The organism is Pseudoduganella rhizocola, assembly GCF_045984285.3.
Taxonomy (GTDB): Bacteria; Pseudomonadota; Gammaproteobacteria; order Burkholderiales; family Burkholderiaceae_D; genus Rugamonas.
Genome location: NZ_JBJQIK030000015.1, coordinates 1 through 91257, shown reverse-complemented (window position 1 = coordinate 91257; position 91257 = coordinate 1). Strand labels below are relative to the sequence as shown.

The following is a 91257-nucleotide window of genomic DNA, read 5'->3' as shown; positions in this document are numbered from 1 at the left end:
TCTCTGTTTAAAGTCATTTCTGACTTGGTCGCTCTCAAAAATACTGACTTACAATATTTCTGTGAGCGTTTAAATAATTTGAGCATCGAGGCCTAAGCCCCGTGCACTTCTTCAAACGCCCACACTTATCGACTGTTAATTTTTAAAGATCCTGCTGTTCGATGAAGCGTTTTGTTCATCAGCAGAGAGGCGATATTATCCGCTGTTTCTCACAGCTCGTCAACCTCTTTTTTCTGCCTCGCTGCTAGTGCATCGCGGCAGGGACAGAACTATAGCGAACCGGCGCCCTGTGCGCAAGGGTAAAATGTGAATTTTGTTCGGCCGCGTTCCCATGTCCATCCTCCTCAGCACCCTGAATGCCCGCTATACCCACGCTTCGCTGGGTTTGCGCTACCTGCTCGCCAATATGGGTGCGCTGCAGGCGCAGACGCGCATCCAGGAATTCGTGATCGGGGCGAAGACCACTGAGCTGGTGGAACGCATCCTCGCGGCAAAGCCACGCATCCTGGGGCTGGGCGTCTATATATGGAATGTGGAGGAGACTACCCGGCTGGTGGCGATGCTGAAGCGCGTGGCGCCGGAACTGGTGATTGTGCTGGGCGGGCCGGAGGTATCGCACGAGACCAATGAGCAGCAGATCGTGCAGCTGGCCGACTACGTGGTGACGGGCTGGGGCGACGTGACTTTCCCCAAGCTGTGCGGTGAAATCCTGAACGGCCCCAAGCCGCTAATGAAAGTGCATGCAGGCGTTCAGCCGCCGATGGCGGAGATTGCCATGCCCTATTCCCTGTACTCGGATGAGGATATCGCGCACCGCACTTTATATGTGGAAGCGTCGCGCGGCTGCCCCTTCAAGTGCGAGTTCTGCCTGTCGGCGCTGGACAAGACGGCCTGGCCGTTCAATATCGATACCTTCCTGGCGGAAATGGAGTCGCTGCATGTGCGCGGCGCACGGCTGTTCAAGTTCGTGGACCGCACCTTCAACCTGAATATCAAGACCAGCTTGAAGATCATGCAGTTCTTCCTCGATAAGCTGGCAGCCAATCCGGATGACCCGGTGTTCGCCCACTTCGAGCTGGTGCCGGATCATTTGCCAGATGCGCTGAAGGAAGGCATCCAGAAGTTCCCTCCGGGGGCGCTGCAGTTCGAGATCGGCATCCAGAGCTTCAACCCGACGGTGCAGGGCCATATCAGCCGCAAGCAGGATAACCAGAAGGCGGCCGACAATATCCGCTGGCTGTGCGAGCATTCGGATGTGCACATGCACGTGGACCTGATCGCCGGCCTGCCCGGCGAAACCGTGGAGAGCTTCGGCGAAGGCTTCGATAAGTTGTGGGCGCTCGGGCCGCACGAGATCCAGTTCGGCATCCTGAAGCGTCTGCGCGGCACGCCCATCATCCGCCACACCGCGGAATTCGGCATGGTGTTCGATCCGCATCCGCCCTATACGATCCTCGCCAACCGCGATATCGACTTCCCCACGATGCAGCGGCTGGTGCGCTTTGCGCGCTACTGGGACCTGGTCGCGAACTCCGGCCGCTTCACGCATGCGACGCCGGTACTGCTGGGCGACCAGCCTTTCAAGCGCTTCATGGCCTTCTCCGACTGGCTGTATGCGAATACGGATGCGACGCACCGGATTGCACTGGACCGGCTGGCCGCACTGGTGGGCCGCTACCTGCGGGAACAGGGGCTGGCCGAGGACGTGGACGCCCTGCTGGCCCAGGACGGCCATGGCGTGAAACGTAAGCCGGAGGCGTCGCCGGCCGCCGTCCTGCCGCAGCGCCAGGCACGCCACCTGGCAGCCTGAAGCACGGTTGGGCTTGGTCTTATAGCAAAGTTAACAATTCTCACTTACACTGGCGACATGCCCATTGCAGAAGAGCCAACCTTAACTATCAGTTCCGGCGACGGGCCGGAGCAGACCGTGACCGCCGCCGGTACCTGGCAGGTTCACGCACTGGCTCATCGCAAAACGATTAAAACGATTTCCACCACCCTGGACCGTGTGCAGCACAAGGCCGCGCAATGGGATCTGACGGCCGTGGACAGCCTCGATCACATGGGCGCGCAGCTGCTGTGGCAAGCCTGGGGCTACAAGCGGCCGGCTGCATTGAAGCTCGGCGCCGGCCAGGAGGAATTCTTCAACCGGCTCGAAGCGACCGGCAAGCTGGAACTGCCGCGTACACGCACGCACCATATGGGCTGGATCACGACACTGGGCGGCGGCGTGCTTCACTTCGTCGAGCATATGCAGGGCTTCGTCAGCCTGATCGGCCAGGTGACACAGGATATGTGGCGCTTCCTGAAGAATCCCATCCGCGGGCCGTGGCGCGAAATCTCGGCCAATATCTTCCACGCGGGCTTCCAGGCGCTGGGAATTACGGCGCTGGTGGGTTTCCTGATCGGGGTGGTGCTGTCCTACCTGTCGGCGCAGCAGCTGCGCAACTTCGGCGGGGATATCTACCTCGTGAACCTGCTCGGCATGAGCATCATCCGCGAACTGGGGCCGCTGCTGGCGGCAATCCTGGTGGCGGGCCGCTCTGGTTCCTCCATCACGGCGCAGCTGGGCGTGATGCGCGTGACCGAAGAACTGGATGCCATGCTGGTAATGGGTATTTCGCATGGCTTCCGCCTGATTCTCCCGAAAGTGGTGGCGCTTGCGATCTCCATGCCGCTGCTGGTGATCTGGACCGATACGATGGCCCTCATCGGCGGAATGGTGGCTGCGAAGATCGAGCTGAATCTCTCGGCGCGCTACTTTATCCAGAAGCTGCCGGATGCCGTCCCGCTGGCGAACTATATGATCGGCCTGGGCAAGGGGGCGGTGTTCGGCATGCTGATTGCGCTGGTTTCCTGCCATTTCGGCCTGCGCATCCAGCCGAATACCGAGAGCCTGGGACGCGGCACCACGACTTCGGTGGTGACGGCGATTACCGTGGTGATCCTGGCCGATGCGGTGTTCGCCATTGTGTTTAATGGAGTGGGATTCTGATGACGGACGAAACTCCACAGGAAGAATGCGGCTGCCCGGCCGACTCGCCGGGCGAGCTGACGCTGGACGGCAGTGTGCCGGTGGTGGAGATCACCAACCTGCAGACGAAGTTCGGCCGCACGGTGATCCATAATGAGCTGAACCTGAAGATCGAACAGGGCGAGATCATGTCGATCGTCGGCGGCTCGGGCACGGGCAAGACGGTGCTGCTACGGCAGATGCTGGGCCTGGAGCGGCCGACCAAGGGCTGCGTGCGCGTGTTCGGCGAGGACATCACACAGGCCAAGGCGGACCAGCTGCAGCTGCTGCGCAACCACTGGGGCATGCTGTTCCAGCAGGGCGCGCTGTATTCGGCGCTGACGGTGTTCGAGAACATTGCGCAGCCGATGCGCGAGTTGCGCGTGCTGCCGCACGATCTGATCCGTGATGCCGTGCTATTAAAGATGAACATGGTCGGCCTCGGGCCGGAGCATGCGAACAAGATGCCTTCGGACCTTTCGGGCGGCATGATCAAGCGGGTGGCGCTGGCTCGTGCACTGGCGCTGGAACCCAAGCTGCTGTTCCTCGATGAGCCGACCGCGGGCCTGGACCCGGACCGCTCGGAGAGCTTTGTATCGCTGATCAAATCGCTGCACCGCGAGCTGGGACTGACTGTTGTGATGGTGACGCACGATCTGGACAGCCTGTTCGCACTGTCCACGCGCATCGCCGTGCTGGCCGAAAAACATGTGATAGCGGTAGGCCCGACGCGTGAGGTGATCCGCGTGGACCATCCGTTTATCAAGGAATTCTTCCTGGGCGACCGCGGCAAGCGGGCACTCGAAGCCCTCGAATAAAAGGAGCAGGAATGGAGAATCGATCACACGCTTTCATGACGGGCATTTTCACGATATCGCTGCTTACGGCCGCTATCCTGTTCGGCATCTGGTTCAACCGCGACCGGGTGGAGTATGACCCTTACCTGATCGCGACCACGCTCGCCGTGCCGGGACTGAACCCGCAGGCGGCAGTGCGCTACCGCGGCCTGGAAGTGGGCAAGGTCGACGAGATTGACTTCGACCCGAAGGCGGCGGGCCAGATCCTGGTTCACCTGAGTATCGATCCGGCGACGCCAATCACCCGCACCACCTTTGCCACGCTGGGCTACCAGGGCGTGACGGGCATCGCTTACATCCAGCTGGATGACGAGTCGGTGGGTTCGCCCCGCCTTGGCACCGACAAGAAAAACCCGAGCCGCATTCCGCTGCACCCCGGCCTGCTGGACCAGCTGGAGAAGCGCGGCACGGCTATCCTGGAGAAAGCGGAAGCCATCACCGGCAAGCTGAATACCCTGCTCAGCGACGAGAACCAGAAGACCATGCTGTCCGCCTTCTCGGACGTGAGCGCCGCCGCGCGTGAATACCGCGAACTGCCGGCGCGCCTCGGTCCGACCATCGACAAGCTGCCGGCATTGGCGGCACAAACCGACCGCACGCTGAAATCGGTGCAGAACCTGGCCGACAGTGCGGACAGCGTGGCACAGTCGCTGAATGGTCCGGACGGCGCCGTGAACCGCATTTCGGCAGCCGTGGACCGTGCCGCGACTTCGGTGGAAGCCGTCACCAGCGGCGTTGAGCTGGAAGCCCTGCCCAGCATTACGGGCCTGACCGACGAAACGAAATCGTCGATGCGCGCCGTGCGCCGTACCATGAATACCCTGAACGACCGCCCGCAAAGCATCCTGTTCGGCGCGCCGCAGATTGCGCCGGGCCCGGGTGAACCCGGCTTTGCGGCGCCGAACAAATAAGGACCACCATGAAAATAACGATGATGCGTTCCCTGTCCGCCCTCGCCTGCGCCGCACTGTTCGCAGGCTGCGCCAGCACCAAGGGCCCGGCGCCGACCAGCTTCGATTTCGGCCCGCTGAGCGGCCCCGCCCTGGCGGCGGCGCCAGCGAATTATCCTGCGATCGTGGTCTCCGACGTGACCGGCCCGGCCCTGCTGGACACGCAGCGCATGTATTACCGCCTGATGTATGCGGACGCGCAGCAATCGCGCCCCTATGCCTTCAACCAGTGGGCGGCGAATCCGATGCAACTGCTGACGCAGCGCATGAAGGCGCGCATGGCGCAGGCCGGCGTGAAGGTGCTGAACACGACGGATGCAAGCGGCGGCCTGCCGCTGCTGCGCCTCGAAGTGGATGACTTCTCGCAGAACTTCGATACGCAGACGCAGAGCAGCGCCAGCATCACCTTGCGCGCTTCGCTGTTCCGCTCGCACAAGCTGATTGACCAGCGCACCTTCACCCGCAGTACGCCCGCGCCGAGCGCCGATGCGCCGGGCGGTGCGCGCGCCCTGGCGGCCAATGCCGACGCCATCACGGCCGACCTGCTGGCCTGGCTGGCCATCCTGCCTGCGCAATAAGCATGATCGAGCAAGAAGCACCCGGCACCGGCACGGCGGTCCCGCGCAAGGGATCGCCGGTGTCGCGTGCTGCGCTGCTGGCCTACTTCCTGCTGATTATCTATGCCAGCTGGTTCCCCTTCTCCGGCTGGCATAACCAGGGGCTGTCGCCGCTGATCTTCCTTGAGCATACGTCCATGCCGCGCTACTGGACGATGTTCGATGCCGTCATCAACGTAATCGGCTATATCCCCTTCGGCATGCTGCTGGCCTATGCCATGCATCCGCGCATACGCGGCATCGTCGCCTTCATACTGGTGGCGATCATTGGCGCACTCGTGTCGGGCATGATGGAAGCGGTGCAGACCTACCTGCCGAGCCGCGTGTCGTCCAACCTCGACTTCTATACCAATGCCGCGGGCTGCACGCTGGGCGGGCTCCTGGGGGTGCTGAGCGCGCGCAAGCTGCTCGACACCAGCCACCTTTACCGCCTGCGCCAGCGCTGGTTCGCCCAGCATGCCAGCCAGGGCCTGGTGCTGCTGGCACTGTGGCCGCTGGCGCAGATTTATCCTCAGTCCTTCCTGTTCGGACTGGGCGAGCTGCTGCCCATCCTGTCCGAATGGCTGAGCGAGCTGCTGGAGATGGATATCGACCTCGCGTCCTATGTGCGGCCGGATGTGGACCTGAGCGTGGAGCAGTACTGGCTGTCCGAAACCATTGTGACCGCCTGCGGCATGGTGGGCGCCGCACTGACCTTGCTGTGCCTGATGCGCAAGCCCGCGCCGCGCGCGCTGCTGGTGATTGGCCTGATCGGCGCCGCAGTGCTGACGCGTTCGCTGGCGACGGCACTGCTGTTCTCACCCGAAAATGCGTTTACCTGGATTACGCCGGGCGCACAGGGCGGCTTCCTGATCGGCGCCATCATGCTGGCCGGCCTGGCCTTCGCTCCGCAGACGGCACAGCGCCGCCTGGCTGCCGCTACCATCCTGCTCAGCCTCCTTATCGTGAACACGACGCCGGTCAATCCCTACTTCAGCGCCACGCTGCAGACCTGGGTGCAGGGCAAGTTCCTGAACTTCAACGGCGCGGCCCAGTTCCTGTCCGTGATGTGGCCTTTCGTGGCCCTGTGGTTCCTGTGGCTGCCCTCGCATAAACTCAATAAACCCTGATCGCGGGTATCATTACGCCTTGCGTTTCAATTTGGACACCAGCATGAGCGACACTCCCTACTTCAAGCATCACGTGTTCTTCTGCATGAACCACCGTGATGATGGCCGCGAGAGCTGCGGCCCGCGCGGCGCCGAACAGGCGCAGAAGCACGCCAAGAAGCGCTGCAAGGAACTGAACCTGAACGGCGCCGGCAAGGTGCGCATCAACCAGGCGGGCTGCCTGGACCGCTGCGAGCATGGCCCGGTACTCGTGGTCTATCCCGAGGGCACCTGGTACACCTATGTGGACACCAGCGATATCGACGAAATCATTGACCAGCACCTGGTCAACGGACAGCCAGTGGAAAGGCTGAAGATCAAGGCATGATGAACAAGAATACGAAACACTTCACGATGCAAGGCAATGCGGGCCTGATGGAAGGCCTGATCGACAAACCCATCGGCCGCGAGCCGCGCGGCATTGCCCTGGTGGCGCATCCGCACCCGCTGTATGGCGGCACGATGGAGAACAAGGTGGCGCAGACGCTGGCGCGCACCTTTGCGGCGTTGGGCTATGTGGTGGCGCGCATCAATTTCCGCGGCGTGGGCCAGTCGGAAGGCGTGCACGACCACGGCCATGGCGAAACCGACGACATGGAGCTGCTGTACAAGCATATGACGGAGCAGTATCCGGGCCTGCCGGTGGCGCTGTCCGGCTTCTCCTTCGGCACCTTCGTGCAGTCCAAGCTGCAGGAACGCCTGACGGCAGCCGGCACCCCGGCGGAACGCCTGGTGCTGGTGGGCAGCGCCGCCGGCAAATGGCAGATGGCCGATATTCCCGCGAATACGATCCTGATCCACGGCGAGAACGACGATACGATTCCGCTGCAGGCCGTATTCGACTGGGCCCGGCCGCAGGATATTCCGGTGATCGTGATTCCCGGCGCCGACCACTTCTTCCACCGCAAGCTCGGCCATATCAAGAGCTGGGTCATCGCCCTGTGGCAGAACGGCGCGCAGCAAATGGACGACGCCGAGGCCGAATAAGCGCCTATAATGTCCGGGCCGCAAGGGAGCAGCTCCCTGCGGCCCCGCTTCAATGTCAACCGAATTCGAAAGTCCATGAAAAAATTCCTCGCTGCACTGGTTTCCAGTGTGCTGATTATTTCTTCCGCCGTCGCGCAAACCATCCCTGCCCCGACCATCGCCGCCCGTTCCTGGCTGCTGCTGGATGCCACCAGCAACCAGATCGTGGCTTCGCAGGATCCGAATATGCGCGTGGAGCCTGCCTCGCTGACGAAGATCATGACGGCCTACGTGACCTTCACCGCGCTGCGCGACAAGAAGCTGACGCTGGACCAGAAGGTGAACGTGTCGGTACGCGCGTGGAAAGTGGATGCCAGCAGCTCGAAGATGTTTATCGACCCCGCGGTGCCGGTCTCGATCAGCGACCTCCTGTATGGCCTGATGGTGCAATCCGGTAACGATGCGGCCGTGGCGCTGGCCGAAGCCGTGGCGGGCGACGAAGCCACCTTCGTTACGCTGATGAACCGCGAAGCCCAGCGCATGGGCATGGCGAACACCCACTTCGCCAACCCGCACGGGCTGCCGAGCCCGGAGAACTACACGACGGCGGCCGACCTGGCCACGCTGGCGCGCAATGTGATCAAGGACTTCCCCGAGTACTACAAGATCGACTCGGTGAAGAGCTTCACCTATAACAAGATCACCCAGCAGAACCGCAACCGCCTGCTGTGGCTGGACCCGACCGTGGACGGCATGAAGACCGGCCACACCGAAGCGGCCGGCTATTGCATGGTGGCGTCCGCGCGCCGTCCGAACGGCACCGGCGAGCGCCGCCTGATCTCGGTGGTGATGGGCACGACGTCCGACTCGGTGCGGACCGCCGAAAGCCAGAAGCTGCTGAACTGGGGCTTCCAGAACTTCGACACCGTGAAGCTCTACACCAAGGGCCAGGCCATCGATACGCCGCAGGTGTGGAAGGGTTCCAAGAACAATGTGAAGATCGGCTTCCGCAACGACGTGCTGGTGACAGTGCCGAAAGGCGTGGCCGCCAAGATGAAGCCGGTGCTGGAACGCAAGGATCCGCTGGTGGCGCCGATTCCCGAGAACAGCAACGTCGGCAAGCTGAAGATGATGGTGGACGGCAAGCCGCTGCTGGAACTGCCGGTGGTGGCGCTGGAGCCGGTGGCCCAGGCTTCCATCTTCGGCCGCGCCTGGGACTCGATCAGGCTCTGGCTGCAGTAATCCCCTGCGCCCCCACAAGAACCCTGCAGATTCTGCAGGGTTTTTTATTGCCCCGCAGGTGCCGCTGGCCTACATTGACTCATCGTGGTTTCAGCGAGGCGGCCGTGAACGACTGGCATTTCGTAAATCTGTTCGTCCCAACCTTGCTGCCATTGATGTTCCTGGCGGCCAGCTTTTTGTTCAACTTATCAAAAGTAGAAAAGGCGCGCGTTAGTCCATTGATTGCCGTTAAGGACGGCCAACTGTCGTGGGCAGGCTTGGGCATGTGCGTAAGCGGTTTGTACGAGCTACGCCATCCATCTCCGGCCAGTGAGCTGAGCGAACCTTGGCAGACAGCGATCTTCTGGCTGCTCATCGCAATATTGATGCTGCACGTCTTCATCGCGGCGGTGGCTCCGATATTTCCAACAAAACGCACGCCACACGCCAGTATCCGGGAAATTGCCCGGCACTATCGAGTACTAATTACGTCCGCGTTCCTGACACTGGGAGCAGCCTGGCTCTACTCCTACGTTCATTTGACAACGCAGGTATGCACAACTAGCATGAGTTGAGAGGAGGTTGGATTATGGGCAAACTGATACACAAATTCCTCGAAGACGAAGAACGCGCTCACACGATCATTGCGGTCATCGGGATGGGTGGGGGCCTGATTGTGATGGTGCTCTTTTTTCTGAGCTACTGGCTGTTGCGCTGAAAAGCGGCGGAGGGAGGAAGCGCGCCACGGGTGTCCATGGCGCGCTTTTGTTTTACTGCGAGGCGCTGAGGGCGTCCTGTGCCCAGGCGAAGGCGGCGCTGCCGGCTTCTGCCAAGGCGTCGGCTTCGATGCCGAGCTGTTCGGCGATGGCCAGGCCTTTTTCGACCTGGTTACGTTCCAGCAGCATGACCATCTTCAGGTAAGGACCGTAAGGGCCTTCGCCGTTCAGCAGCACTTCGCGGATATCGTCGGCCAGGTGCATCTGCTCCAGGATCTTCGCCATCGGCATCTTCAGCAGCAGGTCGAACAGCGACAGCATGCCGACCAGGAAGAGCTCGTCGCGCTGCGAACGCGGCATGGCCTTCGGACCGGCCGTTTCCATGAAGCGCGCGCGGGTCAGTGCGATTTCCAGCAGCGACTCGTCACGTTCCCTGTCCTCGCCGAGGCGGAACATGGACACGGTCAGCCAGCGGTACAGGTGATTACGGCCCAGCACGATGATTGCCTGGCTCAGGCTGGTAACAGCCGTCGTGGTGCCGATGCCCGGCGCATTCGCCCATTTCAGCAGCTGGAAGGTGAGGCCCGGATCGCGCTTGGCTACTTCGCTCAGCTCGCTCACATCGGCGTCGCTGCGCAGCAGGTTCAGCAGCTGGATCGAAGTCAGGCGGCCCTGGTCGAGGCGGCCTTCAGGATCGATTTCGTCCGGCGTGGACATGTAGGCGCCCAGGCAGAATTCGCAGCCGAGCGACAGGCACATGCGCTGCTCGTCCCAGGTATCCACGCCATCGACGGCGATCTTGGCATTCGGGTTGCTGGCCTTCAGCTTGGCCAGCTGCGCCTGAAATTCCTCGACCGTGCCTTCGCGCAGGTTCAGGATCACGATATCGGCCTGCGGCAGCAGCACCGGCGGCGCCGGGTTCTTGTGCGACACGGTGAGCGCCACTTTCGGGCCGGACTTGCGCAGCGCCGTCAGGTGGCCGGCCAGCGTGTCCGCTTCCATCGTGGACTGCAGCGAATCCACCTGGAACACGGTGTAGGACGCGATCAGGGGCACGTGGCGGCCTTCGGCGATGGCTTCGCCGCTGACCGGAATCAGCGCCATGCGGCGCGCGGCGAAGGCCGGCACCTCGGTCGCTTCCAGCACTTCAAAGAAGGCGTCCTCCGGTGCGAAACCATCGGCCACGGTCGGCTGGAAGCTGAAGCGGTAGCCGCACAAACGATTGCGGCTGTCCGTAATCTCATCGCGGCATAACAGGGCATCGGCTGCTTCGTAGTCGAGACTCGCATCCAGACTTTCGACTTGTTCTTCCTTGTCGCCACCCGAACCGGACTTGCGATTAAACATTGATAACAGACCCACCTTGTTCCTCCATAACCTTCCGAACGGAAATAATTAGGCCATGATACATGGAGTTATCAGAAAATTCAGGCCGAAACACCAAAATTTACACTACGATGCAACGCCGGGACTGGAAGCGGTGCCATAGAGCTCGCTTATAAACAACTTTTCGCCCATTTCGAGAGCTATTCATGAGTCAAATGTCCTGCCCCACCCTTCAAACCAGCGACGATGGTCTGGTGCTGTCGCGCGTTGTGGCCGGCATGTGGCGGATGAAGGAATGGGAGCTGTCGCCGCAGCAGCGCCTGGCGCTGATCGAGCAGTGCCTGGAGCTGGGCGTGAGCAGCTTCGACCACGCCGATATTTACGGCGGCTACGGCGTGGAAGGCCTGTTCGGCGAGGCGCTGGCGCTCAAGCCCGCGCTGCGCGAACGCATGCAGATCATCAGCAAGTGCGGCATCAAGCTGCTTAACCCGGCCCGTCCGGCGCACACCATCCAGCATTACGACACCACGGCCGCGCACATCGTGGCCTCGGTGGACAATTCCCTGAAGGAGCTGCGCACCGACTACCTGGACCTGCTGCTGATCCACCGTCCGGACCCGCTGATGGATTTCGACGAGATGGCCGAAGCCTTCAAGGGCCTGCGCAAGGCGGGCAAGGTGAAGCATTTCGGCGTGTCCAACTTCAGCCGCCACCAGTTCGAGTGCCTGCACAAGCGCATTCCGCTGGCGACCAACCAGGTGGAGTTCTCGCCCATGCACCTGGCGCCAATGTTCGACGAAACCTTCGACGGCCTGCAGGACAAGGGCGTGGCCCCGATGATCTGGTCGCCGCTGGCCGGCGGCCGCCTGTTCAACAGCGAGGATACGAAGCTGCAGCCGCTGCGCGACAAGATCCAGCAGATTGCCGATGAACTGAACCGCCCCTTCACCAGCGTGGTGTTCGCGTGGATTATGGCGCTGCCCTGCCGCCCGGTGCCGCTGACCGGCAGCGGACGCATTGCGGCGATTGCGGAAGCGGTGGAAGCAACGCGCTTCACGCTGGGCCGCGAACAGTGGTTCGAGATCCTGCGCGCAGCGCGCCAGCACGAGGTGGCTTAAGCCACTTCGTCGTCGTAGGTGAGCGGCGGCGCGATGCCGCGCCAGCCGGCACGCCATGCCAGGTTGAGGGCCAGCGTGCCGGCAATGTAGAGCACGAAGAACAGCACAAAGTAGTAGTAGCCCAGCCAGGCCAGCAGGCCGATGTTCAGCGCCAGCACCACGAAGGCCGCCGCGCTCTTCTTCTGCTTGGAGCTGGGGAAGCGGATGGTGGACACCATCAGGCTGCCCACCACGAACAGCATGAGCACCACCAGGTAGCCGTGCAGCGAAGTCTCCGGCGACTCGGGCCAGGCTACCACCACCGAGGCCACGCAGGCCGCGCCCGCGGTAATCGGCATGCCGACGAAGTATTTGGGATCGGTGCGGCCCACATTCACATTGAAGCGCGCCAGGCGCAGCGCGCCGCAGGCCACGAAGAAGAAGGCGGCAATGCCGCCCGCGCGCAGCAGCGTGGGATCGGCGGGGCCCATCAGCACAAAGCCGTAGCAGTACAGCAGCATGGCCGGCGCACAGCCGAAGTTCATCACGTCCGCAATCGAATCGAGCTGCACGCCGAATTCGGAACTGGTGCCGGTGGCGCGCGCCACGAAGCCGTCCAGCGCATCGAAGATACCGGCCAGCACCAGCAGGGCGGCAGCCAGGCGGTAGTCCTGGGCGAAGCCGACGTGGGCGTTGTCCACCGAAATGACGATGCTGCCGAAGCCGCAGGCAATCGACAGCAGCGTCACGGTGCTGGGCAAAGCGAATTTGGCGCGCTGCATGCGCCGGGTGCGTGGACTGTTCAAGGCCTTGGGATCGCGATAGGTTGCTGATATGGCTATTCTAACGCGGCGCCGGACCGCGCAGCGCACCCGGCAACATTGGTAATGCAGCAACAAAGCGGCTGCGTACAAGAAATTGGCATAGAATCGGCTCGTGGCCGGACTGGTCCGGCGGTTCTGGAGCAGACCATGCGCTCAATCGACACCTGGCATTACCGGATTTCTGCACTGCTGGTCGCGGCAGTATTGACAGCTTGCGGCGGCGGCAGCAACGGCCCATCCAATTCCTCCGGCCTGACGCCGACCACGCCGCCGCCCGCCACGCCGCCCACACCGAGCGCGCCCGGGGCCCCGGCGGCGACTGGCAATACCGCCACCGACGGCTTCAACTGGTTCAACTTCCGCCGCACGTCGATCGGTCTGGCGGCGCTGGCGCGCAACAGCCAGATCGACGTTGCGGCCCAGGGCCATTCGAATTACCTGATGGCGAACAATACGGTAGCGCACTCGCAGACGGCAGGCGCCTCCGGCTTCACCGGCGCGAACCTGGCCGATCGTTTCACCGCCGCGAATTACCGCCTGTCGGCGCCGTTTGCCTATGGCGAGGTGATTTCCGCCGCGAGCGAGCGGGCGGGCTTCTACCACGCGGAGGAATTGATTGCGGCGATCTACCACCGCTTCGCGATCTTCGAACCCGTGTTCAAGGAAGGCGGCACCGGCGCTGCCACAGCCAGCAACAACTACACCTACTTCACCGCGGACTTCGCGGCCAGCGGCGGCTATGGCGCCGGCGTGGGGCGCGGCATGGTGGCCGTTTATCCCGGGCCGGACCAGACCTCGGTGCCGGTCAATTTCATGAGCGACAGCGAAGCGCCGGACCCGGTGCCCAACCAGAATGAGGTGGGCTACCCGATCAGCGTGCACGCCAATATCTCGTCCACCATTATCGTCAGCAGCTTCAACGTAAAGCCGCGTGGCGGCAGCAATCTCCCGGTGCGCACGCTCACCCGCTCCGCCGATTCGAACACGCCGGCTTCGGCGGCGGCCATCATCCCGCTCGGCAAGCTCGCCGCCGCCACCACTTATGAGGTAAGCTTCGCGGGCACCGTGGACGGCGTGGCCGTTACACGCAACTGGGCTTTCACGACCAAATAAAAACAATGGCAGGACTTTCCGCTTCCCTTCTCGCCAGCTCCGCACCGCTCGATACCGCTGCCGGTATGGAGCGGCTGATGGGCGACCGCCGCATCTACCTGCAGATCCTGAAACGCTTCCGCCACGACTATGCCTCGGCGGTGCAGGATGCCACCATCCAGCTGGAAGGCGGCGATGCCGCCAGCGCGCGGCGCACCATCCACACGCTGAAGGGCGCGGCGGGGCTGATCGGCGGGCAGGAAGTGTATGTGCTGGCGCAGCGTGCGGAAGACGCCATCGGACGCGGCCCCAGCGCCGGCGTGCTGCGGGAACTGGACCACGCCATCCTGCGCCTGCTGGCGATGATCGACGGCGAACTGGTGGAAAGCCCGCAGCTGCCGGATACGATGCCGCCGCAGATGCCGGACAAGCCGGTGCTCGACGCCCTGCTGCGCCGCCTGGCGCAATTGCTGGATGATGGGGATGGCGAGGCGATCGATGTGCTGCAACAGCATGCCTCGGTACTGGCTGCGGCGCTGGGGGTCAACGTCTATGAGACGGTGTCGGCGGCCGCACATGAATTCGATTTCGAGGGTGCGTTAGCAACCCTGAAACCGCTGCTGCAAACCGCTTAAGCGTCGTACTGCTGCTCTTCGTCGAACGCGTCCTTGCATTCGCGGTCGCAGAATCGGCGCACGCTGTCTACCGGCTTCTCGCAGTACCAGCAGCTGCCCTTGGCAGGCAGGAGCCGGCTGTTGCGCGGCGGCTGCGACAATGTCGTCAGCAAGCCGGCACTGGCGCTTTCGATCGGCAGGTTGTCTTGTATCGGTTCCATGTAGTTCCCCTCATCAGACAGCACTTCAAGCCAACGTAGCTAAGATTACTTCCGGTGGAAGCGCGCAGGCATGAGCGGCATCAAGCGCCCGTGCCAGACCAAAGTTGCATTGCTTGAATAAATAATAGCAGGATTAAATCAGGTCAACAGGCCGCTCTATGTGCGCTAGTGCACGTAAAACACACAATGAGCTCGCCTGCCAGAGGGGAGAAGAATTTTTCAATGGAAAGCACACTGGCGATAGCGCCGCCAGTGTGCGTTGCGCGCAACGCTTACTGCGCGGCGTAGAAGGCTTTCATGAAGCGGTAGAAGTTCCACACGTCGACCTTGCTCGACATCTCGAAGGTGGAGTGCATGCTGATGAGGGGCACGCCCATGTCGATCACCTCCATCTCCTGCTGCGACATGAAGCCGCCAATGGTGCCGCCGCCGCCCACTTCCACTTTCGGCGTGTGGGTCTGCCATGGGATGCCCGCCTTATCCAGGATGCCGCGCACCTTGGCGATGTATTCGGCGTTGGCGTCGAAGCCGCGGCCATAACGCTTGATGGTGACGCCGAAGCCCAGCCTGGCGGCGTTGGATGCTTCATTGGTGTCGATGATGGGGTTGAGGCCGTCATTGGTATCGGCGCTCACCACGTTGGCGCGTTGCAGTGCGTTGCGCAGGTCGATGTCGCTGTACTGGGCGCCGCGCTGGCCGCTCACCAGGCGGGCGTAGGCGGAGGTCAGCAGCGTTGACGCCGCGCCGGTGTTGTTCACCGAGCCCACTTCTTCAAAGTTGGAGACGAAGGCGATAGCGGTCTTCGCAGGCGTCCCGTCGATCTCCAGGAGCGCGCGCAGTGCCGCATAGGTGCTGAGGCGGTCGTCCTGGCCGTAAGCGCCGATGAGGCCACGGTCTACGCCTACATCGCGCGGCATGGTGGCAGGCACCAGCTGCAGGTCGGCGCTGACGAAGTCCTCTTCCTGCACCTTGTACTTCTCCTTCAGCGCGCGCAGCACTTCGCCGACGACGCCGGTTTTCTCGCCGGGGATGCTGCCAACGACCGGGTTCATTTCTTCACCCTTGAACACTTCGGTGTAGCTGCGGTTGCGCAGCTCCTTGTCCGAGTGCGGCGCCACATCGCCGATCACGAACACAGGGTCGCTCGCATCGAGGCCGATGGAGACGGGAATGCTGCGGCCGTCGGTGGTATCGATGCGGCCCATCAGCGCCAGCGGCACATTGGCCCATTGGTACTTCTTGATGCCGCCGTAGTACACGGTCTTGAAGATGGCGAGGCTGTTCTGCGCGGCGCCGACCACGGGACGCGCCTTCAGGTCGATGTGCGGGCTGTCGTGGTGGGTGCCGATGGTGTGCGAACCGCTGGTGAGGGGGTCGCGGCCGATCACGGCCAGAATCACCGCGCGCTCGCGCGCCGGCAGGATCAGGCGGGCGCCCGGCCTCACCTGCGAAGGGCTGGTGAACTCGGTGAAGCCGGCGGCTTTCGCCATGCGCAGAGCTTCATTGGTGGATGTCTGCGCTGTGCGCGCAACGGCCAGGTATTCGCGGTATTTGTCCGCAAAGCGGAAGACCTCGTCCTTCTGGCCCTGCTGCAGCTGCAGCCACGAGGACTTCTTTGACGCCCAGGCGCTGTCCTGCGCCTGCACTCCCGTTCCCATCAAAGCGGCCAGCAGCACCGCAGCCAGGTGGATCTTCTTGTTCATGTGAGCTTCCAGTCTCCAATTAACGCGGCGCACCGCCGCGGAAGCTCACATCCTACGCCCCAACTTGCTTGGCGACAATCACCGCTCTTCGCGAGCGAACAGACGTTGCTTCCATAGGCTATTGGACTATCATTGACGCATCATGGCACGCATGTATAACCCACCGCACCCTGGATTGACCTTACGCGACGACGTGCTGCCAGCACTGGGCTTGTCGGTTACCGAAGCTGCGCAGCAGCTGGGAGTGAATCGCGTCACATTGTCCCGCGTGCTGAACGGCCACGCAGCTATTTCACCTGAGATGGCTCTGCGGATTGAGGCTTGGCTGGGAGTGGAGCGTGGCGGTGATGCCCGCCTATGGCTTGCCGAACAAAATGCCTACGACATATGGCAGGCGGCGCAGCGTTTCGCTGATATTGCGAAGCAGGTTCAGCGCGCCCCGCTGGCCGTCTGAATCCTTCGCGAATGGCCGAGATAGCGTTGAGCCTCCTGCGCCGCAGATCAGGCAGCTGCACCAGCCGCACGAGTGGCAGTAAATTGGGGTTCTTGGCATAAGTTGTGCCCTGCGGGCACTTATCCTCAGTGATCCTGCTGTATGAGCGAACGAGATTTGCCAACTTGCATCAGAATCTTGTCGTTTGCTGCTGCGTCGGCCGTTGATCTGCGGCTAGCGGCCATGATGCCAATCCTGAGAAACCAAAAGAGCGTTTTATCACACCCATATGAAAACCAGAGCTCAGCTAATTACTTTCTTATCAGTCATCTTCTTAGCCGGTTGTTCAACTATGAACGTCACGTCTAATCAGTTTATTCCGAGAGATTCTGGTAACCCGGCGAGACTGAAAAAGTTAGCGCCCGCGTATCAGATTGAGAATATCGAATTTAAACATCCAAGCGGCGCTATCAGTCGAGGAATATTTGTGCATAAGCCAGATGCGCAGTTTACTGTGTTGTATTTCATGGGATCGGGTGTGCGAATTGATGCAAACGGTGCGATGATCGCAAAACCATTTATCGAAATGAACGCCAATTTCATCAGCTACGATTATCATGATTTTGGACGCAGCGAGGCTCCCGCGGCCGCATTTGGCTTGAAAGAACTGGCGGCTGAAACGCTTTCATTGTACGACCACATACGCGCAACCACGAAAGGAATGCTCGTGGTTCAAGGCCATTCGTATGGTAGCTTTGTTGCTGCCAAACTGGCGAGCCAACGAAATCTCGATGCTTTGGTACTGGAAGGCACAGGCACTAGTGCCCAGGCATATGTTGACGATCAAATTCCCTGGTTCGCCAAACCCTTCGTGAGTGCCAAACTGGACCAAGAGCTTTTATCGATAAACAATGGCGCCGCTCTGCGCACTTATCAAGGACCTGTGCTGATTATCAGCGGCACCAACGACGTCCAGACGCCGATTGGCAGGTCACGACAACTATTCGATAGTCTCACTAGTCAACACAAGCGATTTGAAGCCATCAACGAAGCAGGGCATATGAATGCGATGACAAAACCGCAAACGCTTGTCTCATATCGCGCATTTATTGAGGAGGCGCGTCACTGACTATTTGAGATCGCGCCATCGCGTCTCAAAAATCCCAGCCCATTCAATACCATTTTTGAGGCAAGGTAGAGACGTGGACACGAGTTCTACTTGCCGATACAGAAGCGGCTGAAGATCACGCCCAGCAGGTCGTCGGAAGAGAAGGCGCCGGTGATGCTGGAGAGCTGGACCTGGGCCAGGCGCAGTTCTTCGGCGAAGAGGTCGAGCGACTGGTCGGTTTGCGCGGCGTGCTGGCCGGCGAGGTCAAGGTGGCGGGCGGCGTTCTTCAGGGCGATGAGGTGGCGTTCGCGCGCCAGGTAAAGCGATTCGCCCGTCTGCTGCCAGCCGGCGATGCGCAGCAGCTCCGCGCGCAGCAGATCGATGCCCAGGTGCGCGTTGGCGGACAGGTAGATGTGGGTAGCGTCGTCCATCTGGTCTACCGCCGGCTTGTGACCGGAGAGGTCGATCTTGTTCCAGATGCGCAGCACCGGCACGCCGTCGGGGAAGGCGGCGGCTATGGATTCGTCCGAACGCGTGGGGCCGTGGTCGGCGTCCAGCATGTGCAGGATGACGTCAGCCTTGCCGACTTCGCCCCAGGTGCGTTCGATGCCGATACGCTCCACCACATCCACCGCTTCATCGTGGCCGCGGATGCCTGCGGTGTCGATGATGTTGAGCGGGATGCCTTCGATCTGGATGGTTTCGCTGACCTTGTCGCGCGTGGTGCCCGCAATCGGCGTGACGATGGCGACGTCGGCGCCCGCAAGCGCATTCAGCAAGGAGGACTTGCCGACGTTCGGCTGGCCCACCAGCACCACGTTCAGGCCTTCGCGCAGCAGCGCGCCTTGCGAGGCCTGGCGGAACACGGCGTCCAGCGCTTCCACGATGCCTTTGAGCTGGCCGCGCGCGTCGGATTTTTCGAGGAAGTCGATTTCTTCTTCCGGGAAGTCGAGCGTGGCTTCCACCAGCATGCGCAGGTGCGTTACGCGCTCCACCAGCGCGTGGATGGTTTGCGAGAACACGCCGGACAGCGATTGCGAGGCCGACTTGGCCGCCGCTTCGGTAGAGGCGTCAATCAGGTCGGCCACCGCTTCGGCCTGCGCGAGGTCGAGCTTGTCGTTCAGGTAGGCCCGGCGCGTGAATTCGCCCGGTTCCGCAAGGCGCAGGCCGAGGTCATGTCCTGCTTGCAGGACGCGCTGCAGCAGCATCTGCAGCACAATGGGGCCGCCGTGGCCCTGCAGCTCCAGCACGTCCTCTCCCGTATAGGAATGCGGTCCCTTGAAGTAGATGGCGATGCCCTGGTCGATGATGGTGCCATCCGCGTTCGTGAACGGGATATAGGTGGCGTGGCGCGGCTTCAGGTCCACGCTGCCGAACAGGGCTTGCGCCAGCGCTTTCAGGTTCTTGCCGGAGGCGCGCACAACGCCGATGCCGCCGCGTCCAGGCGCGGTGGCGATGGCGGCGATGGGAGAGGAATCGAGGTTCATAGCTGAATTCTAGAGTAATAAAAAAACCCGTGCGGGAGGCACGGGTTTTTTAGCAACAGCGCCGTGTTTACTTGACGTCTGCCGGTACGATCTTCTTGGTGATCACCCACTGCTGGGCAATCGACAGCACGTTGTTCACCACCCAGTACAGCACCAGGCCGGACGGGAAGAACAGGAACATCAGCGAGAAGGCCAGCGGCATGAACATCATCATCTTGGCCTGCATCGGGTCAGCCGGCTGCGGATTCAGCTTGGTGGTGATGTACATGGAAATTGCGTACAGCACCGGCAGCACGAAGTATGGGTCCGGCTTGGTAAGGTCAGTGATCCAGCCCAGCCAAGGTGCGCCGCGCATTTCGACCGACGCGTTCAGCACCCAGTACAGGGCGATGAAGACCGGCATCTGCACCAGGATAGGCAGGCAGCCGCCCAGCGGATTGATCTTCTCGGTCTTGTACAGCTCCATCATGGCCTGGTTCATCTTCTGCGGGTCGCCTTTGTGGCGCTCGCGGATAGCCGTCATCTTCGGCGTGACCACTTTCATCTTCGCCATGCTGCGGTAGCTCGCGGCGGACAGTGGGAAGAAGATCAGCTTGATCAGGATGGTGAAGGCGATGATGGTCCAGCCCCAGTTACCCAGCGCGCTGTGGATGTGTTCCATCACCCAGTACATCGGCTTGGCGATGATGGTCAGCATGCCGTAGTCCTTCACCAGTTCCAGGCCCGGCGACACTTTTTCCAGCGGCTTTTCTTCCTGCGGGCCGGTGTACAGCTTGGCGTTGTTGGTGACGGTAACACCCGGATTCACCATGCCCAGCGGCTGCACCACGCCGATGGCGTAGGTATTTGCTGCCACTTTCTTGGTAAAGATGTCGTGCGTGATCTTCTGCTGCGGCACGAAGGCCGACACGAAGAAGTGCTGCGAGATGGCGAACCAGCCGTTATCGGCCTTGGTCGGGTGATCCGGCGTGAAAGGCTTACCCGGATTCTCGCGCTGCGCTGCGTCTTCCTTCTCGATCTTCTCGAAGCTCAGCTTCTTGTAGTGGTCGGCCGCCGTGTACAGGGTCGGCGCGATGAAGCTCGGGTTCAGCCACGAGGAACCCTCAGGCTTGTTGCCGTCGTGGACCAGTTGCAGGTAGAGCTCTGGATTCAGCGGCGTGGTGCCGGTGTTGGTCACGTCGTGGCGCACGTCCACCACATAGTCGCCGCGCTTGAAGGTGAAGGTCTTGGTCAGGCGCACACCGCCCTGCTCCGCATCCATGACCAGCTGGATCTGGTTGGCGTCGCCCAGCACGCGCGGGCCCGGACGCACCACGAAACCGGTGTGGTGGTTCGGCAGGTTCGGCGCGCCCACCAGGCCGGTCTGGCCAAGGTAAACACGGTTGCCCGCTTCCTGGAACAGCAGCTGGTTTTTGGTCGGGTCGATGCCGTCCTTATATTTCAGCAGTTCCAGGCGCTTGATCTGGCCGCCCAGCGTGTCGATATCCATCTTGAACACGTCGGTCGTGATGGTCACGATCTCGCTCTTGAATGGCGCAGCGGCGCCCGGCACGGCAGCAGCAGCGCCGGCAGCAGCTTGTGCCGCAGGAGCTGGCGTGGCGGCGGCGTTGGCAGGAGCGGCGGCCTGTTTGGCCGGCGCCGGCGCAAACATCGAAGGCTGGCCGGTGTGGACCATCCACTGGTTCCACAGGAAGACCAGCGAAACAGCGAAGACGATCCACAGGATGGTGCGTTTATTGATATCCATTGGGTAGGTCAGGAGTGGTTGCAACCGCAGGCGGTTGGTGAAGAATGCTTGGCGGCGGGCACAGGATCGTGTCCGCCCGGATTCCATGGATGGCAGCGGCACACGCGGCGCGCAGCCAGCCAGCTGCCTTTTGCCGCGCCATGCGTGCGCAGGGCTTCAATGGCGTAGTTCGAGCAGCTGGGATAAAAGCGGCAGCGTGGCCCCATCATCGGGCTGATGGCCACCTGGTAGAAACGCAGCAGGAAAGTGAGGACAGCTTTCATCGCGCAGGCCGGGCCCTGGTTTGCGAGGCGAACAGGCGCGTGAGTTCCACGCGCAGCTCGGCCTTCAGTTTGGCCGTCGTCGCCGGTCCCGCCTTGCTGTTCACCGGCTTGGCCAGCCGCACCAGGCAATCAATTGGCGGCAATGCACTATTGCGAAAAAGCTCACGGCTGACGCGCTTGATGGTGTTGCGGGTGACGGCGCGCGGCGCCAGCTTTTTGGCAACAACCACCCCCAGCCGCGCATTCGGCAGCTGATTCGGGCGGGTATAGAGCACGAAATGCGCGCTTTTCTGGGCAGGGCGCAAACGAAAAACGGATGAAAATTCATCCGTTTTAACGATGCGCCGAGCGCGCGCGAAGTCGTGGGAACCTTCGCCTGTCGAGCCGTTCAAACAGCTGTCCACGCGATCAGCTACAAGCAGGTGGCTTATACAGCCAGACGCTTGCGGCCCTTGGCGCGGCGTGCGTTCAGAACCTGACGGCCGCCACGGGTAGCCATACGTGCGCGGAAGCCGTGGGTGCGCTTGCGACGCACAACGGAAGGTTGGTAAGTACGTTTCATGTTGGTCTCGCTAAAGAAGCAAAAAAATGCAAAATCGGGTCTGCCGCACCGCCGGCGCGCCAGATAATCCCTTCAGTTATTGGTGCCAATGACATTTCGCGCACTTATGCCACACACTTCCGGCACAAGCTGCCAATCTCATCGCCCGCTTCATCCGCGCTGATCGTAAACTGCAAAATCACGGAGTACGGGCGGGGAACCCTGAATTATCAGTGTTTGCCCACCGCTTGTCAACCGTCGGTGGGCTTTCCCGGGCCCCGCACGGTAGCAAAAATCCGCAAATGCCTGTGGATAACTTGTGGGCTTAGGGGTTAGAATAGCGTGTTACGTGTGGCGTTCGGAACGCCCTCCCCAAGCTTTTGCAGATAGACGATTCATGGATAATTTCTGGCAGACCTGTTCCGCCCAACTGGAACTTGAGCTGACGCCGCAGCAATTCAGCGCGTGGATTAAACCGCTTGTACCGCTCGATTATGAGAATGGCAAGTTGCGCATTGCTGCACCCAACCGCTTCAAGCTGGATTGGGTGAAGTCGCAATTCGCCAGCCGCATTACCCAGCTCGCGTCGCAGTACTGGGAAGCGCCCACCGATGTGCAGTTCGTGCTCGACCCGCGCCTGAACCCGGCCAAGAAACCGGCTGCGCCGGCGCCGGCCGGCATGTCCGCGCCCGCCGTCCATACGCCGGACTCGCGCGCCGGCGATATGCCGCCGAGCGCCGCGTCCACCGCGGGCAATGAGTACGCCAACGCCAAGGGCCGCGAACAGAGCCGCATCAACACCGACCTGACCTTCGACAGCTTTGTGACCGGTAAGGCCAACCAGCTGGCGCGCGCCGCCGCCATCCAGGTGGCGAACAATCCGGGCGTGTCGTATAACCCGCTGTTCTTCTATGGCGGCGTGGGCCTGGGTAAAACCCACTTGATCCACGCGATCGGCAACCAGGTGATGGCCGACCAGCCGGGCGCGCGCATCCGCTACATCCACGCCGAGCAGTATGTGCGCGACGTGGTGACGGCCTACCAGCGCAAGGGCTTCGACGATTTCAAGCATTACTACCACTCGCTGGACATGCTGCTGATCGACGATATCCAGTTCTTCGGCGGTAAGAGCCGCACGCAGGAAGAGTTCTTCTATGCCTTCGAAGCGCTGATCGCTGCGAAGAAGCAGATCATCATCACCAGCGATACCTATCCCAAAGAGATCACCGGCATGGACGACCGCCTGATCTCGCGCTTCGATTCGGGCCTGACCGTGGCCATCGAACCGCCGGAGCTGGAGATGCGGGTGGCGATCCTGCTGAAGAAGGCGAAGTCGGAAGGCGTGACGCTCTCCGATGACGTGGCCTTCTTCGTGGCCAAGCACCTGCGCTCCAACGTGCGCGAGCTGGAAGGCGCGCTGCGCAAGATCCTCGCCTACTCGCGCTTCCACGGCAAAGACATTTCGATCGATATTGTGAAGGAAGCGCTGAAAGACCTGCTGTCGGTGCAGAACCGCCAGATCAGCGTGGAGAACATCCAGAAAACGGTGGCGGACTTCTTCAATATCAAGGTGGCGGACATGTATTCGAAGCGCCGCCCGGCCAATATTGCCCGTCCACGCCAGATTGCGATGTACCTGGCCAAGGAGCTGACGCAAAAGAGCCTGCCGGAGATCGGAGAGCTGTTTGGCGGACGCGATCACACCACCGTGCTGCACGCGGTGCGCAAGATCGCGCAGGACCGCACCAAGAACCCGGAATGCAACCACGAGCTGCACGTGCTGGAGCAGACCCTGAAAGGCTGAGGAGCCTGAGCATTTGGTTTGATAAACTATTGTGCTAAACCGCAATAGATGCAAAAGAATTAATAGTCTGTCTTAACACTTTCTTTCGAGGATATTTATGCAACTGGTCAAAACCACCCGAGACACGCTTCTCCGGCCACTGCAGATCGTGAGCGGTATTGTCGAGCGTCGGCACACTATGCCGATTCTGGCCAATATCCTCATCCGCAAGGATGGCGAAAGCGTTTCCTTCCTGTCGACCGACACGGAAGTGCAGATCACCACGCGCGCGGAGATCGGCTCCGGCGCCGACGTGACCGGCACCACCGTGGCCGCGCGCAAGCTGCTGGACATCCTGCGCGCCCTGCCCGAATCGGGCGACGTGACGATGACGCTGCTGAACAAGCGCCTGACCGTGCAAAGCGGTAAATCGCGCTTCGCGCTGCAGACCCTGGCCGCCGAAGAATTCCCGACCGTGCAGGAAGCCGACAGCTTCAACGCCTCCTTCACGCTGCCGCAAAAAACGCTGAAGCACCTGTTCAACATGGTGCACTTCTCGATGGCGCAGCAGGACATTCGCTACTACCTGAACGGCCTGCTGCTGGTTTTGGACGGCAAGAACGTGATCGCCGTGGCCACCGACGGCCACCGCCTGGCCTTCTGCCAGGTGGAGACCGAACAGGCCTTCGAGCGCCAGGAAGTGATCATTCCGCGCAAGACCATCATCGAGCTGCAACGCCTGCTGGAAGAGAACGACGAGCCGGTGCAGCTGGATATCGCCGGCAGCCAGGTCAAGCTGACCTTCGCCGACATCGAGCTGATTTCCAAGCTGGTGGAGGGCAAGTTCCCCGACTACACGCGCGTGATCCCGAAGGGCTACAAGAACGACTTCACCATCGGCCGCGATGAGCTGCTGCGCTCCCTGCAGCGCGCCGCCATCATGACCAGCGATAAGTTCAAGGGCGTGCGCTGCATTATCAGCCCCGGCTCGCTGAAGATTTCGTCCACCAACGCCGACCAGGAAGAGGCGGTGGAAGAACTGGAAATCGACTACGGCGGCGATAACATCGATATCGGCTTCAACGTAACCTACCTGCTGGACGTGCTGAATAACCTCAAGTGCGAGCAGGTGAACGTGGCGCTGGGCGATTCCAATTCCTCGGCCCTGATTTCGATTCCAGATAATCCAGACTTCAAGTACGTCGTGATGCCGATGCGGATTTGATCCGTAGCGGAGAGCAGTTCCCGATTCAATCAGTCATCGTAATTTGAGAAAGCAGTCCATGTCCGAAAGCCAAAACGCAGCACAAGTGCAGGCAAAAACCGAAGAATACGGCGCCTCCTCGATCCAGATTCTGGAAGGCCTGGAGGCAGTTCGCAAACGTCCAGGCATGTATATCGGTGACACTTCGGACGGCACCGGCCTGCACCACCTGGTGTTTGAAGTGCTGGACAACTCAATCGACGAATCGCTGGCGGGATACTGCACCGAAATCCACGTGACGATTCATTCGGATAACTCGATTTCGATTACCGACAATGGCCGCGGCATTCCTGTCGGCCTGAAGATGGATGACAAGCACGAGCCGAAGCGTTCCGCGGCGGAGATCGTGCTGACCGAATTGCACGCCGGCGGCAAGTTCGACCAGAACTCCTACAAGGTGTCGGGCGGCTTGCACGGCGTGGGCGTATCCTGCGTGAACGCCCTGTCCAAGCTGCTGCGCGTGACCATTCGCCGCGACGGCAAAGTGCACCAGATGGAATTCGTGCGCGGCGTGCCGCAGAACCGCGAAATCGAAATGCGCGATGGCGTGGCCGTATCCCCGATCAAAGTGATCGGCGAGACCGACAAGCGCGGCACCGATGTGCACTTCTGGGCCGACGAAGAGATTTTCACGCATGTGGAATTCCACTACGAGATCCTGGCCAAGCGTATCCGCGAGCTGTCCTTCCTGAACAACGGCGTGAACATCAAGCTCTCCGACCAGCGCACCGGCAAGGAAGAACTGTTCGCCTTCGAAGGCGGCACGCGCGGCTTCGTGGAGTACATCAACAAGGCCAAGACGGTGCTGCATCCAACGGTGTTCCAGGCCACCGGCGAGCGCCAGTCGGACCAGAACACCACGATCTCGGTGGACGTTTCCATGCAATGGAACGATTCCTTCAACGAGCAAGTGCTGTGCTTCACCAATAACATTCCGCAGCGCGACGGCGGCACCCACCTGACCGGCCTGCGCGCCGCGATGACCCGCGTGATCAACAAATACATCGACGAGAACGAATTCGCCAAGAAGGCCAAGGTGGAAATCTCCGGCGACGACATGCGCGAAGGCCTGACCTGCGTGCTGTCGGTGAAGGTGCCTGAGCCGAAGTTCTCCTCGCAGACCAAGGACAAGCTGGTGTCCTCCGAAGTGCGCGGCCCGGTGGAAGAGATTGTGGCCAAGACGCTGACCGACTTCCTGATGGAGAAGCCGAACGACGCCAAGATCATCTGCGGCAAGATCGTGGAAGCGGCCCGTGCGCGCGAAGCGGCACGCAAGGCGCGCGACCTGACCCGCCGCAAGGGCGTGATGGACGGCCTGGGCCTGTCGGCCAAGCTGGCCGACTGCCAGGAAAAGGATCCGGCGCTGTGCGAACTGTACATCGTCGAGGGTGACTCCGCAGGCGGCTCCGCCAAGCAGGGCCGCGACCGTAAGTTCCAGGCCATCCTGCCGCTGCGCGGCAAGGTGCTGAACGTGGAAAAGGCGCGCTTCGAGAAGATGCTCTCTTCCGAGCAGATCACCACCCTGATCGCCACGCTGGGCACCTCCATCGGCCCGGACGAATTCAATGCCGACAAGCTGCGCTACCACCGCATCATCATCATGACCGACGCGGACGTTGACGGCGCCCACATCCGCACGCTGCTGCTCACGCTGTTCTACCGCCAGATGCCGCAGCTGGTGGAACGCGGCCATATCTACATCGCCCAGCCGCCGCTGTACAAGGTGAAGGCCGGCCGCGACGAACGCTATCTGAAGGACGATCTGGAAGAAGCGGGCTACATGATGAACGTGGCGCTGAACACCGCCGTGCTGACGCCGCGCGAAGGCGCGGAGCCGATCCAGGGCGAAGCGCTGGGCGAACTGGCGCGCCAGTACAACCTGGCCAACGCCGTGATGACCCGCCTGACCCGCGTGATCGACCGCGCAGCGCTGACCGCCATCATGACCGGCGTGTCGCTGGACCTGAGCTCCGTGGAAAGCGCACAGGCTTCCGCGCAGGCACTGGCCGCGAACATGAACGACAACAGCGTGAAAGTGACCGTGCGTTCGGACGAGATGTCCGAGAAGCACGCGCTGGTGATCGAGCGTATGCACCACGGTAACGTGAAGGTCAGCACCATCGACGCCGACTTCGTGCAGGGCGCGGACTATGCCGTGCTGGCCAAGGCAGCAGCCACCTTCACGGGCCTGATCGGCGAAGGCGCCGTGATCCGCCGCGGCGAAGGCGAGCGCACCAAGGACAGCGCCGTGGTGGACTTCCACCACGCCATGCAGTGGCTGCGCGACGAAGCGGAACGTGTGGTGTCCAAGCAGCGCTACAAAGGTCTGGGCGAGATGAATCCTGAGCAGCTGTGGGAAACCACCATGGATCCGCAAGTGCGCCGCCTGCTGAAAGTGCAGATCGAAGACGCGATTGCCGCCGACCAGATCTTCACCACCCTGATGGGCGACGACGTGGAACCACGCCGCAACTTCATCGAATCGAACGCTCTGCGCGCGGGCAACATCGACGTATAAGCCGATTCGGGATTAGCAAGGGGCCAACCCATCGGGTTGGCCTTTTTTATTGCAGCCTCAGTCCTGTTCAGGAATAGGCTGCGTTACCAGGAACTGATACGACATCGCGCCAACGAAAGCGATGCCGGCCCCAGTCAGCAGCGCCGGCACGAAGGACCAGGTCTGCGCGATGTAGCCCGTCAGGACAGGCGCCAGCGCGCCGCCAAGGAAACCGCCGAAATTCTGGATCGCGCCCAGCGATGCGATGCGGCTCGGAGGCGCCGCCACCGTGGCGAGCGACCACGCGCAGGCCGAGGAAGCATTGGCCAGGAAGATGACGATGGAAATGCAGGCCACGGCCATCACATTGCTCTCGACCAGTGCAGCGGGAATGGTGAAAGCCACCATGCCCAGCGTGGACCACACCACCGCCTTGCGGCGGCCGGAAACCGGCGACACCGCATACCGCGTTACGCGGTCGGAAGCCCAGCCAGCGATCAGGGCGCCGGCGAAGCCGCACAGGAAGGGCACAGAAGCAGCGAGGCCGGCGTAGGCAAGGTCCATATGGCGCTCGGTGCGCAGATAGCCGGGCAGCCAGGTCAGGTAAACCCAGTTGAGATACACCGAGCCGAAAAAGCCCAGCATCATGCCCCAGGTAACGCGGTACTTGAATAGCGCGCACCAGGCCGCAAAACTCGTTTTCGCCGCAGGCTTTTCCGGCTCACCCGCATCGAGGTAGGCGCGCTCCTCGACCGAGAGCTGCTCGCGCACTGGATCCCGGTAGAGCGTTACCCAGACGATAGCAGCCACCAGTCCCAGTCCACCGGTGGCGAAGAAGGCCCAATGCCAGCTCGTTGCAGCGATCAGGGGCGGTAACAGCAGGGGCGCCAGCGCCACGCCCAGCGGGGATGCTGAATTGAAGATGCCGGTCGGCGTGCCACGCGAACGTGGCGGGAACCAGTTGCTCACCACGCGCGCCGCGGCCGGGAAGTGCGGCGCTTCGCCGATACCGAGCACAATGCGCGCCATCACAAAGTAGCCGAAAGTTGAAGCGAGACCGCCTGCAGCCTGGGCCAGCGACCAGATGACGAGTCCCATCGCAAGCAGCCAGCGCGGCCCCACCTTGTCCACCAGTCCCCCCACAGGCAGCTGGCACAGGGCATAGCTCCACGAGAACGCCGACAGCAGCAGGCCCATCTCGCCGAGCGAAAGGCCAAGGTCTGCACGAATGTATTCGTTGGCTACGGCGAGCGTGGCGCGGTCCAGGTAGTTAATGACGCCGCAAACCAGCAGCAGCACGAGCGCCAGGGTCTGGCTGCGACGGATTCGCGGTGGGACTTCCTTATCGATCATTTCAGGACGCGGGCGTATTTTCAGATCTGTGGAGTATACGCAGTTTGTACCTGATAGCAGAAAAAATACGGAGGTGCTGCCGGCCGGACTTTATCCCTCTTCGAAATTGCTAACCGTCGAAATCAGGGTCGCGCCGCAACTTGTTTTGTCCCCTTCGTAAGCGACTGCCACACCGTTGACGATGTGCTTCTGGTTTCCGCTGACGATTGTGCAGCCCTGATGTCCAGTGAGTGGGCAGGTGCACTTATCACCTACCAGCACGACTGGCTTGCCGCCAACCCGTATATGGCTTGCACTAGTACTCACTACCTTGCCGCCATGTGAGGTTGGGTCTCCGATGCGGATTACGTTTGGCATGGCTGAACCTCATTTCGATGATGCCACTGGCCGCAACCGGATTGATTTTGTGATCCGGTCCCAGATATCCAAGGCCTCCTCGTCCGTAACACTCGGCTTGACCGCACCGGGGCGGTTGTCATGCACGCCGGTATCCAGTTTCATGTCAATGGTAGGCACTTGGGGATTTTTGGGGATGCCCAGTGCGACAAAATTGAAGTCATGCGACTCACCGATCTCTTTTCTCGATGGGATGTGGACAAGAACCTCAAATCCCTTCCATGGGCCAAGCGTGCGATCACCTTTGCGAAGTGTCTTGATGCGGCTATACCAGGAGCCCCATCCCATCGCGAACGCCCTACGGCGAGCTTCCTCCAGCCTCGGCTCAATAGCATCGGATTCAACGCGAAAATCTTTTCGAGTCATCTCGATAGAGAAGTGTACGTCCGGGAACTCCTGCAATCGCACTCCCATCTGAACCTTTTCTACGTCAGACTCGATATCATCTTTAATTAAGGCTCCATCGATGCAGAATCCGGAATATGTTGGAACCCCATTCTCTCGCAGAGGCTCAATCCGACGCGCAGTGCTATTGAGGATCTCTACAACGCTGGCGTAGTCTTTATGCGATGATGTTCCTATCTGCACGAAGAGATCTGCACCGACTGGCATTAACGAGTAAATCTCATAGAAGATGCTAGAGCCGCGGTCTACCCCAAAGAACAGTCGCTGGCCCGGTGCTGCACCCTTGACCACCTTTCCTAACATCGAATGCGGCCCAAGAAGTTGCTTGCTAGCGAACGATCGATCCTCTTTGAGCTTTTCCGCATAGCGTGAGAGATATGCTTCGATGTTGGCTGCCTCGTTAGGGTAGCGCTCAATCTCGTAGGGCCCCCAAAGGTCGCCATATACCACGGTCGCTGACGCAGGTATATCGATCAGAAATCTACCTGCGCAAATGGTTCGCGTTGTTGCGAACATGTTCTCGACTTTCTGATTGGGCGAGGCCATTGAAACCCTCCAAGCTAACATGCATAAGGTGAGAATCGCTATCGACACAAACAACGACAGTCGTATTTTGTCATTGGCGAATCGCATCATTCCCCCCATTTCATCGTCTGCGCTATCCGAACAATGCAGTACAAGGTTGCGTTCAGAACCTGCTTTGCACCGTAGCTGGATTGGTGTTCGTATCCCGATTGCTTGAAAATACCTAACAGCTTCCCGCTTTGCATCTGATGATCGGCAGACCTGAGAGGGACCGTCTCGTCCCCGGCGCCCTGCGAATGTGCCAAGGTCGCAGCGACGACTTCCGTATCCTGACCGGCGGGCGAACCGCGCGTTTGTAGCACAAGCTTTCCTTGCCTGCTGTCCGAGGCGATAACCAGTTTGCGCCAATCGCTGTTTCTAACATTACGACTGAGGTGCCATGTGATGTGCTCCCACGAAGGCCGCCCCTCATCAGCACCATAGTGTGCAAAGGTACAGTCATGATATGTTCCGGCGATCGCGTCATGGAACGATCGCGCTTCATCGAGCAGCCCGCAGGTGTATGAGATTCCTGCTTTCTTGAAGGAAGCAGGGTTAAGCCATTCCTCCTTGAGCAAGCCATACCAGATGTTCTTCAACTTATAGATCTCTTCGTATGGATCGCCATTTCTCGGGAGTTGCTCAAACAGGACGCCTCCCTGCCGTACACGCAACCATCCGTTGCCATAGGACTTGCTCGGCAATAGTTGTAAGCCACCAGCTGAATTCCCCATGACAGCTGTAACCTCGTCGCCAGTATTACCTAGTATTTTCGGTGCAGGGTGAAAGCCCCACAGCTGCTCTTCAAAGCCACAGCGCATCCGTTTGTACGCAGCAGGTGCACCAGTCGCCGGCATCGCGCCGTGGACAACCCCTAAGATCTTATTTGCGAGGCCACCAATCGCAGGGTCTACTAATGCGCGCGCAACCATTCCACCCATTGAATGAGTTACGATGATTACCTTTTCGCAGCGGTACCCGCACGCCGTATATCGGTCGACTAGAGATTCGATACGATCTTTCAGCACTTTCGCCGATTCGGCATTCGAACGGAGCCAGTTATAGCCCATTGCGTGTACGGGAAAATAACAGTTCGCCGTTGCGGCCAAAAATTCCGCCTTCGTCAACGGAGCCAATCGTTGTTCTGGAATCGCTCCCCAAATGATCGGATCGAAACCAATTATTTCGCTCCAATCGTTCGTATCAGGCGATGTATTTAACGCCTGCTCGCACTTCTCCAGAACGGCCTTGTAGCTCCCGAAATATATCTCGCTCCATCCGCGCGAACGTGTCTTGTCCTGTATGGTCCGTCGACCCATTACAGTTGGAGGATCAGCGACCAACAAAGGCGAGCCGCCCGCGATGTCGATGTCAACCTCAATTTTCGGCAGCTGATGTCTTTCCTTCGAACTTTCAGCTCTGTCTCCGGTTGAACTATCAGCCGCGAATGAGTCTACCTCGGTATGCTTCGGGTCGAGTAACTGCTGGCGTCTGGCTGGGGTAGCATTAAGATAAGACCACATTTCCCCGAGTCGGTCCGGCCTCCAGGCTACGTTGTTTGACTTTTCAAGCTGGGACTGACGCGCGGCACTCAACCTCAGGTTGGAACCCATTATCCCGGGAAGAAAGATAATTGGCAGAACGCGGTTTGGTGGAATGCACATTCGCTGAACCAGCGTATCTTCCTTTGGAGTGCAGTAGCCCTTCGTAGACCGGCCGGCACCGCGAATATCGATTGGTAGCTGGAGTGTCATATCGCCTCGTTGTCAAGCAACTCAATACGATAATTTGCGAACGCTAGCTTGGTAGCGAACCGTTCGGTCAAACCCCTCTCATCCGTTGTTCCTTCCAAGATCTGACCATCTTCGACAGTGATACGGTATGGTTGATTTCGAAGTGGCTCGTTTGTACGCATATCACAGACAACGACCTGCTGGTCGTGTGAGCTCTCCTCGCTCGTGAAGCCCACTGTCTCCGGCTTTCCATCGCCGCCGCCGACATGCTCGAACTTCGAAGACCTGATCTGATGTGTGGCCGAGCATTGCTGAACAATCTTTCCGCCAGCGTGTTCGGTCATGGCGCCTTGGGCGATCGTTCGGATCGCGGGCGAATGGAGTTCGATGAACTCGTTCGCGATCAGCTTGATACGCTTGCTGGCGATGATTTCGATGCAGCCGTCGCGCGATTGCATCTTGATGTCTCCTGCCGCCGCAATAAGCTTGATCCCGAGCTTGTAGGCCAACATGCTGACGGCTTTTGTGGCGCGCAGATAGAGGCTCTCTCCACTGGAGATGCTCGTGTGTTCCCGGCTGGCGGCATCAATGGCGCCATCGGCGGCAACGGCGATGCTTTGTGAGCTGCCAAGAATCGCACCTGCTTCGCCGAACATGGCTAATGCGGGCGAACCGCCAGCACTTGTCCAGTTCTCGGTATCAGATTTCAGCTTCTTGAGTGAATCAGTAGTTTCCGGATCTTCCGAGACATCGGTGGCGATCTTTGACAGGAATCCTGCGACAGATAGTGCTGTTGCGTGCGCGGCGGCCAGACCTTCACGGTGCAGAGCGTCGTTGTTGACGCCCTGGCTCGTGTCAGCCGTGAGCAGGATGCCGCCGGCACCGCGAACGCTCACAGCTTTTCCGCTGCGTAGCTCCGCACCTTCGCCGCGCGCTTTTTCGCCCCTAGCGGGCATGAAGCCGAGATTTAGCTGGCTGTCGGCATGTTCGGAGGCGAGGCGCATGTTGATCTGGCCAGCGGTGTCGTCCAGCGACAGTTCGTTGCTGCGTATTCCGCCAAGCTCCTGGCTTTTGAATCCGGAAACAGCGCGGCCGCTGGGAAGGCTGCCTCGCTCAAGCGCTGGCGGTTGCGCTGGATTGTTGTACAGCTGGCCGATGATGATGGGCTTATCCGGGTCGCCGCCGAGGAAGTCGACAAGAACCTCGGTACCCGCACGAGGCAGCATCAGCGTTCCAAAGTCCTGCCCCGCCCAATTTGAGGCGACGCGGATCCAGGCCGAATCGGCATCCGTTCCAGATGCGCCAATGCCTCCGGCGTGCTCGTGATCGGGCGCACGCGCCGCCGGGAACCGCACTTTCACTCTGGCCAGGGCGTCGCAATGGACTACTTCATTCTCGGGGCAAACGACTATGCCGGTCTGTATGCGCGCGACCGGAACGTCCGTTCTGGGGTCGAACGCCGGCGCAATTTCAACGCTGCGGCGAACTGCGGTAAAGCGGACTCTCGTACGGTTCGCCGCGCTGGATATCTGTTCGGTTGCTGCGCCCTCCCATCCGCTCCGGGAAAATAGACGGGCTACGCGGTCGGATAGTTCCCTGGGCAGGTTGTTCTGGCTCGCGATCTCCAGTGCGGTGAGCACGAATTCCCTGTCGCCTGCTTCATGCTCGTCGATCTCGGGATGATCTTCGAAGCCGAAGTATTCGCCAGCGCGGAAGGCGCGCACTCCGCCCTCTCCAGTGAAGCACTTTGAATCGTAATCGTGGCGCTGCATCGCCAGTTGCCCCAGGCTCACCAGATCGTCGTGACTTTCGCCGGTGTGGGGACTCAGCACCTGGTAGTCGCTCAGATTAACGCTCAGCTGTTTTCCCGACTGAGTATTGCTACTGGCTGTCTCCTCCTGAACGCACATGAAATGCGAGCTATTCGCCGTCTTGTAGTCCCAGCTATGGCGCATTGCTTTCACCGGTACCAGTTTGCGCGTGGCTGTCCAGGCAGTGATTGCATCCCGCTCCTCCGTAGCGGCATCGCGGTGGAAGCGAACCGTGGCGGCGGGGCTTCGAGGCAGGCTGTCATTTCGGTTGAAGAGCACGAGCTTGTGGCAGGGACCCTCTCTCTCGCCCGGGCAGAAGTACCAGCAGATACCACGGCGCTTCAGCAGGCGGCGGATGAAGGCGGCGTCGGACTCGTTGTACTGCATCGTGAACTCGCGGCGCGGGTAGGCCTGCAGTTTGAAGATTTCGTCCATTTCGTATTCGAAGCAGGCGGCGATAATCGCGTTGGTACGGCGCCACTCGTCGAGCAGGGTGCAGACGATATCCACTTCGTTCATGTTGCGGAAGACGCGGGTGTTGGTGCGCTTTTCCATCACCGCCAGTGCGTCCTGTATCAGCAGCTGGTAGCTCGCCAGGCCACCGTCGCTGTCGCCGGCACTGGCTTCGGTGACGATGCCGCATACAGTCCGCAGCTCGCCCGTATCGGTGACGATGTCGACGGCGGCGGGCAGTGCGATCAGTTCCTTCAGCGGCAGATGGGCGTCGAGCGATACGCACAGCACGCGGTACTCGATGCCGCCGCAGATCGCCTCACTGCCGTGAACGCGCTGCGGCAGCAGCACATCCTCCAGTATGCCGGTCGGATGGTCGAGACGCAGGCGCAACGGACGGTTGTCCGTAATCAGGTCGCGGTTTTGCGCCAGGAAGGAGAGCAATGCGTTTTCGATGTCCATGGTCAGATCAGCGGCCTGGTGCCGGCTTGCGGTTGGCAGCGCACCAGCACGTCTCCGGTGGTGGCTGAGAGGAATGTGAGCTGGGTGAAGCTGCCTTCGCGGGTGGTGTAGCGAAACCAGTGCGATAGCAGGGTGGCGAAGACGAACATGCTGTGCTCGGGCGCGCGCTGCTCGTCAATGAGCACTGTGACCGCCATGCCGTGGAGATATCGGCTGTTGCCATCTTCCTGATGCCAGCTGAAGGTGCTCATGTAAAGCACTGTGCGGATGGCGTCAATCAGCGCGGCTTGACGGGTTCCGCCATGGAGCCGCAGTACTTCGCGCAACGCTTCGGCGGTATCGTCAATGCGCAGCCGCGGCGGGGATAGCAGCTGCCATTGCTGTTGCTGTTCCGGCCATTTCACCTGCGGCGCCGTAGGCCGGTGCAGTAAGCGCACAGGCCAGGCGTTACCTTTGCGGGCGGCCAGGTTGCCGCCAGGCTGTCCAGTCTTCAACGCCTGCGGCGCATCGCCGTCCGTTGCGGTGAACGTGATGCAGAGGATGCCGCCGTCGCAACTCGCGGGCAGGCCGTCGCTGTCGAGCAAGCGGATGAAGTTTTCTTCGCCGGCAGTTCGCAGTTGCCAGAAGAGGTTTGAGTTCGCGTGGCTGGTGCCGTCGTAGCACGGCAGTTCACAGGAGGCTTCGCCGGTTTTCCGGGTAAGCCGGACACTGTCGATCGTGTACAGCGCCGACGACCGTGTGGACCGCTCGGCCGGCTCCAGCTGGTATTCGTGCCGTTCAGGCGTGAGGCGCATCGGGAGCGCCGCCAGAGGATACAGGTTGATAAGCGGCGCACAGCCCGTCTTCAGCTGCGCAGCGTTCAGCTCGAGCAGTGCACGGCCCACAGCGGCGTTGCGCTTGTCCGGCAGGGCGATAACGACGCGCAGGTGCTCGGCGTGTGGCGGGCAGGCCTGGAGCAGTGCGGGCAGGTCGACATCCAGGAAGGCGAATTTGTCCGGATAGGCGAAGTACTCGGCCAGCGGATCCAGCGGAGGCGGCAAGAGACTGGTGTCTTCGTGCAGCACTGGCAGCGAGAATGGGAGATTGTCCAGCAGCTTCCATGCGCCATGCGATTCGATGCAGATGGATATCGCTCGTGTGAAAAGGGCTTCGAACAGTGCGGCCCTGAGCTGCGGCGGTGCGTCAATATAGAGCCGCAGCGGCGCCGCGCAGTTTTTATGAAGCGGCGTACCTGCCACCGTGGTGCGTATGCCTAATTCGATGCTTGCGGCACAATGGGAGGGCAGTTGCAGCGACGATGGAACGTCTATCGACTGGCTGTAGCGGCAGGTGTCGATCGTTAGGGGCAGCAGCACCAAGTCGAAAGCATTACGGAAGCGGCAGTCTTCGTTGCCGGTGAGCGCGCGGAACTCGGTGCCGCGTTCAATGCATGATGCATGGGTGATGTTCCTGGACTTTTCGCCGCTGAGATCAATCTGCGCAATCGCGCTGGAAGGCAAGGTGCGGATGGCATGCGGCCTGGTGTTGCGCAGCAGCGCCGCCGTCAGCTGCTCGTGTGCGGAGGCGATGCGCTGGCTGGTTGTGGCGTTGAGCAGTGCGACGGACTGCAGCAGGCGTTCTACTTCGGGATCGGCGCTGCAGTCGGCGGCCAGTCCCAATTCCTTGGCGAGTGCGGGGTGCCGCTCCGCGAATTGCTGGCTGGCGCGGCGAAGGATGCCTAGTTCCTGTTCATAGTGGGGCAGTAGTTTGTCCATCGTGCCTTCCCTGTGGCGTGGGTAGGCAATCGTCACATGCAGCACCCGATGTCGTTTTGATTTGCGGCAAGCGCGCCGCCATCCTATTATCTCGGTATTGAATTCCCAATCCTGACTCCCGCGATCCATAGCCATGACTGATCCCCGCCAGCTTCTGACCGACAGTTTCCATGCAGCCGTTGCCGCGGCCGATCCGCTGAGGATCGTTGCGGCGCATCTGCCCTCGCCCCCCAAGGGCCGCACCCTGGTGATCGGAGCCGGCAAGGCTGCGGCAAGCATGGCGCGGGCTACCGAACTGGCCTGGCCTGCCGGCGCCGAGCTGTCGGGGCTTGTGGTCACGCGCTACGGGCATGGCATGCCGACGGAGCGCATTACCGTGGTCGAAGCAGGGCATCCCTATCCGGATGCCGCTGGCGAACAGGCCGCGCAGGACATCCTGTGCGCCGTGCAGGAGCTGGGCGAGGACGACAGGCTGATTGCGCTGATTTCTGGCGGCGGCTCAAGCTTGCTGTCGCTGCCTGCGGAGGGCATCAGCATCGCAGAGCTGCGCGAGGTAACGAAGCAGCTGCTGAATTGCGGCGCACCGATCACCGACGTCAACATCGTGCGCAAGCACCTGTCGAGAATTCAGGGCGGCCAGCTGGCTGCGGTGTGCAAGGCGCCGATGACGACGCTCGTCATTTCCGACGTTACCGGCGATGATCCCAGCGCGATTGCCTCCGGCCCTACCTGCCCTGATGCGAGTACCTATCAGGATGCGCTGGATATCCTGCAGCGGAACGCCATCGCCTTGCCAGCCAGTGTGCGGGCGCACCTCGATGCGGGCTTGCGCGGCGACGTGGCCGAGACGCCCAAGCCGGGCGAACCGGTATTCGAGAAAGCGGATATCAAGGTGATTGCAACCGCCCACCAGAGCCTGCAGGCCGCCGCGCAGTTCTTTTCTGAACGCGGCATAGCGCCCATGGTGCTGGGCGACACCGTGACGGGGGAAGCTTCCGAGGTTGCGAAGGTCTATGCAGCGCTGGCGCGCGAAGTGCGTATCCATGGGCAGCCGGTGCGGCCGCCGGTGGCGCTGATTTCCGGCGGCGAGTGTACGGTGACGGTACGCGGCAAAGGGCGTGGCGGACGCTGTGCCGAGTTCCTTACCTCGCTGGCCGTTGAGCTGGACGGAATGGCCGGCACCTACGCGCTGGCTGCCGATACCGACGGCATCGATGGCACGGAAGACAACGCTGGTGCTATCCTCACGCCTGATACGCCCGTGCGCGCCGGGGCAAAAGGCGTCAGCGCCAGGCAGCACCTGGCCAGCAACGACGGCTATGGCTTCTTCCATGCGCTGGACGACCTGCTGGTGACTGGCCCAACGCGTACCAATGTGAACGACTATCGTGTGATCCTGATTCTGTGAGACGCCCACAATAATGACTGCACCCTTTTCGCCCTGGTTTTTGCTGCTGCTGGCTGTTCCCGTGCTGCTCCTTGGCGAGTTCGTGCTTCGCCGCCTGCCTGTCCTGGCGCGCTTCAATATTCCCGTTCCCGTGGTTGGCGGCCTGCTGTTCAGCCTTGCCTGCCTGTTGCTGCAGTATTCCGGCGTGACGGTCTCTTTCGGCTCCAAAGTGAGCGAGGGCTGGTGGACCTGGCTCGTAACGCCGGATACTGAATGGCTTGCCCGGCCTGCGAAGAACCTGAACCTGCCGCTGCTGATCGGCTTTTTCACCTGCGTTGGCCTTGGTGCGCCATTGCGCACCTTGCTGGGCGGCGGCCGCATGCTGGCCGTGCTGCTGATCGGCACCACCGTGCTCTCCGTGCTGCAGAATGCCGTCGGTGGGGCGGTTGCCGGCGCCATCGGCGCTCCGGCGCTGCTGGGCATTGCCTGCGGCTCGCTGACGCTGGTCGGCGGCCACGGTACGGCGCTCGGATTCGCACCGCGTTTCGAACAGGCCGGCCTTGCGTCGGCCGCGGCTATCGGTGCTTCCGCCGCAACCTTCGGGCTCGTTGCGGGCGCCCTGCTGGCTGGCCCGCTCGGTGCGTGGCTGCTGCGCGGGCAGCGGAAGGCGGGCGGAGCCGGCGGCGCCACGGAAAAGCCGGTTGTGGCGAGCTTCATTGCCGATGTCCGGTCGCTCGCGGCACTCGGCAAGAGCGCCGTGTTCCATGGCCTGCTGATCGCCGTATGCATCAAGGCGGGCGCCTGGGTGAGCTTCGGCCTGGATAAACTGGGTCTCGCGCTGCCCGCCTATATGGGCGCGCTGGTGCTGGGTTTCATCGTACGCGCCATCCATGACGCCGCTGGCTGGCGCTGGCTGGATGGCGGCGTCATCGCGCGCTGGGCGGCAGTGCTGCTGCCACTGTTCCTGGCCGTCACACTGGCATCGCTCAACCTGGCGGATCTTGCCAGCGTGGCGGGACCGATGCTGATGATCCTGGCAGTGAACGTGGCCATCACGCTGCTGTTTGCAGCGGTGGTGATTTGGCCATTGCTGGGACGCGACCATGAGGCAGGCGTCGCCACCGCCGGCCTGGCAGGCTACGGCATCGGCTCAACCGCCACCGCAGTCGCCGCGATGGATGCGATGACGCGGCAGCGCGGTCCTGCGCCGCGCGCCACCACCATTGTGCCGCCCACGGGCGGCTTCCTGATCGACCTGACCAACGCGCCCGTCATCAGCGCCTTTATCAAGGCCGTGGGCTGAGGACTCAGGCGAGCGAGTCGGCCCAGATGTTGCGCGCCCAGTTCATGGCGTAGACGCCTTCCAGTTCGCTCGCGCTGCCGGAGACCCCACCGGAACCGCTCACCACGAGCAGCGTTTTCTTTTCCTCGTTATATGCGTGCACCGAGGCCACGTGGATCACTTCCTTGTCGCTGACGAAGCTGTAGCAGGTGTTGGTGAGCATGGGCCGGCTTTCCGGCTCGCGGCCACTGAGCAGGTCCACCACAGCGGCAGCGCAGACCTTGGCATGCTGGTTCGCCATGTGCGCGGACTTGGGCATCAGCGGCGCCGCGAGGATGGCGTCGCCGATCACGTGGACATTCCTTGCCTGCGTCGATTCGAAGGTGCGGAAGTCGACTTCGCACCAGCGCTGGCCGGTTTTGGCGAGGCCGGTCTGGGCCGCTATGGCGCCTGCGCGATGTGGCGGAATCACGTTCAGCACGTCGGCCTGCACTTTGTCGTCCAGTTCGGAGACGGCGGTATTGCTGGCCGCGTGCACATCCACGGTACGGAAGCTGGGGCGGTATTCGACGATGCCGGCGTAGCGCTCTTTCCAGATGCGTTTGAACAGCGCACCTTTCGACACCACGTCTTCGTTCGCGTCCAGCACCAGCACTTTGGATTTCGGCTTGTGCCGGCTGAGGTAGAAGGCTACCTGGCAGGCCCGCTCGTACGGACCGGGCGGGCAACGGTAGGGGGCCGGCGGGATGGTCAGGGCATAGGTTCCGCCGTCCGGCATTGCGTCGAGCTGGGCGCGCAATGCGATGGTCTGCGCGCCCGCCTTCCATGCGTGCAGCACCTTGTCCTGCGCGATGGAGCTCATCATGCCGGGCAGCTCGTTCCACAGGAATTCAATGCCGGGCGACACGATCAGGCGGTCATACAGCACCATGCTTCCGCCGGAGAGGATCACGGCGCGCTTCTCAGGATTGATGCCGACCGCGGAGTCCCGCAGAATGCGCACGCCGTGCTCGCGCGAAAGGCCCGCATAGCTCAGCGTGAGGTCGCCGATGGACTTTGAACCGCCGAGCACCAGATTGGAGAGCGGGCAGGAGATGAATGTGGCGTTGGGCTCGATCAGCGTAACGTCGATATCGCCACCGCTCCACATGCGCACGTATTTGGCGGCCGTGGCGCCGCCGTAGCCGCCGCCAATGATCACGACGTGGGGCTTTGCTGGCAATGCTACCGTGGCGCATCCGGTGATGGCGCCTGCCGATACGATGGCGCCCGCTTGCAGGAATCTGCGGCGTTCCATGCTACCTCCGTGTGCTTTGCGCGGCGAACCATGCCGCCAGTTGTTCGAGCTGCTCGTCGGTATATCCCTTGGCGATCTGCGTCATGATCGTGCCCTGCGCGCTGCCGTCCTTGAAAGCGCGCAGTTTCGCCAGCAGCACATCCTGGCCCTGGCCTGCGATGCGCGGCAGGGCCGTGCCGACGGTTGCGCCATTGGTGCCATGGCAGGCGGCGCAGGTGGCCGCGAGACGGGCCGCATGAGGCACGGCATCGGCCGCATTTACCGCGCCGGCTGCCAGCAGCAGCATCGTTGGAATAAGAAGTCTCATTGCTTGCTGTCCTTTCATGGGCGCACGCCCGGCGATTCCACCGGCATGCCTTGTGCGCGTAGGGCGAGCCAGCTTTCGAGGTCTACCAGGTCCTGCGCACCGAGCGGCGGCGCCTCGGCCCGCACGCCGCTCATGCAATTGCGCAGGCGGCGCTGCAGGCTGCCCATGCCCTGCCATTCCAGGCGGTAGATGGGGTAGGCCGCGGCGTGGCCCTGCGGAATAGGGGCGCCCGCCAGGCTCTTGCCCGCATTGTCGCTGTGGCACTGCGCGCAGGAGAGATTGAGCTGGCCTATGCGCGTGCTGAACAGCTTCTCGCCACGTGCGGCGGAGGCGCGGGTTTGTGCATCCGCTGGCGGCGCCAGGGGCATGCCGCGCGACTGCAGCGCGATATAGGCTTCCATTCCAAGCAGCTCTTCGGATTCATGGCGGAATGCGGGCGCCTGCTGCGCGCCGGTACGGCACTGGTTGATGCGCTGGCCGAGATTGAGCACGCGCCCTGCGCCCTTGTCGAAAGCGGGATAGCGGGCTGCCACGCCGCGCATGCCCTGCTTTGCGTCGCCGTGACAGGACGCGCAGCTCTTGCCGCTCTTGCCTGCCTTGCTGTTCCACAGCGTTTCGCCGCCCGCCACCCACAGCATGGCGGGGTTCTGCAGGTCGTCGCGCTGCATGGCGCGGGTGGATTCGCTCATGTATTCCGTGCCGGACTTGCGCAAGTCCTGCGCCTGCGCGGCGAAGCAGCATGCCAGAAGGAGCAGGGTGGCGCGCATCAGCCGCTCACCGTAATCGCCATACGCTCCGTCTGGGCGAAGCCCTTGTCGCCTTGCCAGCTGAACTCCAGCGTGCCGCTTTCGGTGGCGATGGTGTAAAAGACGATATAGGGATTGGCCGATACGGCGGGATGCAGCTCGGCGGCGAAAACGCGTTCGCCGTTGTAGCTGCAGCTGAACTGGCGTATCACGTCCTGCGGCAAAGGCCTGCCATCGGCGCCGGGGCGGTAGCCGGTTTCCATCGGGTGTGCAATGAGGGCGCGGATCTCGATGATCTCGCCCTTCTTCGCGCTTGCCGGCATGTGGATCAGGGCGCGCGCCATTACAGGGCCTCGCCTTCCAGGCAGGCGGCAAGCGCAACGATCAGGTCCACCGTCTGCTGCCAGCAGCTGCCGTCGTTCATCCGTGCCACCGCCGTCAGCTTCTGCGAGGTGGCGAGGCGGATGCGGGTGGATACCTGCGCCTTGCCTGCACGCGGACCCAGCGTGCAGCGGATAACGTCGGTCTCCGGGTTCTTCTCGTTGAAGATGGCGATGTCGGTCACGTGGTCGCCGGCCGTCATCGGGCTGTCGACGATAACCGTCACCGGCACCGTGTTGCCGTTATCGATGATTTTCGCGATCTCCAGCTGCACACGGCCCGCCTTCGGCAGCTTGTTGCCGGTGAAGGCTGCAATGGCCGCCGCCATTTTCTCCGGTGTTGCGGCGGCTGGGCGAACGACGGCCGTCAGCGCGAGGCCAAGGCCGGCGGCAAGCATCTGGCGGCGCTGCGTCATGGCGCCTCGCGAAGCGTCTGCAGGTAGGCCACCACATCCTCGATCTGCTGCGAGGTGAGGATGGACTTGCCTTGCTGGGCGGGCGCCACACGCGTAAAGCCCTTGCTGCGGAAATAGGACGGCATGATGGTATCCGGGTTGATCTGGCTTGAATCGGCAATGCGCAGGCGCAGCTGCGCTTCCGTCCATCGTAATCCTGCACCGGACAGGTCCGGCGCAAGATTGCCCTGGAAGCGCTCCTCCGGTATCGGGCCGCTGTGGCACAGCAGGCAAAGGCCCGCCTGGCGGCTGGCGACGATGGCGCGCCCGCGCACTGCATCGCCAGGGGCGGCGCCAGGCAGGCGTTCGGCGATGCCGCCGTCACGCGCAAGCGGCAGCGGCTGTGCCGCAGCGCCGGCGCCGAGCAGGCCGGCCAGCGCCAGAATGCCGCCAGCCAGCTTGCCCACCGCCTCAGGCCTTCTTGAGGCTATGGTTCTTCAGCGGCAGGTCGCGGATACGCTTGCCCGTCGCGGCGAAGATGGCGTTCAGCACGGCCGGCGCAGCCACCGCAATCGTCGGCTCGCCAACACCGCCCCAGAAGCCGCCGGACGGCATAAGGATCGATTCCACCACCGGCATCTCGTCCATCTTCAGCACCTGGTAAGTATCGAAGTTGGTCTGTTCGATACGCCCATCCTTCAGCGTGCAGGCGCCGTACAGCGCGGCCGAAAGGCCGTACACGAAGGAGCCTTCGATCTGCGCCTCGACCTGCTGCGGATTCACCACGTGGCCCGGATCGGTCGCGGCAACGATGCGGTGGATCTTAAGCTTGCCGTCCTTGTTCACCGACACTTCGGCGCAGGCGGCAACATAGCTGCCGAAGCCCATGGTCTGCGCCAGTCCACGGTACACGCCTTTCTTCGGCTTCTTGTCCCAGCCCACTTTTGCGGCCACGGCGTTCAGCACTGCCAGGTGTTTCGGGCTGTCCTTCATCAGCTTGCGGCGGAAGGCCAGCGGATCCTGCTTCGTGGCATGCGCGATCTCGTCGATAAAGGATTCCAGGTAGATTGCGTTCTGGTTCAGGTTCACGCCGCGCCAGAAGCCAGGCGGCACCGGCGGATTGCGCATGGCGTGGTCGACCAGCAGGTTAGGCACCGTGTAGCCGATCGATGCCTCGGGGCCCGGTGCATTCAGGCCCTGGAATACCACGGGATCCTTGCCTTCCTTGATGGCCGCCGGATTCAGGCCCGCCAGGATCGACTGGCCGGAAATGCGCATATGCAGCGCGGTGAGGTTGCCCTTCGCATCCAGTCCTGCGGTGAACTTGCACTGCGTGCTTGGATGGTAGCGGCCGTGCGTCATGTCTTCTTCGCGGGTCCAGATCAGCTTTACCGGAGTGCCGGGCATCTCTTTCGCGATCAGCACCACCTGGCGCACCCAGTCGTGCGTGGCGCCGCGCCGCCCGAAGCCGCCGCCCAGGTGGATCTTGTACACCTCGCACTGTTTCTGGGACAGGCCTGCCGCCTCGGTCGCCGCCGCCAGCGCCGCTTCGCCGTTCTGTGTAGGCGTCCATACCTCGCAACGTTCCGGCGTCCAGCGCGCGGTGGCGTTCATTGTTTCCATCGTGGCGTGGTTCTGGTGCGGATACGAATACACCGCTTCGATCTTGCGTGCTGCGCCGGCCAGCGCCGCTTTCACATCGCCGTTCGAGTTGCCCACCGCGGCCTGCGCGGCAGTAAGGCCCTCCTTCATCATGGCCTCCACGTCGGCATTGGAGGTTTTGACGTTCTCGCCGAAGTCCCATTCAATCGGCAGCGCATCCAGCGCCGTGCGGGCGCGCCACCAGGTGTCGGCCACCACGGCGACCGCGCTGTCGCCGACCTGCAGCACCTTCTTCACACCCGGCTTGCCCTTGATGGCATCCGCATTGAAGCTCTTGACCTTGCCGCCGAAGACCGGGCAGTCCTTGATGGCAGCGTTCAGCATGCCCGGCATTGTGAGGTCCATGCCGTAGATCTGCTTGCCCGTGGTCTTGTCGACGGTATCGAGGCGGGCCAGGCGCTTGCCGGCGATCTTCCAGTCCTTTGGATCTTTCAGCTTGATGTCGGCAGCCGCCGGCGCCTGCAGCTTGCCGGCGGCATCCGCGACCTGGCCGTAGCTCAGTTTGCGGCCGCTCGGCGTGTGCGTGATGACGCTGGCCGCGGCGATGCACTCCGTGGCTGGCACGTTCCACTGCGCGGCGGCGGCCTGCACCAGCATCGTACGCGCCGCAGCGCCGCCCTTGCGCACGTACTCGTGCGATTCGCGCACACCGCGGCTGCCGCCAGTGGAGAAGCTGCCCCACACGCGGTTGCGGGCCAGGTTGGCGCCCGGGGTTGGATATTCGGTTGTTACCTTGCTCCAGTCGGCATCCAGTTCTTCCGCCACCAGCTGGGCGAGCCCGGTCAGCGTGCCCTGGCCCATTTCGGAACGGGCGATGCGGATGATGATGGTGTCGTCCGGCTTGACCACTACCCAGGCATTGATCTCCGGCGCCTGCGCACCCTGCGCCATGGCGTCGAAAGGAATGTGGAAGCCGAACATCAGGCCGGCCGCAGCAGCGGTGGAGCGGCCGAGGAAGGAACGGCGCGATGGGGATGCGGGAACGGCGCTCATGCTTTGCTCCCTTCCACATGCTCGATTGCCAGGCCGGCCGTTTTCGGGTCGCCGCCGCGCGCCACCACATGGATCGCCTTGCGCACGCGGTTATAGGTGCCGCAGCGGCAGATGTTGGTCATCGCCGCATCGATATCGGCATCCGTCGGTTTCGGTTTTTCCTTGAGCAGGGCGGTGGCCGCCATGATCATGCCGGACTGGCAGAAGCCGCACTGCGGCACGTCCAGCGCGGCCCAGGCCTTCTGCACGGGATGCGAGCCGTCCGGCGACAGGCCTTCGATGGTGACGATCTTCTGTTCGGCAGTCACGGTGGAGACAGGGCGCACGCAGCTGCGGGTCGGTTCACCGTCGATATGCACGGTGCAGGCGCCGCATTGCGCAATGCCGCAACCGTATTTGGTGCCGGTAAGCCCCAGCTGTTCCCGGAGCACCCATAGGAGCGGCGTGTCTTCCTCCGCCTCGAAATCACGTACCTGTCCATTGACGTTCAACTTCATGCCTGTCTCCTGAGAGTGGATTTTCCGGGGGTCGAGCGGGGCTATATTACTCCGCTTTTTTAAAGTATGTGTTCATCTCGGCAATTTTGACTTAGATCAAAGTTTTTATTGTGCCTGATCAATAAACTTCTCTCTGCAAACTGATCAAAAGAGAGAGGATTCATCATGAAACGCGCAGTACTTGCAGTCATCGCCACCACCGCCGCCCTGATGGGCGCCAATGCATTCGCCGAGTCCACGCCATGGCTGGTGCGGGCCCGCGCCGTGCACATCGACCCGGCCGACAAGTCCGATCCGGTGGGCGGCACTGGCGCGGCGGACCGCATCGCCGTCAGCAGCAAAACCATTCCGGAAGTCGATATCAGCTACTTCTTCACGCCGCATGTCGCGGCCGAGCTGGTGCTGACCTATCCGCAAAAGCACGACGTTTACCTGGACGGTAAAACCATCGGCACCTTCAAGCACCTGCCGCCAACCCTGCTTGCGCAATATCACTTCACGCCGGCCGAACAGTTCAGCCCTTACGTTGGCCTTGGCCTGAACTGGACCACCTTCTCGAAGAACAAGCTGCTCGGCGGCCAGGGCAGCCTGGAACACGACAGCTTCGGCCTGGCGGTGCAGGCGGGCTTCGATGTAAAGCTTGACAAGAACTGGTCCCTCAACGTGGATGTGAAGAAGGTGCAGCTGCGCAGCGACGTGCTGATCGGCGGCGCCAAAGCCAGCCGCGTGAAGGTCGATCCCGTGCTGTTTGGCGTGGGCGTCGGCTACCGCTTCTGAAAACCTTTTATAACGACTTTTTTCTCCAGCCTTTGCCTGCTTCCGGTTCGCGCCGGCGGCAGGTTTTTTTGCGTTCCAGTGCCGCAGGAATGCAGTCTGTCGCATGCTGCAAGCCTGTTTAAGAAAGCCTTGCTATGCTGAGTCCAACGATGGGAGAACATCTTGGAACGACGCACCGTACTTGCTTTGATTGCCAGCCTTGCATTACATGCCAGCGCGCGGGCGACGACGGTTAAACCGGTCGCCAGCGGCCAGCTGCGCACGGAGTGGATGGAAAACATGCGGCGCTATAACGGCGTTGTGTACTACCCGCTGAGCGGGCCGGCGGACCGCTACCCCTTCCTCGTTTTCGCACCCGGCATGGGCAAGGTGGCGGGCGACTACGATGCCTTGCTGGAGGCCGTGGCCAGCCAGGGCTTCGTAGTCGCCGCGATCCGCGCCTCGGCGCCGGCGCGCAGCGCCGGCAGCAGCGACTACCTGGCAATGATGCAGGAGATTTTCGCCATGGCCGGGCGCATGGAGAAGATGAACCGCGAACGCAACAATCCCCTGGCCGGCCGCATCAACACCCGCGGCTACGGGGTGTTCGGCCATTCGCTGGGCGGCGCCGCGGCCGTGATGGCGGCGGGCGGCGATGCGTCCATCCGCGCCGTGATCAACCTGGACGGCGACCTGGTGGGCGAAGCGCAGCAGGTGCGTCCGCGCCAGCCGCTGGCCTACCTGGTGAGCGAAACGCCATCGGCCACCGGCTGGCTGGAACGCTGGGGCGCCAGCAAGTCCGAGCGGCGCCGTGAAGCGGTGTGGAAGGATACCTGCGGGCGCTCCGCGGCGCCCTTCCGGGCCCGCATGGGCGGCATGCAGCACGGCGATTTCGCGGGCGGCGGGGAACGCAGCATTGCCATGAGCGCGGCGCTGGTGGGCGCCTTCTTTGCGGCGCACCTGTCCGAGGGCGCGGCCTCGAACGACGCACTCGCGTCCACCTTGCGCAGCTATCCCGAAATCGTCACGCTGCCTTAGTCAGCGGCCCGCCAGCTGCGCGCCCAGCTCGCGCGCGAACTGGCGGCGCCTGGCTTCCGGCAGCCAGGCGCCAACCTCCACCTTCACGCCCCGCGCTTCCAGCGTGATCAGGCCGGGATTCGGGCCAGGGGCCTGCATGCGGGTCCAGTACAGATCCAGGCGCGTGGCGTTCACCTTGCCGCCGATGGCTTGCTCGACGAGCAGGCTGCCGTTTTCCAGCACGATGTGCTCATGGTCGGCCGCATGGCGGCAGTAGATCAGGAAAGCGGCCGAGACGGCCCCCATTTCCAGCGCGGAGAACAGCAGCACGGACCAGGCGCCGTGCCAGGCGAAGAAGCCGCCGACGCCGGAAGAAAGTCCCATCAGCAGCGACCACGCGGCAAAGGTCTGGCGCGGCGTGAGCGAACAGTTTCGCTTCAGCAGCCATTCCCTGCGTTCCAGGCCGTCCGGCAAATCGCGCTTCACGTCCGCCCTCCTCAAGGCTTGATGTGGATGCAAGCGTTCCGCTCCGGCGGCAGCGCGCCGGCGCATGGCTTCAGTGTAGTCCATGAACGGCGCCGGCGTTAGCGGGACGCGCGGCGCAGCTTACCGTTCATGGCGGCGGCGCCTCGGTGCGCGGCAGCGTGAGCATGAAGCAGGAACCTTCGCCAGGCTTGCTGCACACCGTCAGCGTGCCGCCATGGGCCTCCGCCAACTGGCGCGAGATGTAGAGCCCAAGGCCCAGCCCCGCCGGCGCCGCATTGGAGGGACCCCGCTCATACGGCTCGAAGATGCGCGGCAGCATATCCTCCGGAATGCCCGCGCCCTGGTCGATGACCTGCACACGGGCCTCCTTGCTGTCTGCGGCGAGCCGAACTTCGATGGGCTTGCCGCCGCCGTAGCGCAAGGCATTGGTCAGCAGGTTGATGATGACCTGTTCGATGCGGAATTCATCCCACCAGCCGGTGACTGCCTGCGCAGCGTGCAGCCTGATGGAGCTGCCTGCATCGGCAGCCTGCCGCGCCAGGTCTTCCGTCAGCCTTTGCAGCAGGCCCGCGAGTTCGGCCGCGGACGGGCGGATCGACAGGATGCCGCTGTGGATGCGCGACACGTCGAGCATGTCGTCGATCAGGCGTATCATGGCCTGGATCTGGCGGTCGTCGCGCGCCACCATGCGCTGCAGCTGCGGGGCGTCGAAGGCCGCCATATTGCCGCGGTCGAGCTGCAGCTTGCGCATCTGCGTTTCCAGGTAGAGGGTGTTCAGGGGCGTGCGCAGTTCGTGCGCCACCATGGACATGAACTCGTCGCGCATGCGCAGTGCGCGGCGCAGTTCGTCCTGCGTGGCGTTCAGCTGCCCGACCAGCGCCTCCTGCTCCTCGGCCCGGCGGCGGATCTCCTGGCGCTGGCAGTGCAGGTCCACGAATACATTGACCTTGCTCTTCACCGCATCGGGATCGAGCGGCTTGTAAAGAAAATCGACGGCCCCCGTTTCATAGCCCTTGAAGGCGTAGTTCAGCTCACGCCCCGCCGCGCTGACGAAGACAATCGGAATGTGCCGCGTTTTGTCGGTGCCGCGCATCAGCTCCGCCAGCTCGAAGCCGTCCATGCCCGGCATCTGCACGTCGAGAATCGCCAGTGCGAAATCATGTTCGAGCAGCAGCGCCAGCGCTTCCTCACCGCTCGTGGCCTGGTAGACGGCACGGTCGTCCGCGCGGATGATGGCGTTCAGCGCGCGCAGGTTCTCTGCCAGGTCATCCACAATCAGCAGCTTGGTCGCTTCCTTCATCATCGCTTCATCTCCAGCATCAACAACAGGCGGCGAATCTCCGCCAGCGGCAGCACCAGGTCGGGCTTACGTGCAAGAATCGCCTCTTTCGGCATGATCGGCACCTGGGCTTCCTCAGGATCCTGCACCACCGTCAGGCCACCCGCCTTGCCGATCGCGGCCAGGCCTTCCGCGCCATCCATATTGGCGCCGGTGAGCAGGATGCCGAGCAGGCGCCCGCCGTAGGCATCGGCCGCGGACTCCATGGTGGCGTCGATGGCGGGGCGCGCGAAGTAGATGGGCGGGTCGCAGCTCAGTGAGAATATGCGGTCCGCCTCTACCAGCAAATGATAACCGGGTGGCGCAAAGTAGAGCGTAGCGGGAAGCAGCTCATCCTTGTCGCCCGCTTCGCGCACCGCCATCTGCAGGCGTTGCTGGAACACGTCGGCCAGCTGGTTCTGGCGCCCTTTGAGCACGTGCAGCACTGTCACGATGGGACAGGGATAATCTTTTGAAAGGGCGGGCAGGATTTCCAGCAGCGCATTCACGCCGCCGGCGGATGCGCCAATCACCACCGCTTCAATCGCGCGGCCCTGCAAAGCCGTATCGAGCGATGGCTGCGTGTCCATCACAGTTTCCTGAACAGGCGTTCGCGCTTCACCACCGCTTCGAAGCGCGGACCGTAGACGGAGAAGTCGATGCTCTCCTTGCTGCCCAGGCCAAGGAAGCCACGGTGGCACAGCGACTCGTGGAACAGGCCCAGGGCGCGCTCCTGCAGGCGCTTCTTAAAGTAGATCATCACGTTGCGGCAGCTGATGAACTGCGTTTCGGCGAACACGGCGTCCGTGGCCAAGCTATGGTCGGCAAAGGTCACGTTCTCGCACAGCGAGCGGTCGAACAGGGCCGCGTTATAGGCCGCCGTGTAATAGTCGGAAAAGGCGCGCCTGCCGCCGCTGGCCTGGTAGTTCTCCGTATAGGCGCGCATATTATCCAGCGCGAACACGCCCTTCTTTGCCTTCTCCAGCGACTGCGGGTTGATGTCCGTGGCGTAGATGATGCTGCGCTCCAGCAGGCCTTCCTCCTTCAGCAGGATCGCCAGCGAAAACACTTCTTCCCCGGTGCTGCAGCCCGCCACCCAGATTTTCAGCGAGGGATAGGTGCTCAGTACCGGCAGCACATGCTCGCGCAGGGCAGCGTAGTAGCTGGGGTCGCGGAACATCTCCGTCACGGGAATGGTGAGGAACTGCAGCAGTTCGCTGAAGGCGGAGGGTTCATGCAGCACGCGCGACTGCAGCTGAGAAATGGTGGCGCAGCCCATTTCGCGCATGGCGTGCAGCACGCGGCGCTTCTGCGATGCGCCCGTGTAGTCACGGAAGTCGTAGCTGTATTTCAGGTAGATTGCCTCCATCAGCATTTTCAGCTCGATGTCGGTATCGCTGTGAGGAGGCTTATGCGTCATGGGGTTTCGCTATCAGATGCGGTCCATCGCGGGCATCCACACCCGCAGCAGCGAATACAGGCGCGACAGGTCAATCGGTTTGGCCAGGTAGTCGTTCGCGCCGGCGGCCAGGCACTGCTCCTGGTCGTCCTTCATGGCTTTGGCGGTGATGGCGATGACCGGCAGCCGCACAAAGCGGCTGTCGGCACGAATGCGGCGCGTCGCTTCCAGGCCGTCCATGCCCGGCATCATCACGTCCATCAGCACCAGGTCGATATCTTGCACGGTATTGAGTTTTTCCAGCGCCTCGAAGCCGTTGCGGCCGATTTCCACGATGGCGCCTTTCTGTTCCAGCGCGCTGGTGAGGGCGAAGATATTGCGCACGTCGTCATCGACCAGCAGGATGCGGCGGCCTTCGAACACGCGGTCGCGGCTGCGCACCGTTTTCAGCATGGTCTGGCGCTCGCTGGACAGCTCGGATTCCACCTTGTGCAGGAACAGCGTCACTTCATCCAGCAGGCGTTCCGGCGAGCGGGCGCCCTTGATGATGATGGAGCGCGAATACTTGTGCAGGTCCGCTTCCTCGGCGCGCGTGAGGTTGCGGCCGGTGTACACGATCACCGGCGGGAAGGAGGCAATTTCCTCATGCGCCATGCGCTCCAGCAGCTCGTTGCCCTGCATGTCCGGCAGCTTGAGGTCGATGATCATGCAGTCGAAGATGGTGGTGCGAAGCAGCGCCAGCGCTTCGGCGCCCGACTCCACGGCATTGATCTCGATGTCTTCATCCGAGATCAGCTGCACCACGCTGTCGCGCTGGCGTGCATCATCTTCCACCAGCAGGATGCGCTTGATCTTCTGCGTGAACTTCTGCTCCAGGCGTGAGAACACATCCAGCAGCTCTTCGCGGGTGGTGGGTTTCAGCGCGAAGCCGACGGCTCCCATGTGCAACGCAGCCTCGCCGGCATCCGAAGCCGATACCACGTGCACCGGAATGTGGCGGGTGCGCGGATTGTCCTTCAGCAGCTGCAGCACCGAGAGGCCGGAACGGTCCGGCAGGCGGATATCGAGCAGGATGGCCTGCGGCTGGTACTGCGCGGCCATCTGCAGGCCCTCTTCCGCCGCGAAGGCGACCAGGCAGCGGTAGTCCATTTCGTGCGCCAGGTCGTACAGGATGCGGGCAAAGGCCGGTTCGTCTTCGATCACCAGCACCGTGCGCTCCGGCGGCGGCGCGCTGTTGCGGTCATCGTCGAAGGGGCGCGGCTGCTGCGGCGCCGGTGCGGCGGCAGTCTCCGGCTGCGCGGCCGGCGGCAAGGGAAGCGGCGCAGGCTGGGCCGGCGGCTCGGCGCTCAGGGTGCCGGTGCGCTGTTCCGCCGCCGGCGCCGTCCATTGCACCGGCAGCGCCAGCGTGAAGGTGCTGCCCTGGCCCGGCGTGCTGGCCAGCGTAATGCCGCCGCCCAGCAGGGTGGCGAGGTCGCGCGAGATGGAGAGCCCGAGGCCCGTGCCGCCGTATTTGCGGCTGGTGGTGCCGTCGGCCTGCTGGAAGGCGCCGAAGATGGTTTCGTGCTGGTCCTCGCGGATGCCGATGCCGGAGTCCTTCACCGAGAACAGCAGCTTGCCGTCGGCGCCCGGCGCCACACGCAGCAGGATCTTGCCTTCGTCCGTGAACTTGATGGCGTTGGACAGCAGGTTTTTCAGGATCTGTTCCAGGCGCTGGCAATCGGTATAAATCGTTTCCGGGATGCCGGGCGCGATGTCGATGGCGAAGTCCAGCTGCTTCTGGCGCGCCAGCGGTTCGAAGGTGCGGCCCAGGCCTTCGATCACCTGCGCGACGCGCAGGTCTTCCGGCGCCAGTTCCAGCTTGCCTGCTTCGACCTTGGAGATGTCCAGGATGTCGTTGATCAGGTTGAGCAGGTCGTTGCCCGCGGAGTAAATCGTTTGCGCGAAGCGCACCTGTTCCTCGTTCAGGTTGCCCTGTGCGTTTTCCGACAGCAGCTTGGCCAGGATCAGTGAGCTGTTCAGCGGCGTGCGCAGCTCGTGCGACATATTGGCCAGGAACTGCGATTTGTACTGGCTGGCGCGCTCCAGGTCGCGTGCGCGTTCTTCCAGCTGCTGGCGCGCGTCGTTCAGGGCGCTGTTTTTCTGGTCCAGCGCCAGCGCCTGGTCTGCCAGCTGTTCATTGGTCTGTTCCAGTTCGGCCTTCTGGTTTTCCAGGCTGGCCTGCGACTCTTCCAGCACACGCGACTGTTCTTCCAGCTCCTCGTTGGCCGTGCGCAGTTCTTCCTGCTGCACCTGCAGTTCCTCGTTCAGCTGCTGGGTTTCGGCCAGCACTTCCTGCAGGCGGTAGCGCGCCAGCGTGGCTTCGATGGCGGTGCCGATATTGCTCGCCACCAGTTTCAGGAACTCGGCTTCGCGCTCGCCTGCCTCCTTCAGGAAGCCCAGTTCCACCACGCCGTTCACTTCACCGTCGCTCTCCACCGGCGCCACGATCACATGGCGCGGCGCGGCGCTGCCCAGCGCCGTGGCCACGCGCAGATAGTCCGGCGGCAGCCGGTCCAGGGTCATGATGCGGCGCGAGGCGGCAACCTGGCCCACCACACCTTCGCCGGCCTGGACCAGGCGGCCGTATGCCTCGTCGTCGCTGCTCATGCCGAAACTTGCAACGCGGCGCAGCAGGCCATCCGGTTCGCGCACGTAAAGCGCGCCCACCGAAGCGCCGAGATAGCGGCTCAGGAACTGCAGCATGCTGCCCGCCAGCAGCGGCAGCGCATGCTGGCCGATGCCCTGCTCCGCCAGTTCGCTCTGGCCGGAGCGCAGCCAGGCCTGCAGCTGCACGCGCTCGGCGTGTTCATTCTGTTCGCGCAAGGCCTTGCTGTAGATGCCGGACAGCTGCATCAGCTCGCGGCGCCCGAAGTAAGCGAGCAGGCCGCTGATCACCAGGCTGATGCCGAGGAAGGAAGCGACCACGACATAGGTGACCTCGCGTGCTTCGGCTGAACGCTCGGCGCGCAGGCGTTCCTCCATGGCCACAAAGGACTGGAACTGCGTGCGCATTTCGTCGAACTCAACCTTGCCGCGGCCGGTGCGCACGGGCGTAAGGTAGTCGCCACCGGTGCGGCGCAAGCTGATCATGTCGTCGGCCACCTGGTTCCACTGCTTTTGCTGGGCGTCGATATTGCGCAGGCGATCTACCTGTACAGGGTTGTCCGCCACCAGCTGAAGCAAAGTGTCGATGCCGGTCCGCACCTTCGGCTTGGCCAGCTTGTAAGGCGCCAGGAAGGCTTCGTCGCCGGTGAGCAGGAAACCGCGCATGCCTGTTTCCATGTCAACAGAGAGCTTGCGCAGTTCCTGTGCATTGCCGATGACCCGCTCCGAATGCTCCACCCAGTTCATGGCACTGAGCAGGTAGGCAAATACCGCCACGAAGACCCCGGCAGTGACGACCCCGGCTGCCAGCGGCAGGGTGATATTGCGGAGGAGGATGCGTTTGAAACTGGAATCGTCGAGCGAAGGTTGGCCGGTCATGGGGAAACGCTGGGCGGAGTTATCGAACACAGAAGTCTAGCTCATACGCAATATTTCATAGTTGTCAGAATGCAAACGTGCGCGGGCCGGGATAAGGCCGCTATAATCGGTGCAATATGACAACGCGCCCTTCTCCCATGCGTCCGCTGCTGATCTTCCTGTGCCCCCTGCTGCTGGCAGGCTGCTACAACGATTCCGCGACCTTTTATGCGGACAGCAGCCAGGAGCACACGCTGACGGTGCGCCGCCAGCAGGAATATTTCTGGAGCGAGGAGGCGCGCTATACGCTGATGGCCTCGCGCCTGCCGGAATGCCAGCGCCAGATTCCGCTGGGCGACATGCCGCTGGAGGAAAACTCGGTGGAGCTGTTTGCGTCGGGCGATAACCAGTGGAGCCTGCGCGCAGGCCAGCGGGTGTGGCAGGTGGAAACCACCGGCTGTTCGCTGACTGGCGAGGGCGGCGATCCGGCAGGACAGAAGATTGGCGTGTTCAGGGCCGATCACGAACGCATGGCGTTCGAAGCGGCGCCGGAGATTGCCACCCCGGCCGAAGCGGCGGCGCCCCCGGCGGAGGCCGCACCGGCGCAGCCAGTGCCGGCCGAAGCTGCGCCCGCCGAAGCGGCGCCGGCGCAGCCTGCGGCTTCCAATTAGACTTATTGCTGGTTCTGCGGCGAGGCAGCCTGCGCCTGCAGGCGGGCATCCACCTTCGGACGGCGGAAGCTGCTGTCGTCGCGCGGGTAGTTCACTTCATTCTGGTCCAGCAGCCCGGCCGCGCGTGCGGCCAGCACCTCCGCTTTCACCTGTTCGCGGCTCAGCCCGGAAGCCTGGGTGGCGATGCGGGGGTAGTCGGCCTCGGTCTGGCCCACGGTGCCGTCCGCGATGGCCTGCAGCGTTTCGGCGCGCACCTGCTCGCGGGTCAGGGTCGACGGCGTTTGCGGAATGGCGGGGAAATTGGCTTCCGTTACATCCAGCAGGCCGGCGGCGCGGGCGGCGTAGACTTCCGCAACGACCTGTTCACGGGTTTTGCCATCCGCCAGGGCAGCGCCGGCGGCGAGGAAAAGGGAAGCGGCAGCGATCAGTTTTTTGGCTTGCATGGTTGTTCTCCAGAAGAATTGCTTTCGATGGAGTCATGTTAGCCCTCGCTTTTTAGATAAAAAAGCGCAATTTTCGGCAGAAAATCATTCGAAAAACCGATCTATCGTACCGCCGCCTCCAGCGCGCGGGCCTGCGGCCCTTGCAACTGCGGCAGGCGGGCGAGCATGCGCTGGGCCTGGGTGCGGTTGCGCTGGTGGATGCCACCGGCCTCTTGCAAGTCCCGCAGGATGCCTTCGGCCGCCGCTTCGCTGCGGGGCTGGTCCTGCGGCGCAAAGTCGGCCAGCGCCAGCAGATAGGTGGCGCCCCATTGCAGGCGGGTGGCCGGGCCAACGGCGCCGCGCCAGGCCTGCTCGTACCAGTCCAGCACGGCGGCGCTGTCGTTGCGCCGTTTGGCGCTGGCGGCCAGGCTCAGCATGAAGTAGTAAGGCGAATGGGAGGCGGGCAGCTCGGCTTTCAGCAGCGCTTCCGCTTCGGCATGCAGGCCGGCGTCGTTCAGGGCGCTGGCGGCGGTGTTGACCGTGGTGTGGCGCTGGTAGGGGCCGTCGGCTTCGGCCAGGGCCTGGGCGACGGCCTCGCGCACCCGGGCGGCAATGGCGGGCGCTTCGTAGCCAAGGCGGGCCATGCGGGCCTGCAGGCGGGTGGCCGTGAGGCGGTCGGGCGCGGACAGCCAGGTGTCGCCTGCCCATTGCTGCGCGGCGGCGGCCATGGCCTGCGCCAGGGGCGCCTGCTGCGTTCCGGCGGCGCGCACCAGCAGGTGGCCGCTGTTGCCGAAGATGTCCATATTGGCGCGCGCACTGGCGGCATCGGCGCAGACCTGCCGCACGAAAGCGGCATCGATACCGGCCGCAGCGGTGGCGACCAGGGCGTGCAGGCGCAGGCGCACGGCGGCTTTGGCATCCGTGCTGGCGGCGGCCAGCGCGTGCAGCGTGGCGCCGAGGTCGCGGCCGGCGAGGATCATGTCCTCATCGGTATCCCAGGAATATTGGGACAGCAGCGTCCATTCTTCGGACGACAGCGCGCGGCTGCCATCCAGTGCGGCCTGCAGCGATTCGGCGGCGGAGCGCGACGCGTCCAGCGCGGCGTCGAGGGCGTCGATGAAGAGTTCGCCATCCAGCTCGCAGGGCAGGCGCGTCACTTCGCGTCCGCCGGGCGTGAACAGCACCAGCGTGGGGTAGCTGCGCAACCGCAGGCGTTCGGCCAGCGCCTGGGCGCCCGCGGCGTCGCCGTCCAGCCAGAACGGCAGCAGGGTCTTCATGCGCGCCGCAAATTCGGGCCGTGAGAAGATTTCCGATTTCACGCGGTTGCAGGGCGGGCACCAGGCCGCCCCCCAATACAGGAACAACGCACGGCCGCTGGAGCGGGCCAGCGCCAGCGCGGCGTCGAAATCACCGCCATGCCACTCGATCGCACCCGCCATCGCTCAGTCCCGCGCCAGCGCCAGGAACTCGGTGCGCAGCGCGAGGTTCGGCTGCAGTTCGCCCAGCATGGCGGAGGTGATGGTTTCCTCGCCCGGCGTGCGGATGCCGCGGCTTTCCATGCACATGTGGCGGCATTTCACCACCACGCCCACGGCCTTCGGCTCCAGCACTTCCATCAGTGTATTGGCGATCTGCACCGTCATGCGTTCCTGCACCTGCAGGCGCTTGGCGAAGCAGTCCACCAGGCGGGTCAGCTTGGACAGGCCGACGATCTTGCCGTTCGGCAGATAGCCGACGGTGGCCTTGCCGAAGAAGGGGGCGAGGTGGTGTTCGCAGTGGCTGTAGACCGGGATATTGCGCACCACGATCAGCTCGTTGTACTCCTCGGCGCCGTCTTCGAAGGCTTTCAGCAGTTCGACAGGGTCCTGGTGATAGCCGGAAGTCCAATGCTGCCATGCCTTCGCCACGCGATGCGGCGTTTCGGCCAGACCGGCGCGGTCCGGATCCTCGCCCAGGCTTTCGAGCAGGCGGCGCCAGTCTTTTTCGGTGAATGCGTCTTTGGACATGATGAACCCTGAATTGAAAAGTGGCGGCCAGTATACAGAAAAACCGGCGGCCTCACCTGCGCCCTACAGCTGAGGCCGTGTCCACTTTCGGGTCTGACCCCGGGGTGGACACGGCCTCAGCCAGGGCGGTGGGCGTTGATGAGGGCGCTGGCGATGGAGACGCCGGGCGGGACGTCGGGGAAGTCGTCGCCGGGGCCGAACCAGCGGGCTTCGGCGATTTCCGTTTCGTCCACGCGGATCTCGCCATCCAGGTAGTCGGCCGTGAAGGCGACCATCAGGGAGTGCGGGAAGGGCCAGCTCTGGCTGCCGAAGTACTTCAGCTTGTGGACGCGCAGGCCGACTTCTTCATACACCTCGCGGTGCACCGCTTCTTCCACCGACTCGCCCGCTTCCAGGAAGCCGGCCAGCGCCGTGAAGCGCTGGTAGGGGCTGTTGGTGTGGCGGGCCAGCAGGACCGCGTCGCCCTTGCGGACCAGCACCATCATGGCCGGCGAGATGCGGGGATAGGCGGTGAAGCCGCAGGACGGGCACTTGAAGGCGCGCTCGCCGCCCAGCCGCTGCATCGGCGCGGCGCACACGCCGCAATGGCGGTGGGTGCGCGTCCATTCGGCCAGCTGAAGGGCGCGGCCCGCGATGCCGATGAAGTCGTCGTCCTTGATGCCGAACAGGGAACGCAGGCCGAACCAGGCCAGGCTTTCGTGCGGAACGGCGTCGCTGTCCACCAACTGGCAGTTGAGGTAGCCGCCCTGCCATTGTCCCAGCGCCAGCGCCGCGCCGGGATCGAGCTGCAGGCCGGACAGGAGCTGGGTTGCGGGCAGCGCGAGGCCGTCCTGCACGAGCAGTATCTTGTCCCGGTGCAGCACCAGCGTGCTGGGTGCGGCATCGTCGGGAAGGGTCAGGAGGGGGCGGAAATCGGCAGGTGTTTTCAGCATGGCATGGGAAGGGGCTGGCTACTTGCTCATCATACAGGGTTGCGCGGTACAATCGTTTATCGTGACCACGCAGGATCATTGCACAATGAATCGACCCGGCTCCGCGCCACAGGTACCGCCGTCCACGCTGGAAGATTGGAAACGCGCCGCGAGCAAGGCGGCGCCGGGCAATGACACGGACCGCCTGAACCGGATTACCGCTTCCGGCCTGACCATCAAGGCGCTGTACACCGCAGCCGATACGGCCGGCCTGCCCCATGCCGATACCCTGCCCGGCTTCGCGCCTTTTGTGCGCGGCCCGCAGGCCACCATGTACAGCACCCGGCCCTGGACCATCCGGCAATACGCGGGCTTTTCCACCGCGGAAGAATCCAATGCTTTCTACCGCCGTTCGCTGGCGGGCGGCGGCCAGGGCGTGTCCGTGGCCTTCGACCTGGCCACCCACCGCGGCTATGACTCCGACCATCCGCGCGTGACCGGCGATGTGGGCAAGGCCGGCGTGGCCGTGGATTCGGTCGAGGACATGAAGATCCTGTTCGACGGCATTCCGCTCGACAAGGTATCGGTGTCGATGACGATGAATGGCGCCGTGCTGCCGGTGCTGGCCGGCTATATCGTGGCGGCCGAGGAACAGGGCGTGGCGCAGCAGCAGCTGTCGGGCACCATCCAGAACGATATCCTCAAAGAGTTCATGGTGCGCAACACCTACATCTATCCGCCGGAACCTTCGATGCGCGTGGTGGCCGATATCATCGCCTATACCGCGCAGCATATGCCGAAGTTCAACTCGATTTCGATTTCCGGCTATCACATGCACGAGGCGGGCGCGAATCCGGTACTGGAACTGGGGCTCACCCTGGCCGACGGCATGGAGTACGTGCGCACGGCCCTCAGGCGCGGCCTGGATATCGATGCCTTCGCCGACCGCCTGTCCTTCTTCTTCGCCGTGGGCATGGACTTCTACCAGGAAGTGGCCAAGCTGCGCGCCGCGCGCCTGCTGTGGTGCCGCATCATGCAGCAGCTGGGCGCGAAATCGCCCAAGTCCATGATGCTGCGCACCCATTGCCAGACTTCCGGCTGGTCGCTGACGGTGCAGGATCCATACAACAATGTGGTGCGCACCACCATCGAGGCGATGGCGGCCGTGTTCGGCGGCACCCAGTCGCTGCACACCAATTCGCTGGACGAGGCGATTGCGCTGCCGAGCGAATCGGCCGCGCGCATTGCGCGCAATACGCAGCTGATCCTGCAGGAAGAGACCCATATCACCGGCGTTATCGATCCCTGGGCCGGTTCCTACATGATGGAGAAGCTGACCCAGGACATGGCCGACCAGGCCTGGGCCATCATCGAGGAGGTGGAAGCGATGGGCGGCATGACGCGCGCCGTGGAATCCGGCTGGGCCAAGCTGCGCATCGAGGCTTCGGCGGCCGAAAAACAGGCGCGCATCGACAGCGGGAAGGATGTGATTGTGGGCGTTAACAAATACCAGTCCGGCGTGCAGGATGAAGTGGAAACACGCGAAATCGACAACGGCGCCGTGCGGGCCGCACAAATCGCGCGCCTGAAGCAGCTGCGCGCCACGCGCGACCAGGATGCGGTGGGCGCGGCGCTCGAAGCCATCAGCATTGCGGCCCATAACGGCGAAGGCAACCTGCTGGAACTGGCGATCCGCGCGGTGCGCCTGCGCGCGACCGTCGGCGAAATCTCCGATGCGCTGGAACTCTCCTGGGGCCGCCACCGTGCCAGCGGGCAGACCGTGTCCGGCATCTACGGCGCCGCCTTCCAGGACAATCCGGACTGGACCGGGCTGCAGCAGCGCATCGCCGCTTTCGACCAGCGCCATGGCCGCCGGCCGCGCATGATGGTGGTCAAGCTGGGCCAGGACGGCCATGACCGCGGCGCACGCGTGGTGGCCAGCGCCTTTGCCGACCTGGGTTTCGATGTCGATATCGGCCCCCTGTTCCAGACCCCGGCCGAGGCGGCGCGCCAGGCCGTTGAGAACGATGTGCATGCCATCGGCGTATCGACGCTGGCTGCAGGCCACAAGACCCTGGTGCCGGAGCTGATTGCGGCGCTGAAAGCCGAGGGCGCGGAACAGGTGATCGTCTTCGTCGGCGGCGTGGTGCCTTCGCAGGACCATGGCTTCCTGTATGAGCATGGGGTGCGCGGCATCTTCGGACCCGGCACACCGATCCCGGTCTGCGCCGGGGAAGTGCTGGGCTGCATCGAAGCCGCCTTCCCGGCCTGAGCACAATGATCAACACTCCCGATCCGTCCGGCCTGCCGCCGCTCGCTGCCGGCGTGCTGGCGCGCGAGCGGCGCGCGCTGGCGCAGGCCATTACCCTGTGCGAATCGGGGCGGGCCGACCACCGCGCCCAGGCCGACGCCCTGCTGGCGGCCCTGCTGCCGCACAGCGGCGGCGCGCTGCGGGTGGGCATCAGCGGCGCTCCGGGCGTGGGTAAATCGAGTTTCATCGAGGCGCTGGGCATGCAGCTGCTGGAACGCGGCGAACGGGTGGCCGTGCTGGCGGTCGATCCGTCTTCCACCGTGAACGGCGGCTCCATCCTGGGCGACAAAACACGCATGGAAACGCTGGCGCGCCAGGCCGGCGCCTTTATCCGCCCCAGCCCTTCACGCGGCGCACTGGGCGGCGTGGGCCAGCAGACGCGCGAAGCGCTGATGCTGTGCGAGGCCGCCGGCTTCAGCGTGATCATTGTGGAAACGGTGGGCGTGGGCCAGAGTGAAACGGCGGTAGCGGGCATGAGCGATGTGTTCCTGCTGCTGCAGTCGCCCTTCGGCGGCGACGAGCTGCAGGGCATCAAGAAGGGCATCCTGGAGCTGGCCGACCTCGTGGTCTTCAACAAGGCCGACCTCAATCCGCAGGCGACGGCCCTGGCCTGTTCGCAAATGCGTTCGGCGCTCGGCATGGTGCGCGCCCATTCGCCGCACTGGAGCGTGCCGGTACTGCCGGCCAGCGCACTGACCGGGGAAGGCATGGCTGCCGTGTGGGATGCCGTGCTGGCGCAGCGCAAGGCGATGCAGGAGGCCGGCCAGTTCGAACAGCGGCGCAGCGAGCAGGCACTGGCCTGGACTTCGGAGCTGATCGCCGCGGGCCTGCGGCGCCGCTTCGATGCGAATGAGGGGGTGCGCCAGGCGCTGGCGCCCACGCTGGCGGCGGTGGCCGAAGGACGCATGACGCCCGTGGCGGCCGCCGCCCTGCTGCTTGATCAGTTCGCCAAGCCGGCCTGAGCCGCTTCCAGCGCCGCAAAGGCGGCAATCACGGCCGGCGGCGCCTGCACCAGCTCGATCAGCGCGCCTTCGCCGCTGGCAGGGAATTCCGGATTGCCTTTGGGATGGACGAAGGTCACGTCATGCCCGGCCGCGCCCTTGCGGATGCCGCCCGGCGCAAAACGCAGGCCCCGGGCGGCCAGCCAGGCCACCGCTGCTGCCAGATCGTCAACCCACAGGCCGATATGGTTGAGCGCCGGGGTATCGACGCGCGGGCTGCGCGCAGGGTCGATGGGCTGCATCAGGTCGAACTCCACCGCCAGCGGCCCGCTGCCCAGCAGCAGGATATCTTCGTCCACATTTTCCCGTTCGCTGCGGAATTGCCCGGCCTCGGCCAGCCCGAACAGGCCATGCCATAACTGGCGCAGCGGCCCCTTGCTGGCGCCGCCCAGCGCGATCTGCTGCACACCCAGCACTTTGAACGGCCGATTCCCTGTTGCGCCCATGGTCTTCCCTCTGTTGTTATCTGCCCAAATTAGGTCCGGCTGGGCAATATTCTAGTTTAAAATACCCCGCATAGTATGCCGAGCGCGGCCCCGGAACCGTGCTGAAAACCACCCAATGAATAATCGTCCTGAGCTGGATCACGCTGCCCTCCTGTCGAACCTTGCCGACGCCCTCCGCACCGATCAACTGACGCTGGCCACCGGGCTGGCCGGGCAACTGGCCAGTGCGGGCGCGCTGCCGGGCGTCCAACTGTTCTCCGTCGCCGGCCGCCTTGAGCAGGCCGGCCAGCCGGAACAGGCGGTGGCCCTGTACCGCGAATGGCTGGCGCACCAGGACAGCGGCCATGCATTCGCCGTACAGTTCAACCTGGCCACCGTGCTGGCCAACAGCGGCAATATCGAAGAGGCCATCGCCGTTTTCCGCACTGCCGCCAACAGCGCGCCGGACCACGAGGCCGGCCAGGCCATCCGCATCCAGGCCCTGGGCCATATCGCCAGCCTGCAGACGCGGCGCGTGATCACCGGCGATGTGCTGATCATCCTGAATGTTTCGGACCTGGACGGCGCGGTGGCCGCGGCGGCCGAGCTGGAAGACTACCGCACGCTGGTGTTCGAGCCGGGCGTGGTGGACAAGGCCATCGAACGCGGCCTGCGCAATGTGGAATTCGTGGAGTGGCCGAACGGCCCCGGCTACTTCGAGCTGGACCGCGACGCCAATATCGAAGCCTATACGATCGAGCGCGCCCTCACCGAAGTGACGGCGGAGCTGATGCCGGACGTGAAGCTGCTGTCCTGGCAACACCTGCACCTTTACTATCTCATCAAGGCCTCGCGCTGGTATGCGGAAATGTGGCCGCAGATGCTGCCGCGCCTGCAACACTCGCGGCCCCATGTGTTCGTCAACGATAATCCCTCGCAGTTCTACTGGCCGAATTTCATTCCGGCGCTGATGCTGGCCGAGAACCTGATGGGCAGCAAGACCGAGTTCCGCGCCTTCGTGGCCGGCGCGCGGCATGACCATCCCGGCTATGTGCCGATGCTGGTGCGCATTCCCGGCGAAGAACAGCCCGCCCCGGATATCCTGACTCACCTGCCGACCTGCTTCTACGACGCGCCGTATTTCAACGCCGAACTGCAGACCACCGGCAAGCGCCTGTTCAACATCCAGTCCAAGTACTGGGACGTGCCGGTGGAGGGCGCCTACACGCCGCCGCTGGTGCAGATCGAACACCTGCAGCATGTGCTGCCCGCCGAGCTGGTGGCGCGCATCGAAAGCACCACGGAAGCGCTGCAGCAGCGCCTGGACGAGCTGCTGCAGCCGCTCATCAATACCCCGGATTACCGCAGCCGCCAGGCGCGCCATATGGCCCACCTGTTCCGCGCCCAGATCTGGATGTATTTCCTGCTGGAGCAGTATTTCGGCACCGAGCGGCCGGGCAAGATGCTGCTGTCGGACCACGATACCGACTTCCAGGGCCCGCTGGTGTCGTATGCCGCGCGCCACAGCATTCCGGTGCTGATCCTGCCGCATTCGAAGGTGAGCCCGGACCTGTTCTACAGCTACCGCCATGCCACCTCGCTGATGCACCCGATGTGCGGCGAGACCATCCTGGATTCGGAGCAGCACCGGGTGCCGCATTTCAAGCTGGCCTATCCGTTCGAGCTGCGCCACAACAGCGCTTATCCGCAGCCGCTGCGCCGCGTGGGCCTGCTGCTGAATGCGCTGACCGCCAACAGCGGCATCTACAACACCCGCTACCAGACCTATATGGACGGCATCCGCCGCATCGTGGCCTGGTGCCGCGCGCGCGGTATCGAACTGGTGGTGCGCTGCAAGCCGAGCTTCACCATGTATTCCCTGCTGCACGAGCAGACCGGCCTCACGCCGCAGTCCCTGCATGCCTGGACCATGATGCCCATGGCCGACTTCGCGGCGGCCTGCGATGCCTGCGTGATGTACGATGCACCTACCAGCGGCGCGCTGGAGTTCCTGAACGCCTCGATTCCGCTGCTCAATGCCGTGCCGGAAGACCTGTCCAAGGTCGAGGCCAGGGTCTGCGATCCCGCCGTGGTGCCGCGCGCCTCGGTGCCGCTGACCTTGCGCACCCTCGATTCCTTCGTGGCCGACGAGATGAATCTGTTCCATTTCCGCAGCACACAGTTCCAGCACTATGTGCGCTCTTATGACGGCACGCATCCGCTGCGTGCCTTCCTGTAAATTTAAAGCGAGTTGACGATGAAGCTGACCTATTGCAAAAAATGCGTGATGCCGGATACCAAGCCGGACCTGCTGCTGGATGAACACGGTGTCTGCAACGCCTGCCGCAGCTACGAAAACCGCAAGGAAGTGGACTGGGAGGCGCGCGCCAAGGAGCTGCCGGCCATCCTGGACAAATACCGCAAGCGCGACGGCAGCAACTGGGACTGCATCGTGCCGGTCAGCGGCGGCAAGGATTCCACCTACCAGGTGGTGCGCATGCTGCAGCTGGGCCTGAACCCGCTGTGCGTGACCTCCACCACCTGCGACCAGTCGGAACTGGGCACGCAGAACATCGAGAACCTGAAGCGCCTGGGCGTGGACCACATCCAGATGACGCCGAACCCGCTGGTGCGCGCCAAGCTGAACCGCATCGGCCTGACCCAGGTGGGCGACATTTCCTGGCCTGAACACGTTGGCATCTTCACCATCCCGGTGCGCGCCGCCGTGCAGTACAACGTGCCGCTGATTATCTGGGGCGAGAACTCGCAGAACGAGTACGGCGGCCCGGCGGCCGCGGCCGACAACAATGTGCTGAACCGCCGCTGGCTGGAAGAATTCGGCGGCCTGCTGGGCATGCGCGTGACCGACCTGATCGGCCAGGAAGGCATTACCGCGCGCGACCTGATCCCTTACACCTATCCCAGCGATGAAGAGCTGCAGCGCGTGGGCGTGACCGGCCTCTTCCTCGGCTACTACCTGCCATGGGACGGCCTGGCGAACACCCTGATCGCCCAGGCCAACGGCTTCGTCAGCGCCCCGACCTCGGTTACGGGCGCCATGACCAACTATGAAAACCTGGACAACTACCAGGCCGCGATCCACGACTACTTCAAGTTCCTGAAATTCGGCTTCGGCCGCGCCACCGACCAGGCCTGCCTGCACGTGCGCCGCGGCCGCATCACGCGTGAAGACGCGCTGGGCATCGTGCGCCGCCTGGACGGCGTGTATCCGCACGAATACATCGGCAAGTCGCTGGAAGCGACGCTGGACCATATCGGCATGACCGTGGCCGAATTCGACAAGATCTGCGACAGCTTCACCAACAAGATGATCTTCAAGAAAGACAAGAACGGCAAGCTGCTGCGCGACCGCCACAACAACCTGATCAAGATTAACTACGACAACGAATGAAAGTCGCAATCATCGATTACGGCATGGGCAACCTGGGTTCGGTACGCCGCGCCCTGGAACAGCTCGGCGCCGAGGCTGAGATTGTCGATACGCCGGCGCAACTGGAAGATGCCGACCGCATCATCCTGCCCGGCGTGGGCAGCTTTGCCGACGGCATGCGCCACCTGAACCGCGACGGCTGGACCGAGGCGCTGGTCCGCCTGACGGGCGAAGGCAAACCGCTGCTGGGCATCTGCCTCGGCATGCAGCTGCTGGCCAGCGAAGGCAGTGAGCACGGCGGCCATGCCGGCCTGGGCCTGGTGCCGGGCCGCGTGGTGCACCTGGAAACGATGGACTGCAGGGAACGCATTCCACACGTGGGCTGGAACGATATCCACGTCAGGCATCCGGAGGGCAATCCTTCGGCCATGCTGTTCGACGGCATCCAGGACGGTACCGACTTTTACTTCGTGCACAGTTTTGCCTACCAGGCAGAGCGGGCCAGCGATGTGCTGGCGCAGGTGCAGTACGGTATTCCGGTAACGGCCGCCGTAGGGCGCGGCCATGTGATGGGCACGCAGTTCCACCCTGAAAAGAGTTCGCGCGCGGGCTTCCGTATCCTGAAGAATTTCCTGGAGTTTGAGGCATGCTGAAAGTCAGGGTCATTCCCACGCTGCTGTGGAAGAATTTCGGCCTGGTCAAGGGACAGGGCTTCGACAGCTGGCGCCGCGTCGGCCCGGTGCCGCCGGCCATCAAGGTCTATAACACGCGCGAGGTCGACGAGCTGGTGCTGGTCGATATCACGGCCAGCCACAACAAGGCCGAACCGGATTACGATTCCGTCTCCGATTTCTCGGCCGACTGCTTCGTGCCGCTGACCGTGGGCGGCGGCATTACCGATATCGCCCAGATCCAGCGCCTGCTGCGCATCGGCGCGGACAAGGTGGGCATCAACAGCGCGGCCTACAGCAATCCGGCCCTGATCGAACAGGCGGCAACCCGCTTCGGCGCGCAGTGCGTGGTGGCCAGCATCGACGCACGCCGCATGGAGGACGGCAGCTACCGCTGCTTCTCGCACTGCGGCACGGTGGATACCGGCAAGGACCCGGCGCAGTGGGCGCGCGAACTGATGGAGCGCGGCGCGGGCGAAATCCTGATCACTTCGATCGAACGCGACGGCACCATGCAGGGGTATGACCTGGAGCTGATCGGCAAGGTGGCGCAGGCCGTGAGCCTGCCGGTGATTGCATCCGGCGGCGCCGGCAATTACGAACATATGCGCCAGGCCATCCAGGAAGCAGGCGCTTCCGCCGTGGCGGCGGCCAGCATGTTCCACTTCACCGAGCAGACCCCGGCCCAGGCCAAGGCCTACCTCGGCGCGGCGGGCATTCCCACCCGCGCCACCTACCAGGCGCCGGCAGAGTAAGCAATGCGCATTGTCCTGCGCGCCGATGCGTCGGCCACCATCGGCAGCGGCCATGTGATGCGCTGCCTTACGCTGGCCGAGCAGCTGCGTGCGGACGGCGCCGAGATCCTCTTCATCAGCCGCGAACTGCCGGGCCACCTGTGCGGCCTGATCGAGCAGCGCGGCTTCGCACTGCAGCGCCTGCCCGATGCAGCTTTCAGCGCCGCCGAGGATGCGCACGCAAGCATCGCCGCCCTTGCCGGCCAGCGCAGCACGCGCGGCGGCATCAGCACCGGCGGCGAGGGCGCGCGTGGCGGCGTCCGCAGGGCCGACTGGCTGATCACCGACCACTACAGCATCGATGCAAGCTGGCAGCGCGCGCTGCGGCCGCATGCGGCGCGCATCCTCGCCATTGACGACCTGGCCGACCGCGAGCTGGACTGCGACCTGCTGCTGGACCAGAACCTGGCGCCGGACATGGAAAACCGCTACGCGGCGCGGGTGCCGCTGCACTGCGGCCAGATGCTGGGGCCGCACTATGCGCTGCTGCAGGCAGCTTATGCGGGCCTGCACGAACGCCTGCCGGCGCGCAGCGGCCCGGTGCAGCGCATCTTCATCTATTTCGGCGGCGCCGACCAGGCCAACCTGACGGGCCGCAGCCTGTCCGCGCTGCTCAGCCTGAACCGGCCGGACATCAATGTGGACGTGGTGCTGTCGGCCTCTGCGCCCCATGCACCCGCCTTGCGCGCGCTGGCCGATGGCCAGCCCCAGGTCACGCTGCACAGCAGCCTGCCCACGCTGGCGCCGCTGATGGCGCGCGCCGACCTCGCCATCGGCGCGGGCGGCACCTCGTCCTGGGAGCGGCTCTGCCTCGGCCTGCCCACGCTGGTGGTGACGCTGGCCGACAACCAGGTGGCGATTACCGAAGAACTCCAGCGCCGCGGCCTCGTGCAGTGGCTGGGCCATGTGGATGCCGTGGAGGAAGCGGCTATCGCCGCCGCGCTGCAGCCGCTGCTGGCGGCGCCCATCGATCCGGCCTGGTCGCAGCGCTGCCGTGCCGCGGTCGATGGCCGCGGCACCGCGCGCGTGGCGAATATCCTGCTGCACGGCGCGGACGATGCGCGCCGGGTGCGGCATGCCACGCCGGGTGACGAAGCGCTGCTGCTGGAATGGGCCAATGACCGTCTCACGCGCAGCACCGCCTTCTCTCCCGAGCCGATTCCGCTGGCCACCCACCAGGCCTGGCTGGCACGCCGCCTGCGCGACATCGACAACTGCCGCCTCTACATCGTGCAGACCGGCAGCGGCGAGCCGATGGGCCAGGTGCGCTTCGAACGCATGCCGGACGATGCCGGCGAGTGGGAAGTGCATTACGCGCTGGGTCCGCTGTTCCGCGGCCGCCAGCTCGGCCTCTGCCTGCTGCGCGACGCGCTGGCGGCGCATGCGGCCGAATTCCCCGGCGCCGGCGTGCTGGGCCGCGTCAAGGAAGACAACAAGCCTTCCCGCAGCATTTTCGAGCGGCTGGACTTTGCGGCCCAGCCAACTGATGACCCCGCCATCCTGCACTTCCACCGGGTGCTATGATGTCTCTATCGCGCTAGTGCGCCCTTTACTGAGCAGAACAGCAAACATGCATATTGGTAAATTCCCCATCGGCCCCGAACACCGTCCCTTCATCATCGCGGAGATGTCCGGCAACCATAACCAGTCGCTGGACCGTGCCCTGGCCATCGTCGATGCCGCCGGCAAGGCGGGCGCCCATGCGCTGAAGCTGCAGACCTATACGGCCGACACGATGACGCTGGCCGTCAAGGAAGGCGAGTTCTTCATCAACGACCAGACCAGCCTGTGGAAGGGCAACAGCCTGCACGACCTGTACAAGCAGGCCTACACGCCGTGGGAATGGCATGCGCCCATCATGGACCGCGCGAAAGAACTGGGCATGGTGTGTTTCAGCTCGCCGTTCGACGAGAGCGCCGTGGACTTCCTGGAAACCCTGGACGTGCCGGCCTACAAGATCGCCTCTTTCGAACTGATCCACCTGCCCCTGATCCGCAAGGCGGCCGCCACCGGCAAGCCGCTGATCATGTCCACCGGCATGGCCACGATGGCCGAGATCGACGACGCCGTGCGCGCCGCGCGCGAAGCGGGCTGCAAGGACCTGATCCTGCTGAAGTGCACCAGCAACTACCCGGCCACGCCGGAAAACAGCAATGTGGTCACGGTGCCGCACCTGCGCCAGATCTTCGGCTGCGAGATCGGCCTGTCCGACCATACGATGGGGGTGGGCGCGGCCGTGGCCGCCGTGGCGCACGGCGCCACCGTAGTGGAGAAGCACTTCACGCTGGCGCGCGCGGATGGCGGCGTGGACAGCACCTTCTCGCTGGAACCGCATGAGCTGGAATCGCTGGTGATCGAAACGGAACGCGCCTGGCAGTCGCTGGGCCATGTGTCCTATGGTCCCGGCGCCAGCGAGCAGAAGTCGCTGGTGTTCCGCCGTTCCATCTACATCGCGGAAGACCTGAAGGCCGGTACCGTGCTGACGGCGGAAAATATGCGCTGCGTGCGGCCGGGCCTGGGCCTGCCGCCGAAGTACTATGAACTGCTGCTGGGCCGCACCGTGAACCGCGACGTCAAGAAAGGCACGCCGATGAGCTGGGACCTGCTCGGCGGCGGCCAGCAGTAATCAGCGTTCGTAGTAGGGGGTCACGGCGTAGATGAAGCCGGCCCCCACCGAAGCCAGCAGCACCTTCTTGCCCTTGCCGATCAGGCCGGCCCGGTAGGCGTCGTACAGTACGGTGCCGACCGAGGCTTCCGCCGTGTTGCCGATCTCGGCCACATTGTTCAGCGACTTGCTCATCGGCACTTTCAGGCGGGCCATGCAGTATTCGATCAGGCGCAGGTTGGCCTGGTGGAACAGGATCAGGTCCAGGTCCGCCACCGTCCAGCCCAGGTCGTCCATCGCGCGCCGGATAATCTTCGGCAGCTCCACCACCACTTCCTTCCACACGCCGAGGCCGGTGTGCTCGTAGTACAGCGCCTTCGGTTCATTGGCGAACAGCTCCGGCGTGTGCGGGTAGCTGGAACCGCCGCCGCGCAGGCGCACCAGTTCGTAGTTGCGGGTGTTGCTGTTGAAGTAGCTCGGCAGGAAACCGGAATCGGCGTCCGTATCATCGCGGTGCAGCAGCACGGCGGAGGCGGCGTCGCCAAAGAAATAGGCGCTGTTCTCGTCATGCGGGTCGACGAAGGGCGACTGCTTGGCCACGCCGACCACGGCGATGGTGCGCATAGTCGGATTGCCGATCAGCAGCGAGCGGGCATTCTCGATCGCCGCCTGCATGCCGGCGCAGTTGGACATCAGGTCGAACGCCAGCGGCGCGCGCAGGCCGAGGCTCTGCACCAGCTTGAGCGCCGTGCTCGGGTACAGATAGTCGCCGGTAAAGGTGGCGACGATCACGCCGTCGATGCTGCCGCGCTCGATGCCGGACAGGGTGATCGCCTCTTCCAGCGCCTTGTGGCCCATGCTGGAAGCGGTCTCGTCGCCCGCCAGGTGGCGCTTCTCGATGCCGGTCTTGTGCACGATGTCGGCCGCCGGAATGTTCAGGCGGGCCGCGACGGTTTCGGTCGTTTCGAAGGCCGGCGGCACGTATTTGCCGGCGCCGATAATCTTAATGCCCATGGCTTTCCTTTTGCTGGACGTAAGCCCACTTCTTGTTGTGTTCAAGTTCGGCGGCCACCGTGGTGGCGTTGCCGTGTCCCGGCAGTATGACAGTGTCGGGACGGAAATCCTGCCGCACCTGGTCGATGAATTCCTTGAATTCGGCCGTGTTCTCGCGGCTGTCGAACATGGTGATGGTCAGCTTGTGGTGCAGGGTAAGGTCGCCGCTGATGATGAAATCGCGGTCCAGGCCGTACAGATAGCTGCTGCCTTTCGTGTGGCCGCCCACATGGCGCAGGCCCAGGCCCCAGCCGCGCAGGAAACCCACCAGCTCCTCGCTGTAATGGGCCATCGGCGGCACCTCCATCTTCTTCTTGAAGATCATCAGCGAATAGGTCTTGGCGCGCTTGAGCTCGTCGAAATCCTTCTCGTGCACATAGAGCGTGTCGACCAGGCCGCTCTCCACCATGCCGGCCGCGCCGGACACATGGTCGAAGTGGCCGTGCGTGGTCAGCATATGGCGCAGCTGCAGGCCGTGCTCGCGCAGGTAGGCGATGATGACATCGGCCTGGTCGGTGGGATCGACCAGCAGCGCTTCCGTGCCGTTCTGGATGATGAAGCAGTTGGTCTTCAGCTCGTTGAGCAGCAGGCGGTGCACCGCCAGATGGGCGTTCTGGTAAATCAGCACCTCAGACCCCGCCGAAATACAGGGTCTGGCCCCCGATGTCCTTGCTGTTGGCAGCAAAGAATTCGATGGCGGCGATGACCTCGTCCAGCGGCGCGAACTGGCCATGGGGAATCAGGCCCAGCACCTTGTCCTTGTTGTCGCCGACGATCTGGTCCAGCATGCCGCTGGGGAAGGCCGACAGGCCGATATTATTGACGTGAACGCCGAAGCGGTGGCCTTCCTTGTTCAGCACGCGCGAGAAAGCCTCCAGCCCGCTCTTGGTGGCCGAATAGACGGAGTCGCCCACCACGTTCAGCTTGGGCGCCATCGACAGGATGTTGACGATCTGGCCCGCCTTGGACTGGATCATCTTGCGGAAGATGGCCTTGCTGATCAGCATGGGCGCGGTCAGGTTGACGGCCACCATGGCGCTGATATCGCTATTCTTCATCACGCCCAGCGGCAGCGAGGTCAGGATCGCGGCATTGTTGACCAGCACGTCGATCACGGGGAAATCCTTGCCGATCGCGCGCATGGCCTGCTGGATCGATTCCTCGTCCGCCAGGTCGCAGGGATAAAAGGCAATCGCCGGATCCAGCTGCTCGCCGGGGCTGCGCGCCAGGGTGATAACGCGGTTGTCCTGCGCCCAATGGCGGGCCAGCGCCAGGCCGAGGCCGCGCGTGGCGCCGGTGATGAGGATAGTCTTATGCTTCATCCACTTTCGCCAGTACCAGCTCGGCCAGCGATTCCGCGTTTTCGAACGGGGTGCGGCCTTCGGTGACGATGGCGTCTTCGTCGATCACCTGGATTTCCTTGCCGGTCTGGTCCATGACGAACTCTTCGACCTTGATGATCAGGCCCACCAGCGCCAGCGAGTCGATGATGCTGCCGCCGCCGAACAGGACCGTCTTGCTGTCGACAGCGCTGCCGTCGATGCCATTTTCCTCGCAGATCACCTTCAGTTCGGTCAGGATGACGTCGATCAGTTCAGCTTTGTTCATGGTTCTTCCTCTTATGGGTGATAGGTCTTGCGGGCGCAGTACAAGGGATCGGCCTGCAGCCTGTGCAGGAAGCGATTATGCGTGGCCTGAATGCGGAATGCAAACAGGTTCGCCCCTTCCAGCTTGTTCAGCTGCACCAGGCCGTCGGCCACGAAATCGTCCCAGACGTGGTCCCAGGCGTTGTCCCAGGCATAGCCCTCGCCGATCTCGCGCACGAACATTTTATACGGGCCGGGACGGGCTGCCCCCGACGCGTCCGTGACGCTGCCAGGGAATTCCTTGTAGAAACGATAAGGCACCTGCGCCACTTCTTCCGTATGGTGCAGGAAAGTGGCGCCGCCCTCGAATTCCGTGCCCAGCGCCAGGTTGATGGCGTCCATCTCCAGCAGCAGCTCGAAAGGCGAGCCGGGGCCGAAGGAGGACAGGCCCGCGCAGGCGGTGAATTTGGCGGCCAGCGGGCCGCGCACGGCCAGCGAATGGAAGGGGTGGATGGTGCGCTGCACACCCGGCAGCTTGCGGAAATATTCGCTCAGCGCGCCGGTTTCGGCCTTGCTCTCGTAATAGTCCCATACGCGGCTGCGGCCATAGCCGAAGGTGAAAGCGGGCATCAGGATGGTGGCATCGGGCCCCAGCGCCTGCTCCAGGCAGGCCATGGCGCCCGCGGCGCCGCCTTCCAGCAGGCCGAACTTGAGCAGCGAGCTGTGCACCACATAAACGTGGTTGCGCGGCAGCGCCATCGCTTCCAGCGCGGCGAGCAGCTGGGCCTTGCTGGTCTTCTTCATTGGGCGGTGCGCACTTTCTTGAAGCGGTCGTTGACGAAGTTTTCCCACTCGAAGATGAACTGGCTCGGCACCTTGAATTTCTCAAGATTGGCCTGGCAATGCTGGCGGATCTGCTTCTGCGCTTCCGCCTTGTCGATGCTGCCGTTCAGCAGGATGTAGGAAATGACGATCTGGCCCATCAGCGGATGCTTCTTGCCCTTGACGAAAGCGTCATCGACGAAAGGCAGCTGCAGGATGCAGTTCTCCACCTCGCTCGGGTAGACCTTGAGGCCGCCGACGTTGATGATGTCGGTCTGGCGGCCGAGGATCATCAGCCATTCGCCGTCCTGGCGCACCAGGTCGTTGGTGCAGAACCACTCGTCATTGTTCTCTTCCAGGCGCAGGCCTTCGGGCGTGAACAGCACCTTGCCCAGCAGGTTGGACTTGGTCTTGATCCACAGCACATCGTCGACGATCTTGTGCTGCACGCCCTTGTCGATGAACTTGATCCACAGGCTGTCGTTGGAGCGCGACTTGATCTGCAGCACGCCGGTTTCGGACAGGCCATAGGTCTGCTTGAAGATGCACTTCGGCAGCACTTCGTTCAGCTTCTTCAGCACGGCTTCGCTCATCACCTCGGTGCCGTAGCTCACCACCTGCAGCGAAGACAGGTCGTAGGTCTGGTAGGCCCGTGCCATCAGCAGCTGGGACAGGAAGCTCGGCGTGGTCGGCAGCAGTTCCACCTTATACTTCTGCACCGCCTGGCAGACCAGGTCCACCTGGCGTTCGGCCACATTGACGGCGGTGCCGCCGCGGAACAGCAGGAAGAGCACGGTGTTGATGCCGCCCATATGGTCGAACAGCAGGAAGCAGATCGAGCTGATCGGCTCCTTCTTCTCGATATAGCGGTAGCACAGGGAATCGATATCGTGCAGGATGGCCTTCGGCACGCCGGTGCTGCCGGAGGTGAACACGATCAGGGCGCCGCTCTCCTGCGGCAGCGTGCTGCGCCACTCGCTGTCGCGCGTGCCGCCGCTGACGGCCTGCACGGTACTGCCGGCATAGGTGTCGATCAGGTAGTCGGGCGCCAGCTGGTCCACATACTTGCCCAGCTTGGCGTGCGCCTCGCGCGTGAGCGGAATCACGGTGGCCTTGCAGAAGAACAGCGCCAGCATGCTGGCCAGCGCGTCGAAGGAGAATTCGCCGATCAGCGTCACCACGTCGCCCTGGCCCACGCCGGCGGCGCGCAGCGCGCTTTCGCGCTCGGCCACGGCCGACTGCAGCTGGGCGTAGGTGTATTCATTGCCGTCCGAAACGATCGCGATGCGCGATGCGTGTTCGGCCATGCGTTCCCGCAGTACTTCAAACATGCTTGGCTCCTGCCCGGCGGCACAGCGCGCCGTAATTGATTTCAACCTTGCGCTCGGTCCACTCTTCGCGCGGAATATGGTCTTCCACCGGCAGCACTTTTTCGTGGATGATCTCCAGCCCGGCTTCCGCGATATGGGCGCGCATGGCCTCCACCGAGTCGTACAGCCAGATATGGTCGACCGAGGGCGCATTGGCGCAGGTGGTGAGGAAGACGTGGCCGGTATCGCCGATCAGGCCGGCAATGGTCCGCATCATCGACAGCGGGTCTTCCAGGTGTTCGATCACTTCGTTGATGACCACCAGGTCGTAAGCGCTGCCGCCCACGAATTCGCGCACGTCCTTCAGGTGGAAGTCCACGTCATGGCCCGGTGCGAACTCGGCCACCACGCGCTGGCTCAGGCCAAGCGAGATGGCGCTGATATCGACCACGTCGAAATGCGCCTGCGAGAAGGTGCGCAGCGATTCGGCCAGGTGCAGGCCGTGGCCGGGACCGATTTCCAGGTAGGTTTTCACCTTGCCGGCCGCTTCCAGCTGGCCGATGGTGTCGATGAAGTAATCGAACAGGCCGTAGTGGTTACGCCACAGGAACTGCGACATGGCGAGGCCGTAGACCATGGCCTCCATCTCTTTTTCCGAGTGGTAGACGCGCTGCGCCACCTCGGCAAAGGAGCTGGAGCTGTAGCGGCCCGTCTTGCGGAACTTGATCTGCTCCAGCAGCATGTCCTTGCACAGCTTGTTGTAGCAGTCCGCTACTTTCTCGACGGCGATGCCGTGTTTGGCCAGCAGCTGTTCGAAGTGCTCGGAGAAGCTGGCCACGCGCTGCCAGAACACGGGGTCGGGCCGCGCCAGCACACTGGCAATCATCTTGCGTTGCAGGGGATTGCGGGCCTGGATCGCGTCCACGATCCGCATGAAAACGGCGTCCGGCCGCAGGGCTTGCTGAGTCATAATGCCTCGTTCGCATCGGCCAGGACCAGCAGCTGGTGCGCTTCCAGGTCCTGTGCCATCTTGTTGACTTTCCAGTAGGGCAGCTTGATGCGCTGCGATACCTCGAACAGATCGGTCTTGCCGTCGCAGTAGGCCAGCACGTTGACGATGTCGAGCGCCGTCAGGCCGATATCGCGCGTGCTGGTGTTGGCGTACAGGCCGCGCTTGCCCAGCTGCGGCTCGCACAGCACGGTGTTGCGCAGGGTGCGGTTGGAGTCGATCACTTCCAGCACCTGGCGGAACAGGTCGAAGCCGCCCTGCAGGCCTTTCGCCGTCACGAAGTCCAGGTCGTCCAGCGAGGTATGGTATTCCGGATACTCGGCGTATTTGCTGCGCATCAGGGAAGCGATCGGCAGGTCCACGCCGGGATAGCAGTACTGGCGCTCATCGCTGCCGCGTTCGAGGAAGGAGTACCACTTGTAGTCCGGCGCGATCTGCTTCATCACCGCCTCGCCGACCCGGTCCGACATCGTGGTGCCGTCGCGCGAAGGCATGAAGGAGTAGGCCCGTTCGTCGCCGATGCAGTTGACGATGAAGCCGGCCTTCACATGCTTTTTCAGGTGGGCCAGGTGGCGCGACAGGTAGCAGATGGAGCCGATCGTCTCGGGGATGAAGACCAGGCGGTAGGTCTTGTTGCGCTTGGGCAGGCTCTTCAGCCATTTGGCCAGGTGGATCGTCACGCAGGGGCCGGACAGCTCATTGTTCGCCATCGAGGGATGGCAGACATAGGTCGAGAGCAGCACCTCGTCTTCCGTCTCGCCCGGAATCACCAGGTCGGCATAGGTAAGGTGGCCGTCTTTCAGCTCGCTGTCGACGACCACGCGGTAGGTCCCTTCCGTCAGCGTGTCGCGCTGCAGCTGGGTCATGCAGAAACCCCAGGTGCGGCGGTAGTAGGACGTCACATAGGGAATCGCCGCCGGCAGCTCGGGAATCGAGAACAGGTGGGGCTGCAGCTCTGCCAGCGTGAGCGTGCGGTCCACCGGCTCGGAATAGCCCAGCACATGCAGGTTGTTTTCCGTAAAGCGGCAGATCTTCTCGCCCTGCGGCGTTTCGATCCAGGCGTCGCGGCAGTTCCATTCCTGCGGCAGCAGCCAGTCGAAGCACGGCGTGCCGGACGGCACCTCGTGGATCTGCAGCTCCGGCACATGCTCCTTGAGGATGGCCAGCGTCTGGCGCACGCCGTCGCCGGTCAGGCTGCGCGGAATCGGCCACAGCCGCCGCGCCAGCGCATGCATCTCCTCGCCGATGGCGGAAAAGTCGCTCACCTTGTTTACCCTTACTTAGCGAGTTTTTCTTTGAGATAGGAACGGATCAGCTCATAGCTGATGAGCTCGACCGCTTCGTCGTCCTGGAATTCGATGCCGAACTCTTCTTCCAGCGCCACCACCAGGTGCATGTGGTTGACCGAGTCCCAGCCCGGCACGTTGTCGACGCTGGCGGCCGGCGTGATGGTGCTGGCGTCCACGTCGAAGATGCTGGCCAGCAGGTCGGTCAGCTTCTGGTCCAGTTCGGTGCTATTGCTCATTCGGATGCTCCCTTCAGTTGAATATGTGGCGGCTGGACATAGGCCAGCTGCGCGAGTTCGGCCTGATAGCGCTGCTCGCCGGCGGGACCGTCGGGCAGGCGCTGCAGCCCCAGATCATCCCACAGGCGTTCCACCAGCACGTTCTTGGCGCTGCGCAGGAACTCGGCATGCACGGTCTGCACGCCGTGGCGCTGGCGCAGCAGTTCCAGGCACTGGTGGAAGAAGAAATGCTCCAGCTCGCGCTTGATCACGCGGCAGCTCATCAGGAAAGTGTCGATAAAGGCGCCGCCCTTGCCGTCGAGGCGGGCGATGCACAGGTTGGTGATGCCCAGGTCGCCGAAGCGGTCGGCCACGCGCATGCTGCACACCAGCACGTCCGGCGCCGCCAGCATGGCCTCCATGTCCTGGATCGTGTAGCGCACGGTGCGCACGTTGAACTGGTTGGTCTTCTGCGTCAGCTGCGCCAGGCGCTCCAGCTGCGCGGCCTCGTCGACGAAGATTTCGACCGTGGTGCCCAGCGACAGCAGGAACTCGCCCATGTCGGCGAAATTGCCGCCCGCCTCCTGGCGCGCTTCGTTTTCCTGGTACTGCGCTGCCTTGCGGCCGTCTTCCTCGGTGCGGTGCGGAATGAAGAACAGGTCTTCGGCCTGCCAGATGAACTGCAGGTCCATCGGATTGGGCGGCACCTGGATGATCGCCAGTTCCGGCATCGCCTGTTCCACCAGGCCCACTTCCACATGGCTGTCGTCGATGAAGACGAAGTTGTTCAGGCCCAGCTGCAGGGTCTGCGCGATATCGGCGATATTGTCGGCCTTGTTGTTCCAGTTGGCGCGGATGCAGGCGAAGTGTTCCCGCTTCAGCAGGCTGTGCGGATGTTTGGCGAACACTTCCAGCACGTCCGCCTCATTGTTCTTGCTGCAGATGGCCAGCAGCACGCCCTGGCGGTGCAGCTGCAGCAGCCAGGACTGGAATTCATAGAAGGCCACGCCCGGATAATGGGTGGCGTCCAGCGCAATGCCGTCCATGCCGTCCTCGCCGATCACGCCGCCCCACAGCGTATTGTCGCAGTCGAGGATCACGCATTTCTTCGACAGGCCGTAGTGGGCGCCGATGATGGTGGCGATATCGCGCGCCAGCCAGGACAGGAAGGCCGACTTGAAGGGCGCCTTGGTCTGGTGCCACAGCTTGTTGTCCAGCGACTCGTGCAGGCCCAGCAGGGCCACGATGCGGTTCACGTCGAGCAGGAAGAACTGGCGGCTGTGCGCGGCCACGAAATCGGCCAGCGTGCGGTTCAGCAGGGCCACCTTGTTCGACAGGCCTTGCTCGCCCTGGCGCCGCGTGTCGCCCGGCGGCAGCACGAAGTCCGTGACCAGCACCGGTTTCTGCACGCGCTCGCTGATCTGGACCAGCAGCTCGTTCAGCGCGGCCACGGCGGCCGCCGCATCCCAGGCGCCGGCCAGGTAGTCGCGCACGAAGAGGCGCAGGTCCAGGCTCAGCACCACGAAATCGGCGCCGCCCGTGTACAGCTCGGACGTGGGATCGAGTACCGTCTGCGTCACCACATTGAAGCCGCTGAACTGGATCTCCGGCCGCAGGCGCTTGGCCATCAGGTGGTAGGCGAGGAAGGTGTCGATGCCGTTCATCGTGTAATTGCTGAGGCAATACACTTTCGGCGCCGGCCCCTGCCAGTCTTCCTTGCGCCACTGGTTGACGGCTTTCTGCACCGCCACCCGCTTCTGCAGCTCCGGCGAAAACGGTTCGAAGGCTGGAATGCGCATCAGAAGATACCGCCGTTCACGCGCAGCACCTGGCCGCTGATCTGGCCCGCGCCCTCGCCGGCGAGGAAGGCCACGGTGGCCGCGATATCGGACGGCGCGGCCAGGCGGCCGCTCGGCGTTTTCATTTTCAGCAGCATGCGCTGGCGTTCCGGCATGTCCACCGTCATATCGGTTTCCGTCAGGCCCGGCGCCACCGTATTGATGCGCACGCCCTTGCTGCCCAGCGAGGCCGCCAGGTTGCGCGTCATCAGGTGGATGCAGCCCTTGCCGAGGTTATAGCCCAGCCATTTCGCCGGCGGGTCGTAATCCACCACCACCGAACCGATATTGATGACGGCGCCGCCGCCTGCCGTTTCGAACAGGGGCAGGGCTTCCTTGATGCACAGGAACATGGAGCGCACCGGCGGCAGGAACTGGCTGCTGAACTGTTCCCAGTCCAGCTCGAAGAAATCGGTCTCGTGGATGGACGGCGCGGCATTGTTCACCAGCAGGTCCAGGCGCTGGTGGCGCAGGCGGATCTCGGAGAAGATCTGCTGCACGGCCTTCTCGTCGAAGGCGTCGCCGCGCACCAGCTCGCCATTGCCGCCGGCCGCGCGGATCTCGTCCAGCACGGCCAGCGCCTTGCCTTGCGAGCTCTGGTAGTTGATGTAGACGAAGTAGCCCTGGGCCGCGAGGCGCTTCGCAATCTCGGCGCCGATCCCGCGCGAAGCGCCCGTCACCAGGGCCACGCGCATGCCCGGCGCCGGCGCCGCGGCCGGCGTTTCCACCGCCGGTTCCGGCCAGCGCACCACGCACTCGCCGCGGATCACGGCGCGGTTCAGGTGGTTGCGGATATCGATGCCGATGGTCAGCAGGCGGTTGCCGACGTGCAGCTTGCGGATCTCGGCCGCGATCTCGATGCGGTCTCCCACGCGTACCGGCGACAGGAATTCAATCTTCTGCGACACCCACAGCGCGCCCGGCCCCGGCAGGTGCTTGCCGATCACGGTGGAGATGAAGGAGGCCGTCAGCATGCCGTGCGCGACCGGCGTTTTCACCTGCGTTTCCGCGGCGAATGCGGCATCCACGTGCATGGGATTGTCGTCGCCCGTCAGCTCGACGAAACGGTCGATGTCGCGCTGGCTGATCTGGTGGCTGAAGCTGACCGACTGGCCAACGTGGAAACTTTCGATATCGGGTAATGGCATAAACCGCTGTCCTTCTTGTCAGTCCGCGAGTTCCTCGCGCGCGGCGGCGTACATCAGTTCGGCGCGCCGCCAGTCTTCCAGGGTGTCGATGTCCTGCACCAGGTGGCGCGGCAGCAGCACCGGCAGCGAGACCGGCGAGAACAGCACCGCGTCCTGCAGGTAAGCGTCCGCACGGCCCCAGTAGAACTGGCCCGCGTCGTGGAAGGCTTCTTCCAGGTCCTGGGACCGCGTCAGGCGGTGTTCGGGCGCCAGCGCTTCCAGCGCGCCGTCGCTCCGGATGCGCAGCGCACGCTGGATCGGGAAGGGAAAGCTCGTCACCGAGAAGGCGAACTGCTTGTCCGCCTGCTGCGCCAGGCGCTCGTAGCCTTCACGCAGGTAGCGTGCCTGCACGAAAGGCGCCGTGGCATAGATGCAGCAGGCATAGTCGACCGGGAAGCCGTGCTCGCGGTGCCAGGCAATTGCATGTTTCACCACCATATTCGTGGTGGCGTAATCGTCCGAAATATCGGCCGGTCGCAGGAAGGGCGTTTCGGCCCCGTACTGGCGCGCCACGGCCGCGATCTCTTCATCGTCGGTGGAGACCACGATGCGGTCGAACAGGCCCGTGCGCTGGGCCGCCGCAATGGAATGGGCGATGATGGGCTTGCCCGCGAAGTCGCGGATATTCTTGCGCGGGATACGCTTGCTGCCGCCGCGCGCAGGAATCACGCACAGTTTCACGCCAGCGCTCCGCGCACGGCCGCCACCACGGTGTCCTGTTCGCTGTCGCTCAGCGCGGCGTACATCGGCAGGCTGATGGCGCCGGCGTAGTAGCGTTCCGCATTCGGGCACAGGCCGGCCTGGAAGCCCAGCTTGCGGTAGTCGGGCTGGGTGTAGACCGGAATGTAGTGCACGTTGACGCCTATGCCGGCCGCGCGCAGCGCATCGAACACGGCGCGGCGGCTCCTGCCTGCCGCTTCCTCGTCGATCCAGATGGGGTACAGGTGGAAGGCCGACTTGCCGTCCGGGTGCTGCAGCGGCGTGCGGAGCGGCAGGCCCTGCAGCAGGCGGTCGTAGCGCGCGGCCAGTTCACGGCGGCGTGCCACGAATTCGTCGATGCGGCTGAACTGGCTGTTCCCCAGCGCGGCCTGGATGTCCGTGATGCGGTAGTTGTAGCCCAGCAGGGCCTGCTCGTAGTACCAGGGGCCTTCGTCCTTGCGTTCCAGGTCCTCCGCCACGCGGGTCATGCCGTGCGAACGCAGCAGGCGCAGGGCCTTGCTCAGCTCCGGCGTCCGGCACATCACCATGCCGCCTTCACCCGTGGTCAGGATCTTCACCGGGTGGAAACTGAACACCACCATATCGCTGTAGCGGCAGTTGCCGATCTTGCCGCCCAGGTAGTCGCCGCCCACCGCGTGCGAGGCGTCCTCGATGATGCGGAAGCCGTACTCGGCGCCCAGCGCCGCGATGCCCTTCATGTCCGGCGACTGGCCGGCGAAGTGCACGGGGATCACCACGTCCGGCAGCTTGCGGCCGGCAGCGCGCGCCTGCTCCAGCTTGGCCTTCAGCGCCGGCACGCTCATATTGTAGGTGTCGCTGTCGGTATCGACGAAATCGACATCGGCGCCGCAGTAGCGGGCGCAGTTGGCCGAGGCCAGGAAGGTGTTGGCCGCGGTCCAGACCATCTTGCCCGGACCCACATCCAGCGCCATGCAGGCAATGTGCAGGGCGGCCGTGGCATTGCACACGGCCACGCCATAGGCCGCGCCGCAGTAGGCGGCGAGGTTCTGCTCGAAGCGGTCGATCTGCGGGCCCTGGGTGATGAAGTCGGAACGCAGCACCTCAACGACTGCGGCGATATCGGCTTCCGAAATCGCCTGGCGGCCGTAGGGAATCATGCTTCCACGCCCGATTTGATCATGGCGCGGATCTGCTCCACGTTGATGAAGTCGGTATTGGTGCCGGAGCTGTACTCAAAGCCTTCCGGTACCGGCGTGCCCTGCTCGCCGATATTGTTCAGCGCGAAGTCCACCGGCACCGCGAAGGAGATGGTGGGCTTGATGACGTAGTGGTCGTGGAAGCCCAGCGTGAGGTGGGAATCGTCCTGCGGGCACATCACCTCATGCAGCTTCTCGCCGGGGCGGATGCCGATGATCTTCTGCGGCATACCGGGCGCCAGCGCCTCGGCCAGGGCAGTCACGGTGGCCGACGGGATCTTCGGCACGAAGATCTCGCCGCCGTGCATGCGCTCGAAGTTCTTGATCACGAAGTCCACGCCCTGCTGCAGCGTGATCCAGAAGCGGGTCATGCGCGCATCGGTGATCGGCAGCTCGGTGGCGCCTTCGCGCAGCAGCTTCTGGAAGAAGGGAATCACGGAACCGCGCGAGCCCATCACATTGCCGTAGCGGACCACGGCGAAGCGGGTCTTGCGCAGACCGGCCATATTGTTGGCGGCGACAAACAGCTTGTCCGAGGCCAGCTTGGTGGCGCCATACAGGTTGATCGGGTTGGCGGCCTTGTCGGTGGACAGGGCGATCACGCGCTCCACGCCGCAAGCGAGGGCGGCATGGATCACATTCTCCGCGCCATATACATTGGTCTTGATGCATTCCAGCGGGTTGTATTCGGCGACCGGCACGTGTTTCAGCGCGGCCGCGTGGATCACATAATCGACGCCTTCCATGGCCTGGGTCAGGCGCGGCTGGTCGCGCACGTCGCCGATAAAGTAGCGCATTTGCGGCGCGTTGAAGGTCTGCGCCATTTCATACTGCTTCAGCTCATCGCGCGAATAAATAATGATCTTCTTCGGCGAGTAACGCTCCAGAATGGTTTTGGTGAACTGCTTGCCGAAGGAACCAGTACCGCCGGTAATCAGAATAGTCTTATTGTTAAGCATTGCATCTCTTCCCGTTCAATTGCGATGAAGTCATCATTCGGCACCTTGCCACAGTCTCTTATTATGCCGCGTCCTGCGGGCAGGCGGTATCTGAATTTGCACGGTAATCCCGGCTTTGTCCCGGCGATGGAATTGCGCGTCCTGAAAACGACAAATTAAAAGCATTAAATGCCAAGCCGGGACAGCGATATTCCGCCCGCCGCACATTCTTTTCGCTAAAATGATGCGGCCTCTTTCATAACCATTCCGCTCATTCATGGCAATTCACGCAAGCATTCCCCCGGACCTGGCCCAGCATGCCGAACTGGCAGCGAAGCAGATCGCCGCCGGCACCCTGTCGCTGGTGGACCTGTTCCAGATTACCCATGCGCTGAACGAGCATGGGCGGCAGGAAACTTCGATCCAGCTGTTCCGCAGCTGGCTGGCGACGCCGTCGCCCCTGGCCTATGCCGCCTGGTTCAACCTCGCCATCCTGCTCAATGCGCGCGGCGATTTCGGCGGGGCGGAAGCGGCTTACCGCAATGCCGTGGCGCAGAACCCGCGCTTCTGCGAAGGCATCCTGAACCTGGGCACCCTGCTGGAGCGCACCCAGCGGCAGCAGGAGGCGCTGGACACCTGGCGCCTGATCGGCAACTTTGCCGACCCCGCCAACCCGGGCGAGCGCAGCTTCCTGACCCAGTCCCTGAACAACCAGGGCCGGCTGCTGGAAATCATGCGCGACTTCCCGGCGGCCGAGGAAGTGCTGACGCGCAGCCTGCACCTGAACCCGGAGCAGGACGACGTCATTACGCACTGGGTGCACCTGCGCCAGAAGCAGTGCCACTGGCCGGTGTTCAGCACCAGCGCCAGCGGGGTACCGGAAGCACGCCTGATGCACGCCGCCTCGGCGCTGGGCATGCTCAGCGGTTCGGGCGATCCGGCGGTGCAGCTGGCCACGGCGCGCCGCTTTATCCGCGACAAGGTGCAGGTCGACCTGCCCCAGCTGTCCAGCCCCACCGGCTACCAGCACAGCCGCCTGCGCGTGGGCTACCTGTCCTCCGACTTCTGCGCCCATGCGGTCTCGATCCTGACCGCCGAACTGTACGGCCTGCATGACCGCCAGCGCGTGGAAGTGTTCGGCTTCGACTGGAGCAAGGACGACGGCACTCCGATGCGGGCCCGGGTGCTGGCCGGCTTCGACCAGCATATCCGCATCCACGAACTGAATGACGAGGAAGCGGCACGCCTGATCCGCTCGCACGAGATCGATATCCTGGTCGACCTGCACGGCCTGACCAATGGTGCGCGCCCGAATATCCTGTCCTACCGCCCGGCCCCGGTGCAGATCACCTGGCTCGGCTTGCCGGGCACGACGGCCCATCCGCACATCGACTATGTGATTGCCGATCCCTTCGTGCTGCCGCCGGAGCTGGAGCCCTATTTCACCGAGAAGCCGCTGCATATGCCGCGCACCTTCCAGATCAACGACCGCCAGCGCGAGATCGGCGTGAAGCCGACGCGCGAGGCGAACCGGCTGCCGGAAGACGCCTTCGTCTTCTGCGCCTTCAACAACTGCTACAAGATCACCGAAGACGTGTTCGGCGCCTGGATGCGCATCCTGCGCCGCACCGAGAACTCGGTGATCTGGATCATGGCCGATAACGACGAGGTCATCACCAATCTGCGGCGCCAGGCCGAGCTGGCCGGCGTGGCGGCGGAGCGCCTGGTGTTCGCCGGACGCGCCCTGCCGCCGGACTACCTGGCGCGTTTCCAGATTGCCGACCTGTTCCTGGATACGGCCCCCTTCAATGGCGGCACCACGGCCAGCGATGCGCTGTGGGCCGGGCTGCCGGTGCTGACCTGCTCCGGCCGCACCTTCTCCTCGCGCATGGCGGGCAGCCTGCTGAACGCGGTGGATCTGCCGGAACTGATTACCTTTACCCTGGCTGACTACGAAGAGAAGGCTGTGGCATTGGCGCAACATCCGGCGCGCATTGCGGCCATGAAGGAGCAGCTGGTCACGCGCCGCATGGAATGCGCGCTGTTCGACACGCCGGCCTTCGTACGTGAACTGGAAGACCGCTTCGAGGAAGTGGCCCTGGGCAGCCGGGTGCCGGTCGACAGTGCGGCGGCGCAGGCGCGCTCCGACCTGCCGCTGGCCTCGGTGCTGATGGCGGTGGCCGATGCGCCGGAAAAGACCCTGCAGTCGTTGCACAGCGCACTGGCGCAGAACTATGGCCACGTGGAAATCATCATCAGCGACGCCAGCGCCGGCGAGGACACGGCGGAACTGCTGGCGCCGCTGCTCGCGCGCCATGCCCATGTGCGCTACTGGCGCGCCCCCGGCCTCGATCCCCTGGCCAACCAGCGCAATGCCTACAAGCTGGCGCAGGGCACTTTCATCTGCTTCCTGGCGCCCGGCGAAGTGCAGCATCCGCACAAGCTGCAGTACATGATGAGTTACGCGCTGACCCAGGGCAATGTGGGCCTGGTCAGTGCTTTCTGCCAGCCGCTGGACGCGGAAGGCAACTTTGCCAGTTCGGCCGAGGGTCCGCTGTACGCGGCGGAAACCCGTATCGGCGGCGTGTCGCTGGGCGATATGATGCTGTCCAACAGCCGCAATATCGCGGGCAGCGCGGGCGCCGTGCTGTTCGCCAAGCTGGTGGCCGGACCGCGCTACGGGGAATTCCTGGGCCGTGAATACCAGTACCTGCCGGAGGTGGCGAGCTGGCTGTCCGTGCTGCACCGCACCGACTGCGTCTACCTGCCGCAGGCCCTGAGCTTTGCGCCGCAGGCCGCGGCCCCGGCCACGGCGCCGATCGGCGAAACCATCGAATGGCTGCAGCTGTTATGCGATGCCCACCAGCATGGCCGCTTCCAGACCAACCGCGCCCTGCTGCATCCGGTGCTGGCCAGCAAGCTGGTGACGGCCCAGCTGCAGCTGGCCGCCGCGCATGAGCAGATCAAGCAGGGGGTCTACGAACTGGAGCGCATTCACGCGCTGATCCGCCAGGCCAACACCATCCTGCTGGCGCCCTGAGGCTCAGGGCTCGCGCAGCGATTCGTTGAGGGCCCGGGTCAGCGGCCACATGAGGTAGGACATCACCGTGCGCTTACCGACCACCAGCTCGGCGGTCACGGTCATGCCGGGCAGCAGGGTGGCCTTCTCCGGCATATTGCGCAGCTTCAGTTCGCCGAACTGGATACGGCTCAGGTAGTAGGCATTGGTGCCTTCGCCCGGATTCACGTTCTCGCGCTTGAAGGCGTCGGAGCTGACGGTGCGCACCTTGCCGTCGATGGAACCATGGCGCTGGAAGGGGAAGGCGTCGAATTTCAGGTGCGCCACATCGCCCGGCTTGATGCCGCCCACATCCAGCGAATCGATTTCCACTTCCGCTTCCAGCTTGGCGCCCAGCGGCACCAGGGTAAACATCTGCTCCGCGGCCTGGGCCACCGACCCCTGCGACAGCTTGCCCACATCCAGCACCACAGCGTCGATCGGCGCCGTCAGCTGCACCAGCTGGTGGCGCTTGTCGGCCTTGGCCAGCTGCTCGCGCAGGCTGTCGCGTTCGCGGGTGGCGCTCAGCAAGTCTTCCATCGCCTTCTGGCGCCAGCTCTTGGAGAAGGCGGCGCGCTCGGCCACGGCGGAGGCCAGCTCGCGCGACATTTCCACATCCTTGTTGCGGGCCAGCAGGGCCTGGCGCTCGACTTCCAGGCGGCGGTCGCGCGCTTCCAGCAGCTGCATGCGGGCGCCGTAGTTGGAGTCGATCAGGCTCTGCTGCATGGCCTCGATCTCGCGCAGCGACTTCACCCGCTCTTCCAGCACTTTCTCGTCGCGGCGGTTGGTTTCGATGCCGGCCTTCAGGCGCGCGATGTTCTCGTCGATCTTGCTTTTCTGCGCCTCGTAGTTGGCCTGGCGCTCGGCCGCCAGCCGGTCCTGCAGCTCGGTATCGGCATCGCGCTTGCCCTTCTCCGGCGCGGCGCCGCCGCCCAGCAGCTCGCGTTCGAGGCGGGCCGCCTGCGTCTCCAGGCTGGCCAGCTTGACGCGCAGCTGGGCGTCGTCGGCCTGGGCGAAGGTGGGGTCCAGCATCGCCAGCACCTCGCCCTTGCGCACCACCTGGCCGGGCCGCACATTGATGCTCTGCACGATCGAGGTTTCCAGCGGCTGCACCACCACATTCTGCTGCGGGTTGACCAGGCGCCCATGCGCGATCACCACCTTCTCCACCTTGGAGAAGCTGGCCCAGACGATGAACAGCACCAGGGCCAGCACCAGCAGGTGCAGGGTGCTGCGGATATAGCGCGGCAGCGGCGCGCGCTCGATGGCGTCGGCGTCGGGCAGGAAGTCGATTTCGGTGCGGCCGCGCGGGCCGGACTTCACAGGTGGCTTGTCTGTTGGTTCCATAGGTGCTGATAGGTGTCGCTGGTCTGCAGCAGCTGTTCGTGGGTGCCGGCATCGACCAGGCGGCCGCGCTGCATGACGAGGATGGCGTCGGCATTGACCAGGGTGGACAGGCGGTGCGAGATCATCACCACGGTGCGGCCCACGGCGATCTTCGACAGGTTGTTGATGAAGATGGCTTCGCTTTCCGGATCCAGCGCGCTGGCCGCCTCATCCAGGATCAGGATGCGCGGCTTGGCCAGCAGCGAACGCGCGATCGACAGGCGCTGCTTCTGGCCGCCGGACAGGTTGGAAGCGTTTTCTTCCAGCGGCGTGTCGTAGCCCTGCGGCAGGCGCTCGATGAACTCGTCGGCGCCGGCGGCAGCGGCCGCTTCGGCGATCTCTTCGAAGGTGGCGTCCGGCTTGGTCACGGTAAGGTTCTCGCGCACGGTGCCGCGGAACAGGAAGTTCTCCTGCAGCACGACGCCGATCTGGCGCCGCAGGTGGGACAGCTCGATTTCGCGCGCATCGATGCCGTCGAAACGGACGATGCCTTCCTTCACCGGATACAGGCCCTGGATCACCTTGGTCAGCGTGGTCTTGCCGGAGCCACTGCGCCCGACGATGCCGACCACGGTGCCCTGCTTGATGGTGAAGGCGGTGCGGTCCAGCGCATTGGCCTGGGCGCCCGGGTAGCGGAAGGTGACGTCCTCGAACTTGATCTCGCCGTTCAGGATGGGGCGCAGGCCGCCGGCGCCGACGCGGCCTTCCGGCGCGCGGTTCATCACCTCGCCCAGCATGCGCACCGACAGCGCGGTTTCCTGGTAATCGTTGATCAGGCCCACCAGCGCGATCAGCGGCTGGGTAACGCGCTGCGACAACATCTGGAAGGCGATCAGGGCGCCCACCGACAGGGTCTGGTCGAACACGCCCTGGGCGCCGATGGCGATCAGGGCCACCGGCAGCAGCTTGCCGAGGAAGTCAGTAATGGCATTGCCGGTGACGGAGACCTGGCCCACGCGGAAGTGCATGGTGATCGATTCGGCCGAGCGCTGGTCCCACTCGCGGCGCTGGTTGGGCTCGATGGCAAGGGCCTTCACCGTGCGCATGCCGTGGATGGTTTCCACCAGCATGGCCTGGCGCGCGCCTTCCGCCTGGTACAGCTCCTGCAGCCGGCGCTGGAAGATCGGCACCATCAGCATCACGATGATGGCGATCAGGATGCCGAACAGCAGCACGATCATGGCCAGCTTGAAGGAGTAGGAGAACAGCACCGGGATGAAGACCACCAGCGCGATCAGGTCCAGGCCGGTCATGAACAGGCGCCCGGTGAGGAAGTTGCGGATCTTCTCCAGCTGCTGCATATGGCGCGTGATGATGCCGGCCGTCTGGCTCTCGAAGAAGTCGATCGGCAGCGACAGCAGCTGGGCGAAGGTGCGCCGCGTCAGGCGCATGTCGATCTTGTTGGAGGCGGCCAGCGTCAGCAGCTGGCGCACGTAGCCCAGGCCCGCTTCCAGCAGCAGGGCCATGACGATGCCGATCACCAGCACCCACAGCGTGGTCACGCTCTGGTGGGTCAGCACCTTGTCGATCACCAGCTGGAAGAACATGGGCGAGGCCAGCGCCAGGATGTGCATGGCAATGGCGGCAATGAAGATGTCGCGGAAGGCCGCCTTCTGTTTCAGGATTTCCGGAATGAACCAGCGCAGGCCGAAGGGCTGGTTCGGGTCGGACAGCTTGTGCTCGCGGCGCACGAACACCACCTCGCCCAGCCAGCGCTCGCAGAAGGCGTCGCGGCCCACCATGATGACGCCCGCTTCGCTGGCGGCCGGGTTCAGCACGCCGACTTCGCCGGCCTCGGCACGGGCGCCGGCCACGATGATCATATTGCCGTCTTTCAGGCGCGCCATCAGGGGGAACACGCCGTCCTGGGCCATCAGGTCGTCCCAGTCCAGGCGCGCGGCCTTGGCCTTCATGCCATTGTCGGCGGCCATGCGCAGCAGCAGGTTGTCGCCCGGCTCTTCGGCGCCCAGCGCGTAGTCGTCAATCAGGCGCTCGGGATTGATCTGCAAGCCATGGTGCTGGGCAATGGCCGCGAGGCATTGCACAGCGGTATGAGGGAACTTAGCTTGCATAGTGCTGGAAGGACATCAGGGGAATCCTCTTTGGCCAGATGAGTCTGGCGTGATTTTACAGGCTCGCCGCCGGGGCGCGTACAAAAAAAAACGGCAAGACCGAAATCCTGCCGCTTTGTCCTTCAACAGGATCCCGAAGGATCCTGTGAAAGCTTACTTGGGTGCTGCCAGGAAGCCGGCGGCGTGCTGGGCGCGCAGCGCTTTCAGCTCCAGCTCGCTGCCTGCCAGTTCGGCTGCCTTCAGCTTGGCGCCGGCGTCGAAGCGGTTCATCGCATCGGCCATAGTGGCCACCGCGCTGTTGATCGACGCAGGCTTGCTGCCCGGCAGTTCGAGGGCCTGGCCGGCCGGCAGCGCCGTGTTCTGGCCGATACCCGACAGTGCCTGGGTCAGACCGTTGACGTTGCTGCGCAGGTCGCCGTCGCGTTTCACCGCGAACCAGACGTCGCCCATGGCGTGGCTGTTGCCATCGGCCGTGGTGTAGCTGGAGCTCAGGCCGACAACGTTGCCGTTGTTGTTGGTCGCCGACTTCGTCGCATCCAGGCTCAGCGAGGTGATGCCGCGCTCTGCCAGGGTGGTGACTTCGCCGGCGGCGCTGATGCCGTCGCCGTTGGCGTCGACCCACACGCTCAGCTTGCTGTATGCCTCGTCCTTCGCATCCAGCACGCCGTCGCCGTTGCTGTCCAGGTCACGCATCGCCTGGTAGCCGTTGGAGGCCTGGGTACCGTTGCTCAGCTTGGTGGAGCTGCCGAACAGTTCGCTACCGTCGTTGATCACGCCGTCGCCGTTGCGATCCAGGACCAGCAGGCCGTCCTTGCTGTCAACCCAGCCGGTGGTCAGTTTCGAACCGGTGGCTTCCAGGTCGAAGCGGGTGCCGGCATCGATGCTGATGGTGCTGATGCCGTTGCCATCCAGGTCGAGGACCATCGGGGTCAGCGACTGCAGGGCCGCACGCTGGGCAGCGCTGAGGGCGCCGAACTGCGTGGTGGTCCAGGCGTGCAGCTGTACCGTCTGGATCGCGGCGACCTGGGTGGTGGTCAGCGCGCTGATCTGGTTGGTGGTCATCGCCTTGAACTGGTCGGTGGACAGGGCGCTGAAGGTAGTGGCCTTCAGGGCGCGCATATCGGCCGATTCCATCGCGGTGATGATGTCGGTCGCCAAGGCCTTGATCTGGCTCGACTGCAGAGCCGCGGCCTGGGCCGAGGTGAAGGCCACGACCTGGGCGCTGGTGAAGGCATCGATCTGGGCCGTGTTCAGGCTGTTGACCGTAGCCGTGCTCAGCGCCGACACCGCCTTGTCGCTCAGGCCAGCCAGTGCTGCGCTGGACAGGGACAGGATCGCTGCCGAACCGAGGCCGGTGATCTGCGTGCTGCTCAGGCCAGCCACCTGGCTGCTGGTCGCGGCGCCCAGGGTCGAGGCATTCATCGCACGGAACTGCTGGCTGCTCAGCGCGCCGAACTGCGTCGAGGTCAGCGCCACGATCTGGGTCGAGAGCAGACCGGCGATCGAGGCGGTGCGGATGGCGCGCAGGTCGGCCGTTTCGATGGCTTTCAGCGAATCGGTCGCCATCGCCGCAATCTGCGTGTTGCTCAGCGCAGCAGCCTGCAGGCTGGTCAGGGCGATGATGCGGTCGGTCGCCAGGGCGCCGCCGAAGGCCGCGCTTGCGATGGACGCGATCTGCTGGGTGGTCAGGCCCGACACCTGCGTGCTGCTCAGGCCGCCCAGCTGGCTGGTGCTCAGCGCGCCGATCATCGTCGCCTTCAGGCTGCGGATGTCTGCGCTGTCCATCGCGCCCAGGATGTCGCTCGACAGCGCGGCAACCGTGGTGGTGGACAGTGCGGCAGCCTGGGCCGTGGTCAGCGCGATCATCTGCGCCGAGCCGAGGGCATCGACTTGCGCCGAGTTCAGGCTGGCGATCGACGAGGTGCGCAGCGCTGCCACTGCAGCAGTGTTCATCTCTGCGATTGCAGCCGAGGCGATCGTGGCGATCTGGACCGAGCTCAGGCCGGCAGCCTGGGCGGTGGTCAGGCCAGCAATCTGGCTGGAGGTCAGCGAGAAGTCGGAGCCCAGGGCCGAGATCTGGCCGCTGGTCAGCGAATTCACCTGGTCCGAAGTCAGGTAAGCGAACTGGACGCTCGTCAGGCCGGCAATCGCCGCGGTGCTGATCGCACGCAGGTCAGCCGTCTCGAAGGCACGCAGCGAGACCGAGGACATGGCCGACAGCTGGGCATTGGTCAGGGCCGCCGCCTGTACGCTGCTCAGGGCCGTGATGCGGTCGCTCTGCAGGCCGTTGGCGAAGGCCGACGAGGTGATGGCGGCGATCTGGCCCGAAGTCAGGCCGGCGAACTGCGCCGTGGTCACACCGCTCAGCTGGCTGGTGTTCAGCGCGCCGATCAGCGTGGACTTCAGGGCACGGACATCGGCCGTATCCATCGTCGCGATGATGTCGCTGGACAGCGCCGCCACTTGCGTGGTGTTCAGCGCCGCGGCTTGCGCCGTGGTCAGCGCGATCATCTGCGCCGAGCCGAAGGCGTCGATCTGGGTCGAACCCAGGCCGGCGATGGTCGCGG

83 protein-coding genes are annotated in these 91257 nt (G+C 63.5%); 33 read left to right on the top strand and 50 right to left on the bottom strand.

From position 1 onward, the window contains the following. The first annotated feature begins 331 nt into the window (after positions 1-331). The 11 genes from ACJRPG_RS23585 (at position 332) to ACJRPG_RS23535 (ending at position 9490) form a co-directional block, all read left to right on the top strand. Positions 332-1810 carry a B12-binding domain-containing radical SAM protein gene (locus ACJRPG_RS23585; RefSeq protein ID WP_408002552.1) on the top strand — a complete coding sequence of 493 codons (1479 nt, stop codon included), beginning with the start codon at positions 332-334 and terminating at the stop codon, positions 1808-1810. 57 nt (positions 1811-1867) lie between these two features. Next, complete coding sequence (locus tag ACJRPG_RS23580) at positions 1868-2995, top strand: MlaE family ABC transporter permease (RefSeq protein ID WP_408002551.1); 1128 nt, start codon at positions 1868-1870, stop codon at positions 2993-2995. Further along, positions 2995-3831, top strand: coding sequence for an ABC transporter ATP-binding protein (locus tag ACJRPG_RS23575; protein WP_408002550.1), 837 nt, complete (start codon positions 2995-2997; stop codon positions 3829-3831). The genes ACJRPG_RS23580 and ACJRPG_RS23575 overlap by 1 nt, the downstream gene beginning before the upstream one ends. 11 nt (positions 3832-3842) lie before the next feature. Next, positions 3843-4781 carry an MlaD family protein gene (locus ACJRPG_RS23570; RefSeq protein WP_408002549.1) on the top strand — a complete coding sequence of 313 codons (939 nt, stop codon included), beginning with the start codon at positions 3843-3845 and terminating at the stop codon, positions 4779-4781. Positions 4782-4789: 8 nt separating this feature from the next. Next, the gene (locus ACJRPG_RS23565; protein ID WP_408002548.1) at positions 4790-5398 is read left to right on the top strand and encodes an ABC-type transport auxiliary lipoprotein family protein; all 609 of its coding nucleotides are present in this window, start codon (positions 4790-4792) and stop codon (positions 5396-5398) included. A gap of 2 nt (positions 5399-5400) precedes the next feature. Continuing rightward, positions 5401-6546 carry a VanZ family protein gene (locus ACJRPG_RS23560; RefSeq protein ID WP_408002547.1) on the top strand — a complete coding sequence of 382 codons (1146 nt, stop codon included), beginning with the start codon at positions 5401-5403 and terminating at the stop codon, positions 6544-6546. Between the two features lie 43 nt (positions 6547-6589). Then, on the top strand, positions 6590-6913 hold the full coding sequence (locus ACJRPG_RS23555) for a (2Fe-2S) ferredoxin domain-containing protein (RefSeq protein ID WP_408002546.1): 324 nt from the start codon (positions 6590-6592) through the stop codon (positions 6911-6913). Beyond that, positions 6913-7572, top strand: coding sequence for an alpha/beta hydrolase (locus ACJRPG_RS23550; protein WP_408002553.1), 660 nt, complete (start codon positions 6913-6915; stop codon positions 7570-7572). Before ACJRPG_RS23555 ends, ACJRPG_RS23550 begins: the two co-directional genes overlap by 1 nt. 75 nt (positions 7573-7647) lie before the next feature. After that, the gene (locus tag ACJRPG_RS23545; protein ID WP_408002545.1) at positions 7648-8793 is read left to right on the top strand and encodes a D-alanyl-D-alanine carboxypeptidase family protein; all 1146 of its coding nucleotides are present in this window, start codon (positions 7648-7650) and stop codon (positions 8791-8793) included. A 104-nt stretch (positions 8794-8897) separates the two neighbouring features. Then, the gene (locus ACJRPG_RS23540; RefSeq protein WP_408002544.1) at positions 8898-9347 is read left to right on the top strand and encodes a hypothetical protein; all 450 of its coding nucleotides are present in this window, start codon (positions 8898-8900) and stop codon (positions 9345-9347) included. Positions 9348-9361: 14 nt separating this feature from the next. Continuing rightward, positions 9362-9490, top strand: coding sequence for a hypothetical protein (locus tag ACJRPG_RS23535; RefSeq protein ID WP_408002543.1), 129 nt, complete (start codon positions 9362-9364; stop codon positions 9488-9490). A 52-nt stretch (positions 9491-9542) separates the two neighbouring features. Here ACJRPG_RS23535 and ACJRPG_RS23530 read toward each other — a convergent pair whose 3' ends face one another. Beyond that, the gene (locus ACJRPG_RS23530; RefSeq protein WP_408002542.1) at positions 9543-10835 is read right to left on the bottom strand and encodes an EAL and HDOD domain-containing protein; all 1293 of its coding nucleotides are present in this window, start codon (positions 10833-10835) and stop codon (positions 9543-9545) included. A gap of 185 nt (positions 10836-11020) precedes the next feature. Here ACJRPG_RS23530 and ACJRPG_RS23525 point away from each other — a divergent pair, with 185 nt between their 5' ends. Then, positions 11021-11932, top strand: a complete 912-nt coding sequence (locus tag ACJRPG_RS23525; RefSeq protein ID WP_408002541.1) for an aldo/keto reductase — start codon at positions 11021-11023, stop codon at positions 11930-11932. On the opposite strand, the gene pssA is transcribed toward ACJRPG_RS23525, so the two are convergent. Continuing rightward, the gene (pssA, locus tag ACJRPG_RS23520) at positions 11929-12693 is read right to left on the bottom strand and encodes a CDP-diacylglycerol--serine O-phosphatidyltransferase (RefSeq protein WP_408002540.1); all 765 of its coding nucleotides are present in this window, start codon (positions 12691-12693) and stop codon (positions 11929-11931) included. The two genes, ACJRPG_RS23525 and pssA, sit on opposite strands and share 4 nt — an antisense overlap. A 189-nt stretch (positions 12694-12882) precedes the next feature. Between pssA and ACJRPG_RS23515 the strand changes: the two genes are divergently transcribed. Beyond that, positions 12883-13848 (top strand): CAP domain-containing protein, encoded by a 966-nt coding sequence (locus ACJRPG_RS23515; protein WP_408002539.1) that lies wholly within the window; start codon positions 12883-12885, stop codon positions 13846-13848. A 5-nt stretch (positions 13849-13853) separates the two neighbouring features. Then, positions 13854-14462: an Hpt domain-containing protein gene (locus ACJRPG_RS23510; RefSeq protein WP_408002538.1), complete on the top strand. Its 609-nt coding sequence runs from the start codon at positions 13854-13856 to the stop codon at positions 14460-14462. Here ACJRPG_RS23510 and ACJRPG_RS23505 read toward each other — a convergent pair. Further along, complete coding sequence (locus ACJRPG_RS23505) at positions 14459-14662, bottom strand: hypothetical protein (protein WP_408002537.1); 204 nt, start codon at positions 14660-14662, stop codon at positions 14459-14461. The genes ACJRPG_RS23510 and ACJRPG_RS23505 overlap by 4 nt on opposite strands. Positions 14663-14934: 272 nt before the next feature. Continuing rightward, the gene (locus ACJRPG_RS23500; RefSeq protein WP_408002536.1) at positions 14935-16365 is read right to left on the bottom strand and encodes a zinc-binding metallopeptidase family protein; all 1431 of its coding nucleotides are present in this window, start codon (positions 16363-16365) and stop codon (positions 14935-14937) included. Positions 16366-16507: 142 nt separating this feature from the next. Between ACJRPG_RS23500 and ACJRPG_RS23495 the strand changes: the two genes are divergently transcribed. Both ACJRPG_RS23495 and ACJRPG_RS23490 read left to right on the top strand, forming a co-directional pair. Beyond that, positions 16508-16819 carry a HigA family addiction module antitoxin gene (locus ACJRPG_RS23495; RefSeq protein WP_408002535.1) on the top strand — a complete coding sequence of 104 codons (312 nt, stop codon included), beginning with the start codon at positions 16508-16510 and terminating at the stop codon, positions 16817-16819. A gap of 268 nt (positions 16820-17087) precedes the next feature. After that, positions 17088-17927: an alpha/beta fold hydrolase gene (locus ACJRPG_RS23490; protein ID WP_408002534.1), complete on the top strand. Its 840-nt coding sequence runs from the start codon at positions 17088-17090 to the stop codon at positions 17925-17927. Positions 17928-18013: 86 nt separating this feature from the next. Here the strand turns inward: ACJRPG_RS23490 and mnmE are convergent, their stop codons facing one another. From mnmE to rpmH, 5 genes are all read right to left on the bottom strand, one after another. Continuing rightward, positions 18014-19393, bottom strand: coding sequence for a tRNA uridine-5-carboxymethylaminomethyl(34) synthesis GTPase MnmE (mnmE, locus tag ACJRPG_RS23485; RefSeq protein WP_408002533.1), 1380 nt, complete (start codon positions 19391-19393; stop codon positions 18014-18016). Between the two features lie 67 nt (positions 19394-19460). After that, positions 19461-21140: a membrane protein insertase YidC gene (gene yidC, locus ACJRPG_RS23480; protein ID WP_408002532.1), complete on the bottom strand. Its 1680-nt coding sequence runs from the start codon at positions 21138-21140 to the stop codon at positions 19461-19463. An 8-nt stretch (positions 21141-21148) separates the two neighbouring features. Further along, the gene (yidD, locus tag ACJRPG_RS23475; protein WP_408002531.1) at positions 21149-21403 is read right to left on the bottom strand and encodes a membrane protein insertion efficiency factor YidD; all 255 of its coding nucleotides are present in this window, start codon (positions 21401-21403) and stop codon (positions 21149-21151) included. Further along, positions 21400-21795 (bottom strand): ribonuclease P protein component, encoded by a 396-nt coding sequence (gene rnpA / locus ACJRPG_RS23470; RefSeq protein ID WP_408002530.1) that lies wholly within the window; start codon positions 21793-21795, stop codon positions 21400-21402. Before rnpA ends, yidD begins: the two co-directional genes overlap by 4 nt. Before the next feature lie 35 nt (positions 21796-21830). Beyond that, a complete protein-coding gene (gene rpmH / locus ACJRPG_RS23465) occupies positions 21831-21965 on the bottom strand; it encodes a 50S ribosomal protein L34 (RefSeq protein ID WP_040378179.1) in 135 nt (44 codons plus the stop codon). Positions 21966-22341: 376 nt separating this feature from the next. On the opposite strand from rpmH, the gene dnaA reads away from it, so the two are divergent. The 3 genes from dnaA to gyrB all read left to right on the top strand — a co-directional run bounded on the left by dnaA (position 22342) and on the right by gyrB (position 27509). Beyond that, a complete protein-coding gene (gene dnaA, locus ACJRPG_RS23460) occupies positions 22342-23748 on the top strand; it encodes a chromosomal replication initiator protein DnaA (protein ID WP_408002529.1) in 1407 nt (468 codons plus the stop codon). 97 nt (positions 23749-23845) lie between these two features. Beyond that, positions 23846-24952, top strand: a complete 1107-nt coding sequence (gene dnaN / locus ACJRPG_RS23455) for a DNA polymerase III subunit beta (RefSeq protein WP_408002528.1) — start codon at positions 23846-23848, stop codon at positions 24950-24952. Positions 24953-25010: 58 nt separating this feature from the next. After that, entirely contained in the window at positions 25011-27509 is a 2499-nt protein-coding gene (gene gyrB, locus ACJRPG_RS23450) for a DNA topoisomerase (ATP-hydrolyzing) subunit B (RefSeq protein WP_408002527.1), read from the top strand. A 57-nt stretch (positions 27510-27566) separates the two neighbouring features. Here gyrB and ACJRPG_RS23445 read toward each other — a convergent pair whose 3' ends face one another. From ACJRPG_RS23445 to tssF, 6 genes are all read right to left on the bottom strand, one after another. Next, on the bottom strand, positions 27567-28841 hold the full coding sequence (locus ACJRPG_RS23445) for an MFS transporter (RefSeq protein ID WP_408002526.1): 1275 nt from the start codon (positions 28839-28841) through the stop codon (positions 27567-27569). A gap of 90 nt (positions 28842-28931) precedes the next feature. Continuing rightward, positions 28932-29198, bottom strand: coding sequence for a PAAR domain-containing protein (locus ACJRPG_RS23440; RefSeq protein ID WP_408002525.1), 267 nt, complete (start codon positions 29196-29198; stop codon positions 28932-28934). Between the two features lie 9 nt (positions 29199-29207). Then, a complete protein-coding gene (locus ACJRPG_RS23435) occupies positions 29208-30188 on the bottom strand; it encodes a T6SS immunity protein Tli4 family protein (RefSeq protein ID WP_408002524.1) in 981 nt (326 codons plus the stop codon). Positions 30189-30274: 86 nt separating this feature from the next. Then, positions 30275-31960 (bottom strand): Tle4 family T6SS lipase effector, encoded by a 1686-nt coding sequence (locus ACJRPG_RS23430; protein WP_408002523.1) that lies wholly within the window; start codon positions 31958-31960, stop codon positions 30275-30277. Continuing rightward, complete coding sequence (locus ACJRPG_RS23425) at positions 31957-34665, bottom strand: type VI secretion system Vgr family protein (RefSeq protein ID WP_408002522.1); 2709 nt, start codon at positions 34663-34665, stop codon at positions 31957-31959. Before ACJRPG_RS23425 ends, ACJRPG_RS23430 begins: the two co-directional genes overlap by 4 nt. A gap of 2 nt (positions 34666-34667) precedes the next feature. Beyond that, entirely contained in the window at positions 34668-36419 is a 1752-nt protein-coding gene (gene tssF, locus ACJRPG_RS23420) for a type VI secretion system baseplate subunit TssF (protein WP_408002521.1), read from the bottom strand. Positions 36420-36552: 133 nt separating this feature from the next. Between tssF and ACJRPG_RS23415 the strand changes: the two genes are divergently transcribed. Then, positions 36553-37827: a glycerate kinase type-2 family protein gene (locus ACJRPG_RS23415; RefSeq protein WP_408002520.1), complete on the top strand. Its 1275-nt coding sequence runs from the start codon at positions 36553-36555 to the stop codon at positions 37825-37827. 13 nt (positions 37828-37840) lie between these two features. After that, positions 37841-39109 carry a sodium/glutamate symporter gene (locus tag ACJRPG_RS23410; RefSeq protein WP_408002519.1) on the top strand — a complete coding sequence of 423 codons (1269 nt, stop codon included), beginning with the start codon at positions 37841-37843 and terminating at the stop codon, positions 39107-39109. 4 nt (positions 39110-39113) lie between these two features. On the opposite strand, the gene ACJRPG_RS23405 is transcribed toward ACJRPG_RS23410, so the two are convergent. The 8 genes from ACJRPG_RS23405 to ACJRPG_RS23370 are packed head-to-tail and all read right to left on the bottom strand — an operon-like array spanning position 39114 to position 45365. Next, positions 39114-40385 (bottom strand): FCSD flavin-binding domain-containing protein, encoded by a 1272-nt coding sequence (locus ACJRPG_RS23405; protein ID WP_408002518.1) that lies wholly within the window; start codon positions 40383-40385, stop codon positions 39114-39116. A 1-nt stretch (position 40386) separates the two neighbouring features. Next, positions 40387-40692 carry a c-type cytochrome gene (locus ACJRPG_RS23400; RefSeq protein WP_408002517.1) on the bottom strand — a complete coding sequence of 102 codons (306 nt, stop codon included), beginning with the start codon at positions 40690-40692 and terminating at the stop codon, positions 40387-40389. A 14-nt stretch (positions 40693-40706) separates the two neighbouring features. Next, positions 40707-41459 (bottom strand): sulfur oxidation c-type cytochrome SoxA, encoded by a 753-nt coding sequence (gene soxA / locus ACJRPG_RS23395; protein WP_408002516.1) that lies wholly within the window; start codon positions 41457-41459, stop codon positions 40707-40709. Further along, positions 41459-41782, bottom strand: coding sequence for a thiosulfate oxidation carrier complex protein SoxZ (gene soxZ, locus ACJRPG_RS23390; protein WP_408002515.1), 324 nt, complete (start codon positions 41780-41782; stop codon positions 41459-41461). The genes soxA and soxZ overlap by 1 nt, the downstream gene beginning before the upstream one ends. Beyond that, entirely contained in the window at positions 41782-42234 is a 453-nt protein-coding gene (locus ACJRPG_RS23385) for a SoxY-related AACIE arm protein (RefSeq protein ID WP_408002514.1), read from the bottom strand. Before ACJRPG_RS23385 ends, soxZ begins: the two co-directional genes overlap by 1 nt. Further along, positions 42231-42680 (bottom strand): sulfur oxidation c-type cytochrome SoxX, encoded by a 450-nt coding sequence (gene soxX / locus ACJRPG_RS23380; RefSeq protein ID WP_408002513.1) that lies wholly within the window; start codon positions 42678-42680, stop codon positions 42231-42233. Before soxX ends, ACJRPG_RS23385 begins: the two co-directional genes overlap by 4 nt. Positions 42681-42684: 4 nt before the next feature. After that, on the bottom strand, positions 42685-44868 hold the full coding sequence (locus tag ACJRPG_RS23375) for a xanthine dehydrogenase family protein molybdopterin-binding subunit (RefSeq protein ID WP_408002512.1): 2184 nt from the start codon (positions 44866-44868) through the stop codon (positions 42685-42687). After that, positions 44865-45365, bottom strand: coding sequence for a (2Fe-2S)-binding protein (locus ACJRPG_RS23370; protein ID WP_408002511.1), 501 nt, complete (start codon positions 45363-45365; stop codon positions 44865-44867). Before ACJRPG_RS23370 ends, ACJRPG_RS23375 begins: the two co-directional genes overlap by 4 nt. A 165-nt stretch (positions 45366-45530) precedes the next feature. On the opposite strand from ACJRPG_RS23370, the gene ACJRPG_RS23365 reads away from it, so the two are divergent. Together ACJRPG_RS23365 and ACJRPG_RS23360 are read left to right on the top strand one after the other, a co-directional pair. Continuing rightward, positions 45531-46142, top strand: a complete 612-nt coding sequence (locus ACJRPG_RS23365) for an OmpW/AlkL family protein (protein WP_408002510.1) — start codon at positions 45531-45533, stop codon at positions 46140-46142. Between the two features lie 162 nt (positions 46143-46304). After that, the gene (locus ACJRPG_RS23360) at positions 46305-47159 is read left to right on the top strand and encodes an alpha/beta hydrolase (RefSeq protein WP_408002509.1); all 855 of its coding nucleotides are present in this window, start codon (positions 46305-46307) and stop codon (positions 47157-47159) included. Here the strand turns inward: ACJRPG_RS23360 and ACJRPG_RS23355 are convergent, their stop codons facing one another. Genes ACJRPG_RS23355 through ACJRPG_RS23335 form a run of 5 tightly spaced genes read right to left on the bottom strand, consistent with a single transcriptional unit; the run spans position 47160 to position 53863 of the window. Next, positions 47160-47708 carry a DUF2244 domain-containing protein gene (locus tag ACJRPG_RS23355; protein ID WP_408002508.1) on the bottom strand — a complete coding sequence of 183 codons (549 nt, stop codon included), beginning with the start codon at positions 47706-47708 and terminating at the stop codon, positions 47160-47162. Between the two features lie 43 nt (positions 47709-47751). Further along, complete coding sequence (locus tag ACJRPG_RS23350) at positions 47752-48927, bottom strand: hybrid sensor histidine kinase/response regulator (RefSeq protein WP_408002507.1); 1176 nt, start codon at positions 48925-48927, stop codon at positions 47752-47754. After that, entirely contained in the window at positions 48924-49532 is a 609-nt protein-coding gene (locus tag ACJRPG_RS23345) for a chemotaxis protein CheB (RefSeq protein WP_408002506.1), read from the bottom strand. The genes ACJRPG_RS23350 and ACJRPG_RS23345 overlap by 4 nt, the downstream gene beginning before the upstream one ends. Next, entirely contained in the window at positions 49532-50362 is an 831-nt protein-coding gene (locus ACJRPG_RS23340; RefSeq protein ID WP_408002505.1) for a CheR family methyltransferase, read from the bottom strand. Before ACJRPG_RS23340 ends, ACJRPG_RS23345 begins: the two co-directional genes overlap by 1 nt. A 12-nt stretch (positions 50363-50374) precedes the next feature. Further along, on the bottom strand, positions 50375-53863 hold the full coding sequence (locus tag ACJRPG_RS23335) for a response regulator (RefSeq protein ID WP_408002504.1): 3489 nt from the start codon (positions 53861-53863) through the stop codon (positions 50375-50377). 137 nt (positions 53864-54000) lie between these two features. Between ACJRPG_RS23335 and ACJRPG_RS23330 the strand changes: the two genes are divergently transcribed. Next, entirely contained in the window at positions 54001-54513 is a 513-nt protein-coding gene (locus ACJRPG_RS23330) for an SH3 domain-containing protein (protein ID WP_408002503.1), read from the top strand. 2 nt (positions 54514-54515) lie between these two features. On the opposite strand, the gene ACJRPG_RS23325 is transcribed toward ACJRPG_RS23330, so the two are convergent. The 4 genes from ACJRPG_RS23325 to nudC all read right to left on the bottom strand — a co-directional run bounded on the left by ACJRPG_RS23325 (position 54516) and on the right by nudC (position 57873). Continuing rightward, complete coding sequence (locus ACJRPG_RS23325; protein ID WP_408002502.1) at positions 54516-54956, bottom strand: DUF4148 domain-containing protein; 441 nt, start codon at positions 54954-54956, stop codon at positions 54516-54518. 101 nt (positions 54957-55057) lie between these two features. After that, positions 55058-56374 (bottom strand): thioredoxin family protein, encoded by a 1317-nt coding sequence (locus tag ACJRPG_RS23320; protein ID WP_408002501.1) that lies wholly within the window; start codon positions 56372-56374, stop codon positions 55058-55060. Positions 56375-56377: 3 nt separating this feature from the next. Continuing rightward, positions 56378-56941 (bottom strand): GTP cyclohydrolase I FolE, encoded by a 564-nt coding sequence (folE, locus tag ACJRPG_RS23315; protein ID WP_408002500.1) that lies wholly within the window; start codon positions 56939-56941, stop codon positions 56378-56380. A gap of 116 nt (positions 56942-57057) precedes the next feature. Further along, on the bottom strand, positions 57058-57873 hold the full coding sequence (nudC, locus tag ACJRPG_RS23310; RefSeq protein WP_408002499.1) for an NAD(+) diphosphatase: 816 nt from the start codon (positions 57871-57873) through the stop codon (positions 57058-57060). 85 nt (positions 57874-57958) lie between these two features. Between nudC and scpA the strand changes: the two genes are divergently transcribed. Together scpA and meaB are read left to right on the top strand one after the other, a co-directional pair. Further along, positions 57959-60124: a methylmalonyl-CoA mutase gene (scpA, locus tag ACJRPG_RS23305; protein WP_408002498.1), complete on the top strand. Its 2166-nt coding sequence runs from the start codon at positions 57959-57961 to the stop codon at positions 60122-60124. A 5-nt stretch (positions 60125-60129) separates the two neighbouring features. Continuing rightward, positions 60130-61125 carry a methylmalonyl Co-A mutase-associated GTPase MeaB gene (gene meaB, locus ACJRPG_RS23300; RefSeq protein WP_408002497.1) on the top strand — a complete coding sequence of 332 codons (996 nt, stop codon included), beginning with the start codon at positions 60130-60132 and terminating at the stop codon, positions 61123-61125. Here meaB and ACJRPG_RS23295 read toward each other — a convergent pair. Next, positions 61104-61610: a VOC family protein gene (locus ACJRPG_RS23295; protein ID WP_408002496.1), complete on the bottom strand. Its 507-nt coding sequence runs from the start codon at positions 61608-61610 to the stop codon at positions 61104-61106. The genes meaB and ACJRPG_RS23295 overlap by 22 nt on opposite strands. A gap of 115 nt (positions 61611-61725) precedes the next feature. Between ACJRPG_RS23295 and ACJRPG_RS23290 the strand changes: the two genes are divergently transcribed. Genes ACJRPG_RS23290 through pseI form a run of 6 tightly spaced genes read left to right on the top strand, consistent with a single transcriptional unit; the run spans position 61726 to position 69071 of the window. Then, the gene (locus ACJRPG_RS23290) at positions 61726-63828 is read left to right on the top strand and encodes a tetratricopeptide repeat protein (protein WP_408002495.1); all 2103 of its coding nucleotides are present in this window, start codon (positions 61726-61728) and stop codon (positions 63826-63828) included. Positions 63829-63846: 18 nt separating this feature from the next. Further along, positions 63847-65001, top strand: coding sequence for an N-acetyl sugar amidotransferase (locus ACJRPG_RS23285; protein WP_408002494.1), 1155 nt, complete (start codon positions 63847-63849; stop codon positions 64999-65001). After that, positions 64998-65633, top strand: coding sequence for an imidazole glycerol phosphate synthase subunit HisH (hisH, locus tag ACJRPG_RS23280; protein ID WP_408002493.1), 636 nt, complete (start codon positions 64998-65000; stop codon positions 65631-65633). Before ACJRPG_RS23285 ends, hisH begins: the two co-directional genes overlap by 4 nt. Continuing rightward, complete coding sequence (hisF, locus tag ACJRPG_RS23275) at positions 65627-66406, top strand: imidazole glycerol phosphate synthase subunit HisF (RefSeq protein ID WP_408002492.1); 780 nt, start codon at positions 65627-65629, stop codon at positions 66404-66406. The genes hisH and hisF overlap by 7 nt, the downstream gene beginning before the upstream one ends. A 3-nt stretch (positions 66407-66409) precedes the next feature. Next, positions 66410-67969 (top strand): UDP-2,4-diacetamido-2,4,6-trideoxy-beta-L-altropyranose hydrolase, encoded by a 1560-nt coding sequence (gene pseG / locus ACJRPG_RS23270; RefSeq protein WP_408002491.1) that lies wholly within the window; start codon positions 66410-66412, stop codon positions 67967-67969. Positions 67970-68015: 46 nt separating this feature from the next. Continuing rightward, complete coding sequence (pseI, locus tag ACJRPG_RS23265) at positions 68016-69071, top strand: pseudaminic acid synthase (protein WP_408002490.1); 1056 nt, start codon at positions 68016-68018, stop codon at positions 69069-69071. Here pseI and ACJRPG_RS23260 read toward each other — a convergent pair whose 3' ends face one another. The 14 genes from ACJRPG_RS23260 to pseB are packed head-to-tail and all read right to left on the bottom strand — an operon-like array spanning position 69072 to position 82195. Beyond that, a complete protein-coding gene (locus ACJRPG_RS23260; RefSeq protein ID WP_408002489.1) occupies positions 69072-70064 on the bottom strand; it encodes a 3-oxoacyl-ACP synthase III family protein in 993 nt (330 codons plus the stop codon). It lies immediately after the preceding gene. Then, positions 70054-70731, bottom strand: coding sequence for an MBL fold metallo-hydrolase (locus tag ACJRPG_RS23255; RefSeq protein WP_408002488.1), 678 nt, complete (start codon positions 70729-70731; stop codon positions 70054-70056). Before ACJRPG_RS23255 ends, ACJRPG_RS23260 begins: the two co-directional genes overlap by 11 nt. Before the next feature lies 1 nt (position 70732). Continuing rightward, positions 70733-71425, bottom strand: coding sequence for an SDR family oxidoreductase (locus ACJRPG_RS23250; RefSeq protein WP_408002487.1), 693 nt, complete (start codon positions 71423-71425; stop codon positions 70733-70735). Then, the gene (locus tag ACJRPG_RS23245) at positions 71415-71711 is read right to left on the bottom strand and encodes a hypothetical protein (protein WP_408002486.1); all 297 of its coding nucleotides are present in this window, start codon (positions 71709-71711) and stop codon (positions 71415-71417) included. Before ACJRPG_RS23245 ends, ACJRPG_RS23250 begins: the two co-directional genes overlap by 11 nt. Before the next feature lie 11 nt (positions 71712-71722). Next, the gene (locus ACJRPG_RS23240) at positions 71723-72493 is read right to left on the bottom strand and encodes an AAC(3) family N-acetyltransferase (RefSeq protein WP_408002485.1); all 771 of its coding nucleotides are present in this window, start codon (positions 72491-72493) and stop codon (positions 71723-71725) included. Then, positions 72490-73842, bottom strand: coding sequence for a class I adenylate-forming enzyme family protein (locus tag ACJRPG_RS23235; protein ID WP_408002484.1), 1353 nt, complete (start codon positions 73840-73842; stop codon positions 72490-72492). The genes ACJRPG_RS23240 and ACJRPG_RS23235 overlap by 4 nt, the downstream gene beginning before the upstream one ends. Continuing rightward, positions 73835-74791, bottom strand: a complete 957-nt coding sequence (locus tag ACJRPG_RS23230; RefSeq protein WP_408002483.1) for a class I SAM-dependent methyltransferase — start codon at positions 74789-74791, stop codon at positions 73835-73837. Before ACJRPG_RS23230 ends, ACJRPG_RS23235 begins: the two co-directional genes overlap by 8 nt. Beyond that, positions 74788-76095 carry a DUF4910 domain-containing protein gene (locus ACJRPG_RS23225; RefSeq protein WP_408002482.1) on the bottom strand — a complete coding sequence of 436 codons (1308 nt, stop codon included), beginning with the start codon at positions 76093-76095 and terminating at the stop codon, positions 74788-74790. The genes ACJRPG_RS23230 and ACJRPG_RS23225 overlap by 4 nt, the downstream gene beginning before the upstream one ends. An 11-nt stretch (positions 76096-76106) precedes the next feature. Continuing rightward, the gene (locus ACJRPG_RS23220) at positions 76107-76355 is read right to left on the bottom strand and encodes an acyl carrier protein (RefSeq protein ID WP_408002481.1); all 249 of its coding nucleotides are present in this window, start codon (positions 76353-76355) and stop codon (positions 76107-76109) included. Next, the gene (locus tag ACJRPG_RS23215) at positions 76352-78133 is read right to left on the bottom strand and encodes an HAD-IIIC family phosphatase (protein ID WP_408002480.1); all 1782 of its coding nucleotides are present in this window, start codon (positions 78131-78133) and stop codon (positions 76352-76354) included. Before ACJRPG_RS23215 ends, ACJRPG_RS23220 begins: the two co-directional genes overlap by 4 nt. Further along, the gene (locus tag ACJRPG_RS23210) at positions 78133-79320 is read right to left on the bottom strand and encodes an SDR family oxidoreductase (protein WP_408002479.1); all 1188 of its coding nucleotides are present in this window, start codon (positions 79318-79320) and stop codon (positions 78133-78135) included. The genes ACJRPG_RS23215 and ACJRPG_RS23210 overlap by 1 nt, the downstream gene beginning before the upstream one ends. A gap of 18 nt (positions 79321-79338) precedes the next feature. Next, positions 79339-80040, bottom strand: coding sequence for a pseudaminic acid cytidylyltransferase (gene pseF, locus ACJRPG_RS23205; protein ID WP_408002478.1), 702 nt, complete (start codon positions 80038-80040; stop codon positions 79339-79341). Beyond that, positions 80037-81197, bottom strand: a complete 1161-nt coding sequence (gene pseC, locus ACJRPG_RS23200) for a UDP-4-amino-4,6-dideoxy-N-acetyl-beta-L-altrosamine transaminase (protein ID WP_408002477.1) — start codon at positions 81195-81197, stop codon at positions 80037-80039. The genes pseF and pseC overlap by 4 nt, the downstream gene beginning before the upstream one ends. After that, positions 81194-82195, bottom strand: coding sequence for a UDP-N-acetylglucosamine 4,6-dehydratase (inverting) (pseB, locus tag ACJRPG_RS23195; protein WP_408002476.1), 1002 nt, complete (start codon positions 82193-82195; stop codon positions 81194-81196). The genes pseC and pseB overlap by 4 nt, the downstream gene beginning before the upstream one ends. 256 nt (positions 82196-82451) lie before the next feature. Here pseB and ACJRPG_RS23190 point away from each other — a divergent pair, with 256 nt between their 5' ends. Then, positions 82452-85214, top strand: a complete 2763-nt coding sequence (locus tag ACJRPG_RS23190) for an O-linked N-acetylglucosamine transferase family protein (protein WP_408002475.1) — start codon at positions 82452-82454, stop codon at positions 85212-85214. Positions 85215-85217: 3 nt separating this feature from the next. Here ACJRPG_RS23190 and ACJRPG_RS23185 read toward each other — a convergent pair whose 3' ends face one another. The 3 genes from ACJRPG_RS23185 to ACJRPG_RS23175 form a co-directional block, all read right to left on the bottom strand. Further along, the gene (locus ACJRPG_RS23185) at positions 85218-86579 is read right to left on the bottom strand and encodes an HlyD family type I secretion periplasmic adaptor subunit (RefSeq protein WP_408002474.1); all 1362 of its coding nucleotides are present in this window, start codon (positions 86577-86579) and stop codon (positions 85218-85220) included. Continuing rightward, positions 86552-88690, bottom strand: coding sequence for a peptidase domain-containing ABC transporter (locus ACJRPG_RS23180; protein ID WP_408002473.1), 2139 nt, complete (start codon positions 88688-88690; stop codon positions 86552-86554). Before ACJRPG_RS23180 ends, ACJRPG_RS23185 begins: the two co-directional genes overlap by 28 nt. A 153-nt stretch (positions 88691-88843) precedes the next feature. Continuing rightward, the coding region (locus ACJRPG_RS23175; RefSeq protein ID WP_408002472.1) for a beta strand repeat-containing protein at positions 88844-91257 on the bottom strand (2414 nt) is incomplete at its 5' end.

Bases quoted from the DNA above. Each gene is read 5' to 3' on its own strand.
- ACJRPG_RS23585 (WP_408002552.1), top strand. From the start codon at position 332: ATGTCCATCCTCCTCAGCACCCTGAATGCCCGCTATACCCACGCTTCG.
- ACJRPG_RS23580 (WP_408002551.1), top strand. From the start codon at position 1,868: ATGCCCATTGCAGAAGAGCCAACCTTAACTATCAGTTCCGGCGACGGG.
- ACJRPG_RS23575 (WP_408002550.1), top strand. From the start codon at position 2,995: ATGACGGACGAAACTCCACAGGAAGAATGCGGCTGCCCGGCCGACTCG.
- ACJRPG_RS23570 (WP_408002549.1), top strand. From the start codon at position 3,843: ATGGAGAATCGATCACACGCTTTCATGACGGGCATTTTCACGATATCG.
- ACJRPG_RS23565 (WP_408002548.1), top strand. From the start codon at position 4,790: ATGAAAATAACGATGATGCGTTCCCTGTCCGCCCTCGCCTGCGCCGCA.
- ACJRPG_RS23560 (WP_408002547.1), top strand. From the start codon at position 5,401: ATGATCGAGCAAGAAGCACCCGGCACCGGCACGGCGGTCCCGCGCAAG.
- ACJRPG_RS23555 (WP_408002546.1), top strand. From the start codon at position 6,590: ATGAGCGACACTCCCTACTTCAAGCATCACGTGTTCTTCTGCATGAAC.
- ACJRPG_RS23550 (WP_408002553.1), top strand. From the start codon at position 6,913: ATGAACAAGAATACGAAACACTTCACGATGCAAGGCAATGCGGGCCTG.
- ACJRPG_RS23545 (WP_408002545.1), top strand. From the start codon at position 7,648: ATGAAAAAATTCCTCGCTGCACTGGTTTCCAGTGTGCTGATTATTTCT.
- ACJRPG_RS23535 (WP_408002543.1), top strand. From the start codon at position 9,362: ATGGGCAAACTGATACACAAATTCCTCGAAGACGAAGAACGCGCTCAC.
- ACJRPG_RS23530 (WP_408002542.1), bottom strand. From the start codon at position 10,835: ATGTTTAATCGCAAGTCCGGTTCGGGTGGCGACAAGGAAGAACAAGTC.
- ACJRPG_RS23525 (WP_408002541.1), top strand. From the start codon at position 11,021: ATGAGTCAAATGTCCTGCCCCACCCTTCAAACCAGCGACGATGGTCTG.
- pssA (WP_408002540.1), bottom strand. From the start codon at position 12,693: ATGCAGCGCGCCAAATTCGCTTTGCCCAGCACCGTGACGCTGCTGTCG.
- ACJRPG_RS23515 (WP_408002539.1), top strand. From the start codon at position 12,883: ATGCGCTCAATCGACACCTGGCATTACCGGATTTCTGCACTGCTGGTC.
- ACJRPG_RS23510 (WP_408002538.1), top strand. From the start codon at position 13,854: ATGGCAGGACTTTCCGCTTCCCTTCTCGCCAGCTCCGCACCGCTCGAT.
- ACJRPG_RS23505 (WP_408002537.1), bottom strand. From the start codon at position 14,662: ATGGAACCGATACAAGACAACCTGCCGATCGAAAGCGCCAGTGCCGGC.
- ACJRPG_RS23500 (WP_408002536.1), bottom strand. From the start codon at position 16,365: ATGAACAAGAAGATCCACCTGGCTGCGGTGCTGCTGGCCGCTTTGATG.
- ACJRPG_RS23495 (WP_408002535.1), top strand. From the start codon at position 16,508: ATGGCACGCATGTATAACCCACCGCACCCTGGATTGACCTTACGCGAC.
- ACJRPG_RS23490 (WP_408002534.1), top strand. From the start codon at position 17,088: ATGAAAACCAGAGCTCAGCTAATTACTTTCTTATCAGTCATCTTCTTA.
- mnmE (WP_408002533.1), bottom strand. From the start codon at position 19,393: ATGAACCTCGATTCCTCTCCCATCGCCGCCATCGCCACCGCGCCTGGA.
- yidC (WP_408002532.1), bottom strand. From the start codon at position 21,140: ATGGATATCAATAAACGCACCATCCTGTGGATCGTCTTCGCTGTTTCG.
- yidD (WP_408002531.1), bottom strand. From the start codon at position 21,403: ATGAAAGCTGTCCTCACTTTCCTGCTGCGTTTCTACCAGGTGGCCATC.
- rpmH (WP_040378179.1), bottom strand. From the start codon at position 21,965: ATGAAACGTACTTACCAACCTTCCGTTGTGCGTCGCAAGCGCACCCAC.
- dnaA (WP_408002529.1), top strand. From the start codon at position 22,342: ATGGATAATTTCTGGCAGACCTGTTCCGCCCAACTGGAACTTGAGCTG.
- dnaN (WP_408002528.1), top strand. From the start codon at position 23,846: ATGCAACTGGTCAAAACCACCCGAGACACGCTTCTCCGGCCACTGCAG.
- gyrB (WP_408002527.1), top strand. From the start codon at position 25,011: ATGTCCGAAAGCCAAAACGCAGCACAAGTGCAGGCAAAAACCGAAGAA.
- ACJRPG_RS23445 (WP_408002526.1), bottom strand. From the start codon at position 28,841: ATGATCGATAAGGAAGTCCCACCGCGAATCCGTCGCAGCCAGACCCTG.
- ACJRPG_RS23440 (WP_408002525.1), bottom strand. From the start codon at position 29,198: ATGCCAAACGTAATCCGCATCGGAGACCCAACCTCACATGGCGGCAAG.
- ACJRPG_RS23435 (WP_408002524.1), bottom strand. From the start codon at position 30,188: ATGGCCTCGCCCAATCAGAAAGTCGAGAACATGTTCGCAACAACGCGA.
- ACJRPG_RS23430 (WP_408002523.1), bottom strand. From the start codon at position 31,960: ATGACACTCCAGCTACCAATCGATATTCGCGGTGCCGGCCGGTCTACG.
- ACJRPG_RS23425 (WP_408002522.1), bottom strand. From the start codon at position 34,665: ATGGACATCGAAAACGCATTGCTCTCCTTCCTGGCGCAAAACCGCGAC.
- tssF (WP_408002521.1), bottom strand. From the start codon at position 36,419: ATGGACAAACTACTGCCCCACTATGAACAGGAACTAGGCATCCTTCGC.
- ACJRPG_RS23415 (WP_408002520.1), top strand. From the start codon at position 36,553: ATGACTGATCCCCGCCAGCTTCTGACCGACAGTTTCCATGCAGCCGTT.
- ACJRPG_RS23410 (WP_408002519.1), top strand. From the start codon at position 37,841: ATGACTGCACCCTTTTCGCCCTGGTTTTTGCTGCTGCTGGCTGTTCCC.
- ACJRPG_RS23405 (WP_408002518.1), bottom strand. From the start codon at position 40,385: ATGGAACGCCGCAGATTCCTGCAAGCGGGCGCCATCGTATCGGCAGGC.
- ACJRPG_RS23400 (WP_408002517.1), bottom strand. From the start codon at position 40,692: ATGAGACTTCTTATTCCAACGATGCTGCTGCTGGCAGCCGGCGCGGTA.
- soxA (WP_408002516.1), bottom strand. From the start codon at position 41,459: ATGCGCGCCACCCTGCTCCTTCTGGCATGCTGCTTCGCCGCGCAGGCG.
- soxZ (WP_408002515.1), bottom strand. From the start codon at position 41,782: ATGGCGCGCGCCCTGATCCACATGCCGGCAAGCGCGAAGAAGGGCGAG.
- ACJRPG_RS23385 (WP_408002514.1), bottom strand. From the start codon at position 42,234: ATGACGCAGCGCCGCCAGATGCTTGCCGCCGGCCTTGGCCTCGCGCTG.
- ACJRPG_RS23375 (WP_408002512.1), bottom strand. From the start codon at position 44,868: ATGAGCGCCGTTCCCGCATCCCCATCGCGCCGTTCCTTCCTCGGCCGC.
- ACJRPG_RS23370 (WP_408002511.1), bottom strand. From the start codon at position 45,365: ATGAAGTTGAACGTCAATGGACAGGTACGTGATTTCGAGGCGGAGGAA.
- ACJRPG_RS23365 (WP_408002510.1), top strand. From the start codon at position 45,531: ATGAAACGCGCAGTACTTGCAGTCATCGCCACCACCGCCGCCCTGATG.
- ACJRPG_RS23355 (WP_408002508.1), bottom strand. From the start codon at position 47,708: ATGGACTACACTGAAGCCATGCGCCGGCGCGCTGCCGCCGGAGCGGAA.
- ACJRPG_RS23350 (WP_408002507.1), bottom strand. From the start codon at position 48,927: ATGATGAAGGAAGCGACCAAGCTGCTGATTGTGGATGACCTGGCAGAG.
- ACJRPG_RS23345 (WP_408002506.1), bottom strand. From the start codon at position 49,532: ATGGACACGCAGCCATCGCTCGATACGGCTTTGCAGGGCCGCGCGATT.
- ACJRPG_RS23340 (WP_408002505.1), bottom strand. From the start codon at position 50,362: ATGACGCATAAGCCTCCTCACAGCGATACCGACATCGAGCTGAAAATG.
- ACJRPG_RS23335 (WP_408002504.1), bottom strand. From the start codon at position 53,863: ATGACCGGCCAACCTTCGCTCGACGATTCCAGTTTCAAACGCATCCTC.
- ACJRPG_RS23330 (WP_408002503.1), top strand. From the start codon at position 54,001: ATGCGTCCGCTGCTGATCTTCCTGTGCCCCCTGCTGCTGGCAGGCTGC.
- ACJRPG_RS23325 (WP_408002502.1), bottom strand. From the start codon at position 54,956: ATGCAAGCCAAAAAACTGATCGCTGCCGCTTCCCTTTTCCTCGCCGCC.
- ACJRPG_RS23320 (WP_408002501.1), bottom strand. From the start codon at position 56,374: ATGGCGGGTGCGATCGAGTGGCATGGCGGTGATTTCGACGCCGCGCTG.
- folE (WP_408002500.1), bottom strand. From the start codon at position 56,941: ATGTCCAAAGACGCATTCACCGAAAAAGACTGGCGCCGCCTGCTCGAA.
- nudC (WP_408002499.1), bottom strand. From the start codon at position 57,873: ATGCTGAAAACACCTGCCGATTTCCGCCCCCTCCTGACCCTTCCCGAC.
- scpA (WP_408002498.1), top strand. From the start codon at position 57,959: ATGAATCGACCCGGCTCCGCGCCACAGGTACCGCCGTCCACGCTGGAA.
- meaB (WP_408002497.1), top strand. From the start codon at position 60,130: ATGATCAACACTCCCGATCCGTCCGGCCTGCCGCCGCTCGCTGCCGGC.
- ACJRPG_RS23295 (WP_408002496.1), bottom strand. From the start codon at position 61,610: ATGGGCGCAACAGGGAATCGGCCGTTCAAAGTGCTGGGTGTGCAGCAG.
- ACJRPG_RS23290 (WP_408002495.1), top strand. From the start codon at position 61,726: ATGAATAATCGTCCTGAGCTGGATCACGCTGCCCTCCTGTCGAACCTT.
- ACJRPG_RS23285 (WP_408002494.1), top strand. From the start codon at position 63,847: ATGAAGCTGACCTATTGCAAAAAATGCGTGATGCCGGATACCAAGCCG.
- hisH (WP_408002493.1), top strand. From the start codon at position 64,998: ATGAAAGTCGCAATCATCGATTACGGCATGGGCAACCTGGGTTCGGTA.
- hisF (WP_408002492.1), top strand. From the start codon at position 65,627: ATGCTGAAAGTCAGGGTCATTCCCACGCTGCTGTGGAAGAATTTCGGC.
- pseG (WP_408002491.1), top strand. From the start codon at position 66,410: ATGCGCATTGTCCTGCGCGCCGATGCGTCGGCCACCATCGGCAGCGGC.
- pseI (WP_408002490.1), top strand. From the start codon at position 68,016: ATGCATATTGGTAAATTCCCCATCGGCCCCGAACACCGTCCCTTCATC.
- ACJRPG_RS23260 (WP_408002489.1), bottom strand. From the start codon at position 70,064: ATGGGCATTAAGATTATCGGCGCCGGCAAATACGTGCCGCCGGCCTTC.
- ACJRPG_RS23250 (WP_408002487.1), bottom strand. From the start codon at position 71,425: ATGAAGCATAAGACTATCCTCATCACCGGCGCCACGCGCGGCCTCGGC.
- ACJRPG_RS23245 (WP_408002486.1), bottom strand. From the start codon at position 71,711: ATGAACAAAGCTGAACTGATCGACGTCATCCTGACCGAACTGAAGGTG.
- ACJRPG_RS23240 (WP_408002485.1), bottom strand. From the start codon at position 72,493: ATGAAGAAGACCAGCAAGGCCCAGCTGCTCGCCGCGCTGGAAGCGATG.
- ACJRPG_RS23235 (WP_408002484.1), bottom strand. From the start codon at position 73,842: ATGTTTGAAGTACTGCGGGAACGCATGGCCGAACACGCATCGCGCATC.
- ACJRPG_RS23230 (WP_408002483.1), bottom strand. From the start codon at position 74,791: ATGACTCAGCAAGCCCTGCGGCCGGACGCCGTTTTCATGCGGATCGTG.
- ACJRPG_RS23220 (WP_408002481.1), bottom strand. From the start codon at position 76,355: ATGAGCAATAGCACCGAACTGGACCAGAAGCTGACCGACCTGCTGGCC.
- ACJRPG_RS23215 (WP_408002480.1), bottom strand. From the start codon at position 78,133: ATGCGCATTCCAGCCTTCGAACCGTTTTCGCCGGAGCTGCAGAAGCGG.
- ACJRPG_RS23210 (WP_408002479.1), bottom strand. From the start codon at position 79,320: ATGCCATTACCCGATATCGAAAGTTTCCACGTTGGCCAGTCGGTCAGC.
- pseC (WP_408002477.1), bottom strand. From the start codon at position 81,197: ATGATTCCCTACGGCCGCCAGGCGATTTCGGAAGCCGATATCGCCGCA.
- pseB (WP_408002476.1), bottom strand. From the start codon at position 82,195: ATGCTTAACAATAAGACTATTCTGATTACCGGCGGTACTGGTTCCTTC.
- ACJRPG_RS23190 (WP_408002475.1), top strand. From the start codon at position 82,452: ATGGCAATTCACGCAAGCATTCCCCCGGACCTGGCCCAGCATGCCGAA.
- ACJRPG_RS23185 (WP_408002474.1), bottom strand. From the start codon at position 86,579: ATGGAACCAACAGACAAGCCACCTGTGAAGTCCGGCCCGCGCGGCCGC.
- ACJRPG_RS23180 (WP_408002473.1), bottom strand. From the start codon at position 88,690: ATGCAAGCTAAGTTCCCTCATACCGCTGTGCAATGCCTCGCGGCCATT.